Raw genomic sequence first — 115,343 nt, forward strand, 5'->3', positions numbered from 1 at the left:
CGGGGGTGTGGTGGCCAACGAAAATCGCGCCCGCATTGCGAATTTTGCCGATCCACGGTTGAGGGTCGTCGAGCGCAAGTTCGACGTGCTCGGATGCGATACGATTGGCCAGCGGCATGGCCTGTTCGAGGCTTGCGACCGTGATGATCGCGCCAAACTCTTCCCAGCCCTGACGCGCGTTATCTGGTGCCCGTAGCGTTGCCAACTGCCTTTCGACTTCGGCAAGGACAGCCTTCGCCAATTGTTCGTCTGTGGTCAGAAGGATCGATTGGGCCCCAGCCCCATGCTCGGCCTGCGCCAGCAGATCGGCCGCAACCCAGGCGGGATTGGCCGAACCATCGGCAATGATGAGCACTTCGGAAGGTCCGGCGATCATATCGATGCCCACCGTGCCGAAAACCTGGCGCTTGGCTGCGGCCACATAGGCGTTGCCCGGCCCGGTTATCTTGGCAACGGGTGCGATCGTTTCGGTACCAAAGGCCAGCGCCGCAATCGCCTGTGCGCCGCCGACGCGATAAATTTCGGTGACGCCGGCGATCCTGGCCGCGGCGAGAATGGCCGGATTGACCACGCCGTTGGGCGTCGGCACCACCATGGCCAGGCGTTCCACGCCTGCCACCTTGGCCGGAATGGCGTTCATGAGCACCGAGGAGGGGTAGGATGCCAACCCTCCAGGCACATAGAGCCCGGCGGCTTCGACCGCCGTCCAGCGGCTTCCCAGCGTAACACCGATATCGTCGGTATAGATGTGATCGGTGGGCTTTTGCTTTTCGTGATGGGCTGTGATGCGCTTGTGCGCCAGTGTCAACGCATCGCGAATTTGCGGCGAAACCGCCCCGTAGGCTGTATCGATCTCCTGGGCAGAGAACCGCATGGTTTGGGGCGTGAGTTCGAGACCATCAAATTTCCGGGTCAACTCGATCAGCGCGGCATCGCCGCGGGCCCGCACGTCGGCGATGATCGCCGCGACGGTTTCGCCCACCTCGACCGAGGCTTCGCGCTTGGAGCCCAGCAGCGTTTCGAAGGCCTGCGCAAAGCCCGGGTCAGCGCTTGAAAGAAGTGCAGTCATGGTTGGCTGATCGCGCCCCGGTCAGTCGACGTCGTGCTTGGGCTGGGCCTTGGCGGCCCAGACGCCGCCGAGATCGCGAAGACGCGCTTCGAGACATTCAGCGTCCAGCCGCACCCTGCCACCGCCCGCAAACGTAAGCAAGACCTGCCCAGCCGGGGCATCGTTCGGTTCAAAGGTCACGGCGAGCAGTTCGAGAACGCCATCCTTGGAATTGAGATCGAACCCCTCGGCATGGGCCGCAGTGACGTGATCGAAATGCAACCCGGCGCGCTTGCGCTGCCCCCGCTTGTCTCCGGCCTCCCAGGCATAACGGTTCATGAGCAGCACGAAGCGCCGATCATTTTTGGAATAGCCCATATCGCCCACGCGGACGACAGCATCCTGCACATGGGCGGAAACGATCTCGAGGTCTTCGCTGTCGAGCGCCAGAAGCTTGAGGTCGGTCATGGTTGCCTTGGGTAGGGGATCGATGGAGGTCATGGCGAACATCTGGGCATTTACGGCCCAAAGTGCAAGCCTATTATAGCCGCTTGCTTAACCGGCAATCCGCTCGATCTCCGCCCCGCAGCGCGAAAGCTTGTTTTCGAGGCGCTCGAAACCGCGGTCGAGATGATAGATGCGGTTGACCACCGTTTCTCCACGCGCCGCCAGCCCGGCAATGACCAGCGAGACCGACGCACGCAAATCGGTTGCCATCACCTGGGCGCCCTTGAGTTCGGGGACGCCGGTCACGGTCGCGGTCTGTCCATCGACGTGGATGTTTGCGCCAAAGCGCGCGAGCTCGGCCACGTGCATGAAGCGATTCTCAAAAATGGTTTCCTTGATCGCCGATACCCCGCTCGAGCGGGCCATGAGCGCCATGAACTGGGCCTGCAGATCGGTCGGAAATCCGGGGAACGGATCAGTTTCGACATCGACGGGCATGATGCCGTTTCCATTGCGTTTGATGCGCAGACCGCCCTGCTCGGTGGTAACGTCCACCCCGGTGCGGACCAGCACGTCGAGCGCCGACTGCAACAGCTCGGGCCTTGCATTGCGCAGGAACACTTCGCCGCCCGTCATTGCCGCCGCAAAGGCATAGGTGCCGGTCTCGATACGGTCCGGAACCACCTCGTGGATCGCCCCATCGAGCTTTTCCACACCTTCGATGACCAGCCGTCCAGTGCCGATGCCAGAAATTTTCGCGCCCATGGCGACGAGGCATTCGGCCAGATTGGTCACTTCGGGTTCGAGGGCGGCGTTTTCGATTGTCGTGGTTCCCTGGGCAAGAGTCGCTGCCATCATCACCACATGAGTGGCGCCGACCGAGACCTTGGGGAACCGGACGCTGGCACCCTTGAGCCTGCCGCCCGGTGCGCGCGCCAGCACATAGCCGGCATCGATTTCGATTTCGGCGCCAAGCTGGCGCAAACCGTCGAGATAGAAATCAACCGGCCGCGTGCCGATGGCGCAACCGCCTGGCAGAGAAACCTTGGCATGACCTTCCCTGGCCAGCAGCGGACCGATGACCCAAAAGCTGGCCCGCATTGTCGACACAAGTTCGTAAGGTGCTGTCGTGTCGACGATATCGGAGGCCGTGAAGGTGATCCGCTGCCCGCCCATTTCGGTGTCGCCGCGCCGCCGTCCATGCACGGCGATGTCGACGCCGTGATTTTCGAGGATGCGTTCGAGTTGCTTGACGTCTGCCAGGCGCGGCACGTTGACGAGCACCAGCGGCTCTTCGGTCAGAAGCGAGGCGATCATCAGGGGCAGAGCCGCGTTCTTGGCGCCCGAGATGTGGATTTCGCCATTGAGCTGATTGCCACCCACGATGCGGATGCGGTCCATATGGCACTCCTTGGACAGGGATTTCTGCGCGAATCGTCCTGGAACAGGCGATGCGAAGGTTGAAGCTGTTGGTAGCGCAGCCCGGGACGGGCCGCAAGAAACGGTGGTTCAGGTATCTTTTCTGCCGGTTGGCTCAGGTTTTGAAGTGCCCGTTGCCTCTTGTTGGTCCGACTGATCGGTCGGCGCGGTTCGTGCCTTGGCCTGTGCTTTACGGCGACGAAGATTTTCCCGCAGCTTTGCGGCCAATCTTTGGTCGCGATCCGGATTGGACATGGACTGGACCCTGTCGGATATCGTTGGCGTTCTAGTGGCAGTTTTTTGCCCTTGCGTCCACACATGGCCTGTGGCAGTAGAGGCCCGCATTCGGATGGCTCACGGGCCATCACGCCGGCGCTGCTGTAGCTCAGTGGTAGAGCACTCCCTTGGTAAGGGAGAGGCCGACAGTTCAATCCTGTCCAGCAGCACCATTTTCCCTCTTCGGTATCGGCATGTCCAGTTTGAGGCAACGTTGAGCGGTTGCCGTGCGTTGTTGGGAAAAGGAGAGTGTTCATGGAAAAAATCATTGCCGCCATCGTCACCGTATTTCTGGTTTCGCCGGCTCTGGCCCAGCCGGTAACGCCGGCGGCGCCCGTCGCGGCGGAGGTGACTGTGGTTCCCGGCGAGGTGGAGGCGCCGCAACCTGGAGCAGACGACCTCGATGAGCCGGTGCCCGACAATCCCTATTACGACGACCGCTCGACCGCCGCTGCGGTCATTGAATCGCTCTACAACGCCATTAGTCGCTCGGAATATCTGCGCGCATGGTCCTATTTCGAGCATGAGGACGGCATCGACCAGCAGGCCGATTTCGAAGCCTTTGCCGCCGGCTATCAGGATACCGAATCCGTCCAACTGATTGTCGGTCCCGAAGTCACCGAAGGTGCCGCCGGGACGATCTATTACACCATCCCGGCAGCCATCGAAGCGACCATGGCCGACGGAACAACCGCCCGTTTTGCGGGGTGTTACACCCTTCGGCTCGCTCAACCTGCGGTTCAGGCAACCCCACCTTTTCGGCCAATGGCCATCACCGAGGGCGAACTCGATCCTGCCCAGGGCTCTCTGGACACCATCCTTCCGGGGAGTTGCGAACCGCAATAGCGCTTGGCCCTGCGATACTGCGACAGTTGAGCAACAGAACGCTGTCTGCGCGCGTCAGGCAGCGACAGGGATGTTGAGACGGCCAGCGATTTGAAGTTGAGTGGCTTGAAATCGTGGGTGGGATTTGGTGATGCGCGTTGCGGTAGCATCGGTGGTGGGTATTTTGGGGCTGGGATTTACCAACCCTGCGTTGTCGCAAGGTTTTTCCAACATCGAGGCGATCAATCGGTGTGATGCCTATGTCGAGAGCGCCATCAGGCCGGAAATCAGCGAGAGCTTCAAGGAGCGCTACAAGATCACCTGCTATTTCGGCCTCATCGATCCATTGATCCATGAAGACCACGAGGGCGTTTGCCTGCGCACCTCCCGCGCTTTTCCCGGCAGGGCCGGCGAGTTGGCCGAGCTTATGTGTGTGGGCGCCTACCAGAGCTATCTCGATGAAGCGGGGGCCGCGCAATAGAGGTTTGGGAACCGGGAGGCGGTCCTGATCGTTTGACCCTGCACACAAGTGCATGGAGAACCGCTATGGCTGATTTCAGTTTAACCAATGGCTTGGAAAAGCCCGCCAGATCCCAAATTCGCGAGTTGCGGCGTCAACTCGATTCCATTTCCAAAAGCCTTGCTGATCACGGGCTCGATTTCGACGATCTGGCCGACGACGCCGGAGATTTCATCCATGGCGCCCGCAAGAATGCAAGGCGGGCAACCAAGCAGGCGCGCAAGGATATCGACGTTCTTTCGCGCGCCGCACACAAGGCTCCCGCCAGCGCCGGCGCGGTACTTGTCGTGGCGGCCGCGGTGGGATTTGGGCTTGGTTATCTCCTGCACATCGCCCAGGAGCACTGACCTCTCTATTTGCTTCGACGCAAGGCATCGCTCAACGCGGCGCCGAGTGCGCCCTGCGAGGGTGAGGATTGAGCGGTTTTTTTCGGCCGGGGCGTATTGCGTTCCGGCTGCGCCGTTTTGGCGTGACGGTCAGGCGAAGCGTCGCGCCGCATGGACAGGCTGATCCGCTTTCGCCTAACGTCGACTTCGAGCACCTTGACCTTGACCACATCACCGGCCTTGACGACCTCGTGAGCGTCCTTGACGAAGCGGTCGGCGAGTTGGGAAACGTGAACCAACCCGTCCTGATGCACCCCAATGTCGACAAAGGCTCCGAAGGCGGCAACGTTGGTTACCGTGCCTTCGAGCATCATGCCCGGCTTGAGATCGGAGATTTGCTCGATTCCGTCGGCAAACGTGGCTGTCTTGAATTCCGGCCGCGGATCTCGGCCGGGCTTTTCAAGTTCGGCTAGAATATCGCGGACCGTGGGCAACCCGAAGGTGTCATCGACAAAGCTGTGTGGGTCGAGGGTTTTGAGCGCAGCGCTGTCGCCCATCAACTGGCGGATATCGCGGCCGCAGGCGGCCACTATCTTTCGCGCCACGCCATAGGCTTCGGGGTGGACCGAGGACGCATCGAGCGGTTCGGAGCCATCGCGGATCCGCAGGAAACCGGCAGCCTGTTCAAAAGCCTTTGGGCCGAGGCGCGAAACTGACAGCAATTGCTTGCGGGCTGAAAACGCTCCATTGGCATCGCGATGGGCGACGATGGCTTCAGCGAGTGCGCTGCCAAGCCCCGACACCCGCGCAAGAAGCGGGGCCGATGCCGTATTGAGATCGACGCCCACCGCATTCACCGCATCTTCCACCACGGCATCGAGCGCCTTGGCGAGCCTGTATTGATCAACATCGTGCTGATACTGGCCCACGCCGATCGATTTGGGCTCGATCTTGACCAGTTCGGCCAGAGGATCCTGCAGGCGGCGGGCGATGGAGACCGCGCCGCGCAGGGAAACATCGAGTTCGGGGAGTTCGTTGGACGCCGTTTCAGAGGCTGAATAGACCGAGGCGCCCGCTTCGCTGACGACAACTTTCATCGGCTTGGGTGCGGGGATCATGGTCAACATCTCGCTCACAAGTCGCTCGGTTTCGCGGCTGGCAGTACCATTGCCGATGGCGACCAGATCGATCTTGTGCCGGGCAACCAGTGCCGTCAGCGCGGCAAGGCTGCCCTGTATGTCGTTGCGGGGCTGGAACGGATAGATGGTCGCTGTATCAAGCACCTTGCCAGTGGCATCGACCACAGCCACCTTGACCCCCGTGCGGATTCCGGGATCGAGGCCCATCGTGGCACGATTGCCGGCCGGCGCGGCCAGCAGCAGGTCCTTGAGATTGCGCGCAAAGACCGTGATCGCTTCGTCTTCGGCCCGCTCGCGCAGGCGCCCCATCAGATCGACCGAGAGGTGAAGCCAGAGTTTGACCCGCCAGCTCCAGCGCGCGACATCCATTAGCCACTGATCGGCGACCCCGCCATCGGCGCGGATACCGAAATGGGCGGCAACCATGGTTTCGGCGGGCTTGTATTTGCCTTCGGCGTCGGCATCGAGTTCGAGATCGACGGCCAGCACCTCTTCGTTGCGGCCGCGCAGCATGGCCAACGCCCTGTGGCTGGGAACTTTGGACCAAGCCTCGGCGTGATCGAAATAGTCGGAAAACTTGGCGCCCTGCTCTTGCTTTCCGTCAATGACCCTGGCCCGCAGGACCGCTTTGCGTTCCATATAATCGCGCAGCCGACCGATCAGTTCGGCATCCTCGGCAAACCGTTCAGCGAGAATGTCACGGGCGCCTTCGAGCGCCATTTTGGTATCGGGCACATCGTCTGAAAGGTATTTTTCGGCCTCGGTCAACGGCGTAAGCGAGCGATTTTCAAACAGGGTCTCGGCCAGCGGTTCCAGGCCGCGCTCGCGGGCGATTTCGGCCTTGGTGCGGCGCTTGGGCTTATAGGGAAGATAGATATCCTCGAGCTCAGATTTGGTCATGACCCTGGCGATCTGGGCGGACAGGTCGCTGGTGAGTTTGCCCTGTGAATCGATCGATTGCAGGATGGCCGCCCGGCGCGCTTCAAGCTCGCGCAGGTAGCCCAACCGCGTTTCCAGCGTCCGCAGTTGCGCATCGTCGAGACCGCCGGTGACTTCCTTGCGGTATCGCGCAACGAAAGGAACCGTGGCGCCGCCATCAAGCAGATCAACGGCGGCCCTTACCTGTTCGGGACGGGCCGCAATTTCGGTTGCGATGAGTCCGGCGATGGCTTTTGCGATGTCGGTCATGAGAATCCGGGACTGGTCAAACGATGGCCGGACATTAGGCGGCGATTATGGCGGGTGCAAAGCTTCAATCGTCCCATCCACAGGCTGAACCGCGACGGCCACCACCGATTTTGTGACCGCCGGGCAACACCGCTGCACGTGCAGATGTCCATCACTGCTCCGTGACCGGTGAGCGCCTTTTTCGCGCCACTATTGATGCGGTAACCCATAGGCCATGACGCGCTACTTGCCCATTTTGATGCTCGCCTTCGGGCTCTTGCTGGTTTCGGCCTCGTTCGCCTCGGCGCGTGCGCCCGAGACGCTGCCGGTTGGCGTGGACGCGCTTTGTCTCGATGCATCAGCCAAGGTTGCTTTCGACAGCGAGGCGCCCGAAAAGCTCGGCCGTTGCTGGAAGCAGATGGGTCTGGGCATTCTCGTACCGGGGTGCCAGTTCCATGCCGATCTTGCCCGCGTCGAACAACCGCCCAAACCCGATGCCCATAATTGCTGGCCCGCTCCTATGGAGCTGGTAGTCGACGACGACCCGCCGCAATTGCTCGATATTCCCCCGCCCCGCGCCTGAGATCGTGCCACGCCCCATCCTTTTTGACTGGTGAGCGCTTTGCGCCGCCAAACCATGAGATTTTGACATGTCCGAACTGACCCTTTCCCGGCGCGGCTTCATGGCCGGCGCTTCGAGCCTGCTCGCAGCCACTGCCGCCGGTTGTACGACCACCACGCAACCAAGAACCCAAATTCAGCTGCCACCGCCGATCTCGCCGGAGGTGGTGGCCATGTATGCGGCGATGCCGGAGGAACAATTTGCCGTTCCGGCGGTCGATTTGCGCTATCTCGACCAGAAATATTACCGTCAGCGCGTTCCGTACCCGACGAGCGAAAAGGTCGGGACGGTTATTGTCGATACGCCGAATTTCTATCTCTATCACGTCGAAGACGGCGGCACCGCCATGCGCTATGGCGCAGGCCTGGGCCGGGCCGGATTTGAATGGTCGGGCCGCGGGCACATTGCCTATTCGCGCGAATGGCCGATCTGGACACCGCCATCGGAAATGGTGGATCGCCAACCAGAACTCGAAAAATGGCGCAATGGCCAGCCCCCCGGGCTCGACAATCCGCTCGGCGCCCGCGCGCTCTATATTCATGAGGGCAATCGCGACACGATCTACCGCATCCATGGCACCGGCGAGACCTGGACCATCGGCCATGCCGTCTCGTCGGGATGCGTGCGTCTGCTGCATCAGGACGTCATCCATCTCGCCGACGCTGTGCGGTTCGGCTCGACGATCGTCGTTCTTTAAGGCCTGGTCCAAAGGAAAAGGGCGCCCCGGTTTGCCGGGGCGCCCTTTTTATTACAGATTCCGTCTCGGCTAATTGCGAATCGGAACGATCCGGATTTCGACGCGGCGGTTCTGGGCACGGCCCGCTTCGGTCGAATTATCGGCGATCGGGTTGGCCATGCCGCGGCCTTCAACAAAGAAGCGGCGCGGGTCGACGCCGAACTGGGCGAGCGTACGTTGCACCGAAGTTGCGCGCTGCTGGGAAAGCGTCAGATTGTAGCTCGCCGAACCCGTGGAGTCGGTATAGCCGATGATATCGACCAGGGTCTGGTTGTATTCCTGAAGCACGAGGGCGACCGAGCGCAGCGTGTTCTGGAAGGCGGGCTGGATATCGGACTGGTTGACGCCGAATGTAATGTTGGATGGCATGTTGAGGATGATGTTGTCACCCACACGCGTCACCGAAACGCCCGTGCCCTGGAGCTGGGCGCGAAGCTGAGCTTCCTGCTGATCCATGTAGTTGCCGATTGCACCGCCGGCCAGCGCACCGACGCCGGCGCCGATCAGCGCACCAACCCGGGCATCGCCCATCGCCGAGCCGATCAGCGCACCGCCGATGGCGCCACCGCCGGCACCCACCAGGGCTCCTCCCGCAGTGTTGGAAAGCTGGGATTCCCCGGTATAGGGATTGGTGGAACAACCAGCGAGCAAGAGCGCTGCTAGGGCTGTAAGGGCAACTGCCTGTTTTTTCATTTTAAGCTCACCGCTTTGTGATTGTCGCCGCGATCATTGCTGGCCAATTGCGGCAGGAACGTGATTGTGGCCGGTTTCCAAATGCGGTGGTTTTACCCTGACTTTGGCAATTTGTCAGTCCAAAGATACGAGCCAAAATTGCCGCCTTCAGCAGGTCCTCGCGTCATTGGGTCGCGCCGCCGGTACTCTTCACCCGATCACAATTATGGCTATAGTGCAGCGATCCTGTCCGATCGGCGTCGATTGCAAGGGCGTAATGGTGTGATTTGCCAATGACATCCTGCCCACCGATTTGATAAAGATCATGTCGCCCTGCGTTTTGCAGAGCATAAAAGACACTAAAGAAAAGACGCGGCCGTTTTCAAGGCTCGCCATATTACTATGTATAAAAGCGCCGCCGCACCTTAGTCCGGTGACGCCAGTGGAGTAGGCCTCATGGACTATCGCGGCATCTTCGAAGATGCGATCGACGCGCTTCGGGTTGAAAAGCGTTATCGCGTCTTTGCCGATATCGAACGTATTGCCGGGCATTTTCCTCGCGCCGTCTTCCGTGACAGCGCAGACAACGCCCGCGAAATCACCATCTGGTGTTCCAACGACTATCTGGGCATGGGCCAGCACCCCGCGGTGATCGGCGCCATGCAGGAAACGGCTGGCAAGCTCGGCGCCGGCGCCGGCGGCACCCGCAACATTTCGGGCACCAACCGCCCACTGGTCGAACTCGAGCGTTCGCTTGCCGACCTGCACCGCAAGGAAGCCGCGCTGGTCTTCACCTCGGGGTTCGTTTCCAACGAGGCGACGATTTCAACTGTTGCGCGACTGATCCCCGATTGCCTGATCCTGTCCGACCAGCTCAATCACGCCTCAATGATTCAGGGTGTGCGGCAGTCGGGTATGGAAAAGAAGATTTTCCGCCACAATGACCTCGACCATCTGCGCGACCTGCTCGCCGCGGCCGGCAAACAGCGCCCCAAGCTGATCGTGTTCGAATCCGTCTATTCGATGGATGGCGACGTTGCCCCGATCGAAGCGATCGCCGATCTGGCCGACGAGTTCGGCGCCATGACCTATATCGATGAAGTTCATGCGGTCGGCATGTATGGCCCGCGCGGCGGCGGCATCTGCGAGCGCGACGATCTTATGGACCGGATCGACATCATCGAGGGAACGCTCGCCAAAGGGTTTGGCGTCATGGGCGGCTATATAACGGCCAACAAGGCCATCGTGGATGCCGTGCGCTCCTATGCGCCCGAATTCATTTTCACGACCGCCCTGCCCCCGGCGCTTTGCGCGGCGGCCCGCACCTCGATCGAGCACCTCAAGGTCTCCAATGTGGAACGTGAAGGCCAGCAGCGCCAAGCCGGCCGTGTGAAACGCGTTCTGGCCGAGGCCGGTTTGCCGGTCCTGCCGACCGACACTCACATTGTTCCGCTGATCGTTGGCGATGCACGCCTGTGCAAGGCGGCCAGCGACATGCTGATGGATCGGCACAACATCTATATCCAGCCCATCAACTATCCCACTGTTCCCAAGGGCACCGAGCGGCTGCGCATTACCCCAACCCCCTACCATACCGACGACATGATCGCCGAGCTTTGCGACGCACTGATCTCGGTCTGGCAGGCACTGGAACTGCAGCGCGATTTCGACATGTCCAAGCTGATGGAAAACAAGCTCGTCGCGGGAGACCTGACACTGCCAACGGTTGGCGGATAGCATAGCCAGCCCCTGTGGCATTGGTCCGCGAACGCGATTTCGAGACGAACGGGGCATGTGCGAACACGCCCCGTTTGCGTGTGCGATCTCGAGTTGAGCACTAGCTCGTCAAGACGATCCGGATCAGGTCGGCGGTATTGCGGGCGCCCAGCTTTTCCATGACCCTGGCCCGATGCACCTCGATGGTGCGGGGGGAAATTCCCAACTCGCGCCCGGCTTCCTTGTTGGATTGTCCGTTGGTAACCAGTTGCAGGACCTCGCGTTCACGGGGCGTTAGTTGGGCAAAGCCGCGGATCTCGACTTCGCGCTGGCCATCCTGAGAGGGTTTGAGATGAACATCGCGCCGCAGGGTGTCACGCACCGCGCGGACGAACCGCTCGGAATCCACCGGCTTTACGAAAACATCGCTCGCCCCTGAGCGCATGGCCTCGACGGTCCCATCAACAAGCGGGCGATCTGCCAGCATGAAGACCGGAATGCCCGATCGCATATCCTTGATGCGCCGCAAGGCGGGCAGCATATCCTCGCCCTCCAGGTCAAAATTGAGAATCACCACATCCGGGCGCCGCTGTCCGAAGCGAGCGATGAAATCATCGCTATTGCGCGAAATGGCCGTTTGGAAGCCCTCGAGCCGAAACAGCACATCGAGTCCGTCACACGTGGGCTGGTCGCTGTCGACAATGTGAACCAGTCGGTCACGGTTGAGAAATGGCCGATAGGAAATTTCCGAATTCATTGCTTTCTCCAGTTCTTTCGGGATGCGTCATGCAAAACTGGCACGGCGAGCCCCCTCTCCGATTGAGCGTCAAAGGCAAATCCCACCGACCGAAGCCGGTGCCACGCTTTCAAATGCGCCGTCCAAATTCCGGCATGCAGCACCCGCCTGCCTCCGGGCTTGGGCCCGGAACAGTGGCACAGCGCTGGCGATGCCTTGCGTTCAGATCGACTTGGCGATTGCTAAGATGAATCGCGCACGAAGTTTGCTATAGGGAGCGGTTTTTGCCGTTCGGACTCTTCCCTATCACTGACTACGTAGCGATAGGACTATAATCTTATTCTAGCGAGCGCAATAGGATAAAATACGTAATCCAAATGCGGCATCCTAACTTATGATAAGAAAAAGCCCGCCATGGGCGAGCGGGCCTTTGTCCATATTTGCTTATTGATTCTGGCCGGGCGGCTAGCTTTGAGCCTTGAGAATGTCGCGGATCTCGGCAAGAAGAACTTCTTCGCGCGGCGGCGGGGCGGGTTCGGCCGGTGCTTCTTCGACTTTCTTTTCGCGCCGCAGCATGTTTATGCCCCTTACAAGCATGAACAGCGCAAACGCAACGATGGCGAATTTTACCACCGCATTGATAAACAGACCGATGTTGAGGGTGGCCACGCCTGCTGCCTCGGCAACCGCCAGGGACGGCACTGCAACACCCTCTGGATTGGACAGCACGATGAACAGGTTGGAGAAATCCACGCCGCCGAGCACCAGCCCGATGACCGGCATGAATATGTCGTCGACCAGCGAGGACACGATCGTGCCGAAGGCACCGCCGATAACAATACCCACGGCCATGTCGACCATGTTGCCTTTGACGGCAAATTCCTTGAATTCCTGGACGAATGACATCCCTATGCCTCCTGTCTTTGCTTCCGCTCCCGCGCGGCCTCCGGAAGCTAGCCCCGATTCACGGCCCCTGTCCATTGGGATGACTTGACATTTCCGCTCCCGGAGGGCCACGACAGCACTGGTGGGCGGGGTTAGGAGCACCGCATGTCCGATAGCGCAGTTCCAGAACAGCTTGCATTCGAGGCCGGTTTGACCGGTGCTGTCGACCACCTTCCCTATGGCCTTGCCATATTCGACTCCGAGCTGCTGCTGGCCACCGCAAACACCCGGTATCGTGTCGGCATGGGGCTGCCGCAGTCGCTGGTGCTTGCCGGCACGCCACTCGACGACATATTGCTGTTTATGGCGCGGAGGGGCGATCTTGGCCCTGGAACGCCGCAGGTGGTCGCCGATCAGCGGCGGCGGCTCATAACCGCCGAACCCACGACCCTGACACAGCGAACCAACATTTCGGGCCACCAGCTCGAAATCCACACGGCGCTCCTGCCCGATGGCGGGCTGCTTATTTCTTTTTCGGATGTGACGGACCGGGCGCGCGCCGAGGCAGCGCTCGAGCAGGTCAATCACACGCTGGAAGAACGGGTCAACGATCGGACCCGCGCCCTGACCCTTCTCAATGCGGAACTGGAAAAGGCCCGCGCCAAGGCCGATGCCGCCAATCACGAGAAAACACGGTTTCTGGCAGCAGCGAGCCATGATCTCCTGCAACCGCTCAATGCGGCGCGACTCTATACCTCGACGCTGTTCGAGCGTACGCGCGGTACGCCCACGGCCGAACTGGCGTCATCGATCGATGCCTCGCTCAATGCAGTCGAGGACATCATGTCGACCCTACTCGACATCTCGCGCATGGATTCGGGAGCGCTAAAGGTCACGCGCACCAACATCGATATTCTCGATCTTCTGAAAAAGATCGAGATCGAGTTTCAGCCCCTGGCCGCTGAGAAAAACATCAATCTGCGGGTCGTTGGCGCATCATTCACCGTGCGTTCGGACCGTATGCTGCTGGCCCGGGTTATCCAGAACCTGGTGTCGAACGCCATCAAATACACCCGCCCTGGCGGGAGCGTGCTGGTAGGGTGCCGCCGGCGTGGCGACAGCGTGCGTCTGGATGTCATCGACACCGGCATCGGAATTGACCGTCATCAGCATCAGATGATCTTCACCGAATTCTCGCGGCTCGAGCAAGGCGCCCGCATCGCGCCCGGCCTGGGGCTGGGTCTGTCCATTGTGCAGCGCATTGTTGCCGCGCTCGACCATCCGATGGAGATCGACAGCACAGTGGGCAAGGGTTCACGGTTTTCCATCAGCGTCCCGCTCATCGCGATGGCGCCGCGTGCGCCCGATCCGGTCGATGCGCCGCTCGTACGGGAAAGCAGCCAGCTTGAAGGACTGCATGTCCTGTGCGTCGACAATGAGCGTTCGATCCTCGACGCGATGTCGGGCTTGCTGGAAAATTGGGGGTGCGATGTACGCATAGCGACATCGCTGAAGGAAATTGCACAATTGGGGATGCTGGAGGGCTGGGTGCCCGATCTGGTGCTCATGGACTACCATCTCGACCAGACCTCCGGGCTCGATGCAATCGAGTGGCTCAAGCAGATCGTCGGTGGGCACCTGCCCACGGTGCTGGTAACCGCGGACCAGACACCGGCGGTTCGGCAATTGGCTGAAACGCGTGGCACGCCGGTCCTTAACAAGCCGGTCAAACCCGCCGCCCTGCGCGCCCTGCTCAGCCAGATGAGCAAACAGCTTTAAGCACGACGGGCAAGCCCGGCCAAAAGCGCTTTGAGAACAGTTTCCCATTCGGCTCGGTTTCCCCCGGCCGCAATGGCCAAGGCGGCCCTGTCGAACGCCGACGATATGATCTGGGTCAGCGGGCCGAGGGGCAGCGGTGGCATCGTTCCTGCCTCGATGGCCATGTCCAATCCCTCCTGAAGGGTGCGCGCGCTGTGACACATATCAATGGCCTCCGCTTCGGCATGACCGAGAACGGCCGGCGCATCAAGCAGCAGCAGTCGGGTGCGCCCGGGAACCGCCATAGCGTCGAGATAGGCGCGTCCACCAGCCAGTAACGCATTGTTCGGATCGGTTCCCTGCGGAGAGGACTGTTCGATCTCAAAGGCTACCGCTGCGGCTTCGGCGTCAACAACGGCGGCAAACAAGGTCTGCTTGTCGGAGAAATGGTGGTAGAGCGCGCCTCTGGTCACGCCGGCTTTGCGGACGATCTCAGGGGTCCCGATTTCGCCATATGGCCGCTCGGTAAACAATTGGCGCCCAGCCGTGATCAGCGCGGCGCGGGTTGCATCCGATCGTTCCTTGTTGCTCCGTTTTGCAGATTCTCTTTGCATACATGCAGCCTGTATGTTATTTCAAACTTACATACAGACAGTATGTTTCTTTTCGATAGAAGGAAAGTCCCATGCACCCCACCAGCTTTTATCCGGTCGTCATGACCGACAATGTGACCTCGTCGGCAGCGTTTTACGTCGAAAATTTTGGGTTCCGAGTGCTGTTTGACAGCGACTGGTACGTCCACCTGCAATCGAGTGCCGACCCGGCAATCAACTTTGCGGTGCTGGACAAATCACACCATACGATTCCGCAAGGGCATCGCGGCCAGACCGGTGGTGTCTTGCTCAGTTTTGAAGTCGAAGATGTCGATGCTCAATATGACCGGCTGAAAGCGGCAGGCGTGAGCATTGTTCTCGATATCCGCAACGAAGATTTCGGCCAGCGCCATTTCATCGTCACCGATCCCAACGGAGTTCTGGTCGATGTGATAAAACCCATTCCGCCCAGCGCCGAGTTCGCTGCACAATACGCTCCCGAGGCATTGCCGCAGTAATGATTAGGCCTGTTGATCCTCAACGAGCTGGGCAAACTGGCCCTGCTCGATCTTGGCGGCGGCGATCACCGCCTGGGTGCGGCTGTCGACGCTGAGTTTTTGCAGGATTGCCGAGACGTGCGCCTTGACCGTGGCTTCCGATATGGACAGCTCATAGGCGATCTGCTTGTTCATCAACCCGTCGGAAAGCATCATCAGTACGCGAATCTGTTGCGGGGTGAGCGTTGCAAGCCGGGCGAGCACTTCGGTCTGCTCGTCCTGTCCATCGAGCGAGACGCCCTCAGGCACCCACAGCCCACCCGCCAGTATGGTGTCGATCGACTCGCGGATGCGAGCCGCGGATTCGGATTTGGACAAAAACCCCGATGCGCCCAGATCAAAGCACCGCCGAATGACCGAGGTGTCCTCGACAGCCGAGACGATCATCACCGGGACTTCGGGGAATTGTGCCCGCAAAAGAAGCAGGCCCGAGAAGCCGCGTACACCGGGCATGTTGAGGTCGAGCAAGACGAGATCACAGTCGCGGTTGGCTTCAAGCGCCGCACTCAACCCTTCGATATCGCCGGCCTCCTCGAACACCATGTCGCTGTCCCGGCCTTCAAGCGTCTGGCGCAGCGCGGCGCGGAAGAGAGGATGATCGTCAACGATGATGATACGGTGGCTCATTGGGGCGCGGGACCTCGCCGGGGCAGGAACGGTTCTTGAGACTTTTAGACCCCAAGAGTAAACACAATGGAGATAATGCGAAGATCGTGTCGTGAATCAAGCGTTTGTGGTCATTTGGGCCGATTGAGCGCCGCAAGACGAGCCGGTAGCGCTCTTTCCCGACCACAACTGCCCACATCATCGGCCATGCCGGCGGCCTGATTCGACCCTCAACTCAGCGCGGTTATATGATATCGCCCCGCCCGTCCGGGTCCTGGGGTTCGGCCAGCATGCCTTCGATGATCTGTTCCACCCGGGCCAGTTCGGCCAGGGACTTCTCAATGGCCGAACGCCGTTGCTGGAGAAGATGGCGTTGGTGGTGCACCTTGTCGAGCGCCCGGCGCAGATGGTCGTACGAGCCGTCGCGCAGATCGTAGGTGTCGAGATATTCCTGGATTTCGCGCAGCGTCAGTCCAACCTGCTTGCCATCGAGAATGATACGCAGACGCAGGCGGTCGCGGTTTGTGTAGAGGCGCTTATTGCCCACCCGGCGGGGTCGGAGCATGCCCTTGTCTTCATAAAAGCGCAGGGTCCGATGCGTTATCGAAAACGCGTCGGCAAGTTCGGCAATCGTATAGATTGCCGGCCCCTCGCTCTGGCGCGTTGCGCGGTCCTTGCGGGTTGGTCCGTTCATTTTTCTGTCTTATTTCTACCTTGTCGCTGATCGGCTTGGCGATCTCCCGAACATCACCACGAACGGCGACCGGGCGCAATCCATGCGCACAATTGGCAGATGGATCAATGCGGAATGCAAACGGGGTTAACGCGATATTTACCATAAACTGTCGAAAGTCAGGCTAGGCGATTCCATCGCCGGAAGCGGTGCGGTTGACGCACCGTCGGGAGCCTGTCGGAAAGCAATATGGCGCGAACGAATCCACATCACGACTGGGATGAGCCGCAAACCGCCCTTCGCCGGTCCAACGGGGCCGAATGGGAAAGCCTGCGAAACGAACTCGTGGCCCTGCTCGATCAGGTCGAAGATCAGGTGGCGACCAGTCAGGCGACGGGGGAGCATCCTGCAACCACGCCGCCCCATCCGGCACCGCACCAGCCCGATCGCCATTCCGAGGCCCTGCGGAGCGTGCGCCATGCCGTGACCCGGCTTGCCGACCGCTCGTCGGAAGACCGTCCGGTGATGCGCGAAAGCGTTGTTGACGCAATCAATCAGATTCGGGCGCGCCAGACCGGCAGCGCTCCATCTGCACCCCAGACCGCAGCCCCCATCGTTCCGGCACCCACCCCGCAGTCCGAACTTTCCGATTTTGCAAAGTCGCTCGATGCCATCGGGGAAAAAATTGCCGGATTTGAAGACCGGATCGGCCAGCGACTGGAATCGCTGGGCGAGAAGTCGGACATCGCCGCGCAGATCGACCAGTTGAGCCAGGTCATAGAATTGCTGGCGGGCGCCGTGGGAGAGACCGGCCAGATCAAACGGATTGAAGCGCAGATCGGCAACCTTGCCGAAATGCTCGTCTCGGATCGCCAGTCGGAAGAGAATGTTACCTCAAGGCGGATCGAAGACCTCACGGCCACGATCGAAAAGCTCGTCAGCCATCAGCTCCAGACCAGCGAACGCGACGCCCAGCAGGCCGCACTGGCCGACGATCGCCAGGTGCAGGCCATGGCAACAATCGAGCAGAGCGTTCGGTCCATCTATGACCGCATCGACACCCTCGAAGCCAGCCAGTCGCAGCCATCAGCCGATATCGAGCGGTTGAGCCGGGATATGGCAGCACTGACGGAGGCTGTCAGCAAGCCTGCAGAACCGACCAGCCTTCTGGAAAAGATCGACGCCCTGAGCGCGCGCATCTCGACCATCGAAGCGCCATCGCGCGACGAAGCAGCAATGCTGGCCGAAAGCGTTTCGGTACTGCGCGACGTCATTGCCCAGACTATCGAACCGCGCTTTGTCCAGCTCGAACAGCGCCTGGAAACGATGGCAAAGCCGGACGAAACGCCGGCGGTCGATGCCATCGAAGCCCAGTTGCGCCAGATCGCCAGGCGGGTTGATGAAACCGGTGCTCAGCTCAAGGCTCTTGCCGAGTTGGAGCCCGCCGGTGCTGCGCCCGGTCCCGATCTTGAGGCTCTGGCCGAGATGATTGCGAGCCGGACACAGGGGTTGTCCGGCCCGGCCGAAGCCGATGGCATCGAGAAGGCCGACCTTGCCGCGCTCGAAGATCGGCTTGCTTCACTTTTTGCGCGGGCAGAAGAGAACGGCACAGAAGCACGCAATCTGTCGGGCGTGCGCAATTCAATCGCGCAGGTCGACAACCGGATTGCCCGGCTCGAAGCCATGCTCAACAACAAGCCGGCCGAGCGCCTTTCGGATGAACCGACACCCGCCGAGCCTGTGGCCACGGCTCGGTCACAGCCCCGCCGCAAGCCCGAAGATGCCATGCCGGTCGATCCGGCCACAGGTGCAGCGCGCAGCGTTCTTGGTCAGGCCGTTGTCGAAACAGATGACGAACCGGCAGACATCGAAGATGTCGTCGAGCCCGAACCAAACTTTGCGGTCGATCCTGCTGTTATCGACCGGCCGGCCAAGCCGAAATCGAGCCTTACCGAAAGCGAGGGCCCGTTTGAGCCGACCCCGTCCGCGCCTCAGCCCAGTGTCTCCGATGCCACCCGTGCCAACTTCATCGAAGCCGCACGCCGCTCGGCCCGCCAACCGGCGCTTGACCAGGGTGACGAACCAAAATCGCTGATAGGACGGGCGCTGGCCAGGTTCCAGCGCGATGAGGCCAACACTGACGCGCCCCACCCAACTCATGATCCTCGCGTGGACGCTGAGCCCGAGCCTGCCGTTGCTACACGGCGCGAGGACGATGAAGCCGACGATGCCGAGACCATGGCCCCGGGCTTTTTTGCCCGGAACCGGCGCTCCCTCTTGCTTGGTACGGCGCTGGTTGCCGTCATCGCCCTGGCTGTACCGCTGGTCGTGGGCCGCATCGCACCATCACAACAGACCGCACCGAGTGCAGACGATGCTCAAGTCGTGACGCCGGCGGAAACAGCCGAGGATGACGAGCCCGCTGCTGAGGTGAGCGCGACCCAGGCCGACACCACCACGGCCGAGCCCGACCTTGCCATGATGCGTGTAATGGCGGAGACGCAAGCAGATGCCGAAACCGAGACGACACCGGCAAATGAACTCATGTCAGATGTCCGAGTCATCGAGCAGCAACCCACGCTCAGCGCTGCCAGTGTAGATACGGACGCATTGACGGCGCTGCCAACAATTGACCCGGTAACCACCGCCGCTGTCGGACCTGCGAACGGTTACGCTGCCGATTCCGGCAGCGCGGATCTGCCTCCGATCACCGCGCCAGCATCCATTGAACCGGCTGCACTGCGCGCAGCCGCCGATGAGGGCGATCGCTTCGCCCAGTTCGAGGTGGGCGCCATTCTGACCGAGGGGACGGTGGTCGAGCAGGATTTCGGCCAGGCGGCTGCCTGGTACGAACGCTCCGCGACCCAAGGGTTCGCGCCGGCCCAATACAGGCTCGGCAGTCTTTATGAAGGCGGGCGCGGTGTGGAGCGTGATCTCGACATGGCCCGGCTCTGGTACCAGCGCGCCGCGGAAGCGGGAAACCGCATGTCCATGCACAATCTTGCTTCGCTTTATGCTGGCGGTGAACTCGAAGACCAGGATTTCGCCGCAGCGGCGCATTGGTTCGAGGAAGCTGCCGGGCGCGGGCTGACCGACAGCCAGTTCAATCTGGGCATGCTTTACGCCCGCGGCCTTGGCGTGGAGCAGGATTTCGAGCAATCCTATATCTGGTTTTCACTCGCGGCCCGTTCGGGCGACGAGGATGCTGCCAACTCGCGCGATGATGTGGCCCGTTCGCTCGAATCCGATGCCATTCAGCGGCTCGACGATACAATCGCGGCCTGGGCTCCGGTCGATATCGACATTGCCGCCAATTTTGCCCCTATTGGCACGTGGGACGAGGCCTTCGACCCTGGTCCGGCCATTACAAACGGTGACGTGATCCTGCGCGTGCAGATGCTTTTGGGTAAACTCGGTTATGATGTGGGCACGCCCGACGGGATCCCCGGTCCCAAGACGAGCGAAGCCGTTGCGGCCTTCGAACGGGCTGCTGGCATGAACGAAAGCGGCGCCATCAATCCACGGCTGCTGGCCGTTCTGGGCAGTCAGCCGGTCTAAGCTTTTATTTAGGCCCGCGTCGTTACACTATCGCCACGGGATGCCTGTATCGGCGCCCTGTGACACCTGCCTATGATTGGGCCCCGGCCGTGCTGATCTATTTGCCCATCGCGGAAATGTCGGTGAACCTGTTTTTCCTTGTGGGGATCGGGGGCGCCATAGGTTTTTTGTCCGGCCTGTTCGGTGTCGGCGGCGGTTTCCTGCTGACGCCTTTGCTGATCTTTTCGGGCGTTCCCGCACCCGTTGCCGTCGCTTCAGTGACCGGGCAGGTGGTGGCGGCCTCGACCTCGGGTGCACTGTCCTACTGGCGGCGCGGCGGCATCGATCTTACGTTGGCCCTGTTTCTGGTCACCGGAGGCGTTTTCGGCGCGGGCGTCGGGGTGTGGATCTTCGATCTGCTGCGCTCGTTCGGCCAGCTCGATCTGGCCATTTCCTTTGGGTATCTGGTCTTTCTTGGCTCGATCGGCTCACTGATGCTGATCGAAGCCGTTCGGTCCCTGATTCGCTCGCGTCGGACCGGACCGCCGCCGCGCCGCATGCCGGGACAACACAATTGGGCCCATGGCCTGCCGCTGCGCTTCCGGTTCAAGCGCTCCAAACTTTACATTTCGGTCATCCCGGTTATCGGCATCGGATTTCTGATCGGTATCGTGGGCTCCCTGCTTGGGATAGGCGGTGGCTTTATCCTCGTGCCCGCGCTGGTCTATCTGCTGCGCATTCCCGGCTCGGTGGTAATCGGTACCTCGCTCCTGCATGTGCTGGCGGTCATGGCCGCGACATGCATCCTGCATGCCTATCAGAGCCAGAGCGTTGATATTCTGCTGGCGTTTTCGCTGATGGTCGGCAGTGTGGCGGGCGCCCAGTTCGGCGCTTCGGCCGGCCAGTATCTTCGCGGTGACCAGTTGCGATTTCTGCTCGCGCTCATCGTGCTCGGGGTCGCTATCCGATTTGCGTTGTCCCTTCTTCTCGCACCGGCCGACCCGTTCTCGACATCGGTTCTCGGATTTGGAGAAGGGCTGTGACGGCCGTGCGCGTCTTTTTGGCGCTGCTCATTCTGGTGGCCGGGAGCACAGGTGCCCGCGCTCAGGGGCTTGTATTTGCAACGTCGGACCCGACAATATCGATCCACTCCAATTTTGCGGGCGAAACCATAACCCTGTTCGGCAATATCGAGCCGAGCCTGGATGGTACGCCGCCCCAGGGCACGTTCGATGTGATCTTCATCATTCGCGGGCCCGTTGAGGAGCGTGTGGTCCGGCGCAAGTCCCGTCAGTTTGGCATCATGCTCAACGCCGACTATGCAATGTTTTCCGGCCTACCCTCGTTTTATCGCGTGCTATCGAGCCGCCCGCTCGAAGACATTCTCGATCCCGAGGTCATCGCCCAGCGCAGCCTGACGGTCGAAGCCCAGATCGCATCTGCCCTGCAGGAAACGACGGGCAATGTCGCCCTTTTCGAGAATGAACTGGTGCGGCTGATGGGCAATGCCAATCTGTTCAGGACCGATGGGCGCGGGGTGAGCTTTCTGTCTCCAACCTTCTTTTCCACCCGGGTTGTTTTGCCCGCCAACGTTCCCAACGGTATCTTTCTCGCCCAGGCCCTTGTGGTGCAGAATGGCGAAGTGGTTGCCGAGCGCGCGCAGCGCTTTTTTGTTCAGAAGTCGGGTTTCGAGCGTTTTGTGGGCGATACGGCCACCAACCAACCGTTGCTCTACGGGCTGGCAACCGTGGTTCTGGCGCTGGTTACGGGATGGCTGGGTGGCGTGCTGTTCAGGCGCTGAGGCTAGAGCCGTTCAGGATTTGATTGAATCAAATCCTTGGCTCTAAGCCCTTGTTTTGTCGCGTGTCTGAACCGGAAATCCGTTTCCACTTTTGCCGGACACGCTTTAACCGGAAACCAGGCGCTGATGACTGACCGGGTAGACCCGGTCGCGCCCGAGCATCATCACCTGCATTTTCGACCGGTCGAGCAGCCCGGCAAAAGCCGGTGAGAGAACATTGAGGCTGCCCGTGGAGGCTCCATAGGCCGGAAGGATCATCAAATCCCCATCCCAGACAAAGCAGGGTCGCCGCGAGGACCTTCCGTTCATGGCGACCCTGGCAGCCGGATGAAGATGGCCGGCGATCAATCCGGAAATGCCAGATCGAGGCTCGTGACGCAGTGAGCAGCCCGAAACGGCGAGTTCCACGCAGCAGGATCCTCCGAGCGCGTGCGGCGCCGGGTCATGATTGCCCGCGATCCAGACCCAATCGAGTTTATCGACCAGCCGGCCCAGCCGCTCGCGGTCGGCGAGCAGCAGCGTCGTGGTGCCTTCGTCCCGGTGGAAGCTGTCTCCCAGGGCAAAGACGCGCTTTGCGCCTGTGACCACAATATCGCGTTCGAGCCGCTTGAGGGTCATCGCGGTATCATAGGGCGGGAGCAACTGCCCCGAGCGCGCGTAGCTCGAGAGTTTTTCGAGGTGAAGATCGGCGACGAGCAGGGCTTGGGCATCCGGCCAATACAGCGCACCCGAGGGCAGCGGAGCAAAGCTTTCGCCCGCAAACCGGATCATCCCGTGTGTCTCGATGCTGCCAGCGGGCTGAGCCTGAGCCAATTGTTATCCCCGGTGCGTCGGAATATCCGTGCCGATCGCCTCTGCGATCAGATCCTCGGCGGCCTCGCGCAGAACCGCTTCGCGCGCTTCGCCGAAGATCGGTTCCTTGCCGATGTCGAGCAATACAGGTACCGCAAGAGGCGAGATTCGGTCCAGTCGCTTGTGCCGGATATGGCGGCGGATGCGCTTTAAGGCGAGCCCGAGCCGTTCGATATCGAGCAGCCCCCGCGCCGCATCGCGCCGAGTGGCTTCGATCAGAATATGATCGGGCTCGTGCTGATAGAGCACGTCATAGATGATGTCCGAACTCACCGTGATCTGTCGCCCCGACTTTTCTTTACCTGGATGCCGACGCTCGATAAGCCCGGAAATGATGGCGCAATTTCGGAAGGTGCGCTTCATGAGCGCGGATTCATCGAGCCAGGCTTCCAGATCGTCTCCCAGCATGTCCTCGTCGAACAGTTGATCGAGAGAGAGCCGATCCGACGCAATCAATGCCCCAAGGTCCGAGGCGCACCAGATGGCGATGGCGTAATCGGAGGCAACGAAGCCCAGAGGTTGGGCGCGAGCCCGCTCGAGCCGACGGGTCAGCAGCATCCCCAAGGTCTGGTGGGCCAAACGTCCCTCGAAGGGGTAGCAGACCATGTAGTGCTTGTCGGCACGGGGGAATGTTTCGACCAGCAGGCTGTCACTGTCGGGCAGCACCGAAGCGTAGTTCTGCAGGTCGAGCCATTCGCGCACCTGATCGGGCAAGACGCGCCAGCCTTCGGGATCGGCGAGGATCTTGCGCACCTTGTCGGCAAGAAACGTCGACAGGGGGAAGCGCCCGCCCATGTAGGAGGGGATCTTGGGGTTATCGGAAAACGAGCGCGATACATAGGCTTCGGTTTCCACCACACCTTCAAACGCGATGATCTCGCCGCCGAACATGAAGGTATCGCCACGCACCAACTGGTCTATGAAATATTCCTCGATCTCGCCCAGCACCCTGCCTCCGCGGCCGATCGGACCGGTGGTTGCGCCCTTGCGCACGCCGCGCGCCCGGACCAGCCGCACCTTGAGCATGGGTTCTTCAACGATGGTGCCCACGTTGAGCCGATATTGCTGAGCGATTTGCGGGTTGGCGATGCGCCAGAGACCGTCGGCGGTTTTGCGGAGTTTCGCAAAACGCTCATAGGCCCTGAGCGCGTATCCGCCTGTCGAGACGAAATCGAGCACCCGATGGAATTTTTCACGCGTCAGATCCTTGTAGGGCCATGCCGAGGTGATCTCGGCGAAGGTCTGGTCCTCATCGAGCGGATCGGCACACGCCAGGCCCAGAATATGCTGGGCGAGAACATCCAACCCACCGGGGAGAGGCGTTTCGCTGTCCTGGGCGCCCTCGGCCACCGCCTCAAGCGCTGCCTCGCATTCGAGCACCTCGAGGCGGTTGGCGGGAACGAACATGGCCTTGGAGGGCTCGTCGAGCCGATGGTTGGCGCGCCCGATTCTCTGGAGCATGCGTGAGGCGCCCTTTGGTGCGCCGACCTGCACGACCAGATCGACATCACCCCAGTCAATGCCCAGATCGAGGGTGGAGGTACAGACCACGGCGCGCAGCATGCCCGAGACCATGGCGCTTTCGACCTTGCGGCGCTGCTCGACCGAGAGTGAACCGTGATGGAGCGCGATGGGCAAAGCCTCGTCATTGATGGCCCACAGGTTCTGGAACAGCATTTCGGCCTGAGACCGGGTGTTGACGAAAAGAAGCGTGGTCCCGTGCTGCTTGATCGTTGCGTAAAGGTCGGGCACCGCATAGGCGGCGGAATGGCCGGCCCAGGGCAGCCTTTCCTCGCTGGCGAGGATCGAAAGCTGCGGCGGGGCACCACCGGGTGCGTTGATCAGCACCGCCGGATTTGGTGCGACGGGTGCGGCAATCCAATCGCGCAGGATTTCGGGCTGGGCTACAGTCGCGGACAGTGCGGTGATTTTTACATCCGGTGATAATCTGGCCAGACGGGCCACACCAAGGCTGAGCAGGTCGCCGCGTTTGGAAGTGACCAGCGCGTGCAGTTCATCGAGCACGATGCGCCGCAGGCTTTTGAACAGCCTGACGCTGTCGGGATGGCTCAAGAGCAGCGCCAACTGCTCGGGCGTCGTCATCAGGATGTGTGGCGGATCGAAACGCTGGCGCTGGCGGCGTGAGGCGGGGGTATCGCCCGTGCGGGTTTCGACCTTGATCTTCAGTCCCATCTCGCGCACCGGGTCGCCCAGGTTGCGTGCGACATCGACGGCCAACGCCTTGAGCGGCGAGATGTAAAGGGTGTGAAGCCCCTCCATGGGATTTTCGATCAGATCCTCCAGGGACGGCAGAAAACCGGCCAGTGTCTTGCCTGCCCCGGTCGGCGCGATCAACAGCACCGAATTGCCGGCGCGCTCGGCTTCGAGCACGGCCAATTGGTGCGGGCGCGCCTGCCACCCCTTGGCGGCAAACCAGTCTGCAACGATCGGGGAAAGTGGGGTCACAATATCGGAAGCTCTTTAATTGGCCAAGATCGGCGCCTATGTGGCATCATGAGCAGAATCGATGGACCCGATGGACCGATGCCCGAGATTATGGACAACCGCGAGACAAATCAAAGACCGAGCTGGCTGGAATCGTTTCTTGGCGGAACGCCGGGACGGGTCGTTGTCAGGCTGATCCTGATGAGCCTGGTCGTAGGCTTTCTGATGTCGATCTTCGGGATCAGCCCCGATGCCATCTTCCGCTCGATCCAGGGCTTCATCAATTCGATCTTCGATAATGGGTTCGAAGTCTTCCGTGACGGTTTTGCCTATATGCTGACCGGTGCGGTGATCGTTTTGCCCCTGTGGTTCATCGGGCGGTTGATGGCGGCTGGGCGGCGGCGCTAGCTCATGGCCTGTTGAGCAGATCGGCTGCGGCAATTAGGATGGCGCGAGCGACACGCTCCGCCTTTCCAATCCAGAGCCATTCAAGGTCTTGCCCATGTCTCCCGTCATCTTCATTACCGGCGCCACGTCCGGCTTCGGCGCGGCCACCGCGCGGCTTTTTGCACAGAACGGCTGGAAGGTCATCGCCACGGGCCGCAGGCGTGAGCGGCTGGCCGAGCTCGAAGCCGAATTCCCCGAAGTCGTTCATGGCATCGAGATGGATCTTACCGACAAGACCTCGATCAGACACGCCGTCGCGGCCATCCCCGAAAATTTCAAACCCGTCACGTGCCTGTTCAACAATGGCGGGCTGGCGCTGGGCACGGGTGCGGTTCCCGATATCGATACCGACCAATGGCAGACCATGATCGACACCAATATCGTGGGGTTGCTGCACACGACGCTGGAAGTTCTGCCGCTGGTCAAACAGGTGGGCCGCGGTTCATCGATCATCAATGTCGGCTCGATTGCCGGGCGTTTTCCCTATACCGGCGGCAATGTTTATGGCGCGACCAAGGCCTTCGTGCACCAGTTCTCGATGAATTTGCGCACCGATACCATGGGCACCGGTATCCGCATCACCTCGCTGGAACCGGGCCATGCGAAATCGGAATTTACCGCCGTGCGGACCGGTGGGGATTTCGAGGCCAACGAAAAAATGTATGCCGATAACGAGCCGCTTCTGCCCGAGGACATCGCCAACACTGTCTGGTGGCTGGCGAACTTGCCGGCGCATGTGAACGTCAACTCCATCGAGATCATGCCGGTCTGTCAGGTTCCGACCCGGCCCGTTCTGCTTAAAAAGAGCGACTTTGAGAGCTAGGGCCGGGGCACGGAATCGGCTAGGATAGGTTTCCTCCCTTTTCCGGTTCCCCTGATGATTCAATCGGTTCACCCTTTCGAGGTTCGCCATCGCGATGTGTGGGCCATAGCCGTCCCGGCCTCGGTGGCGTTTATCACCGAGCCTGTGGCAGGCATCATCGATACCGCCGTGATCGGACAATTGGGCGATGCGGGACTGCTGGGTGGGCTTTCGCTCGGTGCTGCAGCCTTCAGCGTCGTCTTCGCCCTGGCCTTTTTCCTGCGTTTTGGAACGGCCGGTCTGACCGCACAGGCGGTCGGCGCACGCGATCCGCTCGACGGGCTGTTGCATATGGCCCGAGCCATGGTCGCTGCAGCCCTGTTAAGTGCGCTGCTTCTGGCGCTCTCCTATCCCATCTATCTCGGGTTTGCGACCGCGCTGGCTCCGCCACCCGATGCAGCGGGGGCGTTTGCCGAGTATATGGGCATACGCATGTGGTCGGTGCCATTCGTGCTCATCAATTTTGTGCTGTTGGGATGGTTTTACGGTCGGGCCGATGCGCGCATCGGCATGTGGCTGCAAATTCTCATCAACGTCATCAATATCGTGCTCAGCGTCTGGTTTGTTCTGGGGCTGGGCTGGGGCGTTCCCGGCGTCGCCTGGGCCACTGTTATCGGGCAAAGCGTTGCCGCTGTCGCCGGGGTGGTCATCGCCATACGCCATTATGGCGGCATCAAGTCGGTCCTTGCCAATACGACCCTTGCGGCCCTGCTCGACGTTGCGGCGATCAAGCGGATGATCGGTTTGAGCCGGGATCTTATCATCCGCTCGGCGGCCCTGATGGGCGCCTTTGCCTATTTCGCCGCGCAAGGGGCGCGTATGGGCGAGATCGAATTGGCGTCCAACGCAATTCTGCTGCAGCTGTTTTCGGTCTCGGCATTCTTTTTAGACGGAATCGCCACGGCCTCCGAGCAGTTGTGCGGCAAAGCGGTCGGGGCGCGCTGGCGTCCGGCTTTCGAGCGCGCGACCAAATTCACGCTGGGCTGGGGCCTGCTGATCGCCGGAACGCTAAGCGCTCTTTTGCTCAGCTTTGGTTGGCTGGCCATCGATCTGATGACCACCAACACCGAAGTGCGCGAAATGGCCCGGATCTATCTGGTGATGGCAGCCCTGACCCCGCTCACCGGGATGCCTGCCTTCGTCTATGACGGGGTGATGATCGGCGCGACCTTCAACGTTACGATGCGCAACGGGATGATCGTTTCACTCATTGTCTATCTTGCAACCGCCATTATCCTGCAGCCGATCCTGGGCCTTTGGGGGTTGTGGATCGCGCTGCACGTGCTGCTGCTCGTGCGAGCCGGCATTTATGCAGTCGCCATCGAACGGCGGAAGAACGAGATTTTCGCCTAGATCGCTATTCTGCCTTCGGCCCAGTCCCTGACCGCCACACCAGTGAGTCCCGATACATTGGAAAGCCTGCGTTCCGTGACGGCTTGCGCGAGCCCGGACTTAATCTCCTCGACCATTTCGAGCCCGCCATAGACCAGAGCCGAATAGAGCTGGACGACATTGGCGCCGGCCTCGAGTTTGGCAATTGCGCTTTGGGCCGAGTGAATGCCACCAACCCCGATTATCGGGAAAGCCGGACCGAGCCGCAAGCGCATCTGGGCGAGGCGCTGCGTTGCCAGATTGAAAAGCGGTCTTCCCGAAAGTCCGCCGGCTTCGCTGGCGTTTTGAAAGCCGGTCACGCTATCGCGCGAAATTGTCGTGTTGGAAACAATCAGCCCGTCAATGCCGCTTTCGAGCACTGTTCTGGCGATGGAATCCATTTCAGTTTGCTCAAGATCCGGCGCAATCTTGAGCAAGATCGATGTCTGCCGGGGTTGAGCGGCGCGGGTTTCGACCAAAGCAGCCAACAGACGCCTGAGGGCATCTTCAGACTGAAGATTGCGGAGGCCGGGCGTATTGGGCGAGGAGATGTTGGCCGTAAGGTAGTCGGCCAATGGCGAGAAGGTCTTCACCCCCGCCACGTAGTCGGCGACGAAATCGGTGCTGTCCTTGTTGGCGCCGATATTGATGCCAACGACCTGCCCTGGTACGCGGTTTTTTAACCGTTCAAAGGCGGCCTCGTGGCCGTCATTGTTAAAACCCAACCGGTTGACCACCCCCATGACCTCGGGGATGCGGAACACTCTGGGAGTTGGATTGCCCTGTTGCGGGCGGGGCGTGACCGTTCCCACTTCCACGAACCCGAACCCTGCCTTGGCGAGTGGGCCGAACACCTCGGCATTCTTGTCGAAACCCGGTGCCATGCCGATGGGGTTGGGCAAATCCAGGCCGCAGAACCTGGTCGCCAGGCTGTCCGGAGACGGCGCGGCAGCGGGTACCAAGCCGAATTTGAGTGCATTGATCGTGGCCCTGTGCGCGGTCTCTGCGTCCATGCGCATCAGCATGTCCTGAGCCAGTTTCTGCATCGTTGCGTTGCGCAGCAGATCTCCAAAGCCCATCACGAAATCTCCGGCAGGTCGAACCGGCCATCGGGCCGCGCGGCGAGATCGCGCTCTGCGATGACGGCCGCCATGGGCAGGGGTGCATAAAGATGGGGGAAAAGTTGCCCGCCGCGCGAGGGCTCCCAGACCAGATCGATGCCGATCAGATCGGGGTCGATTGTTGCGAGCACCAGCCCGGCAGCGCCGCGATAGTGCTTGTCCAGCGTTTCGGCCAGTTGGGCGGCGGTGGAAAAATGGATATACCCGTCGGCGATATCGACCGGCGTACCAGCCAGTTCCCCCGATTTGCGCGCGTTCGCCCAATCCTGGGTTGAAGCGATTTTATAGATCGGCTCGGCCATGTGTTCTCCTGTGCCGCATGGTCTAACTGGCGATGGTGACCGTGCCAAGCATGGAAACATCTTTACAAGAGACTAACACCGTAATAGGACTAGTTTCCAGATTGTGGGGATATTATTCCTTTTTTGGAACCTGTTTGTCTATGTTGTCTCATCGCGCCATATGGGAAGCCCTCGACAGCCTAGCCGACCGACATGGCCTGTCGGCGTCGGGCCTTGCCAAGCTGGCGGGGCTGGATGCGACGGCGTTCAATCCCTCCAAGCGCGTCAGCAAGGACGGGCGGGAGCGCTGGCCATCGACCGAATCGATTGCCAAGGTGCTCGAGGCCACCAGCGAAAATTTCGATTCTCTGCTTTCGGGTGGGCTCAATTACAGCCAGAGCGCCGCGGCCAGCCGCGCTGTGCCGCTGCTGGGTTTTGCGCAGGCAGGCTCGGGCGGTTATTTCGATGCGGCAGGCTTTCCAGCGGGCCAGGGATGGGATGAGGTCCGGTTCCCCGGGTTGGGCGATGGCACGGCCTATGCACTCGAGGTTACAGGGGAATCCATGCAGCCGCTCTATCGCGACGGCGACTACATCATCGTTTCGCCCACCGAACAGTTGCGGCGCGGTGACCGTGTAGTGGCGCGCACGCAGGAAGGCGAGGTCATGGCCAAGATCTTGCACCGGCGCACTGAAAAACAGATCGAATTGCACTCGATCAATCCCGACCATCCGCCGCGGATTTTCAAGCCCGAAGAAATCGACTGGATCGCCCGGATTTTGTGGGCCAGCCAGTAGCATCGCGTAAATTTCCAGTGGTTCCGGACGACCACTGAACCCTGCCGGTCTGACCCGGTCACGGCCAATGGACGAACCAAAATGGCCAGCGCCGGGAGGGTGCGTTCGGTCAAGGTTCCCCGAGCTGATATTTTATCATCATCAAAGCGGCGGCGCGGCTGAGGGCAATATCGCGCGGATCGACGAGGTCGGGGTCGAAGCGGGCACACAGATCGCGATAGGATGCCATCAGACCGGAGGCGCATAGATCGGCATCAAAACGCGCTTCCATGCGTGCGATCGTGGCCTCGAGTTCGGCGAGGTCGGGGGTGACCGCCATCGCCTTTCAGCTCCGGGAGGTCAGTTGCCCGCTTAGCGCCTTTTCGATCAGCTTGCGGGTGTTCTCGATGCCGTAAAGAGCGGCGAACGAGCCAAACCGGGGGCCGCGTTCCTGGCCGATCAGCACCTGATAGAGCATCTGGAAGAAGGCGCCGGACACGCCCGGGCCACCATTGGGACCGAGGCGCTTGTGGTCCTGATAGCGTTCAATCTCGCGCGCCACATCGAGTGCAGCGTTCTGGATCGCCTCTCCACCCGCATCAGCGGGGAGTTTCGACAGGCTATCGGAGAGGTCTTCGAGTGCCTTGCGCTCGACATCGTCGGGCGCGCGATAGGTCTTTTCAACGAAATCCTCAAAATAGCGCATGGCGTAGCCCACCAGCGCATCGAGATGGGGATGGGTCTCGGGCGTCACGCCGGGGGCGTAGGCTGAAATGTAACCCCACATAACCTCGCGACTTTCGGGGTTTGACGCTGTGGCGAGGTTGAGCAGCAGGGCAAAGCTCACCGGCATATCGTATGCCGGCGGCATGGTGGAATGAATATGGAAGGTCGGGTTTTCCAGAAGCTGGCCTGCATCTTCGGCCTGCGCCTTGGCGGCGAAGGTGAAATACTCATCCACCGCCTTGGGGATGACATCGAAATAGAGCCGCTTGGCCGTTCTTGGCTTTTGGAACATGAACAGCGAGAGGCTTTCCGAAGACGCGTAGGTCAGCCATTCGTCGATGGTGATGCCATTGCCCTTGGATTTGGAGATCTTCTGGCCCTCTTCGTCGAGGAACAGTTCGTAGACATAATGCTCGGGTGGGGTACCGCCGAGGATCGAGCATATCCTGTCATAGATCACCTGATTGGTCTGATGATCCTTGCCGAACATCTCGAAATCAATCCCGAGCGCGGCCCAGCGCATGCCGAAATCGGGCTTCCACTGCAGCTTTGCGTTGCCGCCCGTCACCGGAATGGTGACGTCGCGCCCGTCCTCGTCGGCGAAGGTTACCGTGCCGTCGTTGGCGTTGACTTCCTTCATGGGAACGTAAAGCACGCGGCCCGAAATCGGCGAAATGGGCAAGATGGGCGAATAGGTTGCCTGCCGCTCCGCGCCGAGCGTGGGAAGCATGACATCCATGATGTCGTCATAGCGTTCGAGCGCGCGCAGCAGCATCGTATCGAACTTTCCCGACTTGTAATAATCGGTGGCGCTGGCGAATTCGTAATCGAACCCGAAGGTGTCGAGGAACCGGCGCAGCATGGCATTGTTGTGTTCGCCGAAGCTGGGAAACTCATTGGTCCAGGGATCGGGCACGGCCGTCAGGGGCATCTGGAGATAGGGCTCCAGCGCTTCGCGCGACGGCACGTTGTCGGGGATCTTGCGCATGCCGTCCATATCGTCGGAAAAACAGATCAGCCGGGTCTTGATCGCATCGCCGGTCAGAAGCCGGAACGCGGTGCGCACCATTGTGGTGCGCATCACCTCTCCGAACGTGCCGATATGGGGCTTGCCCGAAGGGCCGTAGCCGGTCTCGAAGATCACCTCGTCCTTGCCCAGTTTCTCGGCGCGGCGCACAACCTTTTTGGCTTCCTCAAACGGCCAGGCACGGGCGTTGGGGGCGGCAGCAATGGCCGAGGGATCGAGAGGGGGCAGGGTCTGGGACACTTGAGCCCATCCTTTAGTCAGACTGGGAGATTTCAGGCCGCGGTGTTGCACCAACCACTTCCAAAGGTCAATGCCGATGATCGAGAGCCCTTGCGCCACTGCGCTGCACTTTCTAGATTTGCGCGCGCCTCCAACCGAGCCCAGGTGATTTCATGCAGCTTTCCGCAACCGATGCCCTTGTCCATGTGATGGTGATGGCCGCGGTGTCCGACAAGGATGTGACCGATCGGGAAATGGACCGGTTCGCCGCGCTCATCAGCCGGTGGCCGGTGTTTGAAAATTTCGATATCGAGCGCCTGCCCGAAGTCGCCTCATCCTGCGTCGAGACTGTCAACAAGGCCGGGCTCGATGCCCTGCTCGACCAGATTGCCCAGACCCTCGAGCCAAGGCTACAGGAAACCGCCTACGCCATTGCCGTCGAGATCGTCACGGTCGATCTCAAGCTCAACCAGGAAGAATTGCGCATGCTGGAAATGATCCGCGATGCGTTCTCGATTGATCGGCTGACGACGGCGGCGATCGAAACGTCGGCACGGATCAGACATCGGCGGCTGTAATTGAGGGTCAATAGAAACTGACCGGGAACCAGCGCAGGTAAATTTCATCGATCCTGCCCTCGCGCTGCAGCCGGGTCAGGGCCCAGTTGATGGCGACCCGGACATTGTCCAGACCCGCCGGAACGGCCACCGCCAGTCCGGCTCCGAACAGGTCTGGGCGGAAATAGGCTTCGCCCGCAAAGGCGCAGCAATCGGGGTTTTCGTTAAGCCAGAACGAGGCGCGGGCGGCATCGCCGAAAAAGGCGTCGGCGTCGCCGGCTGCCACGGCATTTAGTGCTTCAAATTCGCTGTCATAGAAAGCGATTTCGGCGCGATCGAGCGTGCGTTCGACCAATTCGGCATGGGCCGAACCCTCGCGGGCCGCGACCTTGCCGACCATGGTGAGGGGATCGAAGTCGGGGGCGACCGGCTTTTGCATCACGAACCGTGCGGGCAATTGCAGGTAGATGCGTGAGAAATCGAAGCGCTCTCCAGCACTGTCGGCGATGTCGAGCCCGGCGATCAAGGCATCTCCCTGATTGTCGGCCAGCGCGTCCTGCACCCGGTTCCAGGGCCAGGCCTGAATGGTGCAGCGCGCTTCGAGCCGGGCGCAAATGGCATCGGCCAGATCGACATTGAAGCCGGCGAGCCGCCCTGCCGCGTCTGTATAGTTGAAGGGAGGAAAATCGGACGTAGTCAGGAAACGCAGGGCGGGAACCGCGACGGGGTCTATCGTGTCGTCGCGCGCGCCCGGATCGACGTGGACCGGCAGGTTCTGGCCGATAACACCGCCAGCCCCTCCGACAATAATGCAGGCGGCAAAAAGGACTGCCCGAAACACTGTCACCATAAATTCCAAGGTCTTGAACAAATTTGAACCTCGTTATGGCCGATTGCCAAAACAATTGGTAGGGTTGGGGCGACGATTGGGGGCATATGAACGTCGTGCGACCGTTTGACGATGTCGAACTCGCTGAGGCATTGGGCATGCAGCCGGGCTGGTCCCGGCGTGTGGTCGATGACGCACTTGACCGCGCCCGTCATATCGGCGCCGACCCCATAGAGGTTCTGGCCGCCCTGGACCAGAGCGATCGCGAAAAACCCTACCGGCAGGCTGCCGCCTTTCTGGGCGTGCCGCACAGCACCGACATAGCGCCTTTCCTCTCCCCGCTCGATGCCAATGCCAATGCCGATGTCGACCACCTCGGGGGCCTGCGTTCGGTCCGCGGGCATATCGAGGGAAACGAAGTGTTGTTCCTGTCACCAGGTCTTGGTCATCTGCGTGGCCTGGCGGAACGGATCGGCGATGACGAAAATCTGCGTCGGCGGCTGTGCATCGTTTCGCCTGCGACCCTGGACGCAGCAATCGCACAGACCAATCCCCAGCTTTTGGCAGCCAATGCCCTCCAACGGCTGGCGCGCCGTTTTCCGTTCGCCAGCGCGCATCTCGATCTTCCGAGCGGGGTGCGGGCGGGCTTTGTCGCAGCCACGGCTGTGCTGGCCGCGGTTGCTGTGATGCCGGGTCTTCTCAGTTTGGCGCCTCTGCTTGCCGTGCTGGCGCTGGTGCTGGCTCTGCCCTCGGGCTTTCGTTTGTGGGCGGCCTTTACCTTTGAACGCAACGAGGCGTTGCGGCCCGAGAGCCTGCTCGATGACCGCGAGTTGCCGGTCTATACGGTGCTGGTGCCGATGCGCGACGAAGCGCATATGGTGCCCCAGATCGCATGTGCCATGCAGGCCCTCGACTACCCGGCCGAAAAACTCGACATCAAATTCGTTGTCGAAAGCGCCAGCCCGACCACCGTGAGCGCCGCGCGCGCCCAGCTGGGCGACACGCGCTTTTCGCTGATCGTCGTGCCGCGCTGCCGCCCCTATACCAAGCCCAAGGCCCTCAATTACGCACTACCACTGGCACGGGGCGAGCATGTTGTGGTTTTCGATGCCGAGGATCTTCCTCATCCGAGACAATTGCGAACCGCAGCCAGCCTTTTTGCCGAGGATCCGACGCTTGAATGCCTGCAGGGAGAACTGGTGATTGCCAACGCTTCGCGGAACTGGATCACGCGCATGTTCGCCGCCGAATATGCTGGCCATTTCGGCGTGCTGCTGCCGGCCATCGGGCGGGCCGGCTTTCCGGTTCCGCTGGGCGGGACGTCCAATCACTTCCGCACGACTACACTGAAAGATATTGGCGCCTGGGATGCATTCAATGTGACCGAGGACGCTGATCTGGGCATTCGGATGGCCCGGATGGGCCTGCGTGTTGAAAGCCTGGCAAGCGTGACTCTGGAAGAAGCGCCGGAAACCGTGGCAGGGTGGATTCGCCAGCGCTCACGCTGGATCAAGGGGTGGATGCAGACCCTTCTGGTCCATTCGGCGCGTCCGGGAAAGCTATTGGCCGATCTGGGCTGGGCCAATCTCATCGCCTTTTACATCTTCGTGGGCGGCATGGTGCTCTCGCTGAGCGTACACGGGCTGTTTCTCATAGGCACCATTGCCCGCCTGCTGTACGACATACTTGTGGTTGGAACCCCCGACCTCTGGACAGTCGCGGGCCTGGGCACACTGCTGTTGGGGTATTCCGGCGCCATCGTCATCAGCGTCATCGGACTGGACAGGATCGGACGCAAGGATATCGCGCCGTGGCTGGTTGCCCTGCCGGCCTACTGGGTCATGGCGTGGTGTTCGGTGGTGATGGCGGGGTTCGATCTGGTCTTCCGTCCCTACCACTGGTCCAAGACCAGCCATAAAGGAATGGATGCTTCCCGACCGGACCCGGCACAGCACCCCACCGGCGCGGCGCATACGCAAACCTCCCAATAGCGGCTCACCCTCTCGCATGCTCACAATCGGGTGAGTGGTGCAAAGGGAGCGAGCAGCGTGAAAGCGTTTGGACCAGACGACCGGACGGCACCATCTGACCCCACATCGCCACCCCTGCCCCGCCGGGCCAGAACGCTGGCCACCGCAGCCTCAGTCGGTCTGGGTCTATCGCTTCTTGTGCCCATTATAGAGATTATCGGCTGGCTGTCCGGGCTCACAGGGCTTTAGGGTCGCGGCATATTGCGTACTTCCCCCAAGGGCATGAACGCTCACACTTCCATCTGACTATCGGGCTTTGGCATCGTCGTCCGGCTTGATATTTCTCAAACATTTCCGCTGAGCTCAATGGTATGCCCACAGTCAAACTTGAATTCAATCGCGTTTGATTGTCGCCCAGAATTCGATAATCGTAAGTCATCGTTTATCTCGGGTAAGAATGAAGGGCCGATAAGCTGTTTTTTATTGGAGAAGAACCGCGAACGCCAGAACACCGGGTGAGCATTTCGGGTTATGTCCCGTGGCTCGTCATAATGTCGGTTGGGCTGCTGCTGACGGTCGCACTGCCAGTCGCGATCTTTTTTATCGTGGTGCCACTGCCCCTTCTGGCTGCCGGGGCTCTCTATCTTTTCGGCTTTGTCGCAGGAATACTGGTGATCAGCGGCGCCGAAAACCAGCCCACCCTGTGGATCGCCCGGCTCCTGCTGCCCCTGCCCGCTGCCGGGCTGGCCTGGTGGGGCCTGGCGGTAATGGGCCTTTAGACCACCGGTTACCGGTCCCCGCTTTGTCCCAACACGGTGCGGCGCAATCCAACCATCGCCGATTGAGCGGTACGGGCAAGCTTCCAAAGTGACGGGGTCTGCTTGATCTTGCGTTTCGCCGCGCGAGCTCCCCGCAGCAGGGGTGCAGCGCCATGGCCGAGCGCAGAGACCGGCAGCACGATGTCGAACACGGTCTGGCGGTGCGTCCAGTCGGTCTTGTAGTCGAAGTCGCCCAGCCCCATGTCCAAGCTCTTTATGCCGTTGGCCCGCAGTTGGTCGACCAGAAGCGACAGCGTCACCCCCATCAGCGAATAACGCGATGCATCGCCGTAATCTGTGGAGTTGATGTATTGCGAATAATGGGCGGGGCCATAGGTACCGATGCTGGTGGCAACGATCGTCTCACCGGCATAAAGGGCGTGCAGGCTGATGGCAGGCCGGTCCTGATCGAGCCCCTCGAGCGCCAATCGGCGGAAAAACTGCCTGAAGGCGGGGCGCTGGAAAATGTTCTCCACCCCCATCTGAACAAAACGGCGCCCACGCTGATCGAGGAACACTTCGAGTATGGTTTCGACTTCAGCCGGCGTTTTGGCGCGATGGAGCGTTACGGGCCCGAATCCTTCGTCGAGCCGGCGCTGGGAGCGACGGATATTGGTGCGTCGCTTGTGGGGCAACGATTGCTCGATAAAAGGCGCATCGCCCGGCTCGAGCGCATTGACGTAGAAATTGTCAGGGGCCGGATTTCCGCCGAGCCGAGCCAGTGGGTTAACATGCTCTCCGATTTCCGGGGCAACGCAATGGAAATTGACGATATCGGCTGGCAAGCTCGCCAGCGCCTCTCGCAGAGCCTTTGGTGTGAGCAAATGTGTCGATTGCGGGTCGAATACCGGCGCATCGCCGTTGGATATCGACATGCCGATGATCTGGGCGACGCGCAGCCCGAATTTGCTCACGATCTCGAAGGGGATCAGAGCGATGGGGCGGTCATGCTCAAGGATCGTAAGGACCGCGATATGGGCGTCCGGTGCAAAGCCTGCATCGAGATAGGCAGCGACCCAGTCGAAACGCTGATAGGGACCATAGACCCCGTCGTGCTGCAAGCGGCGCCAAGCCGTCTCGGCCCTGGCAATGGAGTCATGGACCACCGCGCGCAGCGGCTGTCCCGCCGCAGCAAGGTCGCCGATATCTGTTATGGCTGCCATAGATCGAAGTCGTCCCGTTGCCGTGAGTTTCTGCCACGTGGGCGTAGGACCGTCTTGGGCCAAAAATCTTGGGAAAGCCTGAACCGGGCGGCATAAAGCCCACCCAAACGCTGGAAAACCGGCGAAATGGTAAAGAGCGGATTACGGAAAACCGCGAAATGGCCCGGACATGCGCCCGGGCCTATTGAAGCGTGACTAAAGAACTTCGACCAGTTCGACGTCGAACACCAGATCCTTGCCCGCGAGCGGGTGATTGGCATCGACGGTGACGGCCTCTTCGGAGGTGTCGATGACTGTCAGAACCATGGTCTGGCCGTCATTGCCCGTGGCCTGGAGCCGGGCGCCCACCGAGGTGTCGACCCCATCGGGAATCTGCGTCCGCGGAACGCTTTGCACGCCTTCGGGGCGGTGAGCGCCATAGGCTGCGTCGGCAGGAATGGTTACAGTTTCCTTGGCACCCACGCTCATGCCCTGGACCTGCTCTTCGAGGCCCTTGATGATCTGGCCGGAGCCAAGCTCAAATTCGAGAGGGTCACGGCCATCTGAAGAATCGAACTGGGTGCCGTCGGTGAGCCGTCCGGTATAATGGATGCGCACAGTATCCCCGTGCTTTGCCTGGGTCATGCTGTGTCCTTTTCATTTGTGTTTGCTCAGGACCCGTCGCCGCGTGCTCTCAAGGCGGCCTCAGGACAGGTCCAGCGAAGGCCCGCCGGGACGTACCCTGCGAACCACGGTCCCCAATGTAGGGATGGGGAACGAGATGTAAACCACGGGCCGGCTTTTGTTCGTCGGCTAATATTTGGCCGTGGCATCGGAAGCAGGAAAGGTCTCGTCAACGGCTTCATCGACGTCGTCCCAGCCCGACCTATCATCGCGGGTGGATTCGGCGCCGGCGTCGCGGACCTGCTGAACAGCCCTGCCGGACCCCGGGAGCTTGCGTTCCTTGAAAGCGGGCGCGCGATCCCGCGTTTTGTCCTTCATGGTCCTGCTCCTTTTTTCGGGCCAACGCCCGGTCTTCTCCCTTCAATAACTGATGACACCCCTTGGAAGTTGCAGGGAACCCACGCTGCCAGAAGCGGTTGCGAAAGGGATGACAGCGCCAAAGGACACAATGATGGCTGGCAAGAGTCCTCCGAGAACAGCAGATGCCCTGCGTGATGCAATCGATTCAGGGAAAACCGGCGAAAAGACAGAGTGGCCGGACCCTGCCGCCGCACCACTGGGAACTGACGCCGAGGCAGCAGGCAGACCGCCCAATGCAGAGACGGTGGCCATGGCCACACCACGGCACACTGTTTCCACGCGGCTGGCGCGCTTTCCCGCTTCGGTATTGATCTATGTTGGCCTTGCCATCGGATTGTTGTTTATCGGGCTGGCGGTCGGCCTTTGGGCGATGGGACCGGGTACATCATAAGACAGTCCTATTGAGACCATGCCCATGTCCCAGCACCGAGCAAGGGTGCGGCGGCCTCAAGCGACAGCCGGCTGCGCGAGAAGCTTAGTGGCGTGCGCAGGCCGGGGATGGCCTGGGGGGCAATCTTTAAGCCCCGCGCTACAATCTGGGGTTCGGAAAGGGCTTCGGCGACCGTGTTGATCGGCCCGCAGGGCACGCCGGCCATTTCGAGAGCTGCTATCAGGTCCGCCTTGATCCACAGACCAGTCGCTTCGGTCAGCAGACCGACGACAGTGTCGCGATTGGTTACACGGTCGGAATTGGTCATCGCGCGGGGATCGGTCGAGAGTGCGGGGAGATTGAGGGCGGCGCACAGGGAACGAAATTGCCTGTCATTGCCGCAGGCGATGATGACGTGTCCATCTCGGACCGGGAACACCTGATAGGGGACGATGTTGGGGTGAGTGTTGCCCATGCGGGATGGGCTGGTACCCGAGACCAGATAATTCATCGCCTGATTGGCCAGAACCGCCACACCGACATCGAGGAGGGAAAGATCAATGTGCTGGCCCCTGCCCGAGCGCTGGCGCTCGGCCAGTGCCGCCTGCACGCCGATCACGCCGTAAAGACCGGTGAAGACGTCGATCCAAGCCACACCCACTTTTTGCGGCTCACCCGCCGGATCGCCGGTCAGATCCATGACCCCGCTCATGCCTTGAATGAGAAAATCATAGCCGGGCTGGCTGGCGCGCGGGCCGGTCTGGCCAAAGCCTGTGATCGAAACATAAACGAGACGGGGACTGATGGCGGCCAGTGTTGGATAATCGAGGCCGTAGCGCGCGAGCCCGCCGAGTTTGAAATTTTCGACCAACACATCGGCGCCGGCAATCAGTGCCTTGAGCCGTTCAAGGTCAGCGGGATCGCGGAAATCGCACACGACCGAGCGTTTCGAGCGGTTGGCGGCGTGAAAATAGGCGGCAACCTTTTCTGTGCCACCCCTGCCGTCGTCGCGTTCGATGAAGGGCGGTCCCCAGCGGCGGGTGTCGTCACCTTCGGGGCTTTCGACCTTGATGACTTCGGCGCCGAGGTCCGCCAGCGTCTGGCCCAGCCATGGGCCGGCGAGAATCCGTGCGAGTTCGACCACGCGCAGACCGGTCAGCGGCGCTTCGGGCTGCATCAGAAAAACGCCTGCAGCCCGGTCTGCGCGCGCCCAAGGATGAGCGCATGGACATCGTGGGTGCCCTCGTAGGTGTTTACCGTTTCGAGGTTCTGGGCGTGCCGCATGATCTGATATTCAATCTGGATGCCATTGCCACCGTGCATGTCGCGGGACTGGCGCGCAATATCGAGCGCCTTGCCGCAATTGTTGCGTTTGACGATCGAAATCATTTCGGGCGCGAACCGGCCCTCGTCCATCAGCCGCCCAACCCGCAAGGATGCCTGCAGCCCAAGAGCGATTTCGGTCTGCATGTCGGCGAGCTTTTTCTGGAAAAGCTGGGTCGCGGCCAGGGGCCGGTCGAACTGCCTGCGGTCGAGGCCATATTGGCGCGCCCGGTGCCAGCAATCCTCCGCCGCACCCATGGCGCCCCAGGAAATGCCGTATCGCGCCCGGTTTAGGCAACCGAACGGCCCGCTCATGCCCTCGACATCGGGGAGCAGCGCTTCGTCGCCCACTTCGACCCCATCCATGACGATCTCACCGGTGACTGAGGCGCGCAGGGAAAGCTTTCCGCCAATCTTGGGGGCAGACAGACCCTTCATGCCGCCTTCGAGCACAAATCCGCGTACCTTGCCCCCGTGCGCGGCACTTTTTGCCCAGACAATGAAGACGTTGGCGATGGGGGAATTTGAAATCCAGGTCTTTGAACCATGCAGACGGTAGCCGCCATCGATCTTTTCAGAGCGGGTCTTCATGCCTCCGGGATCAGACCCAGCGTCAGGTTCGGTCAGACCGAAACAGCCGATCCATTCGCCACTGGCCAGCTTGGGCAGGTATTTTTTCTTTTGGTCTTCGGAGCCATAGGCAAGGATCGGATACATTACCAGCGAGGACTGTACGCTCATCATCGAGCGATAGCCGGAATCGACGCGCTCGATCTCGCGCGCGATCAAGCCGTAGGCAACATAGGACGCTCCCAGCCCGCCATACTCTTCAGGTACCGTGGCGCCCAGAAGTCCCGCCGCACCGAAATCGGCAAAAATGGTCGGGTCGACCCGTTCTTCGAGGTAATCATTGGCGATGCGGGGTGCCAGCTTGTCGGCGGCGAACGCGGCCGCCGAGTCGCGGATCATGCGCTCTTCGGCCGAAAGCTGGTCTTCGAGCAGGAACGGATCGGACCAATTGAAGCCGTTGCGGGCAAGGGGTTCGGCCATGATTTCTCCATGGGACTATATGGGTTTTGATCATTATAGGGCTGGACCGAACCTGGAAATAATCTTATTCGATGGAAAGTTGATGCATAAAGCGCATAGATAATGAGCCGCCAACGCCGCTATCTTCCCTCAATCGGACAACTGGCCGCTTTCGAGGCCGTGCAGCGCACGGGATCGACAATTGCCGCCGCAAAAACGCTCGATCTTTCGCAGGGAACGGTATCTCGTCTTGTCGCCTCGCTCGAAGCGCAACTGGGCCGCCCCCTGTTTTTACGCCAGAGCAAGCGACTGGTGCCCACGCCGGCCGGCATCGACTACGCAGGAGATATCGCGGCGGCGCTCGATGCCATCGAGCGCGCTTCGATGCGAACCGCTGCCGATCTGGGCGGGGGCGCCCTGTCGTTGGCGGTCTTGCCTGCCTTCGGCACGCGCTGGCTGGCGCCGCGGCTGGGCGATTTTCTTGCAGCACATCCGGGCGTCACGATCAATCTTTCCACCCGTATTCGGCTGGTCGATTTCACTGCCGAACGGTTCGATGCAATGATCTATTTTGGCAATGGGGAGGCGCCCGACGCGGTGCACATGCGGCTGTTCGACGAGCGCGTCACGGCCTGCCTCGCGCCGCACCTGCTTGCCGACCACCCGATCGGCACCCCCGGCGATCTGGCCGGCCTGCAGCTTTTCCAGCTCGAAACCCGGCCCAGAGCATGGGATGCATGGTTTGCCGGGCAAGGAGCAATGCCCTTACCCGTTTCGGGCATGATGTTTGACCAGTTCGCCCTGATGATCGAAGCGGCCATTGCCGGTCTGGGGGTGGCATTGCTGCCCCACTACATTGCGCAAAGCGAGATCGCGACGGGCCGGCTAAGCCCAGTGCTCGAACCAGCTGTCGCGGGCACCGGCTCATACTGGCTGGCCTGGCCGCCGGCCCGCGCATCCTACCGCCCCCTGGTCGCGCTGCGAGACTGGCTGGCAGCCGAGGTGCCCTAGCACCCCGGGATGGCATGTCGCCGCGCCGGCCCTTCAAACGCGCTACGACCTTCCCATGGCCAAGCCGTTCTCGAACCGATTGGCATTTTGCGGTTCAGAGGCAAGCAATCTTGCTGTCTTAAGCGCTGCCGTTCTCCTTGGACTGCAACGCGGAAATGATCTCCTTGTTGGTGATTGCACCAACAGGTTCGCCCGCCTCAGTGACCCCGATTACCGAGGCCCCCTGGGATAGGGAATCGATGACCTCGGAAACCGGTGTCTCGAAATCGACTTGCGTGTCCGAATTCTCCGACAGAGCCGTGGTCATGACGTCGCCGGCCCGAAGGACGTTGAGGGGGTTCATGTGAGCGACGAAGTCCTCAACATATTCATTGGCCGGATTGGCAATGATTTCCTGGGGTGTGCCGCACTGGATAATCCGACCGCCTTCCATGATGGCGATGCGATTGCCGAGTTTGAAGGCCTCGTCGAGATCGTGGGAAACGAAAATGATGGTCCGCTTGAGCTTTTCCTGCAACCCGAGCAATTCGTCCTGCAGCCGCGCGCGGATCAGCGGATCGAGCGCTGAGAACGGCTCGTCCATCAAAAGGATAGGCGCCTTGGTGGCAAAGGCGCGGGCCAGCCCGACACGCTGCTGCATGCCGCCTGAAAGCTCGCTCACCTTGTTATCGGCCCAGTCCGATAAGCCCACGAGTTCGAGCTCTTCGCGGACCTTGTCCTCGCGCTCGGCCTTGCCCATGCCGCCCAGTTCGAGCCCGAGCGCCACATTGTCGAGCACATTGCGCCAGGGCAGCAGGCCGAACTGCTGGAACACCATGGCCACGCATTCGCGGCGCAGTTTCAGCAACTCGTCGCGGCTGCAATTGGCCGGATCAACCGACCAATCGCCACTCCTCACCGTCACATTGCCGCGCACCACGGGGTTAAGCCCGTTAACCGCGCGCAACAGCGTGGACTTGCCGGACCCCGAAAGGCCCATGAGCACGACGATCTCGCCCTCTTCCACTTCGAGTGAGCAATCGTGGACGCCGAGAACCTGATTGGTTTCCTGCTGGATGTCGGGCCGGCTCATACCCTGGTCCATCAGCGGCAGCGCCGTTTCGGGCTTGTCGCCGAAGACGATATTGACCTTGTCGAAAATGACGGCCTTGCTCATTGCTTGTTGTCCTGTCCGATCCGCAGCATGCGATCGAGAATGATCGCCACGACCACGATGATAAAGCCGCTCTCAAAGCCCAGCGCCGGGTTGACCTGATTGAGTGCGCGCACCACGGGCACCCCGAGGCCGTCGGCACCGACCAGCGCGGCCACCACCACCATGGACAGCGAAAGCATGATGGTCTGGTTGAGCCCCGCCATGATCTGGGGCAGCGCGTAGGGTAGTTCGACCTTTATCAGCTTCTGTCCGCCAGTGCCGCCAAACGCTTCGGCCGCCTCGAGCAACGGGGTCGGGGTCGAGGAGACACCCAGATAGGTCAGCCGGATAGGGGCGGGCAAAACAAAGATGACAGTTGCAAACAGGCCCGGCACCATGCCGATGCCAAAAAACACGATGGCGGGGATGAGATAAACGAAGGGAGGCAGCGTCTGCATCAGATCGAGAATTGGCTGTAGCACCCGGTAGAGCCCCGGACGATGCGCGGCGGCAATCCCGATCGGCACGCCCACGGCCATGCACACGATACACGCGCTCAGGACCAGGGTCAGGCTCTCGGTCATTTCCTCCCAATAGCCCTGGTTGAGCACGAAGAGAAAGCCGAGCGCGACGAGCAGGCACGTCTTCCAGTTGCGCTGCAACACCCAGGTCAGGCCCACGAAAAGCGCGCCGATGACGAGGGGATGGGGCGTCTGCAACAGCCACAGAAGCGCTTCGATCAGCCACTCGGCGCCCTCGGCCAGCCCGTCGATGACCCCGGAGAGATTGTCCCGAATCCAGTTGAAGAAATTGCTTGCCCAGGCTCCGACAGGAATCTTGTTCTCAGTCAGCCATTCCAATGGCTTGTCCCCGCAATAATTGTAAAATCAGATAACCGGCCCGGCTGGTTGAGCCGGGCCGTCTCGTGCGCCGGCCTTAAAGGTCGAGCGCTTCGCGCACCGCGGCCTCGGCATCGCCACCGTCGACGGTGGTCACGCCATCGAGCCAGCTCAGCGCCAGGTCGGGATTGTTCTGCATCCACTCCATGGTGGCCGCGTCAGGATCCATGCCCTCGTCGAGGATCATCCCCATGATCTGGTTTTCCATAGGCAGCGTGAAGCTGAGGTTTTCAAGGAAGGTGCCAAGGTTCGGGCATTCTTCGACAAATCCGGTGCGGGTGACGGTATAGACGTTGCCCTCGCCGCCGAAGAACTCTTCACCGCCCTCGACATAGCTCATGTCGAAATTGGAATTCATCGGGTGCGGCTCCCAGCCAAGGAACACGATGTCCTCGTCACGCTCGACGGCCCTCCCGACCTCCAGGAGCATGCCCTGTTCGGAGCTTTCGCGAACTTCGAAATCGCCAAGACCGTGGGCGCCTTCCTCGATCAGGCCAACCAGATAGGTGTTGGCTTCATTGCCCGGCTCGATGCCGTAGATCGTCGAATCGAGCTCTTCAGCAAAATCTGCGATGTCGTCATAGGTCTGCAGGCCCTTTTCATAGGTGTAGGTGGGGACTGCCAGATTGTATTTCGTGCCCTCGAGATTGGCCGACACGGATTCGATTTCACCGCTGTCGAGATAGGGCTGGATAGCGGCCTGCTGGCTGGGCATCCAGTTGCCCAGAAACACGTCGACGTCGTCGCTCTCGAGCGAAGCAAAGGTTACCGGAACCGAGAGAACGCGGACGTTGACGTCATATCCAAGCGCTTCGAGCACCTGCTTTGTGGCCGAGGTCGTGGTGGTGATGTCGGTCCAGCCGACATCCGAAAACGAGACCGATGTGCACTGAGCCTGAGCGAACGCAGCGCTCGAGACCAGCGAAAGCGCGAGCGCGCTGGTCAGCGTAGCGGCGTGTTTGATCATTACCATCTCCTTGGTGATGCGGTGTGAAATTGTTGATTGACTGGTCAATCAAAAACAAAATATGAGGAGATGTAAACCCAGTTTCTGATATTGGTGGAAAATATGGCCAGCAAAGGCATGCCGATCCTGCGCAGAAAGGCTTTGATTTCGGCAACGATTGCCGAGATTGGAGAGGCCGGAACGCTCGACGTTACTGTCAGCCAGATTGCAAAACGTGCAGGAATGTCTTCGGCCCTGGCGCACCATTACTTTGGTTCCAAGGATAAAATCTTTCTCGCCGCCATGCGCCATGTATTGGAGACTTTCCGGCTTTCGGTCGCCCAACGGCTGGAAACCGCAAAAGGTCCCCGGGAGCGGATCGATGCGATCATCGATGCGAGTTTCGAGGAGAGCCAGTTCGAGCGCGAGATCGTCGCGGCCTGGCTGGCCTTTTACGTGCGCGCCCTGCAATCGAAGGACACCCGCCGCCTGCTGCAGGTCTATGCCCGCCGGCTGCATTCGAACCTGGTTTTCAACCTGCGCCAACTGTTCGACGATGCGACCGCGCAGGCAGTAGCGCAGGGCCTGGCCTCCCTGATCGACGGCTTTTATATCCGCCACGCGCTCCAGGACGACGTTCCGGACCGTGGCGCCACCCGCGACATGGTCCGGGACTATCTCGACCTCTGGCTCGAACGGAAAGGACGCACTTGACGGCCCGCCCCAACATCCTCGTTCTCATGGTCGACCAGCTCAACGGGACCCTGTTTCCCGACGGCCCGGCCGACTGGCTGCATACGCCCAATCTCAAGGCACTGGCGCAACGCTCGGTGCGGTTTGCCAACACCTATACCGCGTCGCCTTTGTGCGCACCGGGCCGGGCGAGCTACATGTCGGGGCAGTTGCCGCGCGGCACGCGCGTTTACGACAACGCAGCCGAGTTCGCGTCCGACATCCCCACCTACGCCCATCACCTGCGGCGCGCCGGGTACCGCACGGCGCTCTCGGGCAAGATGCATTTCGTCGGTCCCGACCAGCTCCACGGGTTCGAGGAGCGCCTGACGACCGACATCTATCCCGCCGATTTCGGCTGGACGCCCGACTATCGCAAACCCGGCGAGCGCATCGACTGGTGGTATCACAATCTGGGCTCGGTGACGGGCGCCGGGGTGGCCGAGATTTCCAACCAGCTCGAATATGACGACGATGTTGCCTTCCAGGCCGTCGCCAAGCTATACGATAATGCGCGGGGCAATGACGATCGTCCCTGGATGCTGACCGCCAGCTTCACCCATCCGCACGACCCCTATGTCGCCCGGCGCAAATACTGGGATCTCTACGAGGACTGCGCCCATCTTGACCCCAAGGTGCCCGCCATTCCCTATGACGACCTCGACCCGCATTCGCAGCGGATCTTTGACGCCAATGATTGGCGATCGTTCGACATCGGGACCGACGACATCCGCAAATCGCGGCGCGCCTATTATGCCAATATCTCCTATCTCGACGACAAGATCGGCAACATTCTCGAGGTGCTGGACGCGACCGGCCAGACCGAAAACACCATCATCGTTTTTGTCTCCGACCATGGCGACATGCTTGGCGAAAAGGGCTTGTGGTTCAAGATGAGCTTTTTCGAAGGGTCCTCGCGCGTTCCGCTGATGGTTGCGGCGCCGGGCCTCGAGCCCCGCCGCGTCGATACGGCTGTCTCCACCCTCGACGTCACCCCAACCCTAGCCGATCTCGTCGGTATCGAACTGGGCGAAGTGACCCCGTGGACCGACGGCGAAACGCTCATGCCACTGGCGCGGGGCGGCGTCCGCACGACCCCGGTCCGCATGGAATACGCCGCAGAGGCGTCCTATGCCCCGCTCGTCGGCATCGTCGAGGGCCGCTGGAAATTCATAAGCTGCGTGCTCGATCCCGATCTGCTGTTCGACCTCGAAACCGATCCGCACGAACTCACCAATCTCGCATCGGACCCCCGGCACGCGGAAACCTTGGCGTGCCTGAAATCCATGGCGTCCGAATTCTGGGACCTCAAAGCCTTCGACGCCGAGATCCGCCAGAGCCAGGCACGGCGGCACGTTGTCTATGACGCGCTGCGCAACGGCACATACTTCCCGTGGGATTTCGAACCGCTCCAGCGCGCTTCGGAGCGCTACATGCGCAATCACATGGACCTCAACCACCTCGAAGACTCCAAACGCTTTCCCCGAGGCGAACAATGATCAACGCTCAGCCCAAAGCCAGCCATTTTATCGACGGCGCCTATGTCGAAGACAATGCCGGCCGGCCCATCGACTGCATCTTTCCGGCGACCGGCGAGGTGATCGCCACGCTCCATTCGGCAACGCCCGCCATCATCGACAAGGCTCTCGAGTCCGCCCATCGCGCTCAAAAGCAATGGGCCACCCTCACGCCCGTGGCGCGCGGCCGCGTCCTGCGCCGCGCCGCCGACATCATCACGGCGCGCAATCAGGAACTGAGCGAACTCGAAACCCTCGACACCGGCAAACCGATCCAGGAAACCCTGGTCGCCGATGCCACTTCGGGCGCGGAAGCTCTGGAATTTTTCGGCGGCATTGCACCGACGATCAATGGCGAAGCCATCCCTCTGGGCGATGATTTCGCCTATACCCGCCGCGAACCGCTCGGCGTCTGCGTCGGCATCGGCGCCTGGAACTACCCCACCCAGATCGCCGCCTGGAAGGCCGCCCCCGCACTGGCCTGCGGCAATGCCATGGTGTTCAAACCCTCCGAACTCACCCCGCTGTGTGCGCTGAAGCTGGCCGAAATCTTCGTCGAAGCCGGCGCGCCCGCGGGCCTGTTCAATGTCATCCAGGGCTATGGCGATGTCGGCGCGGCTCTCGCCACTGACCCGCGCACCGCCAAGGTGTCGCTCACCGGCTCGGTCCCCACCGGACGCAAAGTTTATGCAGCAGCAGCCGAAGGCATACGCCACGTAACGATGGAGCTGGGCGGCAAGTCGCCCCTCATCGTGTTCGAGGATGCCGATATCGAAAACGCCGTCAGCGCGGCGATCAACGCCAATTTCTATTCCAGCGGCCAGATCTGCTCGAACGGCACGCGCGTATTTGTCCATGAGGCGGTTCACGACCAGTTCGTGGCCCGCCTTACCGAACGCACTGCCAGGGCGGTGATCGGGGATCCGCGAGACGAAGCGACTCAGATCGGACCTCTCGTCTCCGCCGCCCAGCGCGACAGGGTTCTTTCCTATATCGAGATCGGCAAAGCCGAGGGCGCCCGACTCGAATTCGGCGGCAGCGTGCCGCGGGACTTCGCCGCCGCCGGGTTCTATGTCGAACCGACCCTCTTCACCGGCGTCACCGACGACATGCGCATCGCGCGCGAGGAGATTTTCGGGCCGGTGCTCTCGGTTCTCTCGTTTGCCAGCGAAGACGAAGTGATCGCACGCGCCAATGGCAGCGATTTCGGTCTGGCGGCAGGTGTGTTCACAAAAGACATCACCCGCGCCCATCGTACCGTCGCCGCGCTCGAAGCGGGAACATGCTGGATCAACACCTACAATCTCACGCCGGTGGAAATGCCCTTTGGCGGCGTCAAACATTCGGGCGTGGGCCGCGAAAACGCGCGCGCGGCTATCGAGCACTATTCGCAGATCAAGTCGGTCTATGTCGCCATGGGCGACGTCGAAGCCGCGTTCTGAGGGGGCCGGACATGCGTGCAGATTTCGTCATTATCGGCTCGGGCTCGGCCGGTTCGGCCATGGCACACCGCCTCAGCGAGGACGGCAAGCACAAGGTCATCGTGCTCGAATATGGCGGCACCGATATCGGGCCGCTCATCCAGATGCCCGGCGCCTTGAGCTACCCCATGAGCATGTCGCGCTACGACTGGGGGTTCAAATCCGAACCCGAGCCCGGCCTGGGTGGACGCCGGCTGGCGACGCCGCGTGGCAAGGTGATCGGCGGTTCGTCCTCGATCAACGGCATGGTCTATGTGCGCGGCCATGCACGCGATTTCGACCATTGGGCCGAAGCCGGAGCAGCCGGCTGGAGCTTTGCCGATGTACTGCCCTACTTCAAGCGCATGGAGCATTGGCATGCGGGGGGGCACGGCGGTGATCCCGACTGGCGCGGCAAGGACGGACCGCTCCACGTCACGCGCGGCCGGCGCGACAACCCCCTGTTCAAAACCTTCGTCGAAGCCGGCAAGCAGGCCGGGTTCGAAACAACCGACGACTATAACGGGCAAAAGCAGGAAGGCTTTGGCCCCATGGAACAGACGGTCTGGAAAGGCCGACGCTGGTCGGCGGCCAATGCCTACCTCAAACCCGCCCTCAAGCGCGACAATCTCGAACTCGTGCGCTGCTTTGCCCGCAAGGTAGTGATCGAGAATGGCCGCGCCGTTGGCGTCGAGATCGAGCGGGGCGGCAAGATCGAGACTGTCTTTGCCGACCGGGAGGTGATCGTTTCCGCTTCGGCAATCAACTCGCCCAAACTGCTCATGCTTTCCGGCATCGGCCCCTCCGCCCATCTCAAACAGCATGGCATCGATGTCGTCGCCGATCGGCCCGGCGTCGGCCAGAACCTGCAGGACCACCTCGAACTCTATATCCAACAGGCCTGCACTCAGCCCATAACGCTCTTCAAGCACTGGAACCTGCTGGGCAAGGCGCTTGTCGGCGCGCAATGGCTGTTCTTCAAGACTGGCCCCGGTGCCTCCAACCAGTTCGAAAGTGCTGCCTTCGTGCGTTCACGGGCCGGCGTCGAATACCCCGATATCCAGTACCATTTCCTACCCATCGCCGTGCGCTATGACGGCCAGGCTGCCGCCGAAGGTCACGGGTTTCAGGCTCATGTCGGGCCGATGCGCTCGAAATCGCGAGGCTCTGTGACGCTCAACTCGGCCGATCCGGGCGAGGCCCCAAAAATCTTTTTCAACTACATGTCCGATCCCCAGGATTGGGCGGATTTCCGGCACTGCATCCGGCTGACCCGCGAGATTTTCGCTCAGCCTGCCTTCGATCCCTATCGCGGCAAGGAAATCCTGCCCGGTGAAACCGTCCAGTCCGATGATGCGCTGGACGCCCATATCCGCGATCATGCCGAAAGCGCCTACCACCCCTGCGGCACCTGCAGGATGGGCCAGGCCGACGATCCCATGGCCGTGGTCGATCCGCACTGCAAGGTGATCGGAGTCGAAGGCCTGCGTGTCGCCGATTCCTCGGTCTTTCCGCGCATCACCAACGGCAATCTCAACGCACCCTCGATCATGGTCGGCGAAAAAGCGTCCGACCATATTCTGGGCAAGCCCGCGCTTGCGCCGGAAAATGGCGAGCCATGGATCAGTCCGCTTTGGGACGAGAGTGACAGGTAAGAGATTTATCGATCAAAGCCGGAAAATTCCGCCGGTGTTATCCAGATTGCCGGACGGAACCCTTGAGCAGGCGGCGTTCCTCAAAGACTGCGCCGAAAATCCAAGATCGGCCTATGAAGACTGGAGCGGGTGAAGGGAATCGAACCCTCGTCGTAAGCTTGGACAATAAACAGTATGATACGTTTTCCACAACCTACGTGTAACACAATATTCCGCATTTTGTATCACAAAAGCTATTCGTCAAATTGGGATGAGGACCATTGTAGGGTGCGTTCCAGATGACGTTGCCCCCATCTTTTATCCAGCGTGACGTAGACTCCGGGGGTTGTTTTGGCCCTGCTGAGCCTGGTGGAAGACGGGGGCTGGCGTGGAGCTGGCCATTGAGCGCAGCGCCAGGTCCCGTCATGGGGTAAAGGTGGTTGCGTATTCGGTTGGGGTGAGCCAGCCGAGCCGCGAGTGTGTGAGCTACTCCCCAATCGTTGGACAGCTTTTGGCGTAAATTAAGCTACTCGTTGCACCTGCTGGTCGGGTTGGTTTTGGTCAATGCGCTGCCAATAGATCACGGCAGGCGGTTTTCCGCCAAGGGCGGAATGAGGGCGTCGGTTATTATAGAAGTCCACCCATTCGCGGACGCCGGCGCGGGCCTGTGACCCGGTCTCCCAGGCGTGCAGGTAGACGCATTCGTATTTGAGGGTTCTCCAGAGCCGCTCGACAAAGATGTTGTCGAGGAACCGGCCCTTGCCATCCATGGAGATGCGCACCCCCATTCGTCGCAACCGATCGGTCCAGGCAAAGGACGTGAACTGGCTCCCCTGATCGGTGTTCATGATCTCGGGCGGACCGAACTTGTGGACCGCCTCGTTCAACGCCTCGATGCAGAAGTCTGCCTCCAGCGTGTTCGAGATGCGCCATGCCAAGACCTTGCGGGTGTGCCAGTCCATGATGGCCACCAGGTAGAGAAAGCCCCGGCGCATCGGTAAATACGTGATATCCGCAGCCCAGGCCTGGTTCGGGCGCTCCACCCTCAACCCCTTCAGAAGATAGGGCCAGATCTTGTGCCCCTTGGCTGGTCTCGAGGTATTGGGCTTCTGATAAATCGGCATCAGGCCCATGAGCCGCATCAGCCGACGCACGCGCTTCTCGTTTATCACGTGACCTTCATTGCGCAGGTGCCAGGTCATCTGCCGGACTCCGAAGAAGGGCGTCTCCAGGAATTGCCCATCGATCCTGCGCATCAGGGCAAGGTTGATCTCGGTCTCGCCTTTCGGCGTGTAGTAGAACGAAGAGCGCGCGATCGACAGCAGCGTGCACTGTTTGCCAATTGAGAGCACGGGGTGATCAGGTTCTATCATCCCTCGCCTCACTTCCCGCCCCAAGGCTTGAGCTTTCTGGACAAAAAATCGTTGGCGACGGCCAGCTCTCCGATCTTGGCATGCAGATCCTTGACCTGTTCATCGTCAATCTCAGGCCTTTTGCGCCCGCCGCGCTCGAACACACCCGATGCCCCTTCGAGCAACGCCCGTTTCCATTGGTGGATCATCGTGGGGTGAATTCCGAACCGGCTCGCCAATTCCGATACCGTCTCTTCGCCCTTCAATGCTTCCAGGGCGACCTTCGCCTTGAACTCGGGCGAATGCTGCTTGCGTTTCGACATCTCTGATCTCCATCGTCGAAGACCAGCAGACAACAATTCCTAGCTTACGTCAGCGTCCCATTTTCGGGGAGTAGCTCAGGGCGATAACCTACCAGTAAGAGATATTTATTAACGTCACTCGAACTGGAGCAACGAATCAAAAGCTAGATTACGCGTTGTGGGCTCGAATATAGCTCATGAATGCGGAAGCCGAGCCACTCCAACCGCTTTTCAGAGTGGAACTCCGAGGGACAAAGGCTCGACTGATGAGCAGAAAGACCAGAACGCTGTGGCTGGCAAAGCACCTCAAAACATCAAATTGCCTTTCGAGCAAAGTGTCGGCTACCAAGCTCGCCTTACTCATCGGCTTATACAGCGGCTCCTCCACCAGAAGATTGCGCCGTATGGGGTAACACCCGGCATGTGGTATTTTCTACGCGCCTTGTGGCACAAGGACGGGCAAACTCAGCGAGAATTGTCCCTTTTGGTCGGCACTATGGAGCCGACGACATTGAGCGCAATCAGAACGATGGAAGCTTCTGGATTAGTTCAGAGAAAGCGAAACGACGAGGACCGACGAAAAATAAATGTCTTTTTGACCGGTCGCGGACGCGAGTTGGAAAATATCCTTATGCCACTTGCGAAGGAGGTCGTAGATGCATCTGTTGAAGATTTCTCCATCAATGAACGTGGTCTCTTGCTTCAATATTTGAAATCAATTCAAAATAATATTTTGAAGCACCTCGACGAAGACGTCCATCTGGGTTAACATCCCACTCTTGGCCTCCACCGCTCCCGAAGCTTACGGCGGACTGATTGTCCTCACAAATTCCTCGATCGACATGACCTCACGCGGGGGTATATCCTCGATTTCAGGCCCAGGATCGACGTCGTAGCTGAGCGTATCGCCATCCCAGAACCACCAATAGGCCACGTTCTCCCGCTTGCCCTCATGTTTGTCGAGTATCGACATCTTGAACTTGGGGAAAGCCTTCAGCGCGTCCGGTACGGGAGCGTTGCCCATCAGGCGCGCAGAAACGGATCCCATGTCGACGGCTGCGGCCAAGGGGATCATGGCGATAAAGCGCGTATCGAGCCTGGCAAGGGTGGCCGCATCCGCGCCCTGTTCGTATGGTCCGGCAAGAGCCCGCACCACCTCGGGGTAGGAGGGATGATTGTGGGTAACCTGGACATAGGCATGTCCACGCGGTGTTTCGACTTCGACTATGTCGCCTGGCACAAATTTCGTCATGGTTCAGAGACTGAAGCTTTCTAGGGTCGCAGGGTGAAAGAGCTCGTTCACATCGACCTTTCGGGGAGAGAGCCCCTGCTCATAGTGATAGCCGAGAAACGTCTCGAGGACCTTTCTGTTCTGATCGACGCCGTAGGACCATATATCGTTGCCCATCAGGTTGCGAGCGCGACGAAGATTGTCTTCGACGAACGGCATGGTGACCTTCGTTGCAGAAGTATCCGCCAGCGCAGCATCCGACATCGCCTTCGAGCGGGTGAAAGCCTTCAGCAGTGCTCCCGGCAGCCACGGATGCTCGTCTGCCAGACGGCGCCGCACACCCAGAACGTGCATGATGGGGAAGATGGCGGTGCGCCTGAAATAGTCCTCGGCCGCGCCGATCGAGTCGGTGAACAGGCGCCCCACATGCGGGTGTTCCTCGTCGTAGCACAGAGGCGCGCGCGGCCCTATGAACCCGTCTATCTCGCCAGCGGCAAGCATGGCGTTCAGCGTGGCGCCCTGAGGGGCTTCCTCGACCTTCACGTTCGGCGGCAGGTCGACCTTGATCTTTTCGGGACGCCCCGCCGTATTCATGCCGCCGCGGACCCAGACGATGTCCTCGGCGCCGAGGCCGTACTCGTCCTTGAGAATTCCACGCACCCAGACATTGGCCGATAGCTGGTATTCCGCGATTCCGATACGGCGTCCGCGAAGGTCCGCCGGCGTGGAAATGCCCTTGTCGGTGCGGATGTATATGGACGTGTGGCGGAACGCACGCGAGAGGAATATGGGAACCGCAACATAATGGGGCTCTCCGCGTGCGACCGAGATCGAATAGGAAGAGAGCGAAAGCTCGCTGATGTCGAACGCCTGGTGCCGGAATGCCCTGAAGAACATCTCCTCGGGCGAAAGCAGCATGCAGACCGGATCGACCCCGTCGATCTTCACCCGGCCGTCATAGATCGGCCGGGTCCGGTCGTAATCACCCATGGCAAGCGATAGATTGAGATTGCTCATTTATTCTCCCCTCATTGTTATACGGGCACCTGCTCGACGAGGTCGACGAAAGTCCCTGTCTCTGCGGAACGGATGATGGCGTGGCAAGCTTCAAGGCTCGCCAGACCCCATCTGGCGGACTGTACGGCCGGATGTCCGTGCCGGACGGTCTGGACCAGCGCATCGATGACTTCGGTGCGCGCTGTCTCGAACGTCGGCGCGGGCACGAATTTCTGTTCAAAGTCGCCATAAACGTGCAATCCAGAGGGAACCAGGCGAATGTCCCCGCGATCGCACAGCACAACGATCGGTCCGAAATGTTCATACTGGTCCGCCGGCTTGGGTGCGTCGCCGGCACCGTATGTACGGGTCGTCTTGAGCGCAGCTTCCTGCTGCGCATCGAGCACCGTCGCCAGCGTCCTGCGCGCCGCGCCATAGCCCTGGGGCGATTTCCGTTGCCCGAGCTCTCCGATCCCGTCCATCCAGATGTCGCTGTCGAAATGCGCGTAACCCGAATATGTGAAGGTCGCGAAGCACCCGTTTTGAAAGCTCATCAAAGCGCTGTATGCGCCTTCGGTGGGACGATCGGGGTCCCAGGCGCCGGTCATCGCCGCCAGCCGGGTCCCCACGCCTCCGGCGAGGAACCTCACGACATCGATCTGATGTACGCCTTGGCTGAAAATGACGCCCCCGCCTTCGCTTGTGCGCAATTCTTCCGGCCGCCGCGGCCGATAGAGGAAATCGGTGTAGTTAAAAGCTTGAATCATGCGAATCCGGCCAAGTTCGCCGCTGCGGATCAGTTCCCCCGCCTGTTGCACGGGACGATCAAAGCTGTGGCTGGGGCCGACGATCACGTCGACGCCCGCTTTCTCGGCCGCCTCGACGATGCGCCGTCCGTCCGCCATCTCCACGGCCAACGGCTTGTCTAGCAGGATATGTTTGCCGGCCGCGGCGACCGCTACCGCATGGTCAGCATGCATCTGGTGCGGTGTGGCGATGTACACCACTTCCACCTCGGGATCGGCGCAGAGCCCCTCCACATTCTCGTAGACGCGGCCACCGAATTCCGCCTGAAAAGCACGCCGCGAGGCTTCTCGCGGCGCACAGGCGGCCACGAGGCGGATACGGGGATCCGAGCGAAAGGCAGGCAGCATGAGCATGAACGCCCGCCCCAGCCCTAGCACGCCCAGTCGGATGGGGTTCGAAATTGCTGGGGAATCAGAGGTCAACGACAAGATTCCCGCTGTTTGCCCGGGACACGCAGATCATGATTGCTTTGTCCTTCTCCTCATCCATGAGCACCATGTCGCGATGGTCAACATCACCGGCAAGAAGGCGGGTCTTGCATGAGCCGCAGGTTCCGCTTTCGCAGGAGCTGACGGTCCGCACACCGGCGTCGCGTACGGCCTCGAGTATGGAACGATCGGCAGGAACGTGCACCGTCTTGCCCGACTTGGCCAATTCCACATCGAAAGCCACGTCGTCGGGGCGGACGATGTCGACGGGTTTGAAATCCTCGAAATGGACACGTCCCTCGGGCCAATGGCCCGAAATCGCCTTGATCTCCTCCATGAGCGGCTTCGGCCCGCAGCAATAGACATGTGTCGGCTGAGGTGTCTCGAAATGATCCCAGAAATCGTAGATTCGCTCGGGATCGCCCTCGTCGTGATGGACGATCATCCGGTCCCCGAAGGCTTCGCGCATTTCGGCCAGATAGGCGGCATCCTGCGGGCTGCGGCTCACATAGATTATCCGGAACGGCTTGTCCTGCTCCTTGAGACGCTTGGCCATTGCATAGATCGGCGTAACGCCGATGCCTCCGGCGATCAGGAGATAGTCGGGCGCGGGACCGAGAGAAAACTCGTTCTCGGGGGGAGCGACCCGGAGCTTGCTCCCTTCAGCAACCTCATCATGCATGGATTGGGAGCCGCCGCGCGATTCCGGCTCCCGTTTGACCGCGATCGTATAGGTGTTCGCCTCGCCGCCGACGAGGGAATAGCGGCGCATTGCCCCCGATGGGGTCTCCACCGTTATGTGCGCGCCCGGACCGTATTGGGGCAGGCTGATCCCCTCCTCCGGCTTGAGCACGAACTCCACGATACTCGGCGTCAGTTCGCGGCGCGAACTCACGGTCATCGTGATAAGATCGTCGTCGGTTATAATCACGGGAAAACCATCCAGCTTGCCTTTTTCCGTTCCTTAGCTACCTAACTAATTTCTGTCAATGCCTAGACTTCGCAACTGAGATGCACTAAACTCTTAGCTTCCTAACTTAATGAGGGATGGAGACGATGCTTACTCCCGAAGAAAACGATCTTTTGTGTCGGGTATCGAACAACGCCCCGATGGGACGCCTGATGCGCCAGCACTGGACACCGGTCTGCCTTATCGAGGAGGTCGCCGAGCCGGATGGCACCCCGTTGCTGGTCGAGGCACTCGGGGAGAGGTACGTCGCCTTTCGCGACACCAATGGCCGCGTGGGGCTTCTCGATGAGCTGTGTCCGCACCGGCGTGCCTCGCTCGTATTCGGACGCAATGAGGAGTGCGGTTTGCGCTGCCTCTATCACGGCTGGAAAATGGATGTGGACGGCAAGGTCATCGCCATGTCGTCGGAGCCGGAAGGCAGTCCCCTCCTCAACAAGGTGAGCCACCGCGCCTATCCCGTCAAGGAATGGGGCGGATTCGTCTGGGCCTGGTTCGGCGACAAGGAAGATGTTCCTGAATTCGACCCGCCCGCCTTTGCTCCTACCGTGGATACGCCTTTGGCAATCCTGAAGATTCGTGTTCCTGCGAACTGGGCGCAGATTCACGAAGGCCAGATCGACAGCGCGCATTCCTCGAGCCTGCACTCCTCCGATATGGTGCCGGCCAGGGTCGAGGGCGCCGCAGCCGACGACAAGTCGTGGTATCGCCCCTCGACGGACAAGTCGCCGCGCATGCAGACGCAGACGACGAGCTACGGGTTCCACTACGCGGCGATCCGCAAGCCGATCAAGAATGCAGCCACGCATGACTACCTGCGCATCACCGAGTTCATTGCGCCATATTACTCGCTGATTCCGCCCAACAGCTCCTACAATGTCGCCAGCGTCATCGTCCCTGTCGACGACGAGACCACGCATTTCCACTTCATCGCGTGGGGTGGCACGGCATGCCCCACCACCGAGGAGTGGCGCAAGTTCAACCATGCGGAGAAGGGAGTCGATCTGGACGAGAAATGGCGCTCGCGCCGCACGCTGGAGAACAACTTCCTCCAGGATCGCGAGCTGATGAAGCAGGGCAACTTCACCGGCGTTCTGGGCATTCCCAATCAGGACATCGTCATGTGGGTTTCCATGGGGCCGATCGTCGATCGCACCAACGATATCCTCGGGGCATCCGATCTCGCCATCGTCGAGTTCCGTCGTCTGATGGTCGATGCTGCGCGGAAGGTCGCCGAAGGCGGCAAGGCCATCGGCACTGAAGAGCCCCGGCTGCCGCATTCGCGGATCATGTCGCGCGAGGGCGTGTTCCCCAAAACGACTGATTGGCGCACTCTCGTCAATCATAATGAAATGGTCGCGGCCGAATAAGCCGCCCATCCCTGCCTCAAAAAGACCTTTCGGCCCGCGCGGCCGAAAGGTCTGCTGGCATGTCGCAGCCTTGCGATTTGTAACGACATATCTGCAAGCCGGCAGCTCTCCTCCCGCCACGACAGGAACGCAACCGCCCTTCCCGCCACATTTCTCGTTTCCTCGCGCACAGCCCGATGGAAGCGGACCGCTTCCCCTCACAATCCCGGTTCATGCGGAACCCCGGGCCGAAGTTAGGCAAAAGCGAAGGCCGCAGGAGCGAAAGATGGACGAGGCCGATTCTGCCAATCCAGAACAGCTCCATGAAGGCGATCGCCCAGAGTTCCCTTGCCTCGGAATTCGGCCAACGGGTGGCTTGACACATATAACTAAGTAAGCAAACTAATTAAATTGGCGCGAGGGGGGAACGCCGATCTGATCGTCACAGACCACTTCCGGAGGAGGGAAGTTCCATGTTGAATTTCAATTAATCGACAGCGCGGCGCCGGTGGAATGTCTTCACGGGCCTGCTGCTGGCAGCGTCCAGCCTGGTGCCTCTGGCCGCCACCGCCCAGGACCTGATCGAGTTCGATCAATGGCGACCGGGAGGTCGGGGCCTACAATCGCACATGGGTTCCAGGCGAATAATGCGAGACGCCCCCTTCTCTCCTTGTCGGCTCCGGGAGCCGGCAAGGACTGTGTCGAGACCCATGAGTCTTGGCTGCGTTGGCCTTATACACCCCCCCGGGGCGCATCACGGCCGGACCGCGGCGGATTTTGAAACCATCGCGCTTGACTGCTTAGGAAACTAACCATAACGTTGATCCTGCCGGCCGCGGAGCGGAGCTATCCGGCAGCGAGATTTCTGCAAAAGCTCAGATTTCCAATGGGAGGAACAGATGCCATTATCGCGAATTACCCTGACCGGACTATCCCTCGCCTTTATCGTGGCGCCGGTGCTGCCGGCGACTGCGCAGTCGCTCAATCTCACACTCGCGGGCGCCAGCCCCGGAGGACTTTGGACGCTTCTTGGCGCGGGTCTAGATGCCGTCGTGAAGGCAAACGATCCAAACTCGACGATTACCTACCAGACTACCGGCGGCGGATTTGCCAATGCCGCAATGATCAGCGAAGGAAGGGCCGAAATCGGACTTATCCACGACGCCGAGCTTGCTATCGCGGCACAGGGTGGCGAGCCCTTCAGTGCGCCGATCGAAAATCTACGCACGATCGGCTACCTTTACGACTGGGCACCCATGCAGTTCGTCACGACGCGCAGCTTTGCCGAAGAGCATGAAGTCGATTCCGTGGACGATTTTGCTGCCGCGCAGGTTCCGGTGCGTATGACAGTAAACAGAGCCGGCAATATCACCGGCCAGATTGCGTCTGCCATCATGGCGGCGGCGGGCGCCGACGACGAAGCGATCGCCCAATGGGGCGGAGCAGTCGTTCAGGCCGGTTCGTCCGAGCAGGCCGGCCTGCTCCAGAACGGTCGTGTCGATCTCTACGCGAACGGTGTTTTCGTCGGTCACAGCTCCATCCGGGAAATCGAGAACGCACTCGACATCAAACTGCTGAGCATTCCGGCCGATGTCAGGGCGCAGATCGCCGAGGAATTCTCGATCGCCGAGTTCACGATTCCCGCCGATTCCTATGAGAACCAGCCCGAAGCCATCGAGACCCTGGCTCTGGGTGCCGTTCTGATCGCCAGCGCGGAGATGAGCGAGGAAGATGCCTACACGCTGACCAAGGCGCTGATCGACAATCTCGACTCAATACGCTCGGTCCATCCGGCAATGGCCGACCTGGACACCACGCTGCTCACTCGGGAGACCGCAGTGCCGCACCACGATGGCGCCCTGCGGGCATACCAGGAAGCGGGCCTGATCGAATAGTTTCCGTTTCCAAGAACAACCGGAGGAGTGGGTAAATGGCCTTGGCCAAACTCGTCGGAACCGGCCGCCGTCGATCTTTCGACGGCGTGCCGCGTCAAACCTTGACCGTTGCTGCCGCGATTTTTGCCGTCGGCGTTGTATATGCCAACATCTTTGCGCTGCCCGATGCGCTGCTGATCGGCATTCTGTTCGTCTGCGGCATTTATGCCCTGCTGTTTTTGACGGTCGGTCCGACCTCGACATCAACGGACCGGATCGGCATTGCCGATTGGGTCCTGAGCGGTGCGAGCGTCGCGTGCGGCATCTACTTCTTTACGATCAGGGCTGACCTGGCCAATCATATCACGCTCCTCCGGCCACTGCCCGGCGACCAGCTCTTCTTCGGCACGCTCCTGCTTGCCCTGACCATCGAGGCGGCCAGGCGGACAACCGGCATCGGGCTTACGATCGTCCTGCTCATTTTCCTTGCCTACAACCTTTGGGGACACCTGATCCCGCCCCCGCTCGGCCATGGGTTCATCGACTTCGGTTCCTTTGTCGACGTTCTGATGTACACCACCGACGGCGTATTCGGCGTACCCATCCAGGTGGCAGCCAGCTACGTCTTCTTGTTCGTGATGTTCGGTTCGGTCCTGTCTCATGCGGGAGGCGCCGAATTCATGTTCCAGCTCGCAGCGGCGCTCACGGGCCGCTCGCCCGGAGGCCCGGCCAAGATCGCCGTCATATCGTCCGGCATGTACGGAATGATCTCGGGCAGTCCGACTTCGGATGTGGCGACCACGGGATCCATCACCATTCCGATCATGAAGCGGCTCGGATACTCCCCGCGTTTCGCGGGCGCTGTCGAGGTCGCGGCCTCGACGGGTGGAGCCGCCATGCCGCCCGTCATGGGATCGGCCGCATTCATCCTGGCCGAGTATACCGGCATCGATTATCGGAACGTCGTGCTCGCGGCGCTGATTCCGGCGATCCTTTATTATATCGGCGTCTATTTGCAGGTGCATTTCCGTGCCGTTCGCCAGGGACTGCAAGGCGTCAAGGACGTCGACCCGGTGCAGGAGACCCTGAAGACGGGATGGGTGTTCGTCATACCGCTCGTGGTGATCACCGTAGCCCTGCTGATGGGCTATACGCCCACCTACGTCGCCGTTTACGGCACGGTTGCCCTGGTTGTCGCGTCCCTGCTGACCAAGCGGACCCGGATGACGCCGCGCAAGATGCTGGAGGGGCTGGGCGAGGCGACCATCCGCATGTTGCCGGTGGCCGGCGCCTGCGCCGCAGCGGGATTGATCATTGGCGGGCTGACGATGACCGGCCTTGCCCTCAAGACGTCGAGCCTTGTCCTGATGCTGTCGGGTTCGGGCCCCTTCGTCGTCCTGTTGCTCGCCGCCGGCATCGCGATTCTTCTGGGACTGGGGATGCCCACGCCCAGCGCCTATATTCTTGCGGCCGTGCTCGTCGGTCCGGCGTTCACGGTCGTCGGGCTGCCCCTGCTGGCCTCCAACATGTTCCTGCTCTACTTCGCCCTGCTCTCCGCCCTGACGCCGCCTATCGCGGTGGCAGCATACACCGCATCCGCAATCGCGGATGAAGACCCAATGAAGATTGCCGTCACGTCGGTGAAGCTGGCCGCCATCGGGTTCATTCTCCCGTTCTTCTTCGTATGGAACGAAGCCTTGCTGGCCCAGGGCAGTGCCTTGGAAATCGGTGTTGCCGCGTTGGGCGGCATCGTGGCCACGACTCTTCTGGCGCTTGCTCTGGAAGTCGAATTGAAGCCAATTGTGCGGGTGGTGATTCTGGCGGCCGCTGCGGCGGCGCTCTCTCCCTACCTTTTCCTTTCCATACCGGTGACCGTTCTCGCGATCGCGCTGGGCATATGGCGACGGACAGGGAAACTGGCCACAGATCCCGCGCACCAGGAGCGCACGATTTCACAACGCTAAGGTCCGCAGCGGAAGGATTGCGCATTGGCGAGGCCGTATTTCGGGAGACCCCGTTGCGGCCTCCGCTCCCGTTCCACCAGGGGACGCATTGGGACGAGGCGTTCCCCGGACAGTTTGGCATCATCGCCTCGCCCTCGAAGCCCAGTATGCACGGACCGCTGAATGATGGATCGGAAAAAGCTATAACGACGCCTGTTTTAGGCTTCGATTATTGACACCCAACAACCGGGGATATCAAGGCAACCCTGGCCCCGCCATCGCATGACACGGCATGCAATCTGGAAAAGAGGATGTAATTCTCTCATCCGGAACCATATATTTTTGCAAAATACTATGAAGATTCCTACATATATTTATACACGAACTCCCCCCATTCAAAAATACAGAACGAGAACTGTCATTGACAGACTATCTTTTGAAAAGTAGTCTTGATTTGTTAGGAAGCTAAACGTTTTACCCCTCCGGCGGGGCGTTTGGCTCGTTCAGGAGGAAGATAAGGTGACCTTTGACACGCTTGAGAAGAGCTATCGCAAATATCTGAAGAGCGGCACCGCGGCGTTCGCGTTGCTGGCAATGCTTGCCGCCAGTCCAGTGGCGCAAGCACAGAAAATCGAAGAGATAAGCGGCACCCTGCCCGACGGCACGGCCTGGCTGATCAGCGTGCCCACCGACTGGAACGGCGTGCTCCTGCGCGATCTCGACTATGCGGCGAATTCGCAGACGGAGCGCTTTACGGATCTGCTGAGCAGAGGTTATGCCTTCGCGGGTCTGGCGCGCCATCCCATGCGCCCGTGGCAGTATGATCCGCAGCGGGAAATACATAACCTCGAAGCCGTTCAAACGATTTTCGAGGAGCAGTACGATCCCGAGTGGGTGCTGGCGTTCGGCTGCTCAGGAGCCGGATTCGTCAGTCTCGCCGCCGCCGAGGATTTCTCCGATCGCATAGACGGTGCGGTCGTTCTGTCGGCGCATATACCGGTGTGGATCATGAACAGCTACCTCGATGGCTGGTTTGCCATGCAGACGCTCCTCGCGGACGCGTATGAGGAAGCCGGCCTGGGCTCCGCGAGCGACCTTCGCATCGTCAACATGCCGAACGGCGCCGGCTCCGACGGCAGGACGATCGGCGACATCCAGGCCTCATGGCGCAGCGCGGTGGAGACATTGGGAGAGACTCCCGAGGGACGGGCGCGCCTCGCCCTTGCCTTCGCGATCGGCCAATGGTCCCCCTGGGAGGCTGCGGATCAGCCGTTCCCCGATCCGCTCACCTCCGAAGCACTGTCCGATCAACTGGTGCCTTCGGCATTGCGGCTTACCGGCACCGTCGGCGGCCAATCGCGCGTGATGTTCGAGAATGCCGCCTCGGGCCAGCAGCTTTCAGGCAATGAGGGCATCGATTACGCAGCCTTCTACGATACGGCATCGCCGATCATGAAGGAGCTTGTCGAACATCTTTATGCCGAGGCGGGCCTCGATATCGGCGAGGACATCGAGCGCATCAATTCCGCGCCCCGCATCGCAGCGTCCGACTATGCGCTCGATTACTGGAGCCAGCCCGGAAGAACAGCGGACGGGGACCTGCAGGTGCCTACGATCCGCGTGCACAGCCTGGGCGACAACTCGATTCCCTATAGCCTGATGCAGGGCTATCAAGCGCTCGTGGAAGAGAAGGGCACGACCGATCTCTACCGTCAGTCGCTGCTCAAGTTCACCGACCATTGCGGCTTCGAGGCGTCCGAAACCACCGCTCTTGTCGAGGTCATGATGGAGCGGCTGGAAACGGGCGAGTGGCCGGACACGTCGCCGGAGGCCCTGAATGCCGTCGCTGCCGAGCTCGATCTTGGCGAAGCCCGCTTCATGGAGGAAGACGGGTGGCGCGTTGAAGAGTACAATCGTACCTGGATAGCTGGAGAATAAGCCTCCGGAGAACGATGCGGGGCATTTCCCCGCATCCATTTCCCCACGGCGCGATTTATCGATATTCGCGCCGTAGACGCCACGGGCCTCAATCGACCCGGCTGATCAGCATTCCTTTTTCCAGCGGCTTCACGCTTGTCTGCCCCGGAACGAACGCCGCGGTTTTGTGGGGGCTGCTGCCGTCGACCCCGAACCGTGCGCGCCCCAGCCCCTCAATTTCGATCTCGAGGCTGTCTCCCACGTTTATGGGCTTGAGCCCTTCATGGTTGGTGCCGGTCGTGACGAGGTCCCCGGCGTGAAGCGTGGTGAACCGGGAGAGCCATTCGATCTGCTCGGGGATTCGATTTGCCATGGTATTCGTCGAGAAATCCTGGGCGATCACGCCGTTCAGCCACGAGCGCACCCGAAGCTCGTGCGGGTCGTGAATTTCGTCAGCGGTCGTGATCCAGGGTCCGCACAGCGCAAATCCGCGCTGACCCTTGGGGATGAACTGTCCCCTGCGATGCAATCCTCGCGCCGAGATGTCGAAGAACGGAACGAATCCGAAAACCTTGCCCATTGCATCTCCGGCAGAGACATCCTGGACCTCGCTGCCGATAACGAAGGCAAGCTCCGCTTCAGCGTGGAAGACCACGACGTCGTCAATGTCCGGCAATGTGGTCCTTCCACCCGACCCAACCAGATCGTTGCTCTTGTGGAAGAACTCGTTCGGCAGGCGGTCCTTCGTGAACCCGAGAATGTCACGTAGTTCGCGAACGCCGAGAGACCTTTCGAGGGGTGATGAAGCGGCGCAAGAAGTTTCACGTCGGAAAGGGTCTGGCCGGGCGCCCTGGCGAGCAGATTCTCGATTTCCGGTTTCAGCTCCTGAAAATTCGCGATCAGGAAGTCGAGAGCGCCCTGCGGACCGCGGACGCTGCGCATGGGGACGAGATCGCTGACATCGACCACTTCCGCTTTTGCATTGAGCACACCGATCTGATCGTCGTTGAACCTGAGAATCTTCATTTCACGTTTCCATTATATGCGTCTGGATCACGCCGGCGATCGACCGGGAGCGGGATTTCCTTGAGGATGATGGACAGGCAAAAGGCCAGCACGGCAGCAACGGCCGTACAGAGAAAGATGGGATGGAGAGCACCGGTGAACGCATCCAGGACCGTATCCCGCAAGGACGGAGGAAGCTCGGAGATGAGCTGGGGCGACATTGCGCGCAAACCCGTGTTTCCCGTATCGTTCAGCAGGCCGCCGGGGAGCCGGCTCGACAGCCCGGCGGCAAAAATCGCGCCGAAGATGGAGACCCCGACGGAACCGCCGATCATGCGGAACATCTGGGAGCTCGCCGTCGCGACGCCGAGCGCCCCCGCGGGAACGGCATTCTGGATCGCGGCGACGCCGATGCTGTTGACCGGGCCGATCCAGATGCCCACCGTCAAAAGATAGAGGCCCAGGATCCACACATTCGTGTCCGGGGTGATGGTTGCGAGCAGAAGCGCGCCGACCGCCAGCAGGGGCATGGACAGGATGGGCACTATTCTGTAGCGGCCCGTCCGGCTCATGAAGATGCCGGACAGGATGGACCCGCCGACGAATCCGAACATCAGGGGCAGCAACAGCAGGCCGGAAACGGTCGGGCTGTAACCTTTGACGACCTGTAGGTAGAGCGGGATGAACGTTATCATGCCAAACATCGACATGCCGATGATGAAGCGCACGGCATTGGACACCACGAAATTGTTGATGCGAAACAGGCCGAGAGGCAGAATCGGCTGAATGGTCCGGGATTCGATGAACATGAACCCCAGAAAGCCCAAGCCGCAGACCACGCCCAGCGCAACGCTCGGCCAGGATGCCCAGGGAATGGCCGTGCCGCCAAGGCTCGCGAAGAGAACGATGCCGGTCAGCGTGATGGCGAGCAGAATGGCCCCGGGATAGTCAATTTTCTGCCGGCCGTGATTGCCGCCCTTGGGCAGCAGGAAAGTGATGCCGGTGAACGCCAGGACGCCGAACGGCAGGTTGATGAAAAGCACCCAGTGCCAGGAAAACTGCTCGGTCAGAAAACCGCCCAAAAGAGGGCCGAAGACGGTCGAAAATCCCAGGACGGCACCCACAACTCCCTGTGCCTTGCCACGATCGCGTTCGCGCAGAACATCGGCCACTACGGTCATGGCAACGACGATCAGCCCCCCGCCTCCCAGACCCTGGATGAAGCGCCCGAAGATCAGCACCCCCATGCTGCTGGCCAGACCGCCGATTCCCGCGCCGGCAAGAAAGACGAGAATACAGGCCTGAAGAACGGGCTTGCTCCCGTAAAGATCGGCCAGCTTGCCCGAAATCGGCGCGCCGACCGTGGAGGCGAGCAGATAGACCGTCATGATCCAGGTGACGCTTTCGACGGACCCCAGATCGGCGACGATAACGGGAATGGCCGTGGCAATGCTCGTCTGGCTGAGAGACGCGAGCAGCAGGACGCAGGCCGCCGAAAAAATGATCAGTCGGATCGGCTGGCGGGGACTTGCCGTCTCGGAAGGTGTGGCAGCTGACATCCGTCAGGTCCTTTCGCGTGAGGTTGGATGCGAGATGAGACCGGCTCGGCGATCAGGTGCGCGAGATCAGGAACGAGCCGACAGATCGATTGAACCGCTCCGGCTGGTCGATCCACAGGAAGTGATTGGCCTTGTCGAAGATGTGCAGTTCCGAGTCGGGCAATGAGGAGAACAGGTCGATTCCCGACTGCATGCCCTTCACCGTGTCCTTGCCCCAGATGATGAGCGGGGCGGATTTGAGCTTGTGCAGGTGTTCGCGAAGATGGACGCCATCAAGCAGATATTGCTGCCTGTTTCTCACACCGCCGTCGGCCCAGAATGCCCGCCAGGGATCTTCCCATATGGGAAGCCAGTGTTTCGCCCTGCCGATACCGTAGGCGATGAAATCGTCCGGAACACTGGCCATGTCGTGAACCATGGTGTGGAGCAGTCGGACCACGCTTTCCGCATCCGGTTTCAGGCCCTCGAGAAACATGGTGTTGGGCAGGAAAATCTCGTGATGGCGCTGCGCGACATTCGCGTGGTTCAGGCCGCCCTCGGGAAGCGTGAGACTTGCGCTGTCGACCAGCACCAGACCCTTGACCAGATCGGGGCGCGTGACGGCGATGAAGGCCGAGATCCAGGCGCCCTGCGACTGTCCCACCACGTCAGCATCCTCGAGATGAACGGCGACAACTATCGCCTCGCGCAAAGCCGGGCACGAAAAACCGCCAACCCTCACCAATAAGATCGCCGACGCTGCGAGCGGAAAACTCTGGTCGGGCTACGCCCTCCCGACGTTCCCCGCTCGCAGCAGCGCCAGTGGCCTGGTTTTGCGCCGCCCAATGGCCGGTTTTTGCTCCGCCGTTGACACCCATGCTGGTCTTTATGGCCGCGCGACGCATCAACACGATCAAAGCTGATGTGGTTCTGCTCGAAACGCGCCTAGCCGAAATAGTCGCCGCCGATCCCGAGATGGCCGACATCGACCGCCGCCTGCGCTCGGTGCCCCGCGTCGGCCCGTCCTAAGCTGGACACTTTTGGCCCATCTGCCCGAACTGGGCCGCCTCTCCCATGGCCAGATCGCCGCCCTTGTCGGGGTCGCCACCTATGATCGGCAAAGCTGCGCATTCAAGGGTCGCAGCACGATCGGGGGGCGGACGCTCCGCAGTGCGCAACGTCGCCCACATGGCCGTCCTCAGCGGCGCCAGCTTCAACCCAAGTCTCGCCGCCATGAAACACAGGCTCGCCGCACGCGGAAAGGTCATCCTGTCGCTCTGATCAACAAGCTCATGACCTGGCTCAATGCCATCATCAAAAACCAAACCCAATGGCCCCCAAACACAAACTGAACAACACAGTTGCTTATCCGACCGCGACCATCACCACGCCGACCGTTGCCAGCAGGGTCGCAAGAAGAATGCCGGGGGCCGGCATGCGCTCGGTCTTGAAGACGACGACGGCGAGGTAGGCGGCGATATAGATCTCGACCGAGTTGATCACGGCGACCTGCGTCACGCCGGTATAGGTCAGCGCGATGAATTGGGTGATCTGCCCGACGGAGATGCACAGGGCGGCGAGCAACTGCCAGGGATCGGGCCGCCGCAAGGCGTCGACCACAACCTTGCGGTAGTAAGGGCTGACGGCGCAGCCGGCGACGTAGTAGCCGAGCGCGGCGACCGAACCGACGAACGCGCCGAGATATGCGTCAGGCAGCGCCATGAGGCCGAATTTCCGGCCGATGTAGCTAGCTGCGTAGGATGCGGCGCAGATGATGCCAAACATGTAGCCGCGCGGGATGTCGGGCGGCGCGTTCGCGCCCGTCTCTTCCGCCATGCTCCTGTCGCGCCGTTCGATGACCAGCAGGGCGAAACTGACGGCCAGCAAGGCAATTCCCGCCCCCGTCAGCCCACCAATCGTCTCATCCAGGATGAGCCAGCCGAGAAGGGTCGAAAGGAAGGGCGTCAGGCGGCGAACGGTCGAGACGCGGATTACGCCGGCATTCTGGATCGCCTTGTAGAGCGTCTGCCTGCCCCAGACAGTGGCGAGAATGCCCGAGGCGAAGAACCACACCATCGCCATACCTGGTGCGTTCGCCACCGTTTCGAGCGGCAGGCCGACGACCAGCCATACCAACGCCGAAAGTAGGCCAGTGAGCAGCACCGACAATAGCACGCCACCTTCCCCGCTCGCGGCCGGATCGGCTCTCGCGATGGCGACGCTTCCCACAGCGAAGGCGCAAGCGGAAAAGAGCGCCATCAGTTCGCCGATCACGACGGGCTCTCCGACGGATGGTCGCGGCAAGCTGCCGTCATGGTTCTCGTTGTCCGTTCAGGCCGATGTGGATGTTCTTCTCCACGGTAAAGGTGGTCAGTTCGTCCAGACATTCCTCGCGGCCGATGCCCATATTCTTGACGCCGCCGAAAGCGGCGCCGAGAAAATGCTTCGCGACCTCGTTGATCCCGACGAAGCCAGCCTCTACGCGCATCGCGGTGCGGTGCACCTTGCTGATTTCGCGCGCGCCATATCGAGCAGGTAAGGCCGTATTCCAGCGCGTTGACCTGCTCGGTCATCACCGCTTCGTCGTCCCAACGTCGCACGCCGAGGTCGGGGCCGAATATTTCCTGGCGCGCGATCCGCATCGACGGCGTCACGTCGGCGAAGATTGTGGGCTCGAGGTAATAACCGCCGGCCAGGCGGTCGTCGTCGGTCGCCTGGCCGTGTCGGGATGCCCGGCTTGACTCCGCCGGCGACTTCATGATCACCGAATTGCCGGCAGCCACCGGCGCGGCGATCTTGCCTGTGCAGAACATAAAAGGATGATTGAAGGCGATGATCCGCGCGATGAGGCCGAGCGGCTGACGCATGGAGAAATTCACCGCGTGCGGTCCCATCGGGATCGACGCGCCTTTAATCTCGGTCACAAGACCGGCGAAGAATTCGAGTTGCGCTGCGACGATATTGGCGTCGGCGATCATCTCCGTCACCGGATTGCCGCAGTTTGCGACGTCGATCGTGGCAAGGTCGCGCGCATTCGCCCTAAGCAGTCGCGCGACCTCCTTGAGAATGCGTGCGCGTTCCAGGGGAGCGACGTCGCGCCAGACCGGAAATCCCGCCTTGGCCGCGGCGACCGCACGGTCGACGTCCGCATTCCTGGCCTCGGCGAGGCGGCCAGCACGATGCCGCGGCCGGGGTCGAACGTATCGATGGACGAACTGTGGAGTGGCGAATGCCAGTCGCTCCATAGAAGAAGGATCGATGCTCCGGCAGAATTTGGTCCAGAACTTCTCACGACGTCTCTTGCCGACCACCTTGCATGATGCGCTCCGCCCAGCTCCTTAACCTATCCCTAGAGTGTCAGCCTTCCGTTGTCGATAACATTGCGCATTCCCACCCGTTCCAATCGTTATGCGAAGAAATGATTAGGCTGCGAAGTATCTGCAATTCTTGAAGGAGCGTGGCGCTGCTTGCCTCGCACATCTGGTGGTTTGGCGTCTCCGAGTTAGACCGCTGAAGCAGTAGTTCGAGCAGTGGGGAATAACAGAACCGTTTCCGGCGACGCAAGTGTTCGCATATGTTCTCGCACGTTGTGTGCGAACGCGGTAGCCTAGGCCCTGTTGACATAAGTCGGCATCCATAACTTCGCAGCGGCGAGAGCCAGGAAGCCCAGGAAAGAGACGGCGGTCTTGTCGTATCTGGTTGCGATACGCCGGAACTGCTTGAGCTTGTTGAACATGCGCTCGACGCGGTTGCGGTCCTTGTATGCCCGGAAGTCGCAGGTGATGGCCTGCTTGCGGTTGGCCTTTGGCGGGATGACCGGCAGTATCCCCTTGAGTAGCAGGCTGGCGCGGACGTCGTCGCTGTCATAGCCCTTGTCAGCCAGCATGAGCCTGGGCTTGGCAACCGGCAAGGCGATCAGGTCACCGACCGCTTTGTAGTCGGAGGTCTCGCCGCCTGTGAGGATAAAGCCAAGAGGGCGTCCCTGACCGTCTGCGCGGGCGTGGATTTTGCTCGTAAAGCCGCCGCGGCTTCGACCAAAACCCTCCTTATGAGTCCCCCTTTTGCGCTCGCTGCCTGAGAGTGGCCGCGCACTGTGGTGCTGTCGATCATGTGCTGCCAGTCGTCGGTGAGCCCGAGTTCGACCAGCGTTTCCAGCAAGGCATCCCAGACGCCTTGTTCGGCCCAGCGCCGGAACCGAACATAGACCGAGTTCCACTTGCCATAGCGCTCATGCATGTCGCGCCAAGGGCAGCCGACACGCAACACATAAAGCATGCCATTCAGAAAGCGGCGGTTGTCCTGGGCGGGTCGAGACCATCGACCGCGCTCGGACGGCAACAGCGCCCCCACCAGTGCCCACTCATTATCCGTCAGATCGCCACGAGCCAAAAATGCCTCCATGAAAGGAAGCCTTGAATCAGTCACGCGGCGATTTGGGAATCCCTTTTGTCAACAGGACCTAATTGTAGTCACTCAGCGAGAGCTGTGCTGCCGTTGAGAGGCGCTCTGCAGCCGGGTTCACATTTCGGCTTTTGCCAACATGACAAATTTGCCGAACCGCATGGTGGGCCGTGTCACACCTTCGCAGGTCGCCTTCGGTATCCGTCACGTCAGACGTAATGGCGAGGGGTCGACACCGATGATCCGGAGAGCCCGTATCTGTGCATGCGCCTCGAGCAGGCCACAGTGATTGAGACCGGATCAGCGAACTGCCATCAAGGCCATGCAGAAATCGAACGCTGCAACACAAAGGGCCGGACAGATGACCGCAGCGACCAAATGCTGTAATGTTCAGTCAAACCAGAGCAAAAGGTGTGGCACCTGCAGGTGCAAAGGTGTGAGGTCAACAAAAATCAACTTTCGTCAACGTTTACCTTTGTTGACATTCGTTGACTGGTCCATCTGAAGTTACTGCTTCCCACCAAAGTTTTGGCAATTTTGTCAAATTGCCCAATGCGGGCCGGCATCTTTCTGTACCGAGACGACATCGACTAAAGTGAGATGCTCGCGCTCCATTTTGTCAATTTTGTCAATTCTGTCAGCAGGCCATGAGCGGGATGACGCAGCCGGCTACAGTCCAAGAAAGAAGAAAAACCCCGGAAATGCCTTCGGCACGAGCTTAAGTAGGGGGGGTACCCGGAGGCGGGATTGTTTGCGCGGATACGAAGAGGACAGGCCCGACGAATCGCGCTGGGCCAGTGCTCTCGACCACGGATGGCGTGGAGAAAGAATGTATCATGCGTAAGACCATCAAGAAGTCGGCCAGCAAAGCGGCGGCCGATACGGAATTGAGCTCGACGATCGAGAACGATCTGCCGCAGCAGTCGACTGACGCACCGTCTCCGGTGCCGGCCGTGGCGCAGGCGCCCATCAGTCCGTTTGCGATCGCGGAAATGAACGACAATAAAGTTGAAAGTGTCGACTCGGACGGCTGGGCGGTCGAAATCGACTGGAGCTTCCTTGATCCTAGCCGCGCCGCGCCGGCTCCCGTGTTTCCGATCGAGAAACTGCCCGAGCCCTTGGCAGAGCTCGTTGCCAAGCTGGCGCTGGCGCGGCGCCTGGTCGTGGACTTCGTCGCCTTCGCCATTCTGGCGGCCTTGTCCGGAGCCATTGGCAACCGTGCTCGCGTTCAGCTTTTCGATGGCACTCTTGAGCCCTTGGCCATTTACGTTGCCTTGGTCGGAGCGCCTTCGACGGGCAAGAGTCAGGCGATCGGCATGGTCGAGACGCGCTTGCGCGCGTTGGACGGTGATCTGACAGCAAGCGTGAGCGGTGCGGCCATGGCCGCAAGCCACGCGGCTCTCGATCGCCTCAACGTAAAAATCCGTGCGAAGGTTGCGGAACGTTTGGCCGTGGAGTTCGAAGCGCCTGAAGATTACCGAGAGGGACCACGGGGTGGGAGGCTCTTGCTGACCGAAACGACCGGGCCGGGATTGATCGAGGAGTTGAGCGCCGACCGGTCCGGGCGCATGCTGGTCACTCATGAGCTCTCGGGCGCGATCGGTTATCTGTCATCGAGCCAGCCGGCCAGGTCGCGTGGACTTTTTCTGCAGGGCTTCGATGGAAATCCCGTCGTCGTGAGTACAAAGTCGGAAGGTCGGAAGCTGATCCCGGAGCTGCTGCTAAGCGTGCTGGGAGCTGTGCAGCCGGGCCGCTTGTCGTATCTCATGCGACACGGCGATGATGGCTTTGCCGCGCGCTTCTTCTGGGTCCATCCCGATGTTGTGCCCTCTGCGGCACTCGGAGATAATCCGGGTCCGATCGACGACTTGGCGGGCGTCCTCTCAGCTTTGCAGGGTATCCAGCCCGCGGCCAACGAACATGGGTATTCGGCCGCGGTGCCGCTTGCGGCCGATGCTCGGGCGCCCTTGGAGATGGCCGCCAAGAAGTGGACAACTGACCAGATGTTCAGCAGCGAGTTGTTTTCCTCGGCATTGGGGCGTGGGCGACAGTATGCGCTCCGCCTGGCGGGTATCCTGCAGATCGCGACGCATGTGATGGAAGGGAAGTCCGGCCTACCGGATGTGGTGAGTGCCGACGCCATGACGAGCGCTATCGCGATCGTCGACACCTATATCCTGCCTATGGCGGAACGCGTATTCGCCGCCAGCGATACGAAACCTTCGGACGCGGCCGCCCTGGCGCGTTTTCTCGCGCGTAGCGGAAAGCCGATGGTCAACGCTCGTGCGGATATCATGCGTGGTCGCGGCTCGCCGGTGACCCAGGCGCTGGCCGTGCGAGAGGCGATCGAAGAACTCGAACAGCGCGGAGTGTTAAGGCCGGCTCCGCAGCGCCCCGGGCGCGGTCGGCCCTCGAGCGACTGGATCGTCCACCCCGCCCTTCTGGCGATGGCGCGGAAGTAAGTTTGAGAGGGGCGGCACCGCCCCCCTCGTATACCAAAGGTGCAATTATGGCAGGACGATACGACGAACTTCTCGTTGACTGGCCGGGTGACGTTCCCTTCGAACGGGTCGTTCGGCAACGCCTGGATGCCTTTGACAGCCTCGTAGCGCAGGGTGTCACGTGGCCATCTATTGCAGCGGCGCTTGCGCGTGCGGGAATTACCAAGAAGGACGGGGCCCCACTGTCTTGGCGTCAGGTCAATGCGGTGTATCGCCGAAACAAGGTGAAGCCGACCCGCTCACAGGCCTTGCCTAGCGCTTCTCCGAAGCCGCTTCCAATGCCTGCGCGGTCTGGAAATAGCACGGTCACGCACATGTCGACTTCTGGCAGGCTGGCAGACAGGCTCAGAGAAGCACGCAAATTCAATAAAAGCCCATCGGCCGAATACGAAGAATAGAAACCCATGTCGATAAAATTGCCAAAAAGGACGCGCCATGGATGCCACAGATATTTCTGATCTCATTCAAAACACGCCCCTCGCGAGAGGCGAGGCAGAGCACTTCGCTCAATACGCGACAGCGGTCTTTGAGGGAATGGGCCAGCATCGGCGCACGATGGGTCTTTCGCAAAGCTCGGATCTGCTCGCCACCTACATCGCGTCAGCGATTGACTGGAATCTTGCGCTTGAGCCCGCGGCCAAGGCTGAGAACGCCAAACTTGGTTCGCGACCGCGCGGTCGCTTTGGTGTGATCGAGCAGTTAGAGCGAATTGGCGAAATCCTCGGCTGGGATATGGTGCCCGGCAGCAAGCAGCCAAAACTCCGCGACCGTCCAATTACGAGCGATGTCATAAACGCTCTCGCACAAAAGGGCGCACTCGGCCCGGTTCTTGTCTCACATGTCGAGCCACCGGACGGTCGACAACGCAAGGACCTGAAGTTCCGCCCTTTGGGCGGCACGAACGTTGATCTGAATGAGGGCGTGCCTGAGGAGCATGACGAAACGGTATTCGGTTTTCACGATCCTTCCCATCTGACCGATGACGGAAAATCCAATGCACGAAAGCTCAAGCGGAAATTTGCTTTTGCGAGTAAGTTTGGAGCTCCTGCCGTTCTCCGCACCGATCCGGTCACCTGGCACCTGGACGATCAGCCGCGTAAAGCAATCGAGAATGCCGAACCTTTTATGGGTGGAGTGTTTCAGAGCTTGCGATCTGTGAGAAATTTGCTGGCAGGCCAAGAAGGTGCCCGTAAGAACCTCGCGGTCACTGCACGCCGCGCTGCCCGCTTTCTCGAGATCGAGTTTGCCATGACGGATCGAAACAGAAACAATCAGTCCCATGAAACGATTGCCAGCTGGACCAAGCCCAATCCATTTGCAGAATTTGGCATTGCGCTGTTCGAGGTACTCGCACCGACCCGAAATGGCGAAAGCTTGCCCGATATCCTCATGCCCGACGACATAAAGGGCGATTTGAAGCAGGAGGCCGTAGACCTGGTTCTGGAGGGTGCTCAGCATGCGCGCCGGGTGTTCGGCATACTCCAAGGTCGGTTGCGTGCGCATGGCATTGATATTCCAGAAGCCCATCTGGTTGATCCAGACGACGCAGATGAAGATCTTCCAGGGCCATTACAGGCGCATTACCTCGATCGCGGCTCGCCCGTTATGCGAATTTCCGAAGACATTAGAGACACCACCGGTCGCCTCAACGAAGGGCGCCGCCGCACGCTGGAACAACTTTGGAGACTTCGCGACAATTCGGTGAAATTGCGTGCTCTCACCGAAATGTTCTTTGCCTATCATGAGCAGTTGCTCGACCGCGGTGGCAATTACGGCCCATTAAGAAATGAAATGCTCGAGAAGATCGCCAATCCGACGCTCGACTGGTATCGCGAACTCGGTGCTCGATTTGATGAGGGCGTTGTTTACAAGTCCGACATCAAGCGACGATCTGGAGGATTGCCGAACGGCGTGCCCGATGTTCCGAGCGAACTCGAACGATATCAAATGAAGTTGCAGCATTATCCGGCGATAATGGCTTGGGGGGCTCAGCGCCACGACGCAGTCATTGAGGCTGTTCTCACAGCGCTCGATACATCGGGAGACGCTTGGCTGCTCTGGAAGACAGTGAGCGCTATTGTGAACGAGGACGCTGGATAAAGGCGTGCTATTGGCGTTGGCCGGATCTTCGGGCCGCCCCGACGGAGCGGCCCTGAGTTGATCTAGCTGGGCTTGCGGTTCGGGCGAGACCAGACGAGGCTGGCGGTAGCGCCGGTTTCATCATCGAAGAGATTTGCGAAAATCGGGGCGGCGAAGCTCGGATCGTCGATCTTGGCTGAAAGGTAGCTTCGGCCCTCGTTGGACTTTTTCGTCCACGCTGCCCCGATCTCGACGCGGCCCGCAAAGAGGCGGTGCGAGGGGGCATCGTTGTTGGTCGAGGTGGTCTCGGGAACAATTTTTACGTTCTTGGCCTGAAGGTTCAGCGTAGCGATCTCACCGACGAACTCGGAGTTAGTCTTTTTGAAGGTACCGATGGTTGCCATTTGAAATCTCCTTGGTCTGGTTTCGGACCGCCTGATTGCGGCCTCGATGGCGATCTTGGGGACACGAACGACCGGCGACGCATCGCTTTGGCGACCGGAGTGAAACGGAGGACAGCGAGGACCGTCTTTCTTGCCTCGCGAGGAATGGCGGCATAGGCCGTCAGGGGAAGAAAGTCGGGCGGCGCAGTTGCGGCAAGACGGTCGAGGCGAAGCCGATTCGAGTCCAGATCAGGCCAGAAAGAGGACACATTCAGCCGGGTCGGCGGTAGAACAAGGATAATGTATGGGGCTCCCCCGGCTTTCAAAATCGCCACCGAGGTTTTTGGCAAGCGATTGCACGCAACCGGAATTTTGGGCTCCGACGATTTGACGGAAGTAGTCGCAAGGCCAGGACACCTAAAATGCAGGCTTGAACGGGTTGGATCAATTTGGGGACATCGGATCCATCCTATTTCGGGCATGGGGAACATCGCCGATATGGGGCGACATCAGGGTGCCAGTAGCAACAGCAGCTGGTCGTATCGGATAATTTGCGAGCCGCCGGGAAAACACCGTTTGCCTGCCATTGCCTAATTGCCTAGGCATATCTGACACTGACGGCGTTCGCGATATTTTTGGTAATTTTGTCAGTTTTGGCAGGGAGCTTCCCGCGCGGGGCGCGCCGGGTCCCCCGCAATGCCCCAGAAGACAATCTGGCGCGACACATGCAATCCCCTGATTCCGCAGCGTTCTGCCGCAAAATTTGGAACAAAAACTCCTGACCCGAACACCCCTGACGTTTAACTCGGGGGGGTGCCCGGAAGAGACATTTTTCAGCGTGCTTTTCTCGTGGGCGTCATCAACGCTCAAGGAGCAAATCATGAGCAGCAAGAATACCACCGGCAAGCCGCCGGTCTCTCCGACCCAGGGCCAGACGGCATCTGCCGTCGAAGTTCCGACCGTCGCCTATTGCTTGGGCCCGAAGGGCGGAATCGGCAAGTCAACGGTCGGTCGCCTGGCGATCGACGGCTGCTTGGCCGCCGGACGTAATGTTTCGATCGTTCAGATCGATCGCGCGCCCACACTTCCGGCTCTCTATCCGGAGCTGACGACCACGATCGCGGCGCCATCGGCGGAAGACCTTCGCGCGGACCTGCTTGCGTCCGTGCGTGTTTTCGAACCGCTGGACCATAAGATTGAGGAGATCGTTGCCAGCAACGGTGTGCTGGTGGTTGATGTCGGCGCCGGCCATAACACAAGTGCACTGCTCCATTTCGTCGCCCGCGCCCGCTTCGACCGTCATTTGGCCGACAAGGGCGTGAAAGTGGTGGCGCTGGCGGTAACGACGGCGGACAACAGCGCGATGACGCAGACTGCGGCGATGATCGATGACCTGATTCAGGTCCATCCCGCGGCCGAGATCGTACCTGTCCTTAATGCATATGGCGGCAATTTCCGCTTTACGACGACGAGCCCCGCCCACAAGACCTTCGCCGAGCGCATCCAGCCTGCCATGAAGGGCCGGCGCCATCTGCAGTTGCCGGCAGTGGCGGAAGGCGCCTGGCCGCTCTTCGAATCCGCCGGGATGACATTCATCGATGCGGTCATGGCGACCGACGAAGAACTGATGACGCGCCTCGGTTTGTCGCGCGCCATGGCTGTGGCGGTTCAGGCGGACGTCTCAGACTTCCTCGGATACGTCTGGCCGCGTCTGGGTCAGATTGTCGGCTTCGACGTGGAGAGGTCCAATGGCTAGCATCCCTGCCAAATTGATGGGGCGGATCGCCCGGAACGGAGCGCGCGGCAAGGCCGCGCGTCTCTTCCTGCGCCGGAACGTGTCAAGATTGTCGCCAGAAGAGATCGCCAAATTGCCAGCTTCGACGCTGAAGCGAATCGGTCGCGAGCTGCGCGCGGCGGCGATGGGGCAGGCGAACGAAACCGTCGGCGCTGCGTCTGGCCAGATCACGCCCCCCGCGTCATCCAGTTCGAACAGGACCAAACGCATTCCCTCGCTCATCCAATTGCTGATCGAGGCTGTGATTTGCATCGTCGCCCTGACCGTGACCGCTGTGGCCGTCGAACGTCCCGTCCGTTGGGGTCTTTATCACGTTGGCCTCTTCTCATCTGAGCAGATGGGCCTTTGCCAGCGTCTTGATCGCTGGAGCGATGGCTGCAGCTTTGAAGTTCGGACCGATGGTCTTGGCATTGATCAGGTTGCCGTGCTCGTGGACATGCCGCCGGCGGTGCTTGCCGCCGCCAACCCAACTCTTTTCCCCTACGAACCCCTGCCTAGGGGCACGCTCGTTCGTATTAGCCGTTCGGGAGGCAGTAATGAGTAACAAAGATCACGACCTCACGCCGGTGCCCGACGTTTGGCCGGGCCGTCGAGCCGCGTTTGGCGCTTCTGTCCTCATAGGCCTGATTGTCGCCGCTTTTTTATTCGGTGTCCTGCCGGTCTATGGCTGGAACTCGACAGCTGCCTCTATAATGGTCCTCGGCCATGAAGGCTTGTTGTCCATCATCGGTCTTGCCGCCATGGATGCGACTCCCAAACTTGCAGACGCCGCCAATCCTGTCGAGCGTCTGATAATGCTGCCGTTCAATGGTATGCTATGGCTCGCCTATCCGATCAGCTTTGTTCTGGCTTTGCCCGCTCGACTTGTTGAATGGGATTTGCTGGCCGATATTTCGCTCCGCTTGTCGGGCACGGCAGCGGCGAGCTTGGCGGCTGCAATCTTGGTATTCCGCCATGTGGTGAACCGGGCGCCCTATCGCCGCCGCGCGACCTGGGTCGACGGCCCGCAGGTGCGCTGGTTCAGTGATGCCGTCGCAGGCGCCTCCAATCATTTGCGCAGACTTGTCGCTGAGGCCGGTCGTGGTGTGAAATTGGCGCCGGGCCTTTTCCTGCCCCGGCGGGCGGAGCATGAATCGATGTTCATCCTGGGACTGCCGGGATCGGGCAAGAGCGTAATCGCGGAAGGGCTGATGCGGCAGGCGATCGAGCGCGGTGACCGGCTCCTCTGCGTCGATGTCAAAGGCAACCTCATCGATCGAATGGTGCGTCTTTTCGGCAAAACAGTGGCTAATGTCGTGGGCATGGAACCCGGTGGCGGCATCTGGGCTATCGGCGGGGATGTTACGAGCCGCATGACTGCATCGCGCGTCGCTGCCCTGCTAATTCCGGCGTCCAAGGATCCCGTTTGGTCTGCTGCTTCACGGCTGCTGCTCGCCGCCTTACTCGTCAAGCTGGTCCAGTCCCGGGGCAGAAGCTGGGGGTGGACCGAAATTAGACAGTCCATTTCTCGCCCGGTTGAAGAAATTGCCGCCGAACTCGCGCCGACCATGCGACAAGTTGCCGAAATGCTGCGCGGTCGCGATGGCGAGCCGTCGTCGATGGCACTCTCGACGCTCTTCAATATGGTTTCACATATTGATGATCTCGTTCAGACCTGCGCCGATCTGGAAGCCGAAGGCTGGCCAAGAGTGTCACTGAGAGCCTGGATTACGGGCAAGGGACGCCGCGTCCTTATCCTACGCCACGATCTGGGAAACCGCGAGCTTTCCGGACGCCTTCTTGCCGCCATGGTACGAGCGGTCTCGAGCGATCTGCTGAGCCGCCATCTCGAAGATAACATCGATCACGGCATATGGATATTTGCTGACGAACTCCCGCGCATCGGTACCGCGGCCAAGGATGTTTCGGATCTGGCGTCGCTTGGACGGTCCCGCGGCATAAGAGTGGTAGCAAGTGCACAAAGCCAGGCACAGCTGGAAGAAAAAATGTCGCCTGCAGCGGCCGAAGCCCTGACCGAGAATTTTGGCAAAGTCATTGTCTGCAAGGTACGACCGGGCAAGAGCGCCGAGCGCATCTCCACCTCGATGGTGGGAAGCGCAACCTATGCAATCAGGTCAGGAAAGGATGAGACACAGACGCTTCATCAGGTCGCGGCGTTTTCCGCCAGTCAGATGACCAGAACGCTGGGGCTGACAATTGACTGGCGAGGCGGCAAATCGATCCGCGCTGCGGTCATTGGGCTCGACGATGTCTATGTTGTGGAATGGAAATTCAGCGATTGGCCTGGCCTTTAGCGTGAGGAGCGATGCAGCTTATTTGAGGTGTGGCCGGGGATTTTGGTTTGCGGCTGCGCCGTTAAGTGGAGGGGGTGCCCGGAAGCCAGGATTTCAGTCCCTCTAGTTTCGCCTGTGAAAGGGAGCAGGCGAAATGGTTGCAACAATCGCGGCGGGCACCTCCGCCCAATATTACACCGAGACAACTGAATACTACGTCGGTGGGCGGGAACCGGCAGGCCGGTGGATTCTCACCGCCGGGGGACTTTTGCTTTCGGTCGGCAGCATTGTTGAGTCCAAGCCTTTTGAGCTCTTGCATGCCGGCTTGCGTCCGGACGGTTCAGCCCTCCTGTCCACCGTCGGCGTCGGCGGCCCCCGTCGCCGCATCGGCGGATACGATGCGACGTTCTCGGCGCCCAAGAGTTTCGCCCTCTTGTGGGCGATGGCCGATGATGACTTTCGCGCCAGGCTGGAAGACGCCCAGGCCAAGGCAGTCGCTCAAGCGATCGAAATCGCCGAAAAATACGCTGCCTTTTGCCGGTTCGGACGCAACGGTGTCCACCGGGAAAAAACCCGCTTAACGGTCGCCAGCTTCCAGCATGGCGAATCACGTCCAGCCGAACACACGGACGGACGGGTTTTTGAGGACCCAAACCTTCATACGCATACCGTGATCATTAACGCCGGCCCGCGTCAGAATGGGGGCTTTGGAGCCCTCGACGGAACGGCGCTGTTTGCCTGGAAAATGGCCATGGGTGCTCAGTATCATGCCGTGTTGGCGTTCGAGCTCATGCGACTTGGTTTCAAGATCGAGCTAACAGGCAAGAACGGCCTTTTCGAAATCCGCGGCGTTCCCGCCGATCTCATTAAATATTTCTCGGCGCGCCGGAATGAGATTGCGGACGAACTTGCTGCCATCGGCATGCAGAGCATGGATGCGCCCTCGGTCGCGGCCTCAGTCGCACGCAAATCGCGCAAGATCAAGCAGCAGCATCAGGCCGAGGATCGGCATGTTGGCTGGCGCGACCGCGTTACCGAACAGGGATATGACGCAACTACTTTGATCGCGACGAGCCTCGCTCAGCCGGAACACAAGGAAAGCCTTGCGGACCGCCTTGCTCAGATTGCCGGAGCATTGACGGAGCACGAGTCAACGTTCGAACGGCGGAATCTGCATGCCGCAGTAGCGTCGGCTTACGTTGGCACTGGTGAGGACCCACGTCATGTGGCTGCCGAAGTCGATCGAATGATCGCTGAGGGGGAATATGTCGTGCTTGACCGTGACCGGTTCGGCCAGGAAATCCTGACCACCCCCGAAATGCTCCGGATCGAACGCGAGATCGGCCAGATGGTGCGCGAGCTGACTGCCATACCAGGCGCAGCGCTTGATGCCGGACGCGTCGACGAGCTGGTGACCGAGCATGGACTCAATGACGAACAGGCAGCGGCCGCACGGGCAACCCTTACCGCGCAGGTCATCCATATCATCGAGGGGGCACCGGGGTCTGGCAAGACCAAATTGCTCGAGGCAGTGACCGAGGCTCTTCAGGAAACAGGCCATCGCGTCATCGCCGGCGCCACGGCCTGGCGAGTCGCCAATGCCCTACGCAATGATCTTGCGATCAAAGCCCGTGCCATCGACTCCTGGCTCGCCGTCGCCCGGACCGGTGGCGACTTCATCACCGCCGGTACGGTCCTCATCGTTGACGAGGCCGGTCTGCTCTCGAGCCGTCAGATGCACGCCCTGCTCAGAGCCTTTAGCGAGGCGCAGGCAAACGGCGATAGCAGCAGCCGTCTGATCCTGGTGGGGGATCGCGACCAGTTGCAGAGCGTGGGCGCCGGTTCTGGCTTGCGGCTCGTCGCCAACGCAATGTCGGGTTCGAAAGTCGATGAGATCGTTCGCCAACACGAGCAATGGGCTCGCGATGCCATCACTCATTTTGGCAAGGGCCGCGCGCGCGAGGCGCTTGCGGCATATCGCGAACGAGGACTAGTCCTCGAAGCCGATGGTGCTGCCGCCACCGTCAAAGCCCTCGTCGATGCCTGGGAGCAGACCAGGGTCGGCGCGGGAAACGGTTCTGCACTGATCATTGCCAAGAGCAACGCGCAGGTCCGAGCGATATCGACTGAAGTGCGCAGGCGTCTACGCGACCGGGGCCAGATCGTCGGAGCCGAGTTGCTCCTGCCAGCTGTGAGCGCATCGCATCAGGAAGTAACCCTGCCGCTGGCCCAGGGGGATCGTGTGCGCTTCCTCACGCGCGCAACGCTGGACGGCGGTGAGATCGTCAACGGTACGGAAGGCCGGATCGAATCTATTCGTAGCGGAACGCGCGTCGAATTGACCGTTGCGACCCAGAATGGCCGCGTCCGATTCTCGCCTGACGAAATCGCCGACGAACAGGGACGCGCAAAGCTTGCCCACGCCTATGCCAGCACCATCCATCTCGCCCAGGGAACCACCGTCGACCAGGCTGTCGTCTGGGTGACGCCAGGCATGGATCGCCACGACATCTATGTGTCCGCCAGCCGGGCCCGTGCCCAGACCCAGCTCGTCATCGATCGTAGGGCGGTCGAAACCAGTCTGAAGGCCAGCCTGCCACTCAGCGAGCGCAGACGAGGTGAGGCGAAAGAGTTCGATGAGCGTCTGGACTTTCTGGCGACGCAACTGGCGCGGGCACGACTCAAGCGCACCACCCAGGATTTCGCGCCGCAGATGGAGCCGCAGGTTCCGCTTCCCCTCCTGTCAGCGTCGCGGGAGCAAGCGCAACAGGATGACGCCAGAAAGCGCGTGCAGGTCAGGGAGATCAGCCTTGACTGAGGCAAACGTGAAGCGCCGCAAGTCAGTATCGCCTATGGTCGAACGGTCCGCCCACGCGGACCGCTCAACCCTGATGATGGCCAAGACCAACGCCAAAGTCCAAGCGATCAGTGCCTGCGCCCGCGAATCACTGTGCGCCAAAAACGAGCTTGGCCAGTCTGACCTGTGCCGGTCAGATGCCGTATCCCCCTCGGGTCAAACCCATCAGCTCGCTCTCGCGGCGGGTGATCACATCCGATATCTCGCGCGCAAGGATGAACTCGGGGTCATCCATGGCACGGCCGGGCGCGTGCTCGATGTCACGACCGATCTGACCGGAACGCTGATTGTGCGTGCCAAAGTGGAGGGTCGCGCCCAGCTTGCCCACGCATGCGCGACCACCAGTTGCGGGTCTCAGGGCCTTACGACCGACCAGTCTTTTCTGATCTCTGATACATCCATGGACCGCCACGACATCCTTGTCGTGGCCTGCCGTCACAGGCATGGGCTCGAGGTCTTTTTTGATGCCACAGAGCCCGATACCGGCGCAAAAGCGGCCCGTTTGCTCACCGATCGGGAGCGGCCGGTCCAGGACGGAGAGCGCCACGTCCTACTCGCCCAGATCCTGAGCCGCTCAGGGACGCGGGCTTCCACCCCCGACTATCTCCGCCCGTGTGCTCTCGAGCATGTTCAGGTGCCAGATCAGGGTGCCCACAAAGCCTGCCAGATATCTGCAGCGCGAGCCGCGCTAGGTCTCAGCCATGAGCGCTGATGACGCAAAGCTTAGGCCCAACAATCCGCCGACCAAAACCATCCCCCGTGATGTTGACCATTGCGAACGATATCTTGACCGCCTTGCACTGGTCGTGGAACGGGCCGGCAGAAATGCCGCAGCCTTTGTCCCCATCGTGCGCCGGCTCGAAAGGGAGCTCGCCGAGGCCAAGGCGGATGAGGAAGTGCTCGCCAAACTTAGGGCAAGGTTGCGGGCCGGATCAGCAAACACACGACAAACCAACCCACAAGACATAACCGGAGACAGCGAATGACCCTCACCTTTGCCCTGCCAAGATGTCCATTTCCGCTTGTAGACATGCCGCCGAAAGTTTCGCCCCTCGATTACGAACGGTTTCGCCCGAGAAGGTACTGTGCCGATGAGCGCTATGTTTATCGAGTCGACTACCTTCATAGCTTTGGAGACTGGCTTCCGGACCGCATTAAGGCTGACGGTCATGGATACAGAATCCCGCTGGACAATATTTTGCGTCACCGTGACGCCAACAAAGCGTATATCGATGCGATCATGGAAAAGCTCGATCGCATGACGCGCACCGGGTCGAGCCTTCGCGCCATCTATTTCTGGGACAATCACAATCTGGTGCGTGAATTCCAGCTCACCCATATCCGGGACTTTTCCTACATGGAAATGGATCATGCCCGAAATGTTACCGGTGAGCTAAAGTCGTACGAACTGAAACATATCCCGGTGATCTCACGCGTACACCGCTCGCACTTGCCCTTAGGCACTATAATTCCCGACCTCAATCCCCAGCTTACCCCTTTCGGACTGGCCCACGTTGTCGCGCTTGCCTCGGGAGAGCACGTCAGCATCCCTTCACAGCACATAGAGTTCTGGTATCGCAACCAATGGACCGATATTGCCAATATTGACCCCGACATGCTGCAAGCCCAATGCGCCCAGGGATCGCTGCGATCCGTCGTTCCAGCGATTCCGCAGTATCTCCTTGGCGGCGACCGGGGTCGTTCTCGTGTCGACCGATGAGGGCAAAATGGAATACGGTGCAAGATTGCATATGCAATGACCTTGGCAATGTTGTTGACTGTCCTGCAGCCTAACCATTCCAGAGGCAAGAGCCCGGGAATGGAATGGCGCAGGGTGCCCGACTGTGATGCAAGGGGTTATCCCGCCTGGCCATGCACCAAGAGCCAGTTTGCAGCCTGGGATGCCTTGGCGGCAGCCGAAAAGATCGCCTTCTTGTCGTTTTTGAGAATGGCCAGCCAGCATTTGATATAACTGGCATGATCGGCGCGGGGCGTGGGCGTCAGTCCCAGATCGGCACACAGAAATGCTGCACCAAGTTCGGCAATCAGCTCTTCGGCAGCATAGGCTTCCTTGCCAAAGCGACCTGAAAGATCCCGATCGAGTCTGGATTTTGCGCCTGACCAGTGGACCTTATGCCGATATCGGCATAAGGCCCATTATGCCGGAAGTGGGATTATGCCGCATGGCCGAGTGCGGTGGCTGGTTTGCCGAGGTTCGGCCATGCAGCGGTTCGGCATATTCAGAGCGATTCCAGGAAGGCGAGCAACTCGTCGTTAGGACGATACCGCCCCGGATGCGTTTCCGGGTTGGCGACCTGAGCGAGCGCTTTTTCCTTCAGCCGCATGTCGGCGTGGATATAGATTTGAGTGGTCTCCACGGATTCATGCCCGAGCCAGAGGGCGATTACAGACTGGTCGACGCCATGGTGCAGCAGTTCCATCGCAGTGCTGTGGCGCAGCGTGTGTGGCGTGACTCGCTTGCCGGCGAGGCTCGGGCAAGCTCGTGATGCCGTCAGGCAATGCTTCCGCACCAGATGCTCCAAAGCATCCCGGCTGAGTTGCTCGCCTCGGATTGACGGGAACAATGGCCCGTCGCTGTCGCGGCGTTCGCCTACCCAGACCTGGATCAGTTTCGCCGTATCGCGACGAAGGGGTGTGCTTCGTTCTTTTCGCCCCTTGCCGATGCAGCGGATGTGAGCGCCGGTGCCGAGAACCACGTCTTTGCAGCGCAGGTTGACCAGTTCGGACGCCCTTAGCCCGGTCTGGAGTGCAAGCACCAGCAGGACGTGATCTCGCCGCCCGACCCAGGTCGTTCGATCCGGCGCGGCCAGCAGCGCCGCTATCTCATCAGCGTCGAGGAATGTGACGCTGCGCTTCACATATCGCTTGTTCGGCATGGAGAGAATGCGCTGGCAATGAAGCAACCAACCCGGGTCGGTCAATGCGACGTATCGGAAGAATGACCGGATGGCTGCAAGACGCGTATTGCGGGTGCGGGCCGTGTTGCCGCGCGCCGTTTCCATATGGGTCAGGAAGTCGGCGACGAGATCGGCATCGAGATCTTCGATCGTGAGCTTTGTGGGCGGCTTTCCACATCGTGAACTTGCATATCGGACCAGCAGCCGGAATGTGTCCCGGTAGCCAGCGACGGTGTGGCGGCTCGCTTCCATTTGCGTGCAGAGCCGGTCAGTGAAGAAGCGCTGGATCAGCGTGGGGAAGTTGGTCGCCTTCATCGACCTTCCTCCGCCGCCGCGCCTGTTATTCGAGCGGAGGCCAGTTCCAGCAGTTCCGGGACCGCTTCCAGATACCAGTATGTGTGGGCGGTGTTTGCATGACCGAGCCATGTCGTAAGCTTGATCATCTCGCGACCGACGTCTTTGCCCGACCGATACCAACTCAGCATGGTCTGCACCGCGAAGGTGTGACGAAGATCATGGATGCGCGGGCCACGGCCGTGCCGAAGATAAAGCTGCCGCTCTCGCAGCCCGATCTTCTGGCATACATGTGCGAAGTTGTAGCGCGCACCGCAGTCGCCAAGACGACGCCCCTCACAGGTCACGAAGAACGCTTCCGGCCTGCGCCCGAGCAGCCGGTCCCGCTCGCGACTATAGCTTTCCAGCCGTTCCACGACGCTCGGGTCCAGCGGCAGCAACCGCTCCTTGCCGAGCTTGCCCTGCCGGACATGAAGCACACCGGATTCGACATCGAGATCGGCAGGATCGAGACCGAGAGCTTCGCTGATGCGGAGCCCCGTCACGGCGATCAGACCGAACAGCGTCGAGCACGTCAGGCCGCGCATCCCGTAGGTCGATGGCAGCGATCGCGCATGCTCGATGATCGCAACGATTTCGGCGTCACTATAAATATATGGATGCACACGTTGAACGCGACCGGGCACCAATCCCCGGGGCGGGGCCTCGTGCCTGGGATCCTGTCCATGCAGCCACTCGGCGAACTGGCGGGCCACCCTGAAGCGTGTTGCCCGTGTTCCGGGACTTGCAGAGGGAAGGCTTTCGAGCCAGCGCATGATCAGGTTGGCGCTGACGTGCAGCGCGCCGTCGCTGTCGGCGAAGGTGACGAAGCGGCGTAATATCCGTCCATCCGTGGTCATTGCAGTGCCGAGCTGTCGTCTGACGGTCAGATAGCAGTCCATTTCGGCAAGGAAGCTCATCGTGCCACCTCCGCAACAGGCCAAGGCTGGGCAATGGAGCGCAGCCCGTCCGTATCGAGCTTGGCGTAGATCATCGTCGTCGCCCGCGATCGATGCCGCAGCAGATCGCCGATCTCTTCCAATGACGCACCGGCGCGAACCATGTTCGTCGCCAGGCTGTGGCGCAGAACATGCGATCCCACATAGGGTGTCGGGGGCTTCACGCCCGTCGCCGCGAACGCCTCCTTCAATATCGTGTTGATGACCTGGCTGTCCTTGAACGGACGGTTGGGCGCTCGATGCGTCACGAACAACATGCGCGTGGTCGCTGAAGTTCGCTCCTCCTGTAAATACCGAATGATGGCTTCGCCGACGTCCGGCGGGATTGGCAACCGGTCATGTTGCTGCCCTTTTCCACGAACCATCAGTTCGCCGGCGCGCCAGTCGATGTCATCCAACTGGATCGCGATAATCTCCGGCGCACGCAGGCCGAGACGAGCCATCAGCAACAGCATGGCGTAGTCGCGGGCACCACGCCGCGGATTGGTGCGCACCGACGCGACGACGGCCTCCACCTCATCAGGCGACAGATAACGAGGGAGCCTCGCGCCCCAAGGTTTGTGGACTCTGGGGACGCAGAGCGAGAGGTTGGTCGTCGTGAGGCCCTGGGCGAACAGATACTGGAAGAAGCTGCGCAGATGCGTGGCCGGCGTCTTGTCGCGGAACGGGCGCTTGCGTGAGAGAAGGTGCTCCATGAACGCCACGACATCCCGCACGTTCAGCGCCGGCAGGTCGAGCACATTGTCGCCGAAGCGATGGTCGAGAAAGCGATCCGCGAACCGGAGCACGTGATAGATCGTACGCGGGCTGAGACCGCGTTGCCGCAGAAGATAGGTTTCGAAGTTGCTCAGCAGCTCTGCGCGCTCGGCCTGCGCAGGTGTCAGCGGCGGTCGTGTCGCCACGCCGATTTCAATCAGATGCGCGACGAACAGCCTGGCAAGATTGGGAACCTTGATCTGGCTCTGCGGTGTCGCTGGCAATCGACATCCCAATTCAACAGCAAGATCTGGCGTCAACGCCGACGGTGCAATGGCCTCGTCATCGAGCAAGCGACCGAAGCGTCGAAGCAAATAACGATAATTTTTCAGCGTATCCGGTTTGTAGTTTCTGGACGCAAGGCTTTCTTCGAATGATGCGAGATACTGATCAAGGCATGTATGATCGGATTTTTCCATTTCTGTGCTCCATGTTGGTGGAGCAATGAACTTCGCGCCAAATCCCCGCTTTGTGACCAGTCGATCTTCATCTGAGGGCACGTGCGGCCAAGACAATATTTCGACGTCACCTCTTCAACGCTGACCCGCATATAGAGTTCTTGACGTGGCTGCCCGGACTTTCGTATCTAAAATTATGGGGATTGCGAGCTCCCCACGAGGCGCCAGCCGAAGATCGCGTTCCTGTTCAACCCCGGCCACGGAGGAACGCACATGCCTGCGCCCAATGCCATTTCGTTCGATAAACTCACCCGCATCATCGGAACCCCTCGAGCGCCGCTCTTGCTCGACGTGCGGTCCGAGGAGGATTTCGCGACCGATCCACGGTTGCTCCCTGGCGCCGCCCGGATCGATGACCAGGCGCTCGCCGCGCTCGCGTCACAACTCGGTGGGCAGCCGTCCATTGCCGTCTGTCAGGCCGGCCACCGGCGCAGCCAGGGCACGGCTGCCTGGCTTCGCGCCGAAGGCTGCTCCTCGGAATATCTCGAGGGCGGGTTCGATGCTTGGCGAGCGGCCGGACTCCCGTTGATCGATCCAGGCAAGTTGCCGGCGCGCGATGCGCAGGGCCGTACCATTTGGGTCACCCGCTCCCGCCCCAAAATCGACCGCATCGCCTGTCCTTGGTTGATCCGGCGCTTTCTCGATCCCCGTGCGATCATCCTGTTCGTTGCCCCCGCCGAAGTGGTGGGCGTCGCCGAGCGCTACAATGCCGCGCCCTTCGACATCGAGGGCGTGTTCTGGAGCCATCGGGGCGAGCTCTGCACCTTCGATGTGATGCTGGCCGAGTTCGGCCTAGGCATTCCCGCCCTCGACCGCCTGGCCGCCATCGTTCGCGGAGCCGATACCGCTCGGATGGACCTCGCACCCGAAGCCGCCGGTCTGCTTGCCGCTTCGCTCGGCCTGTCGCGGATGTATTCCGACGATCTGGAACAACTAGAGGCCGGGATGCTCCTCTATGACGCCTTTTATCGATGGGCACGGGACGCGACCGACGAGACCCATAACTGGCCCACTAACAAGCCGAAGGCAGAATGATGCAGGACCGCGCATATCCAACCCTTGGTGCGGCCACCCGCATCTGGGCCCGCATTGGCCTGCTGAGCTTTGGCGGCCCCGCAGGACAGATCGCGCTCATGCATCGCATCCTCGTCGAAGAACAGCGCTGGCTGGGTGAGAAGCGGTTCCTTCATGCGCTCAACTACTGCATGCTGCTGCCGGGGCCGGAAGCCATGCAACTCGCCGTCTATATCGGCTGGCTGATGCATCGCACCCTCGGCGGCATCATCGCGGGCGTCCTCTTCGTGCTGCCGGGCGTCGTGGCGATCATGGCACTCAGCTGGGTCTATGCGCTTTACGGCAATGTCGGGCCAGTCGAAGCTTTGTTCTTCGGGCTCAAGGCCGCGGTGCTGGCCATCGTGGTGCAGGCGGTCATCCGGATCGGCTCGCGTGCACTGAAGAACGGGGCGATGGTCACCATCGCCGCCGCCGCCTTCGTAGCGATCTTTGGCTTCGCCATCCCTTTCCCGCTCATCATCCTGATTGCTGGCTTGATCGGGTTCTTCGGCGCCCGTGCGGGTCTGCCTGCATTTCATGGTGGCGGCGGACACGGCAAGGTGGGCAAGGTCCAGGTCGATGACGCCGACACCCTCCTCGGCGAAGAATCGCCGGCTCACACGCAGGTCAACCGAGGGTGGGCGTTTCGCGTCTCGGCAGCGTTCCTCGTGCTCTGGTTGGTCCCGGTCGCCCTGCTGTTCGCCGTCTTCGGTCCGGCCAACGTTTTTGCCCAGATCGCAGGCTTTTTCAGCGTCATGGCCGTGGTGACCTTCGGTGGCGCTTATGCGGTCCTTGCCTATGTCGCGCAGGAGGCAGTTCAGAACTACGGCTGGCTCGCCCCCGGCGAGATGCTGGACGGGCTCGGCATGGCCGAGACTACGCCCGGGCCCCTAATCATGGTGACGCAGTTCGTGGGCTTCATGGGAGCCTTCCGCGATGCGGGCGGACTGTCGCCGTTGATGGCGGGAACGCTGGGCGGGCTGCTGACGACATGGGTTACGTTCACACCCTGCTTCCTCTGGATATTCCTAGGTGCCCCGTTCATCGAGCGCTTGCGCGACAACAAAGTGCTGACAGCAGCCCTGACGGCGATCACGGCCGCCGTCGTGGGGGTGATCATGAATCTTGCGGTCTGGTTCGGTCTGCATGTTGTTTTCGATGAGGTGCAGACGATCACGTCTTTCGGCCTCGATCTCGATGTGCCCGTCTGGTCCACAATGAACCTGTCTGCTGCGGCGTTGGTCCTTGCCGCGCTTGTCGCGGTTTTCCGCTTCAAGCTCGGCCCAGTGACGGTTCTCGCCGGGTGCGCAGCGGCTGGTCTGGTTCTTGGGGTGGCCAACATTGCATAACGGTGATCCGCTCTCGCGATCCAAGTGAGAGCCAAAGGGCCCATGACGAGATTGATAAGGGGACAACGCCGCATTTCGTCAAAGCCCCACCCGGACAATCGGATCGTGGGCACGCTAACCCCTAACCGAATTCCTCAGCTCCCTTGAGTTTCGTTTGGGCGTCGGTTTATGCCGAGCGCAAAGAGGACTATGGCCTGCAATTACAGCAGAGCGCTTGCGAAGTCGGCATAATCCCACTTCCGGCATAATGTACAAGCTCATGGCAAAGCGTCGCGTAAAAGGCCTCGCGTGCCCCACTTGTATTTGTGCCCACAAAGCGCTTGCGATCCGGCATTCGGATCAGGTCATAGCCGGGAATGTAGCATGCATGTTCGCCACCCTCGTCGATGACTGCACCGGTGGCGGCAACGAACTGCTCTGCCTTCTCGATCGGATCGAATAGCGGTCCGTCTGGAAGTGTCTCTGGCGCACATTCAAAGCCCTCAACCTGTGCTGCGTTGAACACGGAGCTGGCCCGGGCAATGAACCGCTCACCGACTTGGGTTTCGCCGGTCTCCTGGTTGGTCTCTTCAACCGACAGAGTCTTATGAAAGACCACGAGCGCGGATTTCTCGCCGCGGCGGACCTGGCAGCCCTTGTCCTGCCATTGCCGATACGTGCCCCAGATGTTGGACGGGTATTCAGCAACAAACGCTGCGACCCAGAGGCTGACGATGTTGACGCCATTGTAGGGGTTCTTCGAAGCGATGTTGACGGGGCGGGCAAAGCTGCCGGCCGTGCTTTTGATCCATGGGAGCCGGAAGTCTTCGGCGGTCTCGATCGCATCGACGATGCGGTTGGTGATCTCCTGATGGACATCGAATTTTTGGGTGCGTGGCATGGGTCTCTCCTTTCGTTGCCTGGAGCCGCGATCGGCGCGGCCTGATGGCGACCGAAGAGGCTGAGCCAGACGGCCCTTGCACCCCGAAAGGGGCGGGCGAAGCGAAAAGACGGCGCATGCCGTTGCGAGGGCGGAGGGTTCGGCCAGGAAAGCCACGAAGGAAGGCCGCGACACACGCGGCGGTCAGACGGAAAGCTGGAGAGAGAAAGCGACGCCCATGAAGATGAATGCAGCGCAATCGAGCACACCCAGCATGATCCGGCAAATGTTGAAGCGTCCGGATTCAGCGCGAGGACGGCGCCCCCTCCCAAACTATTGACTAGAACCTAGTTACAAGGTACTACTAATCGCATCAGTGCAAAGAGGATGGTGTGCTACTGTGATGCCCGTTGTTCGAATTTCCGACGCCACCTGGGACCGGTTGAAGAGGTATGCGCGTCCCTTAGAAGATACGCCCGATGATGTGATCCGGACCGCCTTGGATGCATTGGACAAAACGCTGGGCAAAACGCCGCCTAAGCCAATCCGGGCAGCGCCCAAGCCCAGGGGCAAGAAGACGCCGCAACGCGAATTCCGCAATCCTCTGATGCGCGTTCTTCTTGATTTAGGAGGGGCCGCATTCAGCAAGGATATCCGCGATCGGATGGAACCGGAGGTGCGCTCTATGCTTGGAGCGGCCGATCTCGCACCAGTCTCATCAGGCGATCCACGGTGGTGGAACGCTGTGTGCTGGGAAAGAAATGACCTAAAGAAAGAAGGGCTGATGCGCAGCGATTCCGATCGTGGAATCTGGGAGCTGAGCGAGGACGGCTTGCGGGAGGCGAGACGGCTATCAGAGTAGAGCTGAGCCTTTCAAGGAAGCCTAGCTATCGAAGTCCATGGCAGTCTGCGGGTCTTCGGGGGGCAGATCAAGGTCGGCTGTTCGGTAGGCTCTCAACCCAGCCTGCTCCGCATATCTCACAACATCGGTGTCGTCAGAATAGACGGTTGTCGCCCCTTCGGCTTTCGCGATGGCCACGATCTGGCGGTCGAATTTGACCTTACCGCGCGTGACCTCAGGATCAGCAGAATCGATACGAATTCCTCCGCGTCTAAGCGCGTCGCCGATCGCTAACGCTGCCTCGATGGCGGCCTTTTGATCAAAGTTTGCAATGCGGAAGACGGCCTGCCCATTCAGGGCATCAAGATAGTGATTGGTTGCCTCACCCGAATGGACCAGGATTTCACTCAGCACCGGCGTTGGCACGATGATCTTTTCACTGGCGTCGGACAGTACAGAAACAAGATGCTCTATGCGGGCAGCAGCGTTTTCGACCGGCAAACCGGTCGCTGGATCAATCGGGGGCTTTGCCTTTGGCTCGATGAGCAGCAACAGAACGGAGGTATCGAAAACCACCATCAGTGAAGGCCATCCTTGCCGTCCCGCAACTCATCAAGCGCCGCGATCGGATCGTCCATTTCGGCCCAATGGCTGCCCTGCGCGGCCCGCAGATCTTCAACAGCCTCCGCAAGGTCGTGATTCTTGAGGATAGCAAAGGTGGCAACTCGGAAACGCTTCAGCGTCCAGATGCCGTCTTCTTCTCGCATCCATCTCCCGCTTCCATGGAGTCGGATTGGCTCGAACAGGTGATGCCCGAGTCGGCGCGCTGTTTCTCGGTCTGTTTCAATGCCGGTATACTTCAACTCGCCATTCTGTAGCTGAAGGTGGATTGTCTGGTCAGCACCCGTCACGCTGATCAGAATACCATCAATCGACCCCTCCTGCGTGAAAGGCCCGTATTTGACCGGCTTTGGCCGTTTGACACCCGGAAACTCAATGATCTGGGCCGTGGGACTTTCACCCTCGTAGACATAGCCGGTGGCATTGTCATCGGCGAGAAGCCGGTCGATTTCGTTCCACGCCTTCAGAGCGTCTTGGCCAGCTTCCCTACGACGGACACGCTCAAGCTGCTCATCCACTTTAGGGATTTCTTCGCGATCAATGCGACTGACAAGCTGCGTGCTGCCCGGCTTGAGCTGGTCAAAATGAACCCCATGTTCGTTGCCCAGCATGGCAGCAAATGCCTGCATGTACTTCGCCAGACGCCCCATGGGAATGGTTTTTGGCGAATAAGCTTTGATGTAGAGCGTGAGTGTTTTTTCGTCCGCCTTCATGGGCTCACCGCTCGCTCCAGGCTAATCTTCAGCCGCGAACCCGTCGCAGCAGCATAGCGTTGTAGCGCCTTCATCGAGGGACTGACCCGTCCACTTTCGAGCTTGGCGATATAGGACTGCGAGGTATGCATCCGCTCGGCCAGTTCCGTCTGCGTCAAGTCTGCCTCGCTCCGCGCACGGATCAGCGCCTCCGCGATCGAGAACTCCTCGGCGAGAGATTCATATTCAGCGCGCACATCGGCACGCTTCAGCAGATCCTTTTTCAGCTCGTTCAAGCTTGTCATCTCACATCCTTCGCTCGCTTCAGGGCGAGCTCGATTTCGCGGCGTGGGGTCTTTTGGGATTTCTTCACGAAGATCCTGACCACCACTACGCGCTTTGGTCTGGCAACGACATACAGAGCGCGGGATATGCCGTCCCTGCCCTTCATCCTGATTTCCCAAAGCGGCCCTTCCAGGTGCTTCACGTGGGGCTCGCGAACGCGCTCCAGCCCCAAAGACTGGATCAGCTCACCGATCCGCAGGAAGCGGGCAATCTGGTCAGCCGGCAAAGCTTCAAGCTCCGCCCGCACCGTGTCACTCAGGATTTCAATCTTCCATGAAATCAATATATCAAATCTGACGTAATAATGCAAGGGTGCTCATCAGATGCTAGACTCCAACAGCTCGATCTCCTCACCAGTCAAATCGAAAAGTCCATACACCAGCTCGTTGATACGGCGCTCATTGGCCTGGATCTCGGACGAAAGGCGCGCAATTTCTGCCTTGTCTCGGGCGATCCAGTCTTCCCAGTCGCTACGCTCGGACAGGGGGATATCTGCCTTCAGACACCTCTTGACCTCAGACCGGAATGCAGCGAAATCCGGCAAAAGCCACCACTTCTTGAGCTTGTTTGAAAGATTCGTGAACGCTCCAATAGGAGCGATATCCGGTATACGTCGTGTTGGGGCACGCTGCAGGACGTGGCGTCTTTCCGCTGCCGCTTGACAGGACTCAGCGATCGCGGCGATTTCGTTTTTCTGAGATTCAGAAGCAAGTGGAATAGGAAGCGACCTCAGATATTGGCTCTTCATCCGGAAGTATCCGCCCCTAGCTATTGTTGTTTCGCTCGTGAGTGCAAACCAAAGTACGTTGGAGCCGAGTAAAGCGGCCTCATAGTGGGAGGCGCCTTTCAAGCAAAAACACGTCATGTCGATGTAGCTTCCGCTATCAACGGAAAAGCTAGGACGGTTGGCGATGTCCCGGTACACAACTTTCGTGCCTGCATAAGTAGATTCAAACGCTGCTTGCGCCTGCTGCAGCTCAAACCATTCCTGCTTAGCAGCCCGCTGTTCCAGTCTAGACTTGAATTGGGAGAGTCGCTCTAGGATTGCGGGGTATTTTAGGACATCGATGGTTGACTTCGGGATGTATATAATGAAGCGTTCAGCCGACGCTACGTGCCACTGCTCCAACTCATTGCCAAAAATAATGGGCTTAATGAGGTCCGCAGAGTTCGGATCGGCGGCGACAAGCCGGTTTCTTTCTGTGCGGTCGATGACAAACGCCTCGTTACGCCCAGTTTTTATGCCAGCATACGGATCACCGTAAACATCACCCAATCGCTCCCGCCCTGTCCGGATCTTGCGCCGCAGCGACTGCAGCCCAGCCTCTTCCAGAGACCACGACCCAGAGGAAAGTGAAGACTGCGGATAAGTGGCCGCCCCTTTCTCAAAATTCGCACGAAAGTTAGATTCTGGTAGCGTGTCGACCGTCCAAAAACGAAGCGTGTGATCTTTTAAAGGGGCCTCGCGCCGCATGGTGAGGATGGCGGGATAGGTGGTCACCCCCTCAAAAACTTGCAGATCGCCAAAATAAACTACGGTTTCAATCGTTGCCTTCTGGCGCAGAAAATCGCGTAGCGGCCTACCAGAGCCCGTTTTGAAGAAAGACGATGACGAGATGTATCCAAGCCGACCTCCAGGCTTCAGCAGGTTGAGCCCGCGCTCGAAAAAGTAGCAGTAGAGATCCGCCCGATCCGACACCACCTCGAACCGTTTTTCTAGGTAAGGCTTCATCAGCTTAAGGTGCTCCATCCGCACATAGGGCGGATTGCCGAGCACGATATCGAAGCCACCTTCGGCCATGATTTGGGGAAAGGCGCTCGCCCAGGTAAACCCGTGCGAGAGATAGGCGAAATTGGAATCTTCGATCAGGCTGTCGCCCACCTTCAGATTGCCACCAAGACTGTCAAGCGGCTTGCCGCGACGAGCCGTTTTCACCCAAAGCGAAAGCTTCGCGATCTCGATGCTTTCGGCGTTCACATCGACGCCGAACAAATTGCTGGTGAGGATCTCACTGTCGGGGACGTAATTGAGAAGATCGCCCATATGCTCAGCCCTGGGCGCCAGCTCCTTGATCTTCTCATTCACGCGCAAGAGCTCGGCCTTCATGTAGTCGAAGGCCATCACCAGAAAAACGCCCGACCCGCAGGCTGGATCGACGATGCGCAGCGACTTCAGCCGGTCCCGATAGGCCTGCCATGCTTCCAGTTGCGCGCTCTTACGCTTCCACTTGATCGCCTCGTAATCAGCAAGGCTCGATCCCTTCTGCGCAAATTGCCTGACGATGCAGGCAAAGATCTCTTCCAGGTGCGTGCCGAGCGTTTGCTCGACGATGAAGCGAGCAATGTAGTCTGGAGTGTAGACGACACCGTCGCGCTTGCGGCGACCACTCGTTCCTGTTTTCTTTTCAGCTTCGACCTCATCACCGCGTGCTTCGGCTTGGAGACGTTCCACATCGGCGATCGATTGCTCAAAGATGTGCCCCAGAACGGTGACCGAGACTTCCGAGCTGAAGTCGTAGCCGCCGATATCTTTGAATTTCTCGCAAACCGCGTCGGGGATGTTGAGCTGATCGACGATGGGATCAGGGGCAAACAGTCCCCCATTGTACGGCGGGACATTCAGCTGATGATTGCCCTTGTCGATTGAGGTGAAGAGCCCTTTGAAATTATCCCAGATTGGGCGAGGATTGAAAGGATCGGAATGCTCGAATGCCTTTTCGAGAATGTGGCGTGGCAGGAGCCCTGTGTCCTCGGCAAAGGCCGTAAAGAGGATGCGGTCTAGGATGGTCTGCGCCGCTGCGATCGCGCTCAGACCGTCGAGAGATGGTAGTTCCTGGCGCACTGCCGCGATGAGGTCGCCGCGCAAGGATTTGTAGTCCGAATAAAGCGCGTCGGTAATGTCCTGGTCTTCGCGGCGGCTCTCCTTGAGCAGCGCGGCCGTTTGGCCGCTCAGCAGGTTCTCCGCCCCGAGCAGAAGCATAAATCGAGCATAGTGAGCCGGCTCAGTCAGCTTGGCGAGCTCGAAGTGCTCATAGGCTTGCGTGCCTTCGCCGAAGCCGTAGAGCCTGAGCTCAACATAGTTCGACACGACGACCCATTTCACACCGGGCGCGTTTGTGGCGTACTCCCACGCCTGCTGCACCGGACTCTTTGCCCGGCCAGGCATAATGGCATCGAGATCCTTGGTACGCGCTCCCTTGAGCTCGAAAGGTGCAAGGATCTGGGAACGCTGCGGCCCAAAATGACCAAGGGCCAGATCGACAGAACCGCTCAGGATCGACTGTTCTGAAGTCACCGTGTGGTCAGGGGACACGACGGCGCTGACATAGCCAAGCACACCCTCCACAATCTTGGCCTTGAAGTCGCCGTGAAGGGCCGTCTCCTTCAATCCGGTGATACGGCCCGAGCGGATGAGCTCACTCCACTCTTTCAGCAGGGCCTCGTGACTGGCAGGAAGACTGTCCGGGTAAGCAATATGGCGATCGAGCGTTTTGGGATTGAAGAGATGCATGCGCTTCCGATCACAACAGCCTTGGCTGTGGTTTGTTCCGGCCCGGGCTGATAGCGAGGCACCAAGATCTCGCCTTCGCGCGCGCGAGCTTGGGCAATATCACAATCGCACTGTATGTACATGAGCTGGGCGACGCGCGGCCATTCAGAAAAGCCGAAAATGCGGCGCGGATGAACCCAATCGCCTCGGCCGCCAGGGTCACGGACAGATCTAGTCGATCGAGCGCCAGCGCCCGGATGTAGTGCCCCAGGCAGCCCGGCCGCGCCAGCGCGGTTTCAGCACGAATTGCCACTATGTCCCTCCTGATGGGTGAATCACCTCTTGAAAGCATAGCTTTGGGGAAGCTGACAACATAGCCCATGTCAGCAACGGCGTGTTCCAGGGAGTCGGCGCCTAGATCGAGCGCGACAAAATCGAGGGTTCGAACGGTAAAACCATCCGCTCGAGAAGTGACCGACGCCACTCCAGAGCGCCCCCTGACCCATATTCCTGGCGTGAACGACGATGGCCAAAAAAGATTTCGCGCATTTCCCCGTCAATACCGGCTTCTTTCATCCGGTCTTCAAACGAGTGACGGATGCTGTAGAGGGTGTGTTTTGACGTTGGGACGAGGCCGTTCTCGCGCAGATACTTATTGATTGCAGCGCAGGCAGCTTCTTCCTTCTCCCGATAGCGGGGAAAACCGCTTGGATACATTTGAAATGCCAACAAAGCAGCGCCGACCAGCGGAATCTCGCGAATGGAGGCTGCGGTCTTCAATTCACGTGGCGCCTCCGGATCATCGCGCTCCACAAAGCTAATGTAGGGCACTGGGCCATCAAGGTGGATGTTGCTGGCATCGAGATTACAGGTCTCGCTCGGCCGCGCCCCCGTTTCGATGGTGACCAAAAGGATGGCCCGCGCCTCCTCGTTCAAGCCTTTGAGAGCGTCGGCTTTCAGAATCTTGTCCCGGATCCAGGCGGTCGGGAAAGGAGGCCGCTTGGCTTTCTTGCGCTCCTCAAAACTTAGTCCTGCGAATGGGTTGAGCTTGTTCTCCGCGCCCATGAAGGCATGATACTCGCGATAGATCTTTCGCAGCTCACCAATCTGCCGGTTGCCCGATGATGCAGTATGGGTTGGCTTCTTGCCTTTGTCGGCTGGAGCGATGCGCGCCAGCCAATAGCGATAGAATTTGTGCGCGTCGTCGCGGGTGATGTGCGAAATCGGCTTGTCCCCGACGATCTCGACAAAGTTGCGCACAGCCCGCTCGGGAATGACCCGCCATTTCCGCCTTTGCTGCGGCGACTTCGTCACCAGCTGAGATGCAGCAATATCGTTGATATAGACTTTAAGCGCTTGGGTCAGCGTCACGCTGGGCGTTGGCTCTCCACCCAGCACCGCCGTTTCGACTGCATGGGATGTCCGCGTATCAAGAATTGCCTCCATCCGCTCGGCCAACTCCTGCCAGCTTGCCTTGGCTTCGAGCTCGCCTGCAGGACGATAAGCAAAGCCGAGCGCCGCTGCCCGACGCACGGCGGCCTTGTGGCGCTTCAGAGCCGCTGACTCTTCCTCATCGCACAGAAACGATGCCCACAGGTCGTTGTCCGCCTTTTCCAAGGCATCGCGCATGACGCGGGCGACCGCCAAGTCGTGGGTCTTGAGCGAACTACGGATAACTGGAGCCCGCTCATCCTGCTCAGCCACCATGGCGGGAACGCGCCGAACATACTGCCAGCGGTCCCCGCGGCGCTGCAAAAAACGGTCGAGTTGAGAACCCCTGGGCACGCCATTCCTCTCCAATGTATCACGTTATAGGATCAAAATGTGTCACGAATTTCCGGGCAAGACAACCCAAAGTTGGCTGTGTACACCGAATTCCTTGGCCGTTACAGCGACATAGCAATTTTGCAAAGCTGGGAAAATGGAGCGGGTGAAGGGAATCGAACCCTCGTCGTAAGCTTGGGAAGCTTCTGCTCTACCATTGAGCTACACCCGCACGCGTCGGCGCTGATCGAGCGCTTGTGTGCTGCAAATCGGGACAATCGTCAAGGCAGATACGCTGGCCACTTCAGTGCCGGCTCCGATCTCCCAAAAAGTTTACCTTGGCGCTTTTCCAGTCATTTTAGCGCCTCTCGCCGCAATCCGATGAGCGATCTGATGATCTCGCAACGGCAATTGCGGCAAAAAATCGGCGCCGCGCTGTTGATATCGCGCTCTTGGGGGCCTATTGTCTTGATCAACATTCAATCTCTGCACGATGACCGGCCAGCCTTGATGTCGATTCTGGCCCGGTGTCTTTTTGTGTTCAACAGCTAAAGTGCGAATACAAAACGATATTTACAGTCTTCGCGTGCAAATTTTCAACAAGGAGACACATGGCAGTCAAATTATCGGTACGAAACGTCTTCAAGGTCTTCGGTGAAAAAACCGACGCCGCTCTCGAACTGCTCGAGAAAGGCAACTCCAAGGAAGACATTCTCGAGCAGACGGGCGCCACGGTGGGCGTGCAGGATGCGAGCTTCGATGTGGGCGAAGGCGAGATCTTCGTCGTCATGGGACTCTCGGGCTCCGGCAAATCGACCCTGGTGCGTATGCTCAACGGCTTGATCCCACCCACGTCGGGCTCGATCATGATCGATGGTGCGGACGTCGCCAGCTGCTCACAAGACGAGCTTCGCCGCATAAGGCGCGAAAAAATCACCATGGTGTTCCAGCACTTCGCTCTGTTTCCTCACTGGTCGGTGGCCGACAATGCCGCCTATGGACTGAAGGTGAAGGGAACCAAACCTGCCGAACGCCGCAAAAGAGCGCTCAAGGCGCTTGAACAGGTCGGGCTTACCGCTTGGGCTGACAGTCTGCCTGCCGAGCTTTCGGGCGGAATGCAGCAGCGCGTTGGCTTGGCGCGCGGTCTTGCGAACGGCCCTGAGGTGTTGCTGATGGACGAGCCATTCGGCGCGCTCGATCCGCTCATCCGCCGCGAGATGCAGGACGAACTGATCGAGCTTCAAAAGACGCTGAAGAAAACCATCGTCTTCATCACGCACGATCTGAACGAGGCTCTGCTGCTTGGTGACAAGATCGCCATCATGAAAGATGGCCGGTTCGTCCAGGTCGGTACGGCGCAGGAAATCGTTTCCAATCCAGCCGACGATTATGTCGCGGCCTTCGTGGCCGACATCGATCGCGGCCGCGTCTTCACCGCAGAGGACGTCTCGAACGATCCCGCGGCCATGAAGCTGGGCACCGACACGGCTGAGGACGCCATGCGCGCCATGGAGGATCTCAACCGCAACGCCCTCTACGTGGTCAACGACAAGAACATGATTGCCGGCGTGGTGACCTATCAGGATCTGGCTGCGGCGACGCTGAATCTGGAAGAACCGAATCCGGTTCTGGAAAAGGTCATGCTGACCGAATATCCCACCGTGGATGCCGATGTGCAGCTCAACGACCTGTACGGCGCGGCAAGCGGTGGACTTCCGATCGCCGTGACGGATAGCAAGGACCGCCTGGTCGGTGTCGTCGAACCGGAGGCTGTGTTCGCACAACTTTCCGGCGATGATGAAACCGTCCTCTCCGAGGCATCCGAAGCACCCCCGGCGCAAGATTCTGAAAAGGAGAGCGCAAATGTTTAGTCCCGGCGACCTCCTCATTATCCCTTTCGACGACTGGATCAATGATTTCGTCCGCGGCTGGCTGGTGCCGAACTTCCGGCCCTTGTTCCGCGCGGCGCAGGTTCCTATCACGCTGGTTCTCAACGCATTGGACGATTTCTTCAATTTCGTCCCCATGCTTCTGACCACCGCAGTCTTCTCCCTCGCCGCCTGGAAATGGGCTGGCAAGGGCATGGCAATTTTCACGATCATCGGCTTTTTCTTCATCGACATGATCGGTCTCTGGCCGGAAACCATGACGACGCTGGCCATGATCCTGACGTCGGTTTTCTTTTGCACGATCATAGGGGTGCCCGTCGGCATCCTGGCAGCCGGCTCGGACCTGCTATGGAAAATCGTGCGTCCGATTCTCGATATCATGCAGACGATTCCCTCCTTTGTGTACCTCGTGCCGATCGTCATGCTGTTCGGCGTCGGGATGGCGCCGGGGATCATCGCCACCATCATCTTCGCCCTGCCCCCGATCATCCGGCTGACCAATCTGGGCATTCGCAATGTACGCGGGGATCTGGTCGAGGCGGCTCATGCTTTCGGCTCCACACGATGGCAGATGCTGACTGATCTTCAGATTCCGCTGGCCTTACGCACCATAATGGCGGGCCTGAACCAGACGCTCATGCTCGCACTCTCGATGGTCGTTATTGCCGCCCTTATCGGCGCAGGCGGTCTCGGGCTCGTGGTCAACACCGGTCTTGGCCGGCTCGATGTGGGCGGTGCCACGGCAGGCGGCGTCGGAATCGTCATCCTCGCCATCGTACTGGATCGCATTACCCAGGGCCTCGGCGAGCAGAACCAGACCAACACCGTTTCGTTGCGCCAGGTACTCTCGAACCTGCTTCGCCTTCAGGGCAGCAAGCAGGCCGAACCAACCCGCAAGGCGGCCTGAGCTGCCGTTACCCAATGACGCGGTGGCTATGCGCCACCGCTTCTATCGTCCGGACTTTTCTGGACTTCGCAAGGCGGAATAATCCGTCGATTAAAACCAAAACCAAAGGAGACAAAAACATCATGTTCAGTCTCAAGAAAACTCTCGCCGGTCTGACTGCCGTTGCCCTTATGGGCGCTGCACCGGCTGCTGTCGTCGCCCAGGACATGCCGGGCGAAGGCGTTACGGTCAATATGGCTCAGGCGACCTGGGATACCGGTTGGTTCCACGCCGAAATCTATCGTCAGCTCATCTCCGAGCTGGGCTATGACGTGCCCCAGATCACCACGCTCGACAATCCGCCGTTCTATCAGACGGTCGCGCAGGGCGACATGGATCTGTGGGTCAATGGTTGGTTCCCGCTGCACAACACCTACGAAGACACGTTCAGCAACGGCGCTGAGCTTGTGGGTGCTGTCGCCGAAGGCGGCGCGCTAGAAGGCTATCTGGTCAACGCCTCTGCGGTTGAAGAGTTTGGTATTACCTCGCTCGAAGATTTCAAACGTGACGAAGTCAAGGAAGCCTTTGACCGCAATGGCGACGGCATGGCCGACATGGTTGCCTGTCCTCCGGGCTGGGGCTGCGAGATCAACATCGAGCACCACATGGATGCCTATGATCTGCGCGACCACATCAACCCGATCAAGGCTGGCTATGCAGCTTCGATGGCTGACGCTGTCGCTGCCTATGACAGCGGCGAAAACATCCTGTTCTACACATGGACTCCGAACTGGACGGTCAATGAACTCGTCCCGGGCGAAGACGTGATGTGGATCGAAGTTCCTGAAGTCGACCTGCCCGATATGAGCATGGCCGATGCAGCGACCATGGATGGCGTTGAAGGTTGCGTAAACGATCCGTGCACGCTCGGCTTCCCGGCCAACGACATCGTGCCGGTCGCCAACTCGGCGTTCCTCGAAGAGAACCCTGCCGTTCGCGCACTGCTCGAAAGCGCATCGATCCCGCTCGCGGACATCTTTGCCCAGAACGCTGCCATGAACGAGGGTGACGACGATATCGAAGCCCAGGCTGCTCAGTGGATCGAAGACAACCGCGACATGGTCGACGGCTGGCTCGAAACTGCACGCGGCGCCGCTTCGTAAGCGACGCTTCAGCGTTCAATATGAGAAGGCCGGGGTATGCGCCCCGGCCTTCTTTTGTTCAGGGATAGGGCTTGAAGTGCTTGGAAAGCTTGAGGCTCTGGGCCTGATAGTTCGAGCCGAGCGCTGAGCCGTAGAGCGTCTTTGGCCGTTCGGCCATCTTCTCGTAAATCAGGCGCCCGATGGTCTGGCCGTGACCCAGAAGGAACGGGACTTCGCGGCTACGAACCTCGAGCACGGCACGTGAACCGGTGCCTCCGGCGGCCGAGTGGCCAAAGCCGGGATCGAAGAACCCGGCATAATGGACGCGGAATTCACCGACCAGCGGGTCGAACGGCACCATTTCGGCCGCGTAATCGGGCGGAACATGTACGCTTTCGCGTGAAACGAGAATGTAGAATTCGTCGGGGTCCAAGATCAACTCGCCCGAGCCGCGATTGACCAGAGGTTCCCAGTAATCGAGGACGTCCAGAGCGTTCTTTTTGTCGACATCGACAACCGCCGTATGGCGCTTTGAGCGGAAGCCAATCAGGCCCGAGCGCCCTTCGCCGATCAGATCGATCGATAGCGAGACCCCCTCGCCCACATCCATGTTGGGATCGAAAACCAGCGTCTGTTCGGCGTGCAAGGCCTTGTGGCCAGCGGCGTCGAGACGCGCGTCTCCGACCCGGAACCGCATCTGGGACAGGCGCGAGCCGGTGCGCACCAGCACCGGGAAGGTGCGGGGGGAAATTTCGAGATAGAGCGCCCCCTTATATCCGGCGGGCACGATATCGAAGCTGCGCGCGGCGTCGGATATGACGCGGGTAAAGATATCGAGCCGTCCGGTGGAAGATTTGGGATTGGCCGATGCGCTGACCGTTTCAGGCAGGTCGAGGCTCTCGAGGAGTGGCACGATATAGACACAACCGCGTTCGAGCACCGCGCCTTTGGTCAGGTCGATCTGGTGAAGCTTTAGCGTTTCTATGCGCTCGGTCACCGTCTTGCCTGGTCCGGGCAGAAAGCTCGAGCGGACGCGAAAGGCGGTTTCACCAAGCCGCAGATCGAGGCTCGCGGGCTGGATCTGATCGGCGTCATAGGGCCGGCCGGCGCTGATGGCGCCCTGATCGGACAAGTTCTGGATCAGCCGGGTGGAAAATACCCCGGTCGGCCAAGTGTTGTTCATATCCCCATGCGCCTCATGCAAACCCTTTGGACTGGCTTAGCAATTGAGGCGATTGACGCCAAGCGCCATTTGGGAGTAACTCAGTGCTGACTGCGTTTCCAGCGCGGTTGGTGGTGATTTGGCCGGTCCGATTGCAGGCCACCAAGGGCGTTGCTGTGCAATGCCTTCGTTTTTTCTGGTCGGGTTGCCGAACCACAAAAGTGCGTCTCACTTTTGCTGGCAATCCTCCGGGAAACATCTCTGCTAAAGTGACCAGTTCGAACCGGCCGCATCGCGCGCCGGTTTTTTTGTTTTGAGGTAAACCCATGTCGGACAGGACAAGCAACCCGCTCTTCGATCACAAGCACCGCAAGGCGCAGACGATGATGGTGCATGGCGGCATGGAACGCTCCCAGCATGGGGAGACCTCCGAGGCGATCTTTTTCAATTCCGGTTTTGTCTATCCCACCTCGGGCAGCGCCGAGGCGCGCTTCAAGGGCGAGGAGCCCGGACACATCTATTCGCGCTTTTCCAACCCGACCGTTGAAATGTTCCAGCAGCGGGCCGCGCTGCTCGAAGGGGCCGAAGCGGCCCGTGCCACCGCCACCGGCATGGCTGCGGTGACAACGGCTGTAATGAGCCAGCTTCGGGCGGGCGACCACGTGGTTGCGGCGCGCGCCCTGTTCGGCGGATGTCGGTTCGTGGTCGAGAACTACATGCCGCGCTGGGGCGTTGAATCGAGCCTTGTCGATGGCCGCGACCCGGAAAATTTCGCGCGCGCCATGCGGCCCAACACCAAGGTGGTGTTTGTCGAGACCCCGACCAACCCAACGCTCGAACTGGTGGATCTTAGGGCCGTTGCCGAGATTGCCCATGCCCACAATGCCGTGCTGATCGTCGACAATGTCTTTGCGACGCCGGTCTGGCAGAAGCCGCTGGAGCTGGGCGCCGATCTGGTCACCTATTCGGCCACCAAGCATATCGATGGGCAGGGCCGGGCGATGGGTGGGCTCATCCTGGGCAGCAAGGAGCTGATCGAAGCCGATGTGCATACAATCATCCGCCAGACCGGCCCTTCGATCTCTCCCTTCAACGCCTGGGTGCTGCTCAAGGGGCTCGAAACCCTGTCGCTGCGCGTCAAAGCAATGACCGAGAGTGCGGAGAAAATCGCCAATTTCCTGGCCAATCACCCCAAGATCGAGTCCATCTCCTATCCCTTTCATCCTTCGCATCCGCAATATGAACTGGCCAAACGGCAGATGGGCGCCGGCTCGACGCTGGTGGCGCTGACGCCAAAGGGTGGCAAGCAGGCAGCATTTGCCCTGGCCGATGCGCTGGCGATCATTGCGATTTCCAACAATCTGGGCGATGCCAAATCGATCATTTCCCACCCGGCAACGACCACGCATCAGCGCTTCACGCCAGAGGAGAAAGTTGAGATGGACATCACCGACGGGCTGCTGCGGCTTTCGGTCGGGCTCGAGGATGCCGACGATCTGATCGCCGATCTTTCGTTCGGTCTCGAACAGGTCTAGTCTTCACACTCTCTTTAGGCGGCAGGGCGCAGCACAGTCGGGCATGGATTTTCGCACGATCTTTTCGGCCATCGGTGCCCTGACGGCAGCGCTCGGTCTTGCCATGCTGCTGCCTGCCTTTGCCGATCTGGTTGTGGGCAACGAAGACTGGCTGGTGTTCCTCACGGCCTCGCTGATCACCATGATCTTCGGGGCGGGGCTGTGGGCTTCATCAACAGGGCACAAATCGGACCTCAATCTGCGTCAGGCGTTCCTGATGACAGTTTCGATCTGGGTGGTGCTCACCATCTTCGGGGCGCTACCGCTCTACATGTCCAATCTGGACCTGAGCTTTACCGACGCGATGTTCGAGGCCATGTCGGGGATCACCACCACCGGTTCGACGGTCATCACAACGCTCGACACCACCGCGCCCGGCATCCTTTTGTGGCGAGGATTGCTGCAATGGTTCGGAGGTCTGGGAGTGGTCGTCATGGCAATTGCCGTTCTGCCCATGTTGCGGGTGGGCGGCATGCAGATGTTTCGCGCCGAAGCGTTCGAGACGCCCGACAAGATCCTTCCCGCTGCCGCTCAGATCGCCACGGCCATGGTGATCGTCTATTGCATTTTGACCTTTGCCTGCGCCGTCGCCTATTGGCTGGCCGGCATGGGGGCGTTCGATGCCGTCGTCCATTCGCTTTCGACCGTTGCCACTGGGGGCTTTTCCACCCGTGATGCATCGCTGGGCGCTTTCGACCAGCCAGCGATCCATTATGTTTCGGTCGTCTTCATGATCCTGGGTGCTCTACCCTTCGTGCTTTATGTCGGCATGCTGCAAGGCTCGTTCGGGCAGTTGTTTCGAGACTCCCAGGTCCGGCTGTTCCTCTACCTGATCGGCCTGGCCACAGTGATCGTGGTTTTCGTGCAGTTGACCGGCGACATTGCCCGAGGTGAGGAAGCGTTCCGTCACGGGCTGTTTTCGGTGGTCTCTATCATGACCGGCAGCGGCTTCGGGGTCGCCGATTTTTCGGCATGGGGCCCGCTGGCCGTCTCTTTGTTCTTTGTCGTCATGTTCATCGGCGGCTGCACGGGCTCGACTTCGTGCGGCATCAAGATTTTCCGCTTTCAGGTTCTGGCGCGCGATCTTTACCAACACATCCGCGAGATCGTCTTCCCCTCTCTGGTTTATGTCAAACGCTACAACGGACGCCCCCTGCCCGATACGGTTTCGACATCGGTGCAGAGTTTTGTGTTCATTTACTTTTCGAGCTTCCTTTTGCTCGCGGTGCTGCTGTCATTGTCCGGCCTCGAGCCTCTGGACTCACTGGGCGCCGCGGCGACGGCAATTTCCAATGTCGGGCCGGCGCTCAGCCCCGAATTGGGACCGGCGGGAAGCTTTGCTGGCGTTTCCGACGTTACCAAATGGCTTTTGACCCTCGGCATGCTGGTGGGCCGGCTCGAAGTGCTTATGGTGTTGGTGCTGTTCACGCCGCGCTTCTGGCGCGCCTGATCCGCTATTCGGCAGGATCGGGCGGTGGAGAGAGGTGCTGCCGACCGGCCAGCATTTCACGCACCGTCAGAGCGTTAGGGGTCAGGAACAGCCATTGCATCACGGCCCTGATGTCGGCACCGATACCGAGAACGGCAGGCACCAGGAACAGCACGAGCAAGGTGGCCAGCGTCAGCCCCGAAACAATGGTCAGCGCCATCGGGACGAGCATCTGGGCAACGAGGCTGGTTTCAAACAGCAACGGCAGCAGCCCGCCAATTGTGGTGAGAGAGGTCAGCATGACGGCGCGCAAGCGATCTCTGGATGCGCCGATCGCGGCGTCGCGCAGGCCCTCGCCCCCGGCCCGGCGCTCGTTCATCCGGGAAATCAAAACGATCGAGGAATTGACCAGAATACCGGCCAGCCCCAGCATGCCCATCATCGAGATGATCGTGAGGTTGTGCCCGAGCAGGTAATGCCCCCAGACCGCACCGGCGACGCCGAAGGGGATAATCACCATGACTGCAAGCGGAGTGAAATAGGCGGCAAATATCCATGAGATGATGATGTACATCACGGCGAGGGCGACGATCATGCCTGTGCCCAGATCGGCGAAGGCCGCGTTTTGCTCGGCCTGCCGACCGCCAAACTCGTAGGAAATTCCGTAGCGGTTGACGATGGCGGGGAGGTAGTCGGCCTCCAACCGCGCCAGGATATCGGCATGGTCGACGCCCTCGCCGACCGGGGCGCGTACGGAGACCGCGGTGTTCCCTTCCTCGCGGGCAATGAAGGCGAAGCCCTGCTGCTCGGAAAAACTGACAATGGACGAAAGCGGGACATAATCCCCATCCGGCGAGCGGACCCACATGTCGCGCAACGCAGATGAGCCTTGCGCATCGATGGTCCGCACGAGGCGGACGGTAATCTCGTCGTCGTTGGACGCGATGGTCGCTACGTTCTCGCCCTGGAAGGCGCTGCGGATCTGCGATCCCAAAGAGGCAAGATCAAAGCCCAGCGCCGTGCCCCGTGCATTGAGCGCCATGACAAGTTCGGGACTGCCATAAAACAGGGTGTCAAAGGCTGTGTCGACCTCATCGAAGCCTTCGAGCACATCCTTGAGGTCTTCAGCGGCGAGTTTGAGCGTTGCGGCATCGGCCCCCACGAACCGGACATCGATAGCCGAACCCTGCGGTCCACCACGATACTCCCGCACGCCAATGCTCTCAACACCGGCCACGGCGGGCAAATTGTCATTGATGGCCTGGGTGATATCGGACGTGCGAACCGAACGTTCTTCGGATGGAGTGAGATAAACGTCGAAATTGGCCCGCCCCTCCTCGAGATCGAGGCTGGCATAAGTGGTAACGATAAGCTGTTCGCCATCCGGCGTCAGCCCTGCCTCGACCTCGGAGACCGCATCCTCGATGGCCTGGATGGTGGTGCCCATTTCCGACTGGGGCGTTCCGGCCTGGAACTGGGCGGAGATGTTGAAGCTTTCGCCTTCTGCCGTCGGGAAAAATTCAAACCGCAGGGCACCCGACCCGTAAACGCCAAGCGCGCCCAGTGTGATGGTGAGGGCGATGGCCGCCGTGACATAGCGCCACGAATAGCTGAGGGCCGCCAGTCCGCCAAAAATGCGGTCGCGGAAGAAATCGAATCCCTTGTCGAACGTCCACCTGAACCGGCCGGCCTGCTTGCGCTCACGCGGCAGAGCGTGAGCGAGATGGCCCGGCAGGATGAAAAAGCACTCGATCAGTGAAGCGATCAGGACCGCCACGACCACCACAGGCAGTGGCGAGACGATCTGGCCCACCACGTCGCCCACTAGCCAGATGGGAGCGAAGGCCGCAATGGTGGTCAGAGCTGAAGCAATGACGGGCGCCGCCATGGCACTGGCTGCTCGGATCGCCGCCTCGGTTCGCGACAATCCCTGACGATAGAGCGTGGCTGTGTGTTCGCCCACGACGATGGCATCATCGACGATAATGCCCAGCACCATCATGAGCGCGAACATCGAGATCATGTCGAGGGTAAGCCCCATAAGGTACATCGCGCCGAGCGTGCCCATGATGGCGATGGGGATGCCCATGGCCACCCAGATGGCAATGCGGCCATCGAGAAACAGGAACAGCACCACGAGGACCAGAACAAAGCCCGCTACGCCATTGGAGATCAGCAGCCCGAGCCGCTGATTGACCTGATCGGCAGCCGCATCGAAAACCACGGCCTGCAGAGATTGCGGCAGGGTGGGCTGTAATTGTTCGACATAGGCCTGAACCGCCTCGAATGTCGTGACGGTATCGGCACTGGCGGCACGCGAGACCTGCAGCTTGATGGCCGGCTCGCCGCGCATGTAGCCGAGCGGGGTATCAGGATCGAAGGTGTCGGTGATGGTCGCGACATCGCCGAAGGTGAGGCTCTGACCACTTGCCGAGGACAGGATTTCGGTCTGGGCAATTTCCTGGGCCGAGAGTTCATTGGCCGCCGCGCGAATCTGGGCATCGAAATCACCACTAAGCGAGCCGGATGGCTGATCGGCGAAATTGGGCGTGAGCGCGGCGGAGAGATCATCGAGAGTCAGCCCCAACTGGCGCAGCTTGGCATCATCGACCTCGATAACGATCTGACGGTCGCGATAACCGGTAAATTCGACGCGGTCGACACCGGAGGCCAGAAGGCCGTCGCGGATTTCGCGGGCGTACCGCCGCAGGGCCTCCTCGGGGAACGGGCCTGAAATGGCGATGGCGGCAACCGGATCGAAAAAACGTGGCGCGGAAACGCTTGGCGTCTCTGCGCCATCGGGAAGTCCGGTGACCGAGGACACAGCAGTCTGGACCAATCTCTCGGCGGTCTGCATTTCCACTGTGCGCTCGAAGTTGAGCGTGATCGAGCCACGCCCTTCGCGGGCGTTCGAGGTCATCGATATCACGCCTTCGACGCTCTGGACGGCCGGCTCGATGAGCAGGAGAACGTTTCGCTCGACATCTTCGGCGGTTGCCCCGGGCCAGCCAATCGAAACCTGCACGGATCGCACTTCAGTGTTGGGCATCAGCTGTCGGTTGAGATTGCCCAGCCCCCACCATCCGAACAGAACGAACAGGATCATGAAGAGATTGGCGGCGTTGCGGTGCCGCACGAAAGCAGCGATCACGCCGGTCGAGGCTTGCGGAGAGGGACGCATATCAGCCTCCCGGTCCGCGGCCGAAACCGCCGCCGGGGCCACCCGGTTCTTCCTCGCCCTCTACCTGAACCGCCACCCCCTCGCCGGCCTGTGAGAGGCGCGTCGTGATGATGCGTTCGCCCTCGGGGATATCGGCGGCAATGATGATCTGGGCGCCGTCCCGATCGCGTATTTCAACCTCGACCGCCGCCATGCGGCCATCGCGAACAACGTAGATGTGATCGTCGTTATAGAGCGCGGTTTCAGGCACAAGGAGCGTGTTGTCATGGACGAAGCCCGCGACCTCGACGCTGACGAATGTCCCCGGACGCAGCAGATCGGCTTCGTCGCTCTCGAGCTCGGCGTAGAGCGTCACACCACCAGTGGCGGAATCGATCTCGGGCGCGATGCGTGCAATCCGACCTTCGATGCGCTCTGCGCCCGCACCCGCGGTGCGTGAAACTTCGACCGCCCGGTCGAACAGACCGTCGCTCCGCAGCGTGGCGTAGGTTGCATCCGAGACCATGAAACTCACCTCAAGGGCATCGCTTTCATAAATCGAAGCGACGGCTTCGTTGGCACCGACATAAGCAGACTCGGTAACGTTGCGGGCGGTTACGATACCAGTGAAGGGCGCAGTGATCTCGGTGTTGGCCAGATCGCGCTCGGCCGCCTCAAGGGCATAACCGGCCTGGGCGATGGCCGCCTGCTGGCGAAGTATCTGGGCGTTGAGGGTAACGAGGTTGGACTGACGCTGATCGAGGGCCTGCTGACGCTCGGACACCGTGAGTGCGCGGGTATCCACAGTTTGCTGAGTGGCGGCGCCACTCGCAAGAAGGGACCTGGCGCGCTCAAGATCGGTCTGGGCCGATGCCAGGGCATCCTCGGCCGCGGTGATGGCGCTTTGTTCAAGGGCATAGGCTTCCTGCGCTTCGGCAAGGGACAGCTCTGCATCGGCAACCGCAGCGCGGGCTTCGACAACGGCTCCGTTGTAGGTGAAGGGATCGACGCGCACGAGAACATCGTCTTGTTCGACCTGAGAACCGACGGCAAAATCGGGTGAAATTTCGAGCACCCTGCCGGCAACCAGAGAGCGCAGTTCGATGGTGCGCGCGGACGCGACCTGGCCGTAAGCTGTAATGGGCGCGCTGTGGCTGGCATAGGCGGGCTCGATGACTTCAACGGTGAAGGTGCGCTCGCGATTCATGCGCTGGGGTGCTTCGGGCCGCTGGGCCACCCAGCTGAACGCCCAATAGACAGCCAGTCCAAGGATGAGAACTGCCAACCCGAGCCGAACCAGAGCCGACATCAGGCCAAACCGCCCACGCGGCTTGTCGGTTTTCGGCTGATCGTCGCTCTTTTGAGACGGCGCGACGTAGCCGGAGCCGGGTAGGTTTTCCAAAGGCGTTTTCCTTGCCCAACAACACATCCGACGGCCGGATTGGCCGAAGCGGGTCCATATGGGGAAATTTTTACCCGCGACAACAGACTGTTACAAATGAACTTTTGGAAAGGCCGGTAAGGCTTCGGTGCGTGGCGCCCCGTCGGCATGAAAAAGGCGACCTCGAAGGGCCGCCTTTCTCGAACACCGTCCGAACCGCTCAGAACTGGTTGGGATTGAAGTGATAGTGGGTCGAGCAGAACTCGCACACGACCTCTATCTGTCCATCCACCACCATCTCTTCCCTGTCTTCGGGCGTAAAGTCATTGATCATCTGTTCGACGCGCTCGGCCGAGCAGGTGCAGCGTTCGACCAGCAGCTGAGGCTCGAAGACCCGCACACCGGTTTCATGGTAAAGCCGGAACAACAGGCGTTCGGCCGAAAGGCCGGGGTCGGCAAGCTCGGCATCGCTGAGGGTATCGAGCAGCGCCTTGGCCTCGGTCCAGTGGTCATCCTCTATAAAGTCGGGATCAGCCATATCGTCGTTTTCGAAGTCCCCGTCACCGGGAAGATCGGGCATGGTGGCGCCGCCGTGCTCAGGCAGATGCTGGAGCAGGACGCCGCCAGCGCGCCATGAAGGGCGCGATTGGCCACGTTCGGAATGTTCGGCAACGGCAAGCCGGACGCGGGTGGGGATCTGTTCGGACTGCATGAAATAGGTATGGGCAACCTCTTCGAGGCTTTCGCCCTCGAGCGCCACGATGCCCTGATAGCGGTCCATATGGGCGCCCTGGTCCACGGTCAAAGCCAGAACGCCTTTACCCAAGAGGTCCTGCGGCTTGGTGGTCCCGGCTTCGACCAGCGCCGACAGCGCTTCCTCGTCGTAACGGGCATAGGCGCGCAGCCCATCGGGGGTGTCGAAATCAACGACGAGCAGGCTAACCGGGCCGTCGGTGCGCGACTGCAGGATAAACCGACCCTCGAATTTGAGCGACGAGCCGATCAGTGCGGCCAGAGTCACCGCTTCACCCAAAAGGCGCGCGACGGGTTCGGGATAGCCGTGTCGGGCGATGATGGTGTCAAGCTGATCGCCCAAACGCACAACGCGCCCGCGGCTATCGAGATTTTCGAGCGTGAAGGGAACGGCAACATCGTCCCCGCTCTCGGGCCGGTCGAGCCCGAACTGTTCGAGAGAGCTTTCGCCCATTGCGTGTTCCTTAATCCGCCTGGTTACAAATTCTCGATCCCGAAGGCCCAGCAAAGAATGGCCTTCTGGATGTGCAGGCGGTTTTCAGCTTCGTCGAATACGACCGATTGCGGCCCGTCGATCACCTCGTCGGTGACCTCGTCGCCCCGGTGGGCAGGCAGGCAGTGCATGAAGAGCGCGTCGGTCGCGGCTTGGGAGAACAATCTGGGGTTGACCTGGTAAGGTTTCAAGATGCGTCGGCGCTCGCCTTCGTCGGTGTCGCCCATCGACACCCAGGTGTCGGTAATGACCAGATCGGCATCGGCGATCGCGGCGTGTGGATCGGTTCCGAGACTGACGGCATCGCCCACTTCGGCGATGTCGGACAACAGACCCTGATCGGGCCAGTATTCCCTGGGGCAGGCGATGGCCAGCTTGTTGCCGAACAGGGCCGTCGCGTGGACCCAGGATGCCAGAACGTTGTTGGAATCCCCGATCCAGGCGACCTTTTTACCTTCGAGCGGCCCACGGTGTTCCTCGAAGGTCTGTATATCGGCCATAACCTGGCAGGGATGACTGCGCCGGGTCAGCCCGTTGATGACGGGAATGGTCGAAGCGCCCGCCAGATCGAGCAGATCGTCATGGCTGAGAATGCGGATCATGATCGCATCCACATAGCGGCTCATGACCCGCGCCGTATCCTCGATGGTTTCCTCGCGGGCCAGCTGCATTTCCTGGCCGGTCAGCATGAGGGTCTGCCCTCCAAGCTGGCGCATGCCAACGTCGAAGGACACCCGCGTGCGGGTGGACTGGCGCTCAAAGATCATGGCCAGAACCTTGTCCTCGAGCAGGCGGGGACGTTCGCCGGCCTTGAGGCGTCTTTTCAGCTCGTGGGCGAAATCGAGAATGGAACGCAGTTGCTCGAAGGAAAAATCCTTGAGATCGAGAAAATGTCTCGCGGTCATAATCAGCTATCCTGAAAAAGCGAAAAGGAGCCTGCCGCCCCGCTATTGCGCGGCGCTGGCCTGTTCAGCATCAAACTCGGCGAAGGCTCCGGCAATGATGCCGATCGCCTCGCCGATCTCGTCCTCGGTGACGATCAATGGCGGCAGAAGACGCAGCACATTGTCGCTGGCGGCCACCGTGAGCAGCTTGTGATCGCGCAGCCGGGCCACGAAATCGCGCACGGGCGGGGTGATCCTGATGCCGGCGATCAGCCCTTTTCCGCGCACTTCGGTGATGTATTGCGGAAACTTCTGCATGAGCTGGTGAAGTTCATGGGCCACGATCTTGCCCATTGCCTCGACGTGCTCGATAAAGCCGGGAGCCAATATGCGATCGAGGACCGCATTGCCCACCGCGCAGGCCAGCGGATTGCCGCCATAGGTCGAGCCATGGGTGCCCGGCACCATGCTCTCGGCCACCTCGCCCCTGGCAAGGCATGCGCCAAGCGGGAACCCGCCGCCGATGGCCTTGGCAACGGTCATGATGTCGGGAACGACGCCAGACCATTCATGGGCGAAGAATTTCCCCGTCCGGCCATAGCCGCATTGAACTTCATCAAAGATCAGCAACAGGCCGTTCTTGTCGCAAAGGGCGCGCAGGCCCTTGAGATAGGCGTCGGAGAATGCGGTGACCCCACCTTCGCCCTGCACGGGCTCGATGAGGATGGCGGCGGTCTTGTCGTCGATCAGTGCCTCAACGGCAGCCAGATCGCCGGGCTTTGTGTGCTTGTAGCCCGGCATGGGGCCAAAGCCCTCGGTATAGGCTGGATTGCCCGCCGCGGCGATAGTGGCGATGGTGCGGCCGTGGAAAGAACCGGAAAAGCCGATGATATCGACCCTGTCTTTTTGGCCCTTTGCCCAGAAATAATGACGGGCTGTCTTGATGGCGCATTCGAGCGCCTCGGCGCCTGAATTGGTGAAGAACACCTTGTCGGCGAAGGTCGCATCCACCAGTCGCTGGCCGAGCTTTTCCTGCTCGGGAATGGTGAAGATGTTGGAGGTGTGCCAGACCTTGTCGGCCTGCGCCTTGAGCGCATCGACGACGTGTCTGTCGCCATAGCCAAGCGCGTTGACGGCGATGCCGGCAGCGAAATCGAGATAGGCCGTGCCGTCCTCCGTGAACAATCGCATGCCCTCGCCCCGCACAAAGGCGAGTTCGGACCGGGCATACGTGCCATAGAGCGCAGACATTGTTCTAAGCCTTCTCGTTTGAAAGGTTGGGGATGGGACCCAGGTCCCGGAAAATGAAAAGCGCGCCCGGTATCCCAAGCACGCATGACCAGTTCCGCTTATGGTGGGCGGATGCCGAAAAGTCAATCGATCGCCCGGTTTTCCGGGGTCCGGGGCCTTGACTCATCCCTGCCACAATGGTGGTTCAAGTCTGCGCGCGAAAACCGGCTGTGCGATCAATGCAACAGCCATGACCAATTGCTGTCCGGCATTTGAAAATCAGGTGGGATAAACCGGGGAAAGTCCTTTGCGGCCCTTGCCA

Annotated in this window: 101 protein-coding genes, 2 tRNA genes and 3 pseudogenes (1 of these 106 cut by a window edge); 49 read left to right on the plus strand and 57 right to left on the minus strand. The window is 60.3% G+C overall.

Annotated features, from left to right (window positions below):
- The 3 genes in view from hisD to murA are tightly spaced (at most 54 nt apart) and all read right to left on the minus strand, a layout consistent with a single transcriptional unit that may run on beyond the window.
- Positions 1–1,069: the 5' portion of a histidinol dehydrogenase gene (gene hisD / locus V6617_RS14420; protein WP_338607654.1), read on the minus strand. 224 nt of this gene lie to the left of the window's left edge; 1,069 of the gene's 1,293 nt are visible here — the first part of the coding sequence; its start codon is at positions 1,067–1,069; the stop codon falls past the left edge of the window.
- Between the two features lie 21 nt (positions 1,070–1,090).
- Positions 1,091–1,549 carry a DUF2948 family protein gene (locus V6617_RS14425; RefSeq protein WP_338607655.1) on the minus strand — a complete coding sequence of 153 codons (459 nt, stop codon included), beginning with the start codon at positions 1,547–1,549 and terminating at the stop codon, positions 1,091–1,093.
- 54 nt (positions 1,550–1,603) lie between these two features.
- Entirely contained in the window at positions 1,604–2,896 is a 1,293-nt protein-coding gene (gene murA, locus V6617_RS14430; RefSeq protein WP_338607656.1) for a UDP-N-acetylglucosamine 1-carboxyvinyltransferase, read from the minus strand.
- A 392-nt stretch (positions 2,897–3,288) separates the two neighbouring features.
- Between murA and V6617_RS14435 the strand changes: the two genes are divergently transcribed.
- From V6617_RS14435 to V6617_RS14450, 4 genes are all read left to right on the plus strand, one after another.
- A tRNA-Thr gene (locus V6617_RS14435) sits at positions 3,289–3,363 on the plus strand.
- 82 nt (positions 3,364–3,445) lie between these two features.
- A complete protein-coding gene (locus V6617_RS14440) occupies positions 3,446–4,036 on the plus strand; it encodes a hypothetical protein (protein ID WP_338607657.1) in 591 nt (196 codons plus the stop codon).
- A 130-nt stretch (positions 4,037–4,166) separates the two neighbouring features.
- Entirely contained in the window at positions 4,167–4,496 is a 330-nt protein-coding gene (locus tag V6617_RS14445; RefSeq protein WP_338607658.1) for a hypothetical protein, read from the plus strand.
- A 65-nt stretch (positions 4,497–4,561) separates the two neighbouring features.
- Positions 4,562–4,882 carry a hypothetical protein gene (locus V6617_RS14450; protein ID WP_338607659.1) on the plus strand — a complete coding sequence of 107 codons (321 nt, stop codon included), beginning with the start codon at positions 4,562–4,564 and terminating at the stop codon, positions 4,880–4,882.
- Between the two features lie 5 nt (positions 4,883–4,887).
- Here V6617_RS14450 and V6617_RS14455 read toward each other — a convergent pair whose 3' ends face one another.
- On the minus strand, positions 4,888–7,188 hold the full coding sequence (locus V6617_RS14455) for a Tex family protein (protein WP_338607660.1): 2,301 nt from the start codon (positions 7,186–7,188) through the stop codon (positions 4,888–4,890).
- A 214-nt stretch (positions 7,189–7,402) separates the two neighbouring features.
- On the opposite strand from V6617_RS14455, the gene V6617_RS14460 reads away from it, so the two are divergent.
- On the plus strand, positions 7,403–7,750 hold the full coding sequence (locus V6617_RS14460) for a hypothetical protein (RefSeq protein ID WP_338607661.1): 348 nt from the start codon (positions 7,403–7,405) through the stop codon (positions 7,748–7,750).
- Between the two features lie 67 nt (positions 7,751–7,817).
- Positions 7,818–8,486 carry a L,D-transpeptidase gene (locus tag V6617_RS14465; protein ID WP_338607662.1) on the plus strand — a complete coding sequence of 223 codons (669 nt, stop codon included), beginning with the start codon at positions 7,818–7,820 and terminating at the stop codon, positions 8,484–8,486.
- A gap of 69 nt (positions 8,487–8,555) precedes the next feature.
- Here the strand turns inward: V6617_RS14465 and V6617_RS14470 are convergent, their stop codons facing one another.
- The gene (locus tag V6617_RS14470; protein ID WP_338607663.1) at positions 8,556–9,218 is read right to left on the minus strand and encodes an OmpA family protein; all 663 of its coding nucleotides are present in this window, start codon (positions 9,216–9,218) and stop codon (positions 8,556–8,558) included.
- Between the two features lie 435 nt (positions 9,219–9,653).
- On the opposite strand from V6617_RS14470, the gene hemA reads away from it, so the two are divergent.
- Positions 9,654–10,934 (plus strand): 5-aminolevulinate synthase, encoded by a 1,281-nt coding sequence (gene hemA, locus V6617_RS14475; RefSeq protein ID WP_338607664.1) that lies wholly within the window; start codon positions 9,654–9,656, stop codon positions 10,932–10,934.
- A gap of 100 nt (positions 10,935–11,034) precedes the next feature.
- Here the strand turns inward: hemA and V6617_RS14480 are convergent, their stop codons facing one another.
- Both V6617_RS14480 and mscL read right to left on the minus strand, forming a co-directional pair.
- Entirely contained in the window at positions 11,035–11,670 is a 636-nt protein-coding gene (locus V6617_RS14480; protein ID WP_338607665.1) for a response regulator transcription factor, read from the minus strand.
- A 444-nt stretch (positions 11,671–12,114) separates the two neighbouring features.
- A complete protein-coding gene (gene mscL / locus V6617_RS14485; protein WP_338607666.1) occupies positions 12,115–12,555 on the minus strand; it encodes a large conductance mechanosensitive channel protein MscL in 441 nt (146 codons plus the stop codon).
- A 144-nt stretch (positions 12,556–12,699) separates the two neighbouring features.
- Between mscL and V6617_RS14490 the strand changes: the two genes are divergently transcribed.
- Positions 12,700–14,313 carry a hybrid sensor histidine kinase/response regulator gene (locus tag V6617_RS14490; protein WP_338607667.1) on the plus strand — a complete coding sequence of 538 codons (1,614 nt, stop codon included), beginning with the start codon at positions 12,700–12,702 and terminating at the stop codon, positions 14,311–14,313.
- Here the strand turns inward: V6617_RS14490 and V6617_RS14495 are convergent.
- Positions 14,310–14,906 (minus strand): TetR/AcrR family transcriptional regulator, encoded by a 597-nt coding sequence (locus V6617_RS14495; protein ID WP_338607668.1) that lies wholly within the window; start codon positions 14,904–14,906, stop codon positions 14,310–14,312. The two genes, V6617_RS14490 and V6617_RS14495, sit on opposite strands and share 4 nt — an antisense overlap.
- A gap of 71 nt (positions 14,907–14,977) precedes the next feature.
- On the opposite strand from V6617_RS14495, the gene V6617_RS14500 reads away from it, so the two are divergent.
- Entirely contained in the window at positions 14,978–15,403 is a 426-nt protein-coding gene (locus V6617_RS14500; protein ID WP_338607669.1) for a VOC family protein, read from the plus strand.
- A gap of 3 nt (positions 15,404–15,406) precedes the next feature.
- Here V6617_RS14500 and V6617_RS14505 read toward each other — a convergent pair whose 3' ends face one another.
- Together V6617_RS14505 and V6617_RS14510 are read right to left on the minus strand one after the other, a co-directional pair.
- The gene (locus tag V6617_RS14505; protein WP_338607670.1) at positions 15,407–16,069 is read right to left on the minus strand and encodes a response regulator transcription factor; all 663 of its coding nucleotides are present in this window, start codon (positions 16,067–16,069) and stop codon (positions 15,407–15,409) included.
- Between the two features lie 223 nt (positions 16,070–16,292).
- Positions 16,293–16,742: a MerR family DNA-binding transcriptional regulator gene (locus V6617_RS14510; RefSeq protein WP_338607671.1), complete on the minus strand. Its 450-nt coding sequence runs from the start codon at positions 16,740–16,742 to the stop codon at positions 16,293–16,295.
- A 228-nt stretch (positions 16,743–16,970) separates the two neighbouring features.
- Here V6617_RS14510 and V6617_RS14515 point away from each other — a divergent pair, with 228 nt between their 5' ends.
- The 3 genes from V6617_RS14515 (at position 16,971) to V6617_RS14525 (ending at position 22,059) form a co-directional block, all read left to right on the plus strand.
- Positions 16,971–20,279, plus strand: coding sequence for a peptidoglycan-binding protein (locus V6617_RS14515; RefSeq protein ID WP_338607672.1), 3,309 nt, complete (start codon positions 16,971–16,973; stop codon positions 20,277–20,279).
- 89 nt (positions 20,280–20,368) lie between these two features.
- The gene (locus tag V6617_RS14520; protein WP_338607673.1) at positions 20,369–21,301 is read left to right on the plus strand and encodes a sulfite exporter TauE/SafE family protein; all 933 of its coding nucleotides are present in this window, start codon (positions 20,369–20,371) and stop codon (positions 21,299–21,301) included.
- Entirely contained in the window at positions 21,298–22,059 is a 762-nt protein-coding gene (locus V6617_RS14525; RefSeq protein WP_338607674.1) for a TIGR02186 family protein, read from the plus strand. Before V6617_RS14520 ends, V6617_RS14525 begins: the two co-directional genes overlap by 4 nt.
- A gap of 105 nt (positions 22,060–22,164) precedes the next feature.
- Here V6617_RS14525 and pdeM read toward each other — a convergent pair whose 3' ends face one another.
- Together pdeM and V6617_RS14535 are read right to left on the minus strand one after the other, a co-directional pair.
- Complete coding sequence (gene pdeM / locus V6617_RS14530; protein ID WP_338607675.1) at positions 22,165–22,872, minus strand: ligase-associated DNA damage response endonuclease PdeM; 708 nt, start codon at positions 22,870–22,872, stop codon at positions 22,165–22,167.
- A 3-nt stretch (positions 22,873–22,875) separates the two neighbouring features.
- A complete protein-coding gene (locus tag V6617_RS14535) occupies positions 22,876–25,377 on the minus strand; it encodes a ligase-associated DNA damage response DEXH box helicase (protein WP_338607676.1) in 2,502 nt (833 codons plus the stop codon).
- 48 nt (positions 25,378–25,425) lie between these two features.
- Between V6617_RS14535 and V6617_RS14540 the strand changes: the two genes are divergently transcribed.
- The 3 genes from V6617_RS14540 (at position 25,426) to V6617_RS14550 (ending at position 28,018) form a co-directional block, all read left to right on the plus strand.
- Positions 25,426–25,764 carry a DUF6460 domain-containing protein gene (locus V6617_RS14540; protein ID WP_338607677.1) on the plus strand — a complete coding sequence of 113 codons (339 nt, stop codon included), beginning with the start codon at positions 25,426–25,428 and terminating at the stop codon, positions 25,762–25,764.
- 94 nt (positions 25,765–25,858) lie between these two features.
- A complete protein-coding gene (locus V6617_RS14545; protein WP_338607678.1) occupies positions 25,859–26,626 on the plus strand; it encodes an SDR family NAD(P)-dependent oxidoreductase in 768 nt (255 codons plus the stop codon).
- A gap of 54 nt (positions 26,627–26,680) precedes the next feature.
- Positions 26,681–28,018 carry an MATE family efflux transporter gene (locus V6617_RS14550; RefSeq protein ID WP_338607679.1) on the plus strand — a complete coding sequence of 446 codons (1,338 nt, stop codon included), beginning with the start codon at positions 26,681–26,683 and terminating at the stop codon, positions 28,016–28,018.
- Here the strand turns inward: V6617_RS14550 and V6617_RS14555 are convergent.
- Positions 28,015–29,115, minus strand: a complete 1,101-nt coding sequence (locus tag V6617_RS14555) for a quinone-dependent dihydroorotate dehydrogenase (RefSeq protein WP_338607680.1) — start codon at positions 29,113–29,115, stop codon at positions 28,015–28,017. The two genes, V6617_RS14550 and V6617_RS14555, sit on opposite strands and share 4 nt — an antisense overlap.
- Entirely contained in the window at positions 29,115–29,459 is a 345-nt protein-coding gene (locus V6617_RS14560) for a DUF952 domain-containing protein (RefSeq protein WP_338607681.1), read from the minus strand. The genes V6617_RS14555 and V6617_RS14560 overlap by 1 nt, the downstream gene beginning before the upstream one ends.
- A gap of 140 nt (positions 29,460–29,599) precedes the next feature.
- Between V6617_RS14560 and V6617_RS14565 the strand changes: the two genes are divergently transcribed.
- Entirely contained in the window at positions 29,600–30,235 is a 636-nt protein-coding gene (locus tag V6617_RS14565) for a helix-turn-helix transcriptional regulator (protein ID WP_338607682.1), read from the plus strand.
- Positions 30,236–30,344: 109 nt separating this feature from the next.
- Here the strand turns inward: V6617_RS14565 and V6617_RS14570 are convergent, their stop codons facing one another.
- Both V6617_RS14570 and V6617_RS14575 read right to left on the minus strand, forming a co-directional pair.
- Complete coding sequence (locus V6617_RS14570) at positions 30,345–30,554, minus strand: hypothetical protein (protein ID WP_338607683.1); 210 nt, start codon at positions 30,552–30,554, stop codon at positions 30,345–30,347.
- A 6-nt stretch (positions 30,555–30,560) separates the two neighbouring features.
- Complete coding sequence (locus V6617_RS14575; RefSeq protein WP_338607684.1) at positions 30,561–32,207, minus strand: lysine--tRNA ligase; 1,647 nt, start codon at positions 32,205–32,207, stop codon at positions 30,561–30,563.
- Between the two features lie 152 nt (positions 32,208–32,359).
- On the opposite strand from V6617_RS14575, the gene V6617_RS14580 reads away from it, so the two are divergent.
- The gene (locus V6617_RS14580) at positions 32,360–32,764 is read left to right on the plus strand and encodes a tellurite resistance TerB family protein (protein ID WP_338607685.1); all 405 of its coding nucleotides are present in this window, start codon (positions 32,360–32,362) and stop codon (positions 32,762–32,764) included.
- Between the two features lie 7 nt (positions 32,765–32,771).
- On the opposite strand, the gene V6617_RS14585 is transcribed toward V6617_RS14580, so the two are convergent.
- Positions 32,772–33,593 carry a transporter substrate-binding domain-containing protein gene (locus V6617_RS14585; RefSeq protein WP_338607686.1) on the minus strand — a complete coding sequence of 274 codons (822 nt, stop codon included), beginning with the start codon at positions 33,591–33,593 and terminating at the stop codon, positions 32,772–32,774.
- An 86-nt stretch (positions 33,594–33,679) separates the two neighbouring features.
- Here V6617_RS14585 and V6617_RS14590 point away from each other — a divergent pair, with 86 nt between their 5' ends.
- Both V6617_RS14590 and V6617_RS14595 read left to right on the plus strand, forming a co-directional pair.
- Positions 33,680–35,563, plus strand: a complete 1,884-nt coding sequence (locus V6617_RS14590) for a glycosyltransferase (RefSeq protein ID WP_338607687.1) — start codon at positions 33,680–33,682, stop codon at positions 35,561–35,563.
- A gap of 494 nt (positions 35,564–36,057) precedes the next feature.
- Entirely contained in the window at positions 36,058–36,321 is a 264-nt protein-coding gene (locus V6617_RS14595) for a hypothetical protein (protein ID WP_338607688.1), read from the plus strand.
- 8 nt (positions 36,322–36,329) lie between these two features.
- On the opposite strand, the gene V6617_RS14600 is transcribed toward V6617_RS14595, so the two are convergent.
- From V6617_RS14600 to V6617_RS14610, 3 genes are all read right to left on the minus strand, one after another.
- Positions 36,330–37,523, minus strand: a complete 1,194-nt coding sequence (locus V6617_RS14600; protein ID WP_338607689.1) for a GNAT family N-acetyltransferase — start codon at positions 37,521–37,523, stop codon at positions 36,330–36,332.
- A gap of 195 nt (positions 37,524–37,718) precedes the next feature.
- On the minus strand, positions 37,719–38,147 hold the full coding sequence (locus tag V6617_RS14605; protein ID WP_338607690.1) for a peptidylprolyl isomerase: 429 nt from the start codon (positions 38,145–38,147) through the stop codon (positions 37,719–37,721).
- Between the two features lie 168 nt (positions 38,148–38,315).
- Complete coding sequence (locus V6617_RS14610; protein WP_338607691.1) at positions 38,316–38,504, minus strand: hypothetical protein; 189 nt, start codon at positions 38,502–38,504, stop codon at positions 38,316–38,318.
- Between the two features lie 292 nt (positions 38,505–38,796).
- Here V6617_RS14610 and V6617_RS14615 point away from each other — a divergent pair, with 292 nt between their 5' ends.
- Positions 38,797–38,937 (plus strand): hypothetical protein, encoded by a 141-nt coding sequence (locus V6617_RS14615; RefSeq protein ID WP_338607692.1) that lies wholly within the window; start codon positions 38,797–38,799, stop codon positions 38,935–38,937.
- A 7-nt stretch (positions 38,938–38,944) separates the two neighbouring features.
- On the opposite strand, the gene V6617_RS14620 is transcribed toward V6617_RS14615, so the two are convergent.
- Both V6617_RS14620 and V6617_RS14625 read right to left on the minus strand, forming a co-directional pair.
- Complete coding sequence (locus V6617_RS14620) at positions 38,945–40,093, minus strand: CaiB/BaiF CoA-transferase family protein (protein ID WP_338607693.1); 1,149 nt, start codon at positions 40,091–40,093, stop codon at positions 38,945–38,947.
- Complete coding sequence (locus tag V6617_RS14625; protein ID WP_338607694.1) at positions 40,093–41,289, minus strand: acyl-CoA dehydrogenase; 1,197 nt, start codon at positions 41,287–41,289, stop codon at positions 40,093–40,095. Before V6617_RS14625 ends, V6617_RS14620 begins: the two co-directional genes overlap by 1 nt.
- A 102-nt stretch (positions 41,290–41,391) precedes the next feature.
- Here V6617_RS14625 and V6617_RS14630 point away from each other — a divergent pair, with 102 nt between their 5' ends.
- Entirely contained in the window at positions 41,392–42,279 is an 888-nt protein-coding gene (locus tag V6617_RS14630) for a LysR family transcriptional regulator (RefSeq protein ID WP_338607695.1), read from the plus strand.
- Positions 42,280–42,397: 118 nt separating this feature from the next.
- Here V6617_RS14630 and choV read toward each other — a convergent pair whose 3' ends face one another.
- The 3 genes from choV to choX all read right to left on the minus strand — a co-directional run bounded on the left by choV (position 42,398) and on the right by choX (position 45,280).
- The gene (gene choV, locus V6617_RS14635) at positions 42,398–43,435 is read right to left on the minus strand and encodes a choline ABC transporter ATP-binding protein (protein WP_338607696.1); all 1,038 of its coding nucleotides are present in this window, start codon (positions 43,433–43,435) and stop codon (positions 42,398–42,400) included.
- Positions 43,432–44,274: a choline ABC transporter permease subunit gene (gene choW / locus V6617_RS14640; RefSeq protein WP_338607697.1), complete on the minus strand. Its 843-nt coding sequence runs from the start codon at positions 44,272–44,274 to the stop codon at positions 43,432–43,434. The genes choV and choW overlap by 4 nt, the downstream gene beginning before the upstream one ends.
- 76 nt (positions 44,275–44,350) lie before the next feature.
- Positions 44,351–45,280: a choline ABC transporter substrate-binding protein gene (gene choX / locus V6617_RS14645; protein WP_338607698.1), complete on the minus strand. Its 930-nt coding sequence runs from the start codon at positions 45,278–45,280 to the stop codon at positions 44,351–44,353.
- A 102-nt stretch (positions 45,281–45,382) separates the two neighbouring features.
- On the opposite strand from choX, the gene betI reads away from it, so the two are divergent.
- Genes betI through betA form a run of 4 tightly spaced genes read left to right on the plus strand, consistent with a single transcriptional unit; the run spans position 45,383 to position 50,623 of the window.
- On the plus strand, positions 45,383–45,973 hold the full coding sequence (gene betI / locus V6617_RS14650) for a transcriptional regulator BetI (RefSeq protein ID WP_338607699.1): 591 nt from the start codon (positions 45,383–45,385) through the stop codon (positions 45,971–45,973).
- A gap of 26 nt (positions 45,974–45,999) precedes the next feature.
- Positions 46,000–47,490 (plus strand): choline-sulfatase, encoded by a 1,491-nt coding sequence (gene betC, locus V6617_RS14655; protein WP_338610733.1) that lies wholly within the window; start codon positions 46,000–46,002, stop codon positions 47,488–47,490.
- Entirely contained in the window at positions 47,490–48,950 is a 1,461-nt protein-coding gene (betB, locus tag V6617_RS14660; RefSeq protein WP_338610734.1) for a betaine-aldehyde dehydrogenase, read from the plus strand. Before betC ends, betB begins: the two co-directional genes overlap by 1 nt.
- An 11-nt stretch (positions 48,951–48,961) precedes the next feature.
- The gene (gene betA / locus V6617_RS14665; protein ID WP_338607700.1) at positions 48,962–50,623 is read left to right on the plus strand and encodes a choline dehydrogenase; all 1,662 of its coding nucleotides are present in this window, start codon (positions 48,962–48,964) and stop codon (positions 50,621–50,623) included.
- A 500-nt stretch (positions 50,624–51,123) separates the two neighbouring features.
- Here the strand turns inward: betA and V6617_RS14670 are convergent.
- A protein-coding gene (locus V6617_RS14670; RefSeq protein ID WP_220303547.1) for an IS3 family transposase occupies positions 51,124–52,277 on the minus strand; the annotation gives its coding sequence in 2 pieces (ribosomal slippage) (positions 51,124–52,002 and positions 52,005–52,277; 1,152 coding nt in all).
- 268 nt (positions 52,278–52,545) lie between these two features.
- On the opposite strand from V6617_RS14670, the gene V6617_RS14675 reads away from it, so the two are divergent.
- Positions 52,546–53,025: a MarR family winged helix-turn-helix transcriptional regulator gene (locus V6617_RS14675; protein WP_220305744.1), complete on the plus strand. Its 480-nt coding sequence runs from the start codon at positions 52,546–52,548 to the stop codon at positions 53,023–53,025.
- A gap of 33 nt (positions 53,026–53,058) precedes the next feature.
- Here the strand turns inward: V6617_RS14675 and V6617_RS14680 are convergent, their stop codons facing one another.
- The 4 genes from V6617_RS14680 to V6617_RS14695 are packed head-to-tail and all read right to left on the minus strand — an operon-like array spanning position 53,059 to position 56,649.
- The gene (locus V6617_RS14680) at positions 53,059–53,508 is read right to left on the minus strand and encodes a hypothetical protein (RefSeq protein WP_309207449.1); all 450 of its coding nucleotides are present in this window, start codon (positions 53,506–53,508) and stop codon (positions 53,059–53,061) included.
- Between the two features lie 3 nt (positions 53,509–53,511).
- Positions 53,512–54,504, minus strand: coding sequence for an ABC transporter substrate-binding protein (locus tag V6617_RS14685; RefSeq protein WP_220305746.1), 993 nt, complete (start codon positions 54,502–54,504; stop codon positions 53,512–53,514).
- 17 nt (positions 54,505–54,521) lie between these two features.
- Positions 54,522–55,643: a Gfo/Idh/MocA family protein gene (locus V6617_RS14690; RefSeq protein WP_220305747.1), complete on the minus strand. Its 1,122-nt coding sequence runs from the start codon at positions 55,641–55,643 to the stop codon at positions 54,522–54,524.
- 58 nt (positions 55,644–55,701) lie between these two features.
- Positions 55,702–56,649, minus strand: a complete 948-nt coding sequence (locus tag V6617_RS14695; RefSeq protein WP_309207452.1) for a PDR/VanB family oxidoreductase — start codon at positions 56,647–56,649, stop codon at positions 55,702–55,704.
- 179 nt (positions 56,650–56,828) lie between these two features.
- Here V6617_RS14695 and V6617_RS14700 point away from each other — a divergent pair, with 179 nt between their 5' ends.
- From V6617_RS14700 to V6617_RS14715, 4 genes are all read left to right on the plus strand, one after another.
- Complete coding sequence (locus V6617_RS14700; RefSeq protein ID WP_338607701.1) at positions 56,829–58,055, plus strand: Rieske 2Fe-2S domain-containing protein; 1,227 nt, start codon at positions 56,829–56,831, stop codon at positions 58,053–58,055.
- Positions 58,056–58,933: 878 nt separating this feature from the next.
- Positions 58,934–59,929, plus strand: a complete 996-nt coding sequence (locus V6617_RS14705) for a TAXI family TRAP transporter solute-binding subunit (protein WP_220305749.1) — start codon at positions 58,934–58,936, stop codon at positions 59,927–59,929.
- Between the two features lie 35 nt (positions 59,930–59,964).
- Positions 59,965–61,872 carry a TRAP transporter permease gene (locus tag V6617_RS14710; protein WP_220305750.1) on the plus strand — a complete coding sequence of 636 codons (1,908 nt, stop codon included), beginning with the start codon at positions 59,965–59,967 and terminating at the stop codon, positions 61,870–61,872.
- Between the two features lie 498 nt (positions 61,873–62,370).
- On the plus strand, positions 62,371–63,789 hold the full coding sequence (locus V6617_RS14715) for a hypothetical protein (protein WP_240549621.1): 1,419 nt from the start codon (positions 62,371–62,373) through the stop codon (positions 63,787–63,789).
- An 88-nt stretch (positions 63,790–63,877) separates the two neighbouring features.
- On the opposite strand, the gene V6617_RS14720 is transcribed toward V6617_RS14715, so the two are convergent.
- The 3 genes from V6617_RS14720 to V6617_RS14730 all read right to left on the minus strand — a co-directional run bounded on the left by V6617_RS14720 (position 63,878) and on the right by V6617_RS14730 (position 66,978).
- Positions 63,878–64,528 (minus strand): fumarylacetoacetate hydrolase family protein, encoded by a 651-nt coding sequence (locus tag V6617_RS14720; protein WP_220307389.1) that lies wholly within the window; start codon positions 64,526–64,528, stop codon positions 63,878–63,880.
- 262 nt (positions 64,529–64,790) lie between these two features.
- A complete protein-coding gene (locus tag V6617_RS14725; protein ID WP_220305751.1) occupies positions 64,791–66,332 on the minus strand; it encodes an MFS transporter in 1,542 nt (513 codons plus the stop codon).
- Between the two features lie 52 nt (positions 66,333–66,384).
- A complete protein-coding gene (locus tag V6617_RS14730) occupies positions 66,385–66,978 on the minus strand; it encodes an alpha/beta fold hydrolase (protein WP_220305752.1) in 594 nt (197 codons plus the stop codon).
- Here V6617_RS14730 and V6617_RS14735 point away from each other — a divergent pair.
- Positions 66,955–67,059, plus strand: a pseudogene (locus V6617_RS14735) (ATP-binding protein); the annotation flags it as partial. The gene V6617_RS14730 and the pseudogene V6617_RS14735 sit on opposite strands and share 24 nt — an antisense overlap.
- Positions 67,060–67,187: 128 nt before the next feature.
- Positions 67,188–67,340 carry a hypothetical protein gene (locus tag V6617_RS14740; protein ID WP_220305753.1) on the plus strand — a complete coding sequence of 51 codons (153 nt, stop codon included), beginning with the start codon at positions 67,188–67,190 and terminating at the stop codon, positions 67,338–67,340.
- Here V6617_RS14740 and V6617_RS14745 read toward each other — a convergent pair.
- The 4 genes and pseudogenes from V6617_RS14745 to V6617_RS14765 form a co-directional block, all read right to left on the minus strand.
- Entirely contained in the window at positions 67,337–67,579 is a 243-nt protein-coding gene (locus tag V6617_RS14745) for a hypothetical protein (protein WP_309207454.1), read from the minus strand. The two genes, V6617_RS14740 and V6617_RS14745, sit on opposite strands and share 4 nt — an antisense overlap.
- A 97-nt stretch (positions 67,580–67,676) precedes the next feature.
- Complete coding sequence (locus V6617_RS14750; protein ID WP_220305754.1) at positions 67,677–68,585, minus strand: EamA family transporter; 909 nt, start codon at positions 68,583–68,585, stop codon at positions 67,677–67,679.
- Complete coding sequence (locus V6617_RS19025; RefSeq protein WP_421952992.1) at positions 68,582–69,622, minus strand: aldehyde dehydrogenase family protein; 1,041 nt, start codon at positions 69,620–69,622, stop codon at positions 68,582–68,584. Before V6617_RS19025 ends, V6617_RS14750 begins: the two co-directional genes overlap by 4 nt.
- Positions 69,623–69,918: 296 nt before the next feature.
- Positions 69,919–70,700, minus strand: a pseudogene (locus V6617_RS14765) (IS5 family transposase).
- An 848-nt stretch (positions 70,701–71,548) separates the two neighbouring features.
- Between V6617_RS14765 and V6617_RS14775 the strand changes: the two are divergent.
- Together V6617_RS14775 and V6617_RS14780 are read left to right on the plus strand one after the other, a co-directional pair.
- Positions 71,549–73,174 (plus strand): DUF3987 domain-containing protein, encoded by a 1,626-nt coding sequence (locus V6617_RS14775; RefSeq protein ID WP_220305755.1) that lies wholly within the window; start codon positions 71,549–71,551, stop codon positions 73,172–73,174.
- Positions 73,175–73,648: 474 nt separating this feature from the next.
- A complete protein-coding gene (locus V6617_RS14780; protein WP_220305757.1) occupies positions 73,649–75,313 on the plus strand; it encodes a hypothetical protein in 1,665 nt (554 codons plus the stop codon).
- Positions 75,314–75,375: 62 nt separating this feature from the next.
- On the opposite strand, the gene V6617_RS14785 is transcribed toward V6617_RS14780, so the two are convergent.
- Positions 75,376–75,696 (minus strand): DUF736 domain-containing protein, encoded by a 321-nt coding sequence (locus tag V6617_RS14785; RefSeq protein ID WP_220305758.1) that lies wholly within the window; start codon positions 75,694–75,696, stop codon positions 75,376–75,378.
- Between the two features lie 859 nt (positions 75,697–76,555).
- On the opposite strand from V6617_RS14785, the gene V6617_RS14790 reads away from it, so the two are divergent.
- The 7 genes from V6617_RS14790 to V6617_RS14820 all read left to right on the plus strand — a co-directional run bounded on the left by V6617_RS14790 (position 76,556) and on the right by V6617_RS14820 (position 84,320).
- Complete coding sequence (locus V6617_RS14790) at positions 76,556–77,431, plus strand: hypothetical protein (protein ID WP_220305759.1); 876 nt, start codon at positions 76,556–76,558, stop codon at positions 77,429–77,431.
- On the plus strand, positions 77,424–78,014 hold the full coding sequence (locus V6617_RS14795; RefSeq protein ID WP_220305760.1) for a hypothetical protein: 591 nt from the start codon (positions 77,424–77,426) through the stop codon (positions 78,012–78,014). The genes V6617_RS14790 and V6617_RS14795 overlap by 8 nt, the downstream gene beginning before the upstream one ends.
- On the plus strand, positions 77,923–79,764 hold the full coding sequence (locus V6617_RS14800; RefSeq protein ID WP_338607703.1) for a type IV secretion system DNA-binding domain-containing protein: 1,842 nt from the start codon (positions 77,923–77,925) through the stop codon (positions 79,762–79,764). Before V6617_RS14795 ends, V6617_RS14800 begins: the two co-directional genes overlap by 92 nt.
- Before the next feature lie 133 nt (positions 79,765–79,897).
- Positions 79,898–82,561 carry a MobF family relaxase gene (gene mobF, locus V6617_RS14805; protein ID WP_220305762.1) on the plus strand — a complete coding sequence of 888 codons (2,664 nt, stop codon included), beginning with the start codon at positions 79,898–79,900 and terminating at the stop codon, positions 82,559–82,561.
- Positions 82,554–83,312 (plus strand): hypothetical protein, encoded by a 759-nt coding sequence (locus V6617_RS14810; RefSeq protein ID WP_332715750.1) that lies wholly within the window; start codon positions 82,554–82,556, stop codon positions 83,310–83,312. The genes mobF and V6617_RS14810 overlap by 8 nt, the downstream gene beginning before the upstream one ends.
- Positions 83,302–83,586 carry a hypothetical protein gene (locus V6617_RS14815; RefSeq protein WP_220305764.1) on the plus strand — a complete coding sequence of 95 codons (285 nt, stop codon included), beginning with the start codon at positions 83,302–83,304 and terminating at the stop codon, positions 83,584–83,586. The genes V6617_RS14810 and V6617_RS14815 overlap by 11 nt, the downstream gene beginning before the upstream one ends.
- Positions 83,583–84,320, plus strand: a complete 738-nt coding sequence (locus tag V6617_RS14820) for a hypothetical protein (protein ID WP_220305765.1) — start codon at positions 83,583–83,585, stop codon at positions 84,318–84,320. Before V6617_RS14815 ends, V6617_RS14820 begins: the two co-directional genes overlap by 4 nt.
- Before the next feature lie 137 nt (positions 84,321–84,457).
- Here V6617_RS14820 and V6617_RS14825 read toward each other — a convergent pair.
- The 4 genes and pseudogenes from V6617_RS14825 to V6617_RS14840 form a co-directional block, all read right to left on the minus strand.
- Positions 84,458–84,727, minus strand: a pseudogene (locus V6617_RS14825) (zincin-like metallopeptidase domain-containing protein); the annotation flags it as partial.
- A 113-nt stretch (positions 84,728–84,840) separates the two neighbouring features.
- Positions 84,841–85,833, minus strand: a complete 993-nt coding sequence (locus V6617_RS14830; protein ID WP_036744228.1) for a tyrosine-type recombinase/integrase — start codon at positions 85,831–85,833, stop codon at positions 84,841–84,843.
- Positions 85,830–86,771 carry a tyrosine-type recombinase/integrase gene (locus tag V6617_RS14835; protein ID WP_036744226.1) on the minus strand — a complete coding sequence of 314 codons (942 nt, stop codon included), beginning with the start codon at positions 86,769–86,771 and terminating at the stop codon, positions 85,830–85,832. Before V6617_RS14835 ends, V6617_RS14830 begins: the two co-directional genes overlap by 4 nt.
- Positions 86,768–87,985, minus strand: a complete 1,218-nt coding sequence (locus V6617_RS14840; RefSeq protein ID WP_036744225.1) for a tyrosine-type recombinase/integrase — start codon at positions 87,983–87,985, stop codon at positions 86,768–86,770. Before V6617_RS14840 ends, V6617_RS14835 begins: the two co-directional genes overlap by 4 nt.
- Positions 87,986–88,237: 252 nt before the next feature.
- Between V6617_RS14840 and V6617_RS14845 the strand changes: the two genes are divergently transcribed.
- Together V6617_RS14845 and chrA are read left to right on the plus strand one after the other, a co-directional pair.
- Positions 88,238–89,059 carry a chromate resistance protein ChrB domain-containing protein gene (locus V6617_RS14845; protein WP_036744223.1) on the plus strand — a complete coding sequence of 274 codons (822 nt, stop codon included), beginning with the start codon at positions 88,238–88,240 and terminating at the stop codon, positions 89,057–89,059.
- Positions 89,059–90,426 (plus strand): chromate efflux transporter, encoded by a 1,368-nt coding sequence (chrA, locus tag V6617_RS14850; RefSeq protein WP_036744230.1) that lies wholly within the window; start codon positions 89,059–89,061, stop codon positions 90,424–90,426. The genes V6617_RS14845 and chrA overlap by 1 nt, the downstream gene beginning before the upstream one ends.
- 187 nt (positions 90,427–90,613) lie before the next feature.
- Here the strand turns inward: chrA and V6617_RS14855 are convergent, their stop codons facing one another.
- The gene (locus tag V6617_RS14855; protein ID WP_220305766.1) at positions 90,614–91,306 is read right to left on the minus strand and encodes an ArdC family protein; all 693 of its coding nucleotides are present in this window, start codon (positions 91,304–91,306) and stop codon (positions 90,614–90,616) included.
- Positions 91,307–91,688: 382 nt separating this feature from the next.
- Between V6617_RS14855 and V6617_RS14860 the strand changes: the two genes are divergently transcribed.
- A complete protein-coding gene (locus V6617_RS14860; RefSeq protein WP_240549718.1) occupies positions 91,689–92,147 on the plus strand; it encodes a winged helix-turn-helix domain-containing protein in 459 nt (152 codons plus the stop codon).
- Positions 92,148–92,168: 21 nt separating this feature from the next.
- On the opposite strand, the gene V6617_RS14865 is transcribed toward V6617_RS14860, so the two are convergent.
- The 8 genes from V6617_RS14865 to V6617_RS14900 form a co-directional block, all read right to left on the minus strand.
- Complete coding sequence (locus V6617_RS14865; protein WP_220305768.1) at positions 92,169–92,705, minus strand: type II toxin-antitoxin system VapC family toxin; 537 nt, start codon at positions 92,703–92,705, stop codon at positions 92,169–92,171.
- Complete coding sequence (locus V6617_RS14870) at positions 92,705–93,460, minus strand: hypothetical protein (RefSeq protein WP_220305769.1); 756 nt, start codon at positions 93,458–93,460, stop codon at positions 92,705–92,707. The genes V6617_RS14865 and V6617_RS14870 overlap by 1 nt, the downstream gene beginning before the upstream one ends.
- The gene (locus V6617_RS14875) at positions 93,457–93,744 is read right to left on the minus strand and encodes a helix-turn-helix domain-containing protein (protein ID WP_220305770.1); all 288 of its coding nucleotides are present in this window, start codon (positions 93,742–93,744) and stop codon (positions 93,457–93,459) included. The genes V6617_RS14870 and V6617_RS14875 overlap by 4 nt, the downstream gene beginning before the upstream one ends.
- Positions 93,741–94,094 (minus strand): type II toxin-antitoxin system RelE/ParE family toxin, encoded by a 354-nt coding sequence (locus V6617_RS14880; protein WP_309207458.1) that lies wholly within the window; start codon positions 94,092–94,094, stop codon positions 93,741–93,743. Before V6617_RS14880 ends, V6617_RS14875 begins: the two co-directional genes overlap by 4 nt.
- A 9-nt stretch (positions 94,095–94,103) precedes the next feature.
- Positions 94,104–97,295 (minus strand): Eco57I restriction-modification methylase domain-containing protein, encoded by a 3,192-nt coding sequence (locus tag V6617_RS14885; RefSeq protein WP_220305771.1) that lies wholly within the window; start codon positions 97,293–97,295, stop codon positions 94,104–94,106.
- A 10-nt stretch (positions 97,296–97,305) separates the two neighbouring features.
- Positions 97,306–97,587, minus strand: coding sequence for a hypothetical protein (locus V6617_RS14890; protein ID WP_220305772.1), 282 nt, complete (start codon positions 97,585–97,587; stop codon positions 97,306–97,308).
- 101 nt (positions 97,588–97,688) lie between these two features.
- Positions 97,689–99,059 (minus strand): tyrosine-type recombinase/integrase, encoded by a 1,371-nt coding sequence (locus V6617_RS14895; RefSeq protein ID WP_240549624.1) that lies wholly within the window; start codon positions 99,057–99,059, stop codon positions 97,689–97,691.
- 137 nt (positions 99,060–99,196) lie between these two features.
- Positions 99,197–99,270, minus strand: a tRNA-Gly gene (locus V6617_RS14900).
- A gap of 379 nt (positions 99,271–99,649) precedes the next feature.
- On the opposite strand from V6617_RS14900, the gene V6617_RS14905 reads away from it, so the two are divergent.
- From V6617_RS14905 to proX, 3 genes are all read left to right on the plus strand, one after another.
- Positions 99,650–100,909 (plus strand): glycine betaine/L-proline ABC transporter ATP-binding protein, encoded by a 1,260-nt coding sequence (locus V6617_RS14905; RefSeq protein WP_338607705.1) that lies wholly within the window; start codon positions 99,650–99,652, stop codon positions 100,907–100,909.
- Positions 100,902–101,834, plus strand: a complete 933-nt coding sequence (locus V6617_RS14910; RefSeq protein WP_338607706.1) for an ABC transporter permease — start codon at positions 100,902–100,904, stop codon at positions 101,832–101,834. Before V6617_RS14905 ends, V6617_RS14910 begins: the two co-directional genes overlap by 8 nt.
- A 122-nt stretch (positions 101,835–101,956) precedes the next feature.
- Positions 101,957–102,976 (plus strand): glycine betaine/L-proline ABC transporter substrate-binding protein ProX, encoded by a 1,020-nt coding sequence (gene proX, locus V6617_RS14915; RefSeq protein ID WP_338607707.1) that lies wholly within the window; start codon positions 101,957–101,959, stop codon positions 102,974–102,976.
- 58 nt (positions 102,977–103,034) lie between these two features.
- Here the strand turns inward: proX and V6617_RS14920 are convergent, their stop codons facing one another.
- Positions 103,035–104,138: a 2'-deoxycytidine 5'-triphosphate deaminase gene (locus tag V6617_RS14920; RefSeq protein WP_338607708.1), complete on the minus strand. Its 1,104-nt coding sequence runs from the start codon at positions 104,136–104,138 to the stop codon at positions 103,035–103,037.
- A gap of 305 nt (positions 104,139–104,443) precedes the next feature.
- On the opposite strand from V6617_RS14920, the gene metZ reads away from it, so the two are divergent.
- Positions 104,444–105,652 carry an O-succinylhomoserine sulfhydrylase gene (gene metZ / locus V6617_RS14925; RefSeq protein WP_338607709.1) on the plus strand — a complete coding sequence of 403 codons (1,209 nt, stop codon included), beginning with the start codon at positions 104,444–104,446 and terminating at the stop codon, positions 105,650–105,652.
- A 43-nt stretch (positions 105,653–105,695) separates the two neighbouring features.
- Entirely contained in the window at positions 105,696–107,141 is a 1,446-nt protein-coding gene (locus tag V6617_RS14930) for a TrkH family potassium uptake protein (RefSeq protein WP_338607710.1), read from the plus strand.
- 4 nt (positions 107,142–107,145) lie between these two features.
- Here the strand turns inward: V6617_RS14930 and V6617_RS14935 are convergent, their stop codons facing one another.
- From V6617_RS14935 to V6617_RS14955, 5 genes are all read right to left on the minus strand, one after another.
- Complete coding sequence (locus tag V6617_RS14935; protein WP_338607711.1) at positions 107,146–110,301, minus strand: efflux RND transporter permease subunit; 3,156 nt, start codon at positions 110,299–110,301, stop codon at positions 107,146–107,148.
- 1 nt (position 110,302) lies between these two features.
- The gene (locus V6617_RS14940; RefSeq protein ID WP_338607712.1) at positions 110,303–111,682 is read right to left on the minus strand and encodes an efflux RND transporter periplasmic adaptor subunit; all 1,380 of its coding nucleotides are present in this window, start codon (positions 111,680–111,682) and stop codon (positions 110,303–110,305) included.
- A 199-nt stretch (positions 111,683–111,881) separates the two neighbouring features.
- A complete protein-coding gene (locus V6617_RS14945) occupies positions 111,882–112,868 on the minus strand; it encodes an Hsp33 family molecular chaperone (protein WP_338607713.1) in 987 nt (328 codons plus the stop codon).
- A 23-nt stretch (positions 112,869–112,891) separates the two neighbouring features.
- Entirely contained in the window at positions 112,892–113,812 is a 921-nt protein-coding gene (gene argF, locus V6617_RS14950; RefSeq protein WP_422394788.1) for an ornithine carbamoyltransferase, read from the minus strand.
- A gap of 42 nt (positions 113,813–113,854) precedes the next feature.
- On the minus strand, positions 113,855–115,042 hold the full coding sequence (locus V6617_RS14955) for an aspartate aminotransferase family protein (RefSeq protein ID WP_338607714.1): 1,188 nt from the start codon (positions 115,040–115,042) through the stop codon (positions 113,855–113,857).
- Positions 115,043–115,343: the final 301 nt, after the last annotated feature.

The organism is Pelagibacterium nitratireducens (assembly GCF_037044555.1).
Classification (GTDB): Bacteria; Pseudomonadota; Alphaproteobacteria; order Rhizobiales; family Devosiaceae; genus Pelagibacterium; species Pelagibacterium nitratireducens.

Bases quoted from the DNA above. Each gene is read 5' to 3' on its own strand.
- V6617_RS14700 (WP_338607701.1), top strand. From the start codon at position 56,829: ATGGGACGCCTGATGCGCCAGCACTGGACACCGGTCTGCCTTATCGAG.
- V6617_RS14835 (WP_036744226.1), bottom strand. From the start codon at position 86,771: ATGAGCTTCCTTGCCGAAATGGACTGCTATCTGACCGTCAGACGACAG.
- V6617_RS14565 (WP_338607682.1), top strand. From the start codon at position 29,600: ATGTTGTCTCATCGCGCCATATGGGAAGCCCTCGACAGCCTAGCCGAC.
- V6617_RS14570 (WP_338607683.1), bottom strand. From the start codon at position 30,554: ATGGCGGTCACCCCCGACCTCGCCGAACTCGAGGCCACGATCGCACGC.
- V6617_RS14690 (WP_220305747.1), bottom strand. From the start codon at position 55,643: ATGCTCATGCTGCCTGCCTTTCGCTCGGATCCCCGTATCCGCCTCGTG.
- V6617_RS14460 (WP_338607661.1), top strand. From the start codon at position 7,403: ATGACGCGCTACTTGCCCATTTTGATGCTCGCCTTCGGGCTCTTGCTG.
- V6617_RS14510 (WP_338607671.1), bottom strand. From the start codon at position 16,742: ATGAACGGACCAACCCGCAAGGACCGCGCAACGCGCCAGAGCGAGGGG.
- V6617_RS14790 (WP_220305759.1), top strand. From the start codon at position 76,556: ATGAGCAGCAAGAATACCACCGGCAAGCCGCCGGTCTCTCCGACCCAG.
- V6617_RS14560 (WP_338607681.1), bottom strand. From the start codon at position 29,459: ATGGCCGAGCCGATCTATAAAATCGCTTCAACCCAGGATTGGGCGAAC.
- betC (WP_338610733.1), top strand. From the start codon at position 46,000: ATGGTCGACCAGCTCAACGGGACCCTGTTTCCCGACGGCCCGGCCGAC.
- V6617_RS14780 (WP_220305757.1), top strand. From the start codon at position 73,649: ATGGATGCCACAGATATTTCTGATCTCATTCAAAACACGCCCCTCGCG.
- V6617_RS14605 (WP_338607690.1), bottom strand. From the start codon at position 38,147: ATGACCCAGGCAAAGCACGGGGATACTGTGCGCATCCATTATACCGGA.
- V6617_RS14465 (WP_338607662.1), top strand. From the start codon at position 7,818: ATGTCCGAACTGACCCTTTCCCGGCGCGGCTTCATGGCCGGCGCTTCG.
- V6617_RS14505 (WP_338607670.1), bottom strand. From the start codon at position 16,069: ATGAGCCACCGTATCATCATCGTTGACGATCATCCTCTCTTCCGCGCC.
- V6617_RS14495 (WP_338607668.1), bottom strand. From the start codon at position 14,906: ATGCAAAGAGAATCTGCAAAACGGAGCAACAAGGAACGATCGGATGCA.
- V6617_RS14705 (WP_220305749.1), top strand. From the start codon at position 58,934: ATGCCATTATCGCGAATTACCCTGACCGGACTATCCCTCGCCTTTATC.
- chrA (WP_036744230.1), top strand. From the start codon at position 89,059: ATGCAGGACCGCGCATATCCAACCCTTGGTGCGGCCACCCGCATCTGG.
- V6617_RS14630 (WP_338607695.1), top strand. From the start codon at position 41,392: ATGAGCCGCCAACGCCGCTATCTTCCCTCAATCGGACAACTGGCCGCT.
- V6617_RS14550 (WP_338607679.1), top strand. From the start codon at position 26,681: ATGATTCAATCGGTTCACCCTTTCGAGGTTCGCCATCGCGATGTGTGG.
- V6617_RS14615 (WP_338607692.1), top strand. From the start codon at position 38,797: ATGGCCACACCACGGCACACTGTTTCCACGCGGCTGGCGCGCTTTCCC.
- V6617_RS14450 (WP_338607659.1), top strand. From the start codon at position 4,562: ATGGCTGATTTCAGTTTAACCAATGGCTTGGAAAAGCCCGCCAGATCC.
- V6617_RS14840 (WP_036744225.1), bottom strand. From the start codon at position 87,985: ATGGAAAAATCCGATCATACATGCCTTGATCAGTATCTCGCATCATTC.
- V6617_RS14470 (WP_338607663.1), bottom strand. From the start codon at position 9,218: ATGAAAAAACAGGCAGTTGCCCTTACAGCCCTAGCAGCGCTCTTGCTC.
- V6617_RS14945 (WP_338607713.1), bottom strand. From the start codon at position 112,868: ATGGGCGAAAGCTCTCTCGAACAGTTCGGGCTCGACCGGCCCGAGAGC.
- V6617_RS14445 (WP_338607658.1), top strand. From the start codon at position 4,167: ATGCGCGTTGCGGTAGCATCGGTGGTGGGTATTTTGGGGCTGGGATTT.
- V6617_RS14820 (WP_220305765.1), top strand. From the start codon at position 83,583: ATGACCCTCACCTTTGCCCTGCCAAGATGTCCATTTCCGCTTGTAGAC.
- V6617_RS14875 (WP_220305770.1), bottom strand. From the start codon at position 93,744: ATGACAAGCTTGAACGAGCTGAAAAAGGATCTGCTGAAGCGTGCCGAT.
- V6617_RS14490 (WP_338607667.1), top strand. From the start codon at position 12,700: ATGTCCGATAGCGCAGTTCCAGAACAGCTTGCATTCGAGGCCGGTTTG.
- mscL (WP_338607666.1), bottom strand. From the start codon at position 12,555: ATGTCATTCGTCCAGGAATTCAAGGAATTTGCCGTCAAAGGCAACATG.
- V6617_RS14860 (WP_240549718.1), top strand. From the start codon at position 91,689: ATGCCCGTTGTTCGAATTTCCGACGCCACCTGGGACCGGTTGAAGAGG.
- V6617_RS14610 (WP_338607691.1), bottom strand. From the start codon at position 38,504: ATGAAGGACAAAACGCGGGATCGCGCGCCCGCTTTCAAGGAACGCAAG.
- V6617_RS14725 (WP_220305751.1), bottom strand. From the start codon at position 66,332: ATGTCAGCTGCCACACCTTCCGAGACGGCAAGTCCCCGCCAGCCGATC.
- V6617_RS14775 (WP_220305755.1), top strand. From the start codon at position 71,549: ATGCGTAAGACCATCAAGAAGTCGGCCAGCAAAGCGGCGGCCGATACG.
- V6617_RS14815 (WP_220305764.1), top strand. From the start codon at position 83,302: ATGAGCGCTGATGACGCAAAGCTTAGGCCCAACAATCCGCCGACCAAA.
- V6617_RS14920 (WP_338607708.1), bottom strand. From the start codon at position 104,138: ATGAACAACACTTGGCCGACCGGGGTATTTTCCACCCGGCTGATCCAG.
- V6617_RS14905 (WP_338607705.1), top strand. From the start codon at position 99,650: ATGGCAGTCAAATTATCGGTACGAAACGTCTTCAAGGTCTTCGGTGAA.
- V6617_RS14865 (WP_220305768.1), bottom strand. From the start codon at position 92,705: ATGGTGGTTTTCGATACCTCCGTTCTGTTGCTGCTCATCGAGCCAAAG.
- proX (WP_338607707.1), top strand. From the start codon at position 101,957: ATGTTCAGTCTCAAGAAAACTCTCGCCGGTCTGACTGCCGTTGCCCTT.
- V6617_RS14555 (WP_338607680.1), bottom strand. From the start codon at position 29,115: ATGGGCTTTGGAGATCTGCTGCGCAACGCAACGATGCAGAAACTGGCT.
- V6617_RS14515 (WP_338607672.1), top strand. From the start codon at position 16,971: ATGGCGCGAACGAATCCACATCACGACTGGGATGAGCCGCAAACCGCC.
- V6617_RS14540 (WP_338607677.1), top strand. From the start codon at position 25,426: ATGAGCAGAATCGATGGACCCGATGGACCGATGCCCGAGATTATGGAC.
- V6617_RS14955 (WP_338607714.1), bottom strand. From the start codon at position 115,042: ATGTCTGCGCTCTATGGCACGTATGCCCGGTCCGAACTCGCCTTTGTG.
- argF (WP_422394788.1), bottom strand. From the start codon at position 113,812: ATGACCGCGAGACATTTTCTCGATCTCAAGGATTTTTCCTTCGAGCAA.
- V6617_RS14480 (WP_338607665.1), bottom strand. From the start codon at position 11,670: ATGAATTCGGAAATTTCCTATCGGCCATTTCTCAACCGTGACCGACTG.
- V6617_RS14440 (WP_338607657.1), top strand. From the start codon at position 3,446: ATGGAAAAAATCATTGCCGCCATCGTCACCGTATTTCTGGTTTCGCCG.
- V6617_RS14745 (WP_309207454.1), bottom strand. From the start codon at position 67,579: ATGACCTTTCCGCGTGCGGCGAGCCTGTGTTTCATGGCGGCGAGACTT.
- hemA (WP_338607664.1), top strand. From the start codon at position 9,654: ATGGACTATCGCGGCATCTTCGAAGATGCGATCGACGCGCTTCGGGTT.
- V6617_RS14685 (WP_220305746.1), bottom strand. From the start codon at position 54,504: ATGAGCAATCTCAATCTATCGCTTGCCATGGGTGATTACGACCGGACC.
- V6617_RS14710 (WP_220305750.1), top strand. From the start codon at position 59,965: ATGGCCTTGGCCAAACTCGTCGGAACCGGCCGCCGTCGATCTTTCGAC.
- betA (WP_338607700.1), top strand. From the start codon at position 48,962: ATGCGTGCAGATTTCGTCATTATCGGCTCGGGCTCGGCCGGTTCGGCC.
- V6617_RS14680 (WP_309207449.1), bottom strand. From the start codon at position 53,508: ATGACGAAATTTGTGCCAGGCGACATAGTCGAAGTCGAAACACCGCGT.
- murA (WP_338607656.1), bottom strand. From the start codon at position 2,896: ATGGACCGCATCCGCATCGTGGGTGGCAATCAGCTCAATGGCGAAATC.
- V6617_RS14855 (WP_220305766.1), bottom strand. From the start codon at position 91,306: ATGCCACGCACCCAAAAATTCGATGTCCATCAGGAGATCACCAACCGC.
- V6617_RS14620 (WP_338607693.1), bottom strand. From the start codon at position 40,093: ATGCAGCCCGAAGCGCCGCTGACCGGTCTGCGCGTGGTCGAACTCGCA.
- V6617_RS14425 (WP_338607655.1), bottom strand. From the start codon at position 1,549: ATGACCTCCATCGATCCCCTACCCAAGGCAACCATGACCGACCTCAAG.
- V6617_RS14545 (WP_338607678.1), top strand. From the start codon at position 25,859: ATGTCTCCCGTCATCTTCATTACCGGCGCCACGTCCGGCTTCGGCGCG.
- V6617_RS14585 (WP_338607686.1), bottom strand. From the start codon at position 33,593: ATGGTGACAGTGTTTCGGGCAGTCCTTTTTGCCGCCTGCATTATTGTC.
- V6617_RS14885 (WP_220305771.1), bottom strand. From the start codon at position 97,295: ATGCATCTCTTCAATCCCAAAACGCTCGATCGCCATATTGCTTACCCG.
- V6617_RS14935 (WP_338607711.1), bottom strand. From the start codon at position 110,301: ATGCGTCCCTCTCCGCAAGCCTCGACCGGCGTGATCGCTGCTTTCGTG.
- V6617_RS14740 (WP_220305753.1), top strand. From the start codon at position 67,188: ATGCTGGTCTTTATGGCCGCGCGACGCATCAACACGATCAAAGCTGAT.
- choV (WP_338607696.1), bottom strand. From the start codon at position 43,435: ATGAGCAAGGCCGTCATTTTCGACAAGGTCAATATCGTCTTCGGCGAC.
- choX (WP_338607698.1), bottom strand. From the start codon at position 45,280: ATGATCAAACACGCCGCTACGCTGACCAGCGCGCTCGCGCTTTCGCTG.
- V6617_RS14845 (WP_036744223.1), top strand. From the start codon at position 88,238: ATGCCTGCGCCCAATGCCATTTCGTTCGATAAACTCACCCGCATCATC.
- V6617_RS14785 (WP_220305758.1), bottom strand. From the start codon at position 75,696: ATGGCAACCATCGGTACCTTCAAAAAGACTAACTCCGAGTTCGTCGGT.
- betI (WP_338607699.1), top strand. From the start codon at position 45,383: ATGGCCAGCAAAGGCATGCCGATCCTGCGCAGAAAGGCTTTGATTTCG.
- V6617_RS14930 (WP_338607710.1), top strand. From the start codon at position 105,696: ATGGATTTTCGCACGATCTTTTCGGCCATCGGTGCCCTGACGGCAGCG.
- V6617_RS14455 (WP_338607660.1), bottom strand. From the start codon at position 7,188: ATGACCGACATCGCAAAAGCCATCGCCGGACTCATCGCAACCGAAATT.
- V6617_RS14910 (WP_338607706.1), top strand. From the start codon at position 100,902: ATGTTTAGTCCCGGCGACCTCCTCATTATCCCTTTCGACGACTGGATC.
- V6617_RS14600 (WP_338607689.1), bottom strand. From the start codon at position 37,523: ATGGCAGCCATAACAGATATCGGCGACCTTGCTGCGGCGGGACAGCCG.
- V6617_RS14795 (WP_220305760.1), top strand. From the start codon at position 77,424: ATGGCTAGCATCCCTGCCAAATTGATGGGGCGGATCGCCCGGAACGGA.
- mobF (WP_220305762.1), top strand. From the start codon at position 79,898: ATGGTTGCAACAATCGCGGCGGGCACCTCCGCCCAATATTACACCGAG.
- V6617_RS14580 (WP_338607685.1), top strand. From the start codon at position 32,360: ATGCAGCTTTCCGCAACCGATGCCCTTGTCCATGTGATGGTGATGGCC.
- V6617_RS14590 (WP_338607687.1), top strand. From the start codon at position 33,680: ATGAACGTCGTGCGACCGTTTGACGATGTCGAACTCGCTGAGGCATTG.
- V6617_RS14830 (WP_036744228.1), bottom strand. From the start codon at position 85,833: ATGAAGGCGACCAACTTCCCCACGCTGATCCAGCGCTTCTTCACTGAC.
- V6617_RS14870 (WP_220305769.1), bottom strand. From the start codon at position 93,460: ATGAAGGCGGACGAAAAAACACTCACGCTCTACATCAAAGCTTATTCG.
- V6617_RS14625 (WP_338607694.1), bottom strand. From the start codon at position 41,289: ATGGCCGAACCCCTTGCCCGCAACGGCTTCAATTGGTCCGATCCGTTC.
- V6617_RS14500 (WP_338607669.1), top strand. From the start codon at position 14,978: ATGCACCCCACCAGCTTTTATCCGGTCGTCATGACCGACAATGTGACC.
- metZ (WP_338607709.1), top strand. From the start codon at position 104,444: ATGTCGGACAGGACAAGCAACCCGCTCTTCGATCACAAGCACCGCAAG.